At 71.7% G+C, this 113837-nt stretch carries 111 protein-coding genes and 2 tRNA genes (1 of these 113 running past the window's edge); 44 read left to right on the top strand and 69 right to left on the bottom strand.

The features are described from left to right. The 3 genes in view from mobF to ET989_RS10855 are tightly spaced (at most 25 nt apart) and all read left to right on the top strand, a layout consistent with a single transcriptional unit that may run on beyond the window. Positions 1-2945 carry the 3' portion of a MobF family relaxase gene (gene mobF / locus ET989_RS10865; RefSeq protein ID WP_131168837.1) on the top strand. The gene continues 2917 nt to the left of window position 1, outside the view, so the window shows 2945 of its 5862 coding nt (coding positions 2918-5862); its start codon lies beyond the left edge, outside the window; its stop codon occupies positions 2943-2945. Next, the gene (locus tag ET989_RS14970; RefSeq protein ID WP_241656313.1) at positions 2909-3262 is read left to right on the top strand and encodes an A24 family peptidase; all 354 of its coding nucleotides are present in this window, start codon (positions 2909-2911) and stop codon (positions 3260-3262) included. Before mobF ends, ET989_RS14970 begins: the two co-directional genes overlap by 37 nt. A 25-nt stretch (positions 3263-3287) precedes the next feature. Continuing rightward, positions 3288-3884 carry a hypothetical protein gene (locus tag ET989_RS10855; RefSeq protein ID WP_131168833.1) on the top strand — a complete coding sequence of 199 codons (597 nt, stop codon included), beginning with the start codon at positions 3288-3290 and terminating at the stop codon, positions 3882-3884. Positions 3885-3893: 9 nt separating this feature from the next. Here ET989_RS10855 and ET989_RS10850 read toward each other — a convergent pair whose 3' ends face one another. Next, positions 3894-4355: a hypothetical protein gene (locus ET989_RS10850; RefSeq protein WP_131168831.1), complete on the bottom strand. Its 462-nt coding sequence runs from the start codon at positions 4353-4355 to the stop codon at positions 3894-3896. Between the two features lie 266 nt (positions 4356-4621). After that, positions 4622-5182: a hypothetical protein gene (locus tag ET989_RS10845; RefSeq protein WP_131168829.1), complete on the bottom strand. Its 561-nt coding sequence runs from the start codon at positions 5180-5182 to the stop codon at positions 4622-4624. A gap of 312 nt (positions 5183-5494) precedes the next feature. Here ET989_RS10845 and ET989_RS16000 point away from each other — a divergent pair, with 312 nt between their 5' ends. The 13 genes from ET989_RS16000 (at position 5495) to ET989_RS10785 (ending at position 14667) form a co-directional block, all read left to right on the top strand. Next, the gene (locus ET989_RS16000) at positions 5495-5686 is read left to right on the top strand and encodes a helix-turn-helix domain-containing protein (RefSeq protein ID WP_131168827.1); all 192 of its coding nucleotides are present in this window, start codon (positions 5495-5497) and stop codon (positions 5684-5686) included. Between the two features lie 234 nt (positions 5687-5920). Further along, positions 5921-6988: a tyrosine-type recombinase/integrase gene (locus tag ET989_RS10835; RefSeq protein ID WP_165490133.1), complete on the top strand. Its 1068-nt coding sequence runs from the start codon at positions 5921-5923 to the stop codon at positions 6986-6988. Positions 6989-7409: 421 nt separating this feature from the next. Beyond that, positions 7410-8828, top strand: coding sequence for a tyrosine-type recombinase/integrase (locus ET989_RS10830; RefSeq protein WP_165490132.1), 1419 nt, complete (start codon positions 7410-7412; stop codon positions 8826-8828). Positions 8829-9200: 372 nt separating this feature from the next. Continuing rightward, positions 9201-9419 (top strand): excisionase family DNA-binding protein, encoded by a 219-nt coding sequence (locus ET989_RS10825; protein WP_131168820.1) that lies wholly within the window; start codon positions 9201-9203, stop codon positions 9417-9419. Positions 9420-9480: 61 nt separating this feature from the next. After that, on the top strand, positions 9481-9870 hold the full coding sequence (locus ET989_RS10820; protein ID WP_131168818.1) for a hypothetical protein: 390 nt from the start codon (positions 9481-9483) through the stop codon (positions 9868-9870). Between the two features lie 524 nt (positions 9871-10394). Further along, positions 10395-10868, top strand: a complete 474-nt coding sequence (locus ET989_RS10815; protein WP_131168816.1) for a hypothetical protein — start codon at positions 10395-10397, stop codon at positions 10866-10868. Then, complete coding sequence (locus ET989_RS10810; protein WP_131168814.1) at positions 10868-11365, top strand: hypothetical protein; 498 nt, start codon at positions 10868-10870, stop codon at positions 11363-11365. The genes ET989_RS10815 and ET989_RS10810 overlap by 1 nt, the downstream gene beginning before the upstream one ends. A 50-nt stretch (positions 11366-11415) precedes the next feature. Next, complete coding sequence (locus ET989_RS10805) at positions 11416-11688, top strand: AP2 domain-containing protein (protein ID WP_206662314.1); 273 nt, start codon at positions 11416-11418, stop codon at positions 11686-11688. A gap of 224 nt (positions 11689-11912) precedes the next feature. Then, positions 11913-12098 carry a helix-turn-helix domain-containing protein gene (locus ET989_RS10800; RefSeq protein WP_131168810.1) on the top strand — a complete coding sequence of 62 codons (186 nt, stop codon included), beginning with the start codon at positions 11913-11915 and terminating at the stop codon, positions 12096-12098. Next, complete coding sequence (locus tag ET989_RS14965) at positions 12085-12258, top strand: hypothetical protein (protein WP_165490131.1); 174 nt, start codon at positions 12085-12087, stop codon at positions 12256-12258. Before ET989_RS10800 ends, ET989_RS14965 begins: the two co-directional genes overlap by 14 nt. Before the next feature lie 5 nt (positions 12259-12263). Then, entirely contained in the window at positions 12264-13205 is a 942-nt protein-coding gene (locus tag ET989_RS10795) for a hypothetical protein (RefSeq protein ID WP_131168808.1), read from the top strand. 312 nt (positions 13206-13517) lie between these two features. After that, positions 13518-13853 carry an HNH endonuclease gene (locus ET989_RS15995; protein ID WP_421958225.1) on the top strand — a complete coding sequence of 112 codons (336 nt, stop codon included), beginning with the start codon at positions 13518-13520 and terminating at the stop codon, positions 13851-13853. 391 nt (positions 13854-14244) lie between these two features. Beyond that, a complete protein-coding gene (locus tag ET989_RS10785; protein WP_165490129.1) occupies positions 14245-14667 on the top strand; it encodes a peptidoglycan-binding domain-containing protein in 423 nt (140 codons plus the stop codon). A gap of 171 nt (positions 14668-14838) precedes the next feature. On the opposite strand, the gene ET989_RS10780 is transcribed toward ET989_RS10785, so the two are convergent. The 5 genes from ET989_RS10780 to dnaG all read right to left on the bottom strand — a co-directional run bounded on the left by ET989_RS10780 (position 14839) and on the right by dnaG (position 19106). Further along, positions 14839-15549, bottom strand: coding sequence for a helix-turn-helix domain-containing protein (locus tag ET989_RS10780; protein ID WP_131168802.1), 711 nt, complete (start codon positions 15547-15549; stop codon positions 14839-14841). A 115-nt stretch (positions 15550-15664) separates the two neighbouring features. Next, positions 15665-15740: transfer RNA gene (locus ET989_RS10775), tRNA-Asn, on the bottom strand. A gap of 39 nt (positions 15741-15779) precedes the next feature. Then, positions 15780-16286: a hypothetical protein gene (locus ET989_RS10770; RefSeq protein WP_131168799.1), complete on the bottom strand. Its 507-nt coding sequence runs from the start codon at positions 16284-16286 to the stop codon at positions 15780-15782. Positions 16287-16306: 20 nt separating this feature from the next. Further along, positions 16307-17146, bottom strand: coding sequence for a sigma-70 family RNA polymerase sigma factor (locus tag ET989_RS10765; RefSeq protein WP_131168797.1), 840 nt, complete (start codon positions 17144-17146; stop codon positions 16307-16309). Positions 17147-17243: 97 nt separating this feature from the next. Further along, complete coding sequence (gene dnaG, locus ET989_RS10760) at positions 17244-19106, bottom strand: DNA primase (protein WP_131168795.1); 1863 nt, start codon at positions 19104-19106, stop codon at positions 17244-17246. Between the two features lie 94 nt (positions 19107-19200). Here dnaG and ET989_RS10755 point away from each other — a divergent pair, with 94 nt between their 5' ends. The 3 genes from ET989_RS10755 to ET989_RS10745 all read left to right on the top strand — a co-directional run bounded on the left by ET989_RS10755 (position 19201) and on the right by ET989_RS10745 (position 21570). Next, complete coding sequence (locus ET989_RS10755) at positions 19201-19923, top strand: ABC transporter permease (RefSeq protein WP_131168865.1); 723 nt, start codon at positions 19201-19203, stop codon at positions 19921-19923. A gap of 143 nt (positions 19924-20066) precedes the next feature. Continuing rightward, positions 20067-20774 (top strand): hypothetical protein, encoded by a 708-nt coding sequence (locus ET989_RS10750; RefSeq protein ID WP_131168792.1) that lies wholly within the window; start codon positions 20067-20069, stop codon positions 20772-20774. Continuing rightward, positions 20767-21570, top strand: coding sequence for a hypothetical protein (locus tag ET989_RS10745; RefSeq protein ID WP_131168790.1), 804 nt, complete (start codon positions 20767-20769; stop codon positions 21568-21570). The genes ET989_RS10750 and ET989_RS10745 overlap by 8 nt, the downstream gene beginning before the upstream one ends. 10 nt (positions 21571-21580) lie before the next feature. Here ET989_RS10745 and ET989_RS10740 read toward each other — a convergent pair whose 3' ends face one another. Further along, the gene (locus tag ET989_RS10740) at positions 21581-22657 is read right to left on the bottom strand and encodes an HD domain-containing protein (protein WP_131168863.1); all 1077 of its coding nucleotides are present in this window, start codon (positions 22655-22657) and stop codon (positions 21581-21583) included. Between the two features lie 103 nt (positions 22658-22760). Between ET989_RS10740 and ET989_RS15815 the strand changes: the two genes are divergently transcribed. Then, positions 22761-23486 carry a hypothetical protein gene (locus ET989_RS15815; protein WP_131168788.1) on the top strand — a complete coding sequence of 242 codons (726 nt, stop codon included), beginning with the start codon at positions 22761-22763 and terminating at the stop codon, positions 23484-23486. Between the two features lies 1 nt (position 23487). Here ET989_RS15815 and dusB read toward each other — a convergent pair whose 3' ends face one another. Further along, on the bottom strand, positions 23488-24639 hold the full coding sequence (dusB, locus tag ET989_RS10730) for a tRNA dihydrouridine synthase DusB (RefSeq protein ID WP_421958223.1): 1152 nt from the start codon (positions 24637-24639) through the stop codon (positions 23488-23490). A gap of 20 nt (positions 24640-24659) precedes the next feature. Then, entirely contained in the window at positions 24660-25256 is a 597-nt protein-coding gene (locus ET989_RS10725) for a TetR/AcrR family transcriptional regulator (protein ID WP_131168783.1), read from the bottom strand. 68 nt (positions 25257-25324) lie between these two features. Between ET989_RS10725 and ET989_RS10720 the strand changes: the two genes are divergently transcribed. The 4 genes from ET989_RS10720 (at position 25325) to ET989_RS10705 (ending at position 28334) form a co-directional block, all read left to right on the top strand. After that, positions 25325-26518 carry an alpha-amylase family protein gene (locus tag ET989_RS10720; RefSeq protein ID WP_131168781.1) on the top strand — a complete coding sequence of 398 codons (1194 nt, stop codon included), beginning with the start codon at positions 25325-25327 and terminating at the stop codon, positions 26516-26518. 10 nt (positions 26519-26528) lie between these two features. Then, on the top strand, positions 26529-27119 hold the full coding sequence (locus tag ET989_RS10715) for a DUF3267 domain-containing protein (protein ID WP_131168779.1): 591 nt from the start codon (positions 26529-26531) through the stop codon (positions 27117-27119). 235 nt (positions 27120-27354) lie between these two features. Then, complete coding sequence (locus ET989_RS10710) at positions 27355-27918, top strand: GNAT family N-acetyltransferase (RefSeq protein WP_165490128.1); 564 nt, start codon at positions 27355-27357, stop codon at positions 27916-27918. Between the two features lie 80 nt (positions 27919-27998). Further along, positions 27999-28334 (top strand): YnfA family protein, encoded by a 336-nt coding sequence (locus ET989_RS10705; RefSeq protein ID WP_131168776.1) that lies wholly within the window; start codon positions 27999-28001, stop codon positions 28332-28334. 97 nt (positions 28335-28431) lie between these two features. Here the strand turns inward: ET989_RS10705 and ET989_RS10700 are convergent, their stop codons facing one another. From ET989_RS10700 to ET989_RS10680, 5 genes are all read right to left on the bottom strand, one after another. Then, entirely contained in the window at positions 28432-28686 is a 255-nt protein-coding gene (locus tag ET989_RS10700; RefSeq protein WP_131168774.1) for a hypothetical protein, read from the bottom strand. 24 nt (positions 28687-28710) lie between these two features. Then, positions 28711-30090 (bottom strand): glycine--tRNA ligase, encoded by a 1380-nt coding sequence (locus ET989_RS10695; protein ID WP_131168772.1) that lies wholly within the window; start codon positions 30088-30090, stop codon positions 28711-28713. Positions 30091-30152: 62 nt separating this feature from the next. Further along, positions 30153-31145, bottom strand: a complete 993-nt coding sequence (locus tag ET989_RS10690; protein ID WP_131168769.1) for a cation efflux transmembrane domain-containing protein — start codon at positions 31143-31145, stop codon at positions 30153-30155. Beyond that, entirely contained in the window at positions 31142-31591 is a 450-nt protein-coding gene (locus tag ET989_RS10685; protein ID WP_131168767.1) for a transglycosylase SLT domain-containing protein, read from the bottom strand. The genes ET989_RS10690 and ET989_RS10685 overlap by 4 nt, the downstream gene beginning before the upstream one ends. A gap of 34 nt (positions 31592-31625) precedes the next feature. After that, positions 31626-31934 carry an antibiotic biosynthesis monooxygenase family protein gene (locus ET989_RS10680; RefSeq protein WP_131168764.1) on the bottom strand — a complete coding sequence of 103 codons (309 nt, stop codon included), beginning with the start codon at positions 31932-31934 and terminating at the stop codon, positions 31626-31628. 56 nt (positions 31935-31990) lie between these two features. Here ET989_RS10680 and ET989_RS10675 point away from each other — a divergent pair, with 56 nt between their 5' ends. From ET989_RS10675 to recO, 3 genes are read left to right on the top strand one after another with little or no spacing between them, the layout of a single operon-like run. Next, a complete protein-coding gene (locus ET989_RS10675) occupies positions 31991-32416 on the top strand; it encodes a Fur family transcriptional regulator (protein ID WP_131168762.1) in 426 nt (141 codons plus the stop codon). Beyond that, entirely contained in the window at positions 32416-33519 is a 1104-nt protein-coding gene (locus ET989_RS10670; RefSeq protein ID WP_131168760.1) for a substrate-binding domain-containing protein, read from the top strand. The genes ET989_RS10675 and ET989_RS10670 overlap by 1 nt, the downstream gene beginning before the upstream one ends. A gap of 8 nt (positions 33520-33527) precedes the next feature. Beyond that, positions 33528-34268 (top strand): DNA repair protein RecO, encoded by a 741-nt coding sequence (gene recO, locus ET989_RS10665; protein ID WP_131168758.1) that lies wholly within the window; start codon positions 33528-33530, stop codon positions 34266-34268. Between the two features lie 36 nt (positions 34269-34304). Here recO and larB read toward each other — a convergent pair whose 3' ends face one another. From larB to larC, 3 genes are all read right to left on the bottom strand, one after another. Next, positions 34305-34970: a nickel pincer cofactor biosynthesis protein LarB gene (gene larB, locus ET989_RS10660; protein WP_131168756.1), complete on the bottom strand. Its 666-nt coding sequence runs from the start codon at positions 34968-34970 to the stop codon at positions 34305-34307. Then, entirely contained in the window at positions 34963-35811 is an 849-nt protein-coding gene (gene larE, locus ET989_RS10655) for an ATP-dependent sacrificial sulfur transferase LarE (RefSeq protein WP_206662313.1), read from the bottom strand. Before larE ends, larB begins: the two co-directional genes overlap by 8 nt. 212 nt (positions 35812-36023) lie before the next feature. Beyond that, positions 36024-37331, bottom strand: a complete 1308-nt coding sequence (gene larC, locus ET989_RS10650; protein WP_131168754.1) for a nickel pincer cofactor biosynthesis protein LarC — start codon at positions 37329-37331, stop codon at positions 36024-36026. 41 nt (positions 37332-37372) lie between these two features. On the opposite strand from larC, the gene ET989_RS10645 reads away from it, so the two are divergent. Further along, complete coding sequence (locus tag ET989_RS10645) at positions 37373-38161, top strand: isoprenyl transferase (protein WP_206662311.1); 789 nt, start codon at positions 37373-37375, stop codon at positions 38159-38161. Positions 38162-38683: 522 nt separating this feature from the next. Here the strand turns inward: ET989_RS10645 and ET989_RS10640 are convergent. The 4 genes from ET989_RS10640 to argG all read right to left on the bottom strand — a co-directional run bounded on the left by ET989_RS10640 (position 38684) and on the right by argG (position 43337). Continuing rightward, positions 38684-39589 carry a universal stress protein gene (locus tag ET989_RS10640; RefSeq protein WP_131168752.1) on the bottom strand — a complete coding sequence of 302 codons (906 nt, stop codon included), beginning with the start codon at positions 39587-39589 and terminating at the stop codon, positions 38684-38686. A gap of 189 nt (positions 39590-39778) precedes the next feature. Continuing rightward, the gene (locus ET989_RS10635; protein WP_131168750.1) at positions 39779-41095 is read right to left on the bottom strand and encodes an MATE family efflux transporter; all 1317 of its coding nucleotides are present in this window, start codon (positions 41093-41095) and stop codon (positions 39779-39781) included. Then, positions 41082-41897, bottom strand: coding sequence for a phosphotransferase (locus ET989_RS10630; RefSeq protein ID WP_131168748.1), 816 nt, complete (start codon positions 41895-41897; stop codon positions 41082-41084). Before ET989_RS10630 ends, ET989_RS10635 begins: the two co-directional genes overlap by 14 nt. A gap of 9 nt (positions 41898-41906) precedes the next feature. Then, positions 41907-43337 (bottom strand): argininosuccinate synthase, encoded by a 1431-nt coding sequence (gene argG / locus ET989_RS10625; RefSeq protein ID WP_479681050.1) that lies wholly within the window; start codon positions 43335-43337, stop codon positions 41907-41909. A gap of 72 nt (positions 43338-43409) precedes the next feature. Between argG and ET989_RS10620 the strand changes: the two genes are divergently transcribed. Further along, complete coding sequence (locus ET989_RS10620; protein ID WP_131168744.1) at positions 43410-46001, top strand: PEP/pyruvate-binding domain-containing protein; 2592 nt, start codon at positions 43410-43412, stop codon at positions 45999-46001. On the opposite strand, the gene ET989_RS10615 is transcribed toward ET989_RS10620, so the two are convergent. From ET989_RS10615 to ET989_RS10570, 10 genes are all read right to left on the bottom strand, one after another. Next, on the bottom strand, positions 45973-47244 hold the full coding sequence (locus tag ET989_RS10615; protein ID WP_241656312.1) for an SDR family oxidoreductase: 1272 nt from the start codon (positions 47242-47244) through the stop codon (positions 45973-45975). The two genes, ET989_RS10620 and ET989_RS10615, sit on opposite strands and share 29 nt — an antisense overlap. A 218-nt stretch (positions 47245-47462) precedes the next feature. Next, positions 47463-48806 (bottom strand): NADP-specific glutamate dehydrogenase, encoded by a 1344-nt coding sequence (gdhA, locus tag ET989_RS10610; RefSeq protein ID WP_131168742.1) that lies wholly within the window; start codon positions 48804-48806, stop codon positions 47463-47465. A gap of 121 nt (positions 48807-48927) precedes the next feature. Then, entirely contained in the window at positions 48928-50682 is a 1755-nt protein-coding gene (leuA, locus tag ET989_RS10605; protein WP_131168740.1) for a 2-isopropylmalate synthase, read from the bottom strand. 215 nt (positions 50683-50897) lie between these two features. Then, entirely contained in the window at positions 50898-51953 is a 1056-nt protein-coding gene (locus ET989_RS10600; RefSeq protein ID WP_241656311.1) for a hemolysin family protein, read from the bottom strand. After that, complete coding sequence (locus ET989_RS10595) at positions 51950-53305, bottom strand: hemolysin family protein (protein ID WP_131168738.1); 1356 nt, start codon at positions 53303-53305, stop codon at positions 51950-51952. Before ET989_RS10595 ends, ET989_RS10600 begins: the two co-directional genes overlap by 4 nt. A 97-nt stretch (positions 53306-53402) precedes the next feature. Then, positions 53403-54419, bottom strand: coding sequence for a GTPase Era (era, locus tag ET989_RS10590; RefSeq protein WP_131168736.1), 1017 nt, complete (start codon positions 54417-54419; stop codon positions 53403-53405). Further along, a complete protein-coding gene (locus ET989_RS10585; RefSeq protein ID WP_131168734.1) occupies positions 54416-55804 on the bottom strand; it encodes a hemolysin family protein in 1389 nt (462 codons plus the stop codon). Before ET989_RS10585 ends, era begins: the two co-directional genes overlap by 4 nt. A 206-nt stretch (positions 55805-56010) precedes the next feature. Then, positions 56011-56463 carry an rRNA maturation RNase YbeY gene (gene ybeY, locus ET989_RS10580; RefSeq protein ID WP_131168732.1) on the bottom strand — a complete coding sequence of 151 codons (453 nt, stop codon included), beginning with the start codon at positions 56461-56463 and terminating at the stop codon, positions 56011-56013. Further along, a complete protein-coding gene (locus ET989_RS10575) occupies positions 56460-57419 on the bottom strand; it encodes a PhoH family protein (protein WP_131168854.1) in 960 nt (319 codons plus the stop codon). Before ET989_RS10575 ends, ybeY begins: the two co-directional genes overlap by 4 nt. Before the next feature lie 140 nt (positions 57420-57559). After that, positions 57560-58000 carry a DUF5709 domain-containing protein gene (locus ET989_RS10570; protein WP_131168730.1) on the bottom strand — a complete coding sequence of 147 codons (441 nt, stop codon included), beginning with the start codon at positions 57998-58000 and terminating at the stop codon, positions 57560-57562. Between the two features lie 92 nt (positions 58001-58092). On the opposite strand from ET989_RS10570, the gene ET989_RS10565 reads away from it, so the two are divergent. After that, entirely contained in the window at positions 58093-58812 is a 720-nt protein-coding gene (locus ET989_RS10565; protein WP_131168727.1) for a queuosine precursor transporter, read from the top strand. Here ET989_RS10565 and ET989_RS10560 read toward each other — a convergent pair. From ET989_RS10560 to hrcA, 12 genes are all read right to left on the bottom strand, one after another. Further along, complete coding sequence (locus tag ET989_RS10560) at positions 58772-61138, bottom strand: transglutaminase domain-containing protein (RefSeq protein WP_131168725.1); 2367 nt, start codon at positions 61136-61138, stop codon at positions 58772-58774. The two genes, ET989_RS10565 and ET989_RS10560, sit on opposite strands and share 41 nt — an antisense overlap. Continuing rightward, on the bottom strand, positions 61135-62397 hold the full coding sequence (locus tag ET989_RS10555; RefSeq protein ID WP_131168723.1) for a DUF58 domain-containing protein: 1263 nt from the start codon (positions 62395-62397) through the stop codon (positions 61135-61137). The genes ET989_RS10560 and ET989_RS10555 overlap by 4 nt, the downstream gene beginning before the upstream one ends. Then, complete coding sequence (locus ET989_RS10550; RefSeq protein ID WP_131168721.1) at positions 62394-63362, bottom strand: AAA family ATPase; 969 nt, start codon at positions 63360-63362, stop codon at positions 62394-62396. The genes ET989_RS10555 and ET989_RS10550 overlap by 4 nt, the downstream gene beginning before the upstream one ends. Before the next feature lie 25 nt (positions 63363-63387). Beyond that, complete coding sequence (locus ET989_RS10545) at positions 63388-69570, bottom strand: Ig-like domain-containing protein (protein ID WP_131168719.1); 6183 nt, start codon at positions 69568-69570, stop codon at positions 63388-63390. 21 nt (positions 69571-69591) lie between these two features. Beyond that, entirely contained in the window at positions 69592-70287 is a 696-nt protein-coding gene (locus tag ET989_RS10540; RefSeq protein WP_131168717.1) for a hypothetical protein, read from the bottom strand. Continuing rightward, entirely contained in the window at positions 70284-71831 is a 1548-nt protein-coding gene (locus ET989_RS15170) for a serine/threonine-protein kinase (protein WP_180320781.1), read from the bottom strand. The genes ET989_RS10540 and ET989_RS15170 overlap by 4 nt, the downstream gene beginning before the upstream one ends. Further along, a complete protein-coding gene (locus tag ET989_RS10530) occupies positions 71828-73258 on the bottom strand; it encodes an FHA domain-containing protein (protein WP_131168715.1) in 1431 nt (476 codons plus the stop codon). Before ET989_RS10530 ends, ET989_RS15170 begins: the two co-directional genes overlap by 4 nt. After that, positions 73255-74028, bottom strand: a complete 774-nt coding sequence (locus tag ET989_RS10525; protein ID WP_131168713.1) for a PP2C family protein-serine/threonine phosphatase — start codon at positions 74026-74028, stop codon at positions 73255-73257. The genes ET989_RS10530 and ET989_RS10525 overlap by 4 nt, the downstream gene beginning before the upstream one ends. A gap of 113 nt (positions 74029-74141) precedes the next feature. Further along, positions 74142-75383, bottom strand: a complete 1242-nt coding sequence (gene tgt, locus ET989_RS10520) for a tRNA guanosine(34) transglycosylase Tgt (protein ID WP_131168711.1) — start codon at positions 75381-75383, stop codon at positions 74142-74144. Next, positions 75380-76126: a 16S rRNA (uracil(1498)-N(3))-methyltransferase gene (locus ET989_RS10515; protein WP_131168709.1), complete on the bottom strand. Its 747-nt coding sequence runs from the start codon at positions 76124-76126 to the stop codon at positions 75380-75382. The genes tgt and ET989_RS10515 overlap by 4 nt, the downstream gene beginning before the upstream one ends. Positions 76127-76161: 35 nt before the next feature. After that, positions 76162-77343: a molecular chaperone DnaJ gene (gene dnaJ, locus ET989_RS10510; RefSeq protein WP_131168707.1), complete on the bottom strand. Its 1182-nt coding sequence runs from the start codon at positions 77341-77343 to the stop codon at positions 76162-76164. A 43-nt stretch (positions 77344-77386) separates the two neighbouring features. Next, positions 77387-78409 carry a heat-inducible transcriptional repressor HrcA gene (hrcA, locus tag ET989_RS10505; RefSeq protein ID WP_131168705.1) on the bottom strand — a complete coding sequence of 341 codons (1023 nt, stop codon included), beginning with the start codon at positions 78407-78409 and terminating at the stop codon, positions 77387-77389. A gap of 77 nt (positions 78410-78486) precedes the next feature. Here hrcA and ET989_RS10500 point away from each other — a divergent pair, with 77 nt between their 5' ends. Continuing rightward, positions 78487-79287, top strand: a complete 801-nt coding sequence (locus ET989_RS10500; protein ID WP_131168703.1) for an MBL fold metallo-hydrolase — start codon at positions 78487-78489, stop codon at positions 79285-79287. A 12-nt stretch (positions 79288-79299) separates the two neighbouring features. On the opposite strand, the gene ET989_RS10495 is transcribed toward ET989_RS10500, so the two are convergent. Together ET989_RS10495 and ET989_RS10490 are read right to left on the bottom strand one after the other, a co-directional pair. Further along, a complete protein-coding gene (locus ET989_RS10495) occupies positions 79300-80061 on the bottom strand; it encodes an inositol monophosphatase family protein (RefSeq protein ID WP_131168701.1) in 762 nt (253 codons plus the stop codon). Further along, positions 80061-80969, bottom strand: a complete 909-nt coding sequence (locus ET989_RS10490) for a DUF3097 domain-containing protein (RefSeq protein WP_131168699.1) — start codon at positions 80967-80969, stop codon at positions 80061-80063. Before ET989_RS10490 ends, ET989_RS10495 begins: the two co-directional genes overlap by 1 nt. A 6-nt stretch (positions 80970-80975) precedes the next feature. On the opposite strand from ET989_RS10490, the gene ET989_RS10485 reads away from it, so the two are divergent. Further along, entirely contained in the window at positions 80976-81200 is a 225-nt protein-coding gene (locus tag ET989_RS10485; protein ID WP_131168696.1) for an RNA-binding S4 domain-containing protein, read from the top strand. Positions 81201-81207: 7 nt separating this feature from the next. On the opposite strand, the gene hemW is transcribed toward ET989_RS10485, so the two are convergent. The 3 genes from hemW to ET989_RS10470 form a co-directional block, all read right to left on the bottom strand. Next, the gene (gene hemW / locus ET989_RS10480) at positions 81208-82473 is read right to left on the bottom strand and encodes a radical SAM family heme chaperone HemW (RefSeq protein WP_131168694.1); all 1266 of its coding nucleotides are present in this window, start codon (positions 82471-82473) and stop codon (positions 81208-81210) included. A 127-nt stretch (positions 82474-82600) separates the two neighbouring features. Further along, a complete protein-coding gene (locus ET989_RS10475; protein ID WP_131168692.1) occupies positions 82601-83959 on the bottom strand; it encodes a 13E12 repeat family protein in 1359 nt (452 codons plus the stop codon). Between the two features lie 141 nt (positions 83960-84100). Then, positions 84101-84910: an S-methyl-5'-thioadenosine phosphorylase gene (locus ET989_RS10470; protein WP_131168690.1), complete on the bottom strand. Its 810-nt coding sequence runs from the start codon at positions 84908-84910 to the stop codon at positions 84101-84103. A gap of 31 nt (positions 84911-84941) precedes the next feature. On the opposite strand from ET989_RS10470, the gene ET989_RS10465 reads away from it, so the two are divergent. Then, a complete protein-coding gene (locus ET989_RS10465) occupies positions 84942-85409 on the top strand; it encodes a hypothetical protein (protein ID WP_131168688.1) in 468 nt (155 codons plus the stop codon). Here the strand turns inward: ET989_RS10465 and ET989_RS10460 are convergent. Beyond that, the gene (locus ET989_RS10460; RefSeq protein ID WP_131168686.1) at positions 85406-85714 is read right to left on the bottom strand and encodes a YciI family protein; all 309 of its coding nucleotides are present in this window, start codon (positions 85712-85714) and stop codon (positions 85406-85408) included. The genes ET989_RS10465 and ET989_RS10460 overlap by 4 nt on opposite strands. Before the next feature lie 60 nt (positions 85715-85774). On the opposite strand from ET989_RS10460, the gene ET989_RS10455 reads away from it, so the two are divergent. Next, complete coding sequence (locus ET989_RS10455) at positions 85775-86404, top strand: rhomboid family intramembrane serine protease (RefSeq protein WP_131168684.1); 630 nt, start codon at positions 85775-85777, stop codon at positions 86402-86404. A 21-nt stretch (positions 86405-86425) separates the two neighbouring features. Here ET989_RS10455 and lepA read toward each other — a convergent pair whose 3' ends face one another. From lepA to ET989_RS10435, 4 genes are all read right to left on the bottom strand, one after another. Then, positions 86426-88258, bottom strand: a complete 1833-nt coding sequence (gene lepA, locus ET989_RS10450; protein ID WP_131168682.1) for a translation elongation factor 4 — start codon at positions 88256-88258, stop codon at positions 86426-86428. Between the two features lie 102 nt (positions 88259-88360). Next, on the bottom strand, positions 88361-88621 hold the full coding sequence (gene rpsT / locus ET989_RS10445) for a 30S ribosomal protein S20 (protein WP_131168680.1): 261 nt from the start codon (positions 88619-88621) through the stop codon (positions 88361-88363). Between the two features lie 98 nt (positions 88622-88719). Continuing rightward, the gene (gene holA, locus ET989_RS10440) at positions 88720-89730 is read right to left on the bottom strand and encodes a DNA polymerase III subunit delta (protein WP_241656309.1); all 1011 of its coding nucleotides are present in this window, start codon (positions 89728-89730) and stop codon (positions 88720-88722) included. Between the two features lie 31 nt (positions 89731-89761). Further along, positions 89762-90181, bottom strand: coding sequence for an MmcQ/YjbR family DNA-binding protein (locus tag ET989_RS10435; protein ID WP_131168676.1), 420 nt, complete (start codon positions 90179-90181; stop codon positions 89762-89764). 38 nt (positions 90182-90219) lie between these two features. Between ET989_RS10435 and ET989_RS10430 the strand changes: the two genes are divergently transcribed. Next, a complete protein-coding gene (locus ET989_RS10430) occupies positions 90220-90699 on the top strand; it encodes a SixA phosphatase family protein (RefSeq protein WP_131168674.1) in 480 nt (159 codons plus the stop codon). Between the two features lie 3 nt (positions 90700-90702). On the opposite strand, the gene ET989_RS10425 is transcribed toward ET989_RS10430, so the two are convergent. The 5 genes from ET989_RS10425 to ET989_RS10405 all read right to left on the bottom strand — a co-directional run bounded on the left by ET989_RS10425 (position 90703) and on the right by ET989_RS10405 (position 98496). Beyond that, positions 90703-93030 (bottom strand): ComEC/Rec2 family competence protein, encoded by a 2328-nt coding sequence (locus tag ET989_RS10425; RefSeq protein ID WP_131168672.1) that lies wholly within the window; start codon positions 93028-93030, stop codon positions 90703-90705. Further along, positions 93017-93841, bottom strand: a complete 825-nt coding sequence (locus tag ET989_RS10420; protein ID WP_131168670.1) for a ComEA family DNA-binding protein — start codon at positions 93839-93841, stop codon at positions 93017-93019. The genes ET989_RS10425 and ET989_RS10420 overlap by 14 nt, the downstream gene beginning before the upstream one ends. A 118-nt stretch (positions 93842-93959) precedes the next feature. Next, positions 93960-96428: a leucine--tRNA ligase gene (gene leuS / locus ET989_RS10415; RefSeq protein WP_131168668.1), complete on the bottom strand. Its 2469-nt coding sequence runs from the start codon at positions 96426-96428 to the stop codon at positions 93960-93962. Positions 96429-96596: 168 nt separating this feature from the next. Then, positions 96597-97529: a PfkB family carbohydrate kinase gene (locus ET989_RS10410; RefSeq protein WP_165490127.1), complete on the bottom strand. Its 933-nt coding sequence runs from the start codon at positions 97527-97529 to the stop codon at positions 96597-96599. Positions 97530-97548: 19 nt separating this feature from the next. Continuing rightward, positions 97549-98496: a DUF4192 domain-containing protein gene (locus ET989_RS10405; RefSeq protein ID WP_131168664.1), complete on the bottom strand. Its 948-nt coding sequence runs from the start codon at positions 98494-98496 to the stop codon at positions 97549-97551. A gap of 111 nt (positions 98497-98607) precedes the next feature. On the opposite strand from ET989_RS10405, the gene ET989_RS10400 reads away from it, so the two are divergent. The 9 genes from ET989_RS10400 to ET989_RS10360 all read left to right on the top strand — a co-directional run bounded on the left by ET989_RS10400 (position 98608) and on the right by ET989_RS10360 (position 105505). Then, complete coding sequence (locus ET989_RS10400; RefSeq protein ID WP_131168662.1) at positions 98608-99162, top strand: hypothetical protein; 555 nt, start codon at positions 98608-98610, stop codon at positions 99160-99162. A 179-nt stretch (positions 99163-99341) separates the two neighbouring features. Beyond that, positions 99342-100502: an ABC transporter substrate-binding protein gene (locus ET989_RS10395; protein WP_131168660.1), complete on the top strand. Its 1161-nt coding sequence runs from the start codon at positions 99342-99344 to the stop codon at positions 100500-100502. Positions 100503-100586: 84 nt separating this feature from the next. Continuing rightward, the gene (locus ET989_RS10390; protein WP_131168658.1) at positions 100587-101471 is read left to right on the top strand and encodes a branched-chain amino acid ABC transporter permease; all 885 of its coding nucleotides are present in this window, start codon (positions 100587-100589) and stop codon (positions 101469-101471) included. Next, the gene (locus ET989_RS10385; RefSeq protein WP_131168656.1) at positions 101471-102445 is read left to right on the top strand and encodes a branched-chain amino acid ABC transporter permease; all 975 of its coding nucleotides are present in this window, start codon (positions 101471-101473) and stop codon (positions 102443-102445) included. Before ET989_RS10390 ends, ET989_RS10385 begins: the two co-directional genes overlap by 1 nt. Then, positions 102442-103227 carry an ABC transporter ATP-binding protein gene (locus tag ET989_RS10380; RefSeq protein ID WP_131168654.1) on the top strand — a complete coding sequence of 262 codons (786 nt, stop codon included), beginning with the start codon at positions 102442-102444 and terminating at the stop codon, positions 103225-103227. Before ET989_RS10385 ends, ET989_RS10380 begins: the two co-directional genes overlap by 4 nt. Further along, complete coding sequence (locus tag ET989_RS10375; RefSeq protein WP_131168652.1) at positions 103220-103924, top strand: ABC transporter ATP-binding protein; 705 nt, start codon at positions 103220-103222, stop codon at positions 103922-103924. Before ET989_RS10380 ends, ET989_RS10375 begins: the two co-directional genes overlap by 8 nt. Before the next feature lie 2 nt (positions 103925-103926). Continuing rightward, a complete protein-coding gene (locus ET989_RS10370) occupies positions 103927-104568 on the top strand; it encodes a CBS and ACT domain-containing protein (protein WP_131168650.1) in 642 nt (213 codons plus the stop codon). A gap of 79 nt (positions 104569-104647) precedes the next feature. After that, positions 104648-104720, top strand: a tRNA-Ala gene (locus ET989_RS10365). 71 nt (positions 104721-104791) lie between these two features. Beyond that, positions 104792-105505, top strand: a complete 714-nt coding sequence (locus ET989_RS10360) for a purine-nucleoside phosphorylase (RefSeq protein ID WP_131168648.1) — start codon at positions 104792-104794, stop codon at positions 105503-105505. A gap of 15 nt (positions 105506-105520) precedes the next feature. Here ET989_RS10360 and ET989_RS10355 read toward each other — a convergent pair whose 3' ends face one another. From ET989_RS10355 to ET989_RS10315, 10 genes are all read right to left on the bottom strand, one after another. After that, positions 105521-106171: a histidine phosphatase family protein gene (locus tag ET989_RS10355; RefSeq protein ID WP_131168646.1), complete on the bottom strand. Its 651-nt coding sequence runs from the start codon at positions 106169-106171 to the stop codon at positions 105521-105523. 1 nt (position 106172) lies between these two features. Further along, positions 106173-106556: a ribosome silencing factor gene (gene rsfS / locus ET989_RS10350; RefSeq protein WP_131168644.1), complete on the bottom strand. Its 384-nt coding sequence runs from the start codon at positions 106554-106556 to the stop codon at positions 106173-106175. Further along, positions 106543-107208, bottom strand: a complete 666-nt coding sequence (gene nadD, locus ET989_RS10345; protein ID WP_131168642.1) for a nicotinate-nucleotide adenylyltransferase — start codon at positions 107206-107208, stop codon at positions 106543-106545. Before nadD ends, rsfS begins: the two co-directional genes overlap by 14 nt. Beyond that, positions 107205-107354, bottom strand: coding sequence for a hypothetical protein (locus tag ET989_RS14960; protein ID WP_165490126.1), 150 nt, complete (start codon positions 107352-107354; stop codon positions 107205-107207). Before ET989_RS14960 ends, nadD begins: the two co-directional genes overlap by 4 nt. Positions 107355-107540: 186 nt before the next feature. Next, the gene (locus tag ET989_RS10340) at positions 107541-108782 is read right to left on the bottom strand and encodes a glutamate-5-semialdehyde dehydrogenase (protein ID WP_131168640.1); all 1242 of its coding nucleotides are present in this window, start codon (positions 108780-108782) and stop codon (positions 107541-107543) included. A gap of 72 nt (positions 108783-108854) precedes the next feature. Next, the gene (proB, locus tag ET989_RS10335; RefSeq protein WP_206662310.1) at positions 108855-109985 is read right to left on the bottom strand and encodes a glutamate 5-kinase; all 1131 of its coding nucleotides are present in this window, start codon (positions 109983-109985) and stop codon (positions 108855-108857) included. A 2-nt stretch (positions 109986-109987) separates the two neighbouring features. Beyond that, positions 109988-111490, bottom strand: coding sequence for a GTPase ObgE (gene obgE, locus ET989_RS10330; RefSeq protein ID WP_131168638.1), 1503 nt, complete (start codon positions 111488-111490; stop codon positions 109988-109990). A gap of 50 nt (positions 111491-111540) precedes the next feature. After that, complete coding sequence (locus tag ET989_RS10325; protein WP_131168636.1) at positions 111541-112698, bottom strand: glycerate kinase; 1158 nt, start codon at positions 112696-112698, stop codon at positions 111541-111543. Between the two features lie 11 nt (positions 112699-112709). After that, positions 112710-113078 carry an RNA-binding S4 domain-containing protein gene (locus ET989_RS10320; RefSeq protein WP_131168634.1) on the bottom strand — a complete coding sequence of 123 codons (369 nt, stop codon included), beginning with the start codon at positions 113076-113078 and terminating at the stop codon, positions 112710-112712. A 9-nt stretch (positions 113079-113087) separates the two neighbouring features. Beyond that, positions 113088-113483 (bottom strand): hypothetical protein, encoded by a 396-nt coding sequence (locus ET989_RS10315; RefSeq protein ID WP_131168632.1) that lies wholly within the window; start codon positions 113481-113483, stop codon positions 113088-113090. Between the last annotated feature and the right edge of the window lie 354 nt (positions 113484-113837).

Genomic DNA, 113837 nt, shown 5'->3' with positions numbered 1-113837 from the left:
TGCTGGAGAAGATCCTCGGCCGCGACGACACCCCCGTCTCAGCGACCACGCAGACCCGGATCGCCGCCGACCCGGCCACCCAGCTGGCCGATGCCACCCGCCGCTACGCCGACGCGATCGGCGTAGCGGCCGCGCAGATCACCGACCCCGACCTCCTCCGCCACCTCACCCGCCGCATCAACGCGATGGTGCCCGGCATCACCGACTGCGACGCGTGGCCCACCCTGGTCAACCGGCTCCTCCTCATCGCCGCCGACGGCCGCGACCCCTTCGCAGAAACCCAGCACGCCCTCACCAGCAGCCCGCTCGGCGACGCCCGCGACGAAGCGTCCGTCCTCGTCGCCCGCCTCGAGACGCGCACCCGCGACCGGGGACCGTTGCCGTGGCTGCCCGGCATCCCGACCCGACTGGCCGACCACCCCACCTGGGGTCCCTACCTGAGTGCTCGCAGCACCCTCGTCGGCGCGCTCGCCGACCACGTCCGCGCTGCCACACTCAACGGTGCGAGCCAGCCCGCGTGGATGCGGTCCTCCAGCTGGACGCCGCCTCTCTCGCTGGTGGCTGATGTCGAGGTGTACAGAGCCGCGACCGGTGTCAACGCCGCCGACCTGCGGCCCACTGGGGACCCGCAGTTCCAGAGCACCATCCGCCGCTACCAGACCGGCTTGGACCGCCGCCTGCGTGAGGACCACTCCCCCGCGCTGGCCGAATGGGGACCGCTGCTGGCCGACCTGTCCGCGACCATCACCGCCGACCCGTACCTGCCCCAACTGGCCCGCCAGCTCGGCTACCTGTCCAGCCACGGCACCCAGGTGCGGCCCCTGCTGGAAGCCGCCAGCGTGCAGCCGCTGCCCGATGACCACCCCGCTGCCGCGTTGTGGTGGCGGATCGCCGGCCAACTCGACCACGACCAACGCACCGGCGAACGGCGCACCCCCGACCAGTGGCTGCCCGAACTCACCCAGCAGCTGGGGGTGCACGCCGCGGCGATGCAGGCCAGCCCGTGGTGGGTCACGCTCGTGGACGCCGTGGACCGCGGCCTGCAACGCGGCTGGCCCCTGGACGCCCTCATCAGCCCCCACCAGGTGGGCGACATCCAGACCCTCATCGAGGACGTCACCCGGCTCGCCGACAGCCACGACACCCCCGCTGATGCCCTCGAGACCGAGGCGCCGCCCGCCGACCTGTGGGACGACTGGACGCCCGCCAACCCGATCCTCGTCGCCAACCCCCACGAACAGCCGACTGCCCCGGGAGAACTGGCCGCCAGCGAGCCGGACGACGAGTCCGAGCCCCCGCTGGAATGGGACGGCGACGACCTCACCGTCGAAGCGCTCATCCGCACCGGCCTACGCCTCGACGCCGACCCCGCGGACACGATCCGGCTGCTCGACCAGGCCGACCAGTGGCACGACAGCCCCACCAGCCAGGAACGGCTCGAACTGGTCAACGAGCTCACCGCCCGCTTCTACCAGCACACGTTCACGCGCAGTTGGGCGCGCGCGTACCTCACCGACCGGTTCGGCGTCGACGTCCACGACCACCCCGACCTGCGGCCCGGACTCGCGCCGGCCGGCTGGACCAACCTGGTCGACCACCTGCGTGGCCACGGCATCACCAACCAGGAGATGCTCACCGCCGGCGTCGCCAGCACCGCCCGCAACGGGAACCTGATCGACCGGTTCCGTGACCGGGTCATGCTGCCCATCCTCGACCCCGACCACCGCGTGCTCGGGTTCGTCGGACGCCGCAACCCCACCAGCACCGACGAGCGTGCCCCCAAGTACCTCAACACCCCCGACACGCCCCTGTTCCACAAGGGCAACCAGCTCTACGGCGCCACCCACCTCCTCACCGCCGATCCCACCCGCATCCCCGTCCTGGCCGAAGGACCCATGGACGCCCACGCCATCACCCTCGCCAGCCACGGCCGCTACATCGGCCTGGCCCCCCTCGGCACCAGCCTGACCAACCTGCAAGCCACCCAACTCGCCAACCTCGACCGCACCCCGATCATCGCCACCGACGCCGACCTCGCCGGACGCCTCGCCGCCGAACGCGACTACTGGATGCTCACCCCCCACGGCCTCGACCCCCGCTACGCCATCCTGAACCCCGGCACAGATCCCGCCGAACTGCTGGCCACCGGCCAAGCCGCCGCCCTCAACCACGCGCTCACCCAGGCCGGACCGTTGGCCCACGCGCTCATCAACGAGCGGATCAGCAACCTGCCCACCCCCGACGCCGCCCTCGGAGCCCTCGCAGTGCTCGCCGCCCAACCCCCCCCAACAATGGGAGGACGGCATCCAAGCCCTCGGCGACCGGCTCGACCTGCCCGCCGGTTTCCTGCGCGGCACCCTCAAAGACCACATCCGCGCCTGGAACACCAACGCCCGCCGCGCCGCCGACAGCCAGCTCGCCCGCCTCCACGACGTCAAGCAGCGGCTCACCCCCACAGAAGAGACCCACGAAACCCCCACCGACCGGCCCCAAGCCCCCACACCGACCATCGAACGCATCCCGACCCGCCACGGACACGACCCGCGCGGACGCGGTCGCTGACCTACCCTCAGACCAACCCCGCACAGGAGCACACCCCATGGACGCCCCCACCCTCACCGCCACGGCGGCCGCCACCATCAGTGGCGTCCTGCTGGGTGAGTACCAGCGCCGACGGCTCACCACGCTCACCTACCGCTACCCCGAGGAGACCACCCAGGCCTGGCCCGAGCCCAGCCCCCGCCGATGGGTACCCCTCGCCCTGGCTGGTGTCCTCGGGGCGCTCACCTTGGGCTACACCGCCACCGGTGAAGCCGTCCACCTGCTCCACCTGTACCCGCTCGCGATCGCCGCACCGTGGCTGGTTGCCGTCGACGCCGACGTGCACCGCCTGCCCTACCGCACCACCATGCTCACCCTCCTCGCCAGCGTCCTCGGCGTCGTAGCCACCGCAGCACTGACCCGAACATGGCTGCTCGCAGCCGCCGCAGCACTCGGCTGGGCGCTCAGCTACGGCCTGTTCTGGGTCCTGCACAAGGCCGGTCGGGGTGCGCTCGGCTACGGCGACGTCCGCCTCGCCGGCCTCATCGGACTCACCACCACACCCCTCAGCGCCTCAGCCACCTGGCTGGCGTTCCTCCTCGGCACCCTCGCCGCAGCACTGTGGGCGTTCACCCGACCCCGCCAGCCCGGCAGCCGCCACGCCTACGGCCCCTGGCTCCTCCTCGGCTGGCTCGCCGCCACCCTCATCCCCCTCCCCTAAGACAGAACAGAAAGGGGTCACGCGCATGACCACCGACTCGCTCGACAGCCACGACATCTACACCACCGTCCGCACAAGCTGGGCCACCAGGCTCACCCAACCCACCGAGTACGGCATCGCCGACGCGCTCGGCCAGGACGCCACCCGCCAGGTCCTCACCCGGCCCGCCTTCGCCGCGGTCTACCTCCAAGCCGCCACCGTCGGCGTGTGCGACGCCATCCTGTCCCGTGGCCACGACCACGCCCGCGCCGTCATCCAGCACCCGCGCTTCCCCCAGCCCACCGTGGACGACTTCGACCTCACCACCGAGATCCCCACCGTCCACCAATGGATCCTCGGCAGCCTCACCGGGAACAACCAACAGACCGAAGCCGCGATCAGCCACACCCTCACCACCGCCCCCAACCCCACCGATGCTGCCGTCCGGCACGCGATCGCGCTCCTCCACGTCGGCAGCCTCGCCGCCACGCCCGCCACCCGACGCGCGGATCAGCCGCACACCCCCGGCACCGCCGACGGAGCCGCCCAAGCCATGGCCACGCTCAACGCCAACATCGCCGAGCTGCGCCGCCTCGGCGGACTCCCCCCAGCACCCGAAGAATCCGGCCCGCACGGCCACTGAACCCCGCCGCTAGCGGTAGCCGCACGTCGGGGAATCGATCGCCCCGTAGCGGTCCTCGTAGGCAGTGCCCGGCCCGCGGCAGGTCACCACCCCGCCATCGCCCATCTCCCAACGCGTGGAGATGACCTCAGCGGTCAAGGTCACCGATACCCCGCCGGACGACAGGCTCCGCGTCTGCGGGCCTAACGTGGTTGGGCCAGGATTCGCGGCCCACATCCACGTCGGCATGCCCACCAGTCCCATGCGGTCCGGACCGGGCTCGGGAACGATCCCGATCGACACAGGCTCAAAGCGCATCGACGTGCGCAGCTGCTCGGCCAATGCCCGCGGATCAACCGCGTCAGACGCCGGCCCCCACACCCACCGAACGACACCGGGATCCGAGGGGTGAATGCAGTCATAGATGAACCCGTCCGTGTGGGTCTCCCACACCGGATGCCCCGGAGTCGGCTGCAACTTCGTCGGGGTCATGTAGCAGTTGTGGGCCGCACTCCAACTCCCAAAGCGTTCGTGGAAGCACGGGATCTCTCGTCCGCCGTCGAAACACTGTCGCGGTTGGCTCGCTAGAGGAGTACCGGGAGGTGGATTCGTCGGGGCCGGTGGGTCAACTGTCAGAACGCAGAGGCCCCGCACGACAATTCCGTTTGAGCAATACACCTCCGTCTCTGCTTGAGCGACGGAGGGCAGCAGGTAGACGAGGAAGAACCCCGCGAGGATTCCGAGCCAAGAAGCCCTCTTTAGCACGTTGTCCTCACCACCTCGGCTGTCGTAACGCGCAGCGTCGGGCTGCCGAGGGTCACCACATCGAAGCTGTACAGGACCCGCGGCTGCGCATCCGGTGCTACGAGAGACTTGCCTTCCTCGTCTGTGACATCGATGCCGCCTGTGTCGACGCAAGCCTCAACCTTGAACGGCGCCGACTCCCCTGTGACTTGGGTGACCTCTACGTCGGTGAGGCCCGTCTGACGCCAGCCTTGCACCCGCATCATCTGCAAGTCCTTGAGGTACTGCTGCACCAGTTCCCCGCCCGAGACTTCGTAGAGGGAGTTGAGATCGACCTCTGCGTTGGTGGCGATCTGATCTGTCACCTCGTAGAACTTCACAACGGCGCCGGCGGCTGCTTGCTGCTCCGCGGACAGGGAGAGGATGGGTGAGGGCGTCGGAGTTGGGGTGGGGTCCACGGTCTGCATGGGTGTGGGGCTCGGAGTGGGCAGGGTGGGGTTGATGCATCCGCCCAGCCCGAGAGCCAGCGCGGCTGCTGCGGCGCTGGTGAGTGTCTTGGTGGTGCGGTTGTTCATCGGGCCTCCTTGACCTCCACAAGCATGGGACCCCCCTTGGAAGGCCACGCGAATCCGTGTGAATTTTCCGGGGATGCCAAGGCAGCCGACTTCGACGTCGAGTCGGGCGTGCCATGAACGGTCCCGGGGGTGGGATCTGTTCACAGCGTAACTGCTTGTGAAGGGAAGTCGGCGCGTCTCAAGAAGCGAGTGGCGCGCCGCGCTGCGTCCCAGGCGGAGCCAAGCAGAAGTTCAACGTCCCCCCACAACTGCAGGTTTGCTTGTCCCTCAACGCCCAGATTGGTGCTTGTGGGGGTACGAGAGGAGACACCCATGTACCCCAAGACTTACGAAACCCTCGCCCAAGCCGCCGAGCGGACCGGGATCACCACCAAGACTCTTCGACGCTGGGTGGCGAGTGGTCGCCTCCCCGCCTTCCGCTACGGTCCCCGCCTGATCCGTGTCGAGCCCGGCGAGGTGGATCGGCTCATGTGTGTCGTGCGTCCAGCTCAGTCCCGGGCATGACCCGACTCCGAGTGAGGGGGGTCGCCGCGCATGGTCCGCGCATCTCTGGAACCGGGTGAGAACTCCCCCATCGAGGCGTTGCCGTACCGGAAGGGTGAGAAGGGGCGGAGGGTTCGAGCAGAGAACCGCCGGCAGGCGACCACATGGCGTGCCCGTTGCCAGTACCGGGCCCAAGACGGATCGAGGATCGACGTCACCCGTTGGGCTCGGACCCAGCGGCAGGCGATCGCTGCGGTGGAGGAAGCACTGGCCGAACTCAACAGTGCGGTCCCGGTGGCGGAGACCGACTCGATGCTCAGCCTGGCCTCCCCGTTCACCGACGCTGCCGAGGCATGGCTGGAGTGGATCAAACGTCCCGAATCACGCCTGGCTCGTGGCGGCCTGTCACAACAGACCCTGCGCATCTACCGGGGAACCTATGAACGCCACATCAACGGCCCCGGCTCTCCCTTGCGCGGGCGCACGATCGCGCAGGTCAACGACCCCCAGCGGATGATCCTGTTCCTCCAGCGCGTGGCGGATGCCAAGGGCACCACCACGGCGAAGATGTGCCGCAGCGTCCTGTCGGGAATCCTCGGCATGTGCCTGCGTCGTGGTGTGGTGAAGGTCAACGTCGCCAAGGCCATCGGAACGGTCGCCTCGCTGAATCCGACCACCACCGGCCGGGACCGCAAGCGTGCATTCACGCGCGAGGAGCGGCACCTGGTGCTGGCGAAGGCTGATGACCTGGCCGAGCAGGCCACGAACCCGCGCACCATCCGCAAGTGGCGGTTGACCGCCGACGTGACCGCGTTCATGGCAGGCACCGGGTGCCGGATCGGTGAAGCACGCCTGATCGCATGGGACGACCTCGACCTGGCCAACAAGAAGGTCCGGGTCCGCGGCACCAAGACCACCGGGTCGGACCGGATGAACAACCTGCCCGACTGGCTGGTCGACCGCCTCCAACGACGCTGGGAGGAGATGTCCACGTGGGACCACCCCGAACCGTACGTGTTCTCGATGGGCCGCCCCCAGGAGGTGACGCTACCCGACGGGCAGCTGGTCTACCCCGGCTCCAACACTGCTGTCGACTCCACCAACCTCGCGCACTGGATGCGCGCGGTCCTGGACGAGGCCGGCTTCACCTGGGCGATCCCGCACACCTTCCGCCGCACGGCGGCCACCCTGCTGCACGAGGCCGGCATCCCTCTGGCGGCGATCGCCGACCAACTCGGTCATGCCGACCCCACCATGACGATGAGCGTCTACCTGGGCCGCGACCTGGAGGGCGACAAGTCGGCGCTTGCAGCTGTGCTGTGACCTGCCTCCGACCGACCGCAGAACCCCACCCGGGACCGGTGTCCACAGGTGTCCAAAAAGGGGTCAACGATGTCGCCGAAAATGCAAAGTTGGTATCAAAGTTGGTAATCCGGGGTGAAACGGAAGTTGTGGAGCCAACCCAATGGTGGTTTCACCAGGTGTTTTGGCTCCCCCGACTGGACTCGAACCAGTCGCACCGCTTCGGCCGGAAATCCGAACCCATTCACGGTCTGACTTGGGCCAATACGGCTTTGGCTAGGCGTGACACCCTGTGTTGTTGTGTTTTGACAGCATAGCGCAGAACGGGCGGAAGGGGCTACACTGGACCGAAATCCTCCCCCAATCCTCCCCCACATGCGGGGCCTGAGCCGAGAGGAATCCCCCGAGAATGGCACCTAGAAAGCGTTCGACGTTGGGCGAAGTGTTCCAAGCCCGGGACCGCTACCGCGCGCGGTACGCCCGCAACGGACAGACCCACACACCCGGCCGAACCTTCACCACGTTCAAGCTCGCCGACGACTGGCTGATCGACGAACAACGACTGATCGACCGGGGCGAGTGGACGCCGCCCGCCGATCGACGCGCAGCCCTGCAAGCTCTCGAAGCGGCCCAGACGGCCGCGAGCGAACGTGTCGACGCGTACGCCCGCCGCTGGCTTGCCAGCCGCACCACGCGCACGGGGACGCCTCTCGCGCCGCGCACCGTCGCCGAGTACGGCCGCTACCTCGACAACATTCTGGCGCCGCTGGCCGCCCTCCCCCTCGACGGGATCACCCGCGAGAAGGTCGAAGAATGGTGGCAGGAACACGACCGTGTACCGACCCATCGTCACCACGCGTACAGCTTCCTGAAGTCGGTGCTTTCGGACGCCGTCAAACGTGGGCGCATCCTGTCGAACCCGTGCCAAGTTGAGAACGCGGCCAGCATCAGCCCCAACACGCCGAAAGCGGTTCGGGCGGGGCTCGTGACCGAGCTCGACGCGTCCGACGTCGTCGCCATGTCCGACGCCATGCCCGCCCGGCACCGGTTCCTCGTGCTGCTGCTCGCCTGGACTGGCATCCGGCCTGGGGAGGCGTTCGCGCTGCGCCGCCAAGACGTCGACCAGCGCACCACGGTCGACGGCGTGCCCCGAGTACGACTGAACGTGTTCCGGGCCGTCACCAAGGGCCCCGAGGGTGGCCCGGCCCTGATCGCTGGGGCGCCGAAGACACCCGGCAGTGTCCGGGCCGTCCTGCTGCCCCCGCACCTTGCCCCCGACCTTGCCGCCCATCTGGACGCCCACGCCGCCCCCGGCGTCGACGGTCTGCTGTTCCCGAGCTCTAACCCGGCGCGTGACTTCTGCACCGTCGGGCAGGTCGCAGGGACCGCGCCGAAGCGCCGCAAGTATCCGACCGGCACCCGGTTCGAGAAGCCGACCGGGTGGAACGCCGCCCGGCTGGCCGTCGCCCGCCCACAGTTGCGCCTGTACGACCTGCGGCACTGGGCACGCCGCCAGTGGACGCGCGCCGGACTCGACACGGCGTCGGCAGAAATGTTGTTGGGCCATGAACTGCCGCGCGTGCTCGGCACGTACGCGCACCTCGACCTCGATCACGTTTGGCCGTTCATGGTCCGATGCTCAGAACTCACCGGGTGGACGCCACCAGTCGCGCCGAAGCACACGCCGGCGATCATCTCGCCGCGCCTGCTCAACGCGATGACCGCCGAACAGTTGGCCGGCACGCTCGCGACCATGAGCGACGAGCAACTGGCGGAGGCCGTGCCGCACCTCGACGCCGCCACCCTGGCGCGCGTCCTGTCGGCCACCGTGACCCGACCGGGCGAGACCCGCAACGGGTGAGCGTTGCCCGATGGGGCTGGACCGGGCGCCCCCGGTCGGGTACATTCGGCCACCGAGGGCGTCTAGCGCGCCCTCTCCCCGGCTGAAGGTCAGGGATCGGCCGCAGTAGCCAGCACGGCTCACGCGTGCCCCGAACCCCGGGACGTGAACCGGGCCACCAACGGCACGCGAGAACGGGCCTTGTGCTGCCCGCCCCGGGCCGTGGACCGGGTAACCAACACCACGCGACAGCGGGCCGAAGCATGCCCCTGCACCCCTGAGACCGCCTCTGGCGAACAACTGAACACACAACCGCATAGACCACACATCCGAGCCCGGACGGCCAACAGGCCGCCCGGGCTTTCGCATGCCCTCACGCGGAAGGAAACACCCATGCCGAAGACCACGATGAACCCCGAACTCGCCGCCCTGATCGACGAGTACGGGCGACTCATCACCTACCCCCAGGCCGCCGAACTGACCGGCGCATCCGTGCGCACCCTGAAGCGCGAGACCCAGAACGGCCGGCTCCCCTGCTACCGCGTCGGGTCGGCGCGCGTGTTGCGCCTGAAGACGGCCGACGTGTACGCCCTGATCGAACGGGTTGCCTGATGCCGGGCCCGCGCCCCGCGGGGGCGTCGGGCGAGGCGACCACGGCGACCGGGGGCGTCCGGTGAGCGCCGAGCACGCCCGGCACTGGGCGCGTCACTTCCTCGACGTGTGGGCCGAGCGCGCAGGAGACCCCCGCCTCCCGCCCTGGCTCCGAGTTGCTGCGCTCGCCTACGGGTCGCACCTGAACAACGGACACGCCCCGTTCCGCTCCGGACAGGTGTCCCTGGTGTTGGGCGGGATCGACCCGACCACGGGCGAACTGACGACCTACCGGAACGTCGCGCGAGCAATCGACGCCGCGGTCGCGAACGGCTGGCTAGCTCCTGGCTCCTTCCATCGGTGCCTGATCGTCCCGCCTAACGCGATCCGCAAGGGCGACATGTTCGCGGCGCCGCGCCTGTGCCCGCTCGACCATGAGCACCGGGAACGTGCCGAGAAGCAGGGCCGATGACCTCGCCGCGACACGCCCGAGCGCGGGGGCGAAACGCCACACCCAGCGTGGCATTTCGCCCCACGAACCGACACCCAGCGTGGCATTTCGACCCGAATGCCACGCTGGGTGTGGCGTTTCACGCTTAGCCCCCTCTTTCTGTTCTGGTACTCGACCCGGCCACCGAACCGGCCGCACCCGACAAGCGCCCGACCCGCGGCCTACCGGCACCCGCACCGGAACAGAAGGCGTTCCGGTGAAGACGGGGAACGGAACGAAAAGTGTTCCGCACCGGAACAGAAAACGTTCCGAGACGTGCCCCCGGCTACGGGTGATGTGGAAGCCCTCTATGAATCTAACTCTCTAGGCGACCACGAACAGGCCGCACCCGCCAGCACCCGGCCCGGCACCGACCGCACCCGGCGACGCAGCACGACCCCCACGGGACCCGCTCCGCGTTCTTCTTCGCGTAGCTCCGTCATGCATGCATCGTCCGCCGACCCGACCCCCAGCAACTCGACGATGCATGCAATGGAGGCTTCGCAATGACAACGAACAACCGGCCGATCGGCCCGACCGTCACCCCCACCCCGTGGCTCGACCGCCTGTCGATGCTCGGCGCCGAACTTCGCCCCGACTGGGACAGGCCTGGCATCCGCGCAGCGCTCGCGCGCGTGTCGGATCGTCCGCTGTGCGACGTCGCGCAAGCACTCCTCGGCGCGTGCGCACGTGTCGACCAGCGCACCCCCGCAGTGATCGCCCTGGACGGCCCGCACTGGCGCAACCTCAACACACCGGCCGCCGTCGACGACGTCGACGCCCAACCGGTGCCGCCCGCGCTCCGGTGCGAAGTGTGCGACCAGCCGGCCGACCGGTGCGCCGAGCTCAACGCGCGAGTCGCGCCCGAGCACCGGCACGCGTTCACCGCCCGCCGGCGGCGCCACGACCGCACGGGGACGCGCCTCGCGCCACCGCGCCCCAAGAACCCCCGCAACCACGAACACCGGAAGGAATCATGATGACCGAGCACCACGCCCGCACCCGCACCCGTACCGGGGGAGCGACCCGCGATACCACGTCAGCGGCCGCAGGCGCCCGCCAGACAACCGAGCAGCCCCAGACCCGACCCACGGGCCGCAACCCGCGGGCGGCTGACCAGGGCCCGCAGAGGGCCGGCCGTCCCGTCACGGTCGGACGCTACCGCGGGCGCACGGCACCGAACTCCACGCAGGACGCCGCAGGCGTCCGCAGGATCGGCGCGGACGCCCCGGCCCGTACCGACGTCCGGGGCGGGGGTCGCGCCCCACAGGCCGCCCAGGGCACCGAACGGACCGCTCCGCGACCCACGGTCCGCAACACCGGGCCCGCCCACCAACCCCAGCCGCTCACCTTGGACGCCCGGATCAGGCTGGCACTCGGGCACGCCGACTCCGCACCCGCACGCACCGGGGACAAGTGGCCCACACATCGAGCGCACCGCGCCCGCCGCCGCGGCCGGAACGGGAAGACCCGATGAGCCGCCGGCCCGGCCCCGGCGCCACATCGGCCGAAGTGCAACGCGCCCGCATGCGCAGCGACAACACCGTCGGATGGAAGGGCGTGCAGAAGCACGGCACCCGGTGGCGCGCCCGGATCGCCCGCGTCCATCTCGGCATGTTCGACACGCCCGAAGACGCGGCACGCGCCTACGACGCCGCCGCCCTCGACATGTACGGGCCCCAAGCCTGGACCAACGCCAAGGACGCCCCGGAGTTCGACCCGTTCGCGGGTTGCGACAACCTCACGGGCGCCGATTGGCGCGGCATCCTCGACGCGCTCGACAACGAGGGCCCCCGGTGACCCCGGCCGCCCGCGTCCGTGACGCCCTCATTGTGTCTGGGCGGGACCTCGAAGTCCTCGCGTACGCCGTGCACACCGCACGGCGTACGCGCCGGCTAGAGGGCCACCCCGCACACCCGGACCTAGAACGGTTGGCCCACACGTTCGAGCCGGCCGCGTCCGCGTCCGTGTCCCCACGACCGCACGCGGACACCACCGCGGAACCGGCCCGACACGATGAACACATGACCACCAGCGAGGCCGCCGAGCTTCTCGGCGTCACCCCCCGCACCGTCCGCCGCATGGCCGCCAAGCTCAGCGGCCGGAACGTGGGCGGCCGGTGGCTCGTCTCCGCTCGCGCCGTCCGTGAACACCTCGCCGGCCGCACCGGCCACCAACTGACCGAAGGAACCCCCCATGTCCGACAGTGACAGCACCCCCGACACCAACAGCACCCCCGACACCAACAGCACCCCCGACCCGGACGCCGCGCAGATCGTCGCCGACGTGCTCGGACGCCCCGCCCCGAAGCGGGACAATCCCGCCGAGCCGACCGCGCGCGACCTGGTGCGCGACGCGTTCGGGTGGTGACGGCAATGTCTGCCACGACCCGCACCCCCTCCCGGTTCGCCACGATGAGCGCCGACGCGATCCGGCGCGAACTCTCGCCCGTGTCGCACAGTGCAGCCGGCGCTGACAGGTTCGACCTGCACAGCCAAACCGGCCAGTTCCTCGACGTCCTGCTCGACGTGTTCGGCCTCGACCCCGAACCGTACGCCGACGTTGTCGACGCCCTCGACCGGGCGGCGCGCATCGAAGCATGGGCCGCCAAATGGCAGGCGTCCGCAACTCTGGACGAACGCGCCGCCGCTCGCATGATCGGCGACGCCACCGACTACGACGACGCCGCCGGCACCGTGTCCGCGAGCGTTCGCGCGACGAACGACACCGAACGCGCCGCCGGCGGTCGAATCTGGGGCCGTGCTCACCTCGCGGCCGCAGCCGGCGCCCTGGCCGCCCTCCGCGCACATGCCGCCCACACGTTCGCCGAGCTCCAACGCGTCTACGCCGACAGCGTGGCCGCTTACCTGGACGCCGCCGACAAGCTGACCGAGGCGGGGGTGCGAACCCTCGAGGACGCCACCCGCGCGAACCTGTCGGACGTGTGGTTCGCGCTCGAAGCCGAAGCCGCCCGCCGCGACATCGTCGCCGAGTTCGTGCGGCACGCCACCCCGTGGGGCGTCCTGCCCGGCGACGACGTCACCAACGCCCAGCGAGGGCCCGGCTACGGTGCACGCCGCTGGTACACCAACCCGCAGAAGGCCGAGACGCTGAACCAGTACGCGCACGTCTACCGGAGCATGCCGCCCTGGCAGTTCCGTGCCCACGTCATGCGACAGGCCGGCGCCGCCCTCCGCAGCGTCGAAGATGCCCGCCGCACCCCCGAACCGGAGCCGGCCAAGCTCCCGCGGGGCAGCAGCATCGCCAAGCGTGCCGCAGTCGGCACTCTCACCGCCGCCGACGTCGACAACCTGTGAGACACGCGGACGCCCCCAAGGGGTGGGTGGGGGGCGTCCGCAGTCCGGGCCGAGAGTCCCACCACGCGCGCGCCGTGTGCGGTGCCGTTCGCGTGGTGACCGTCGACCCGACCCGGACCGGGCCCGGCCGCCACGAGTAGCGGGCGCTACTTCGTAGGTGGCCGGGCCCACACCCCCTCGACTTGCGGGCCGCCGATTCGGCCCGCAACCCGCCCGGCGCGCGACGGGCGGAAGGGTCGGCCGGGCGCGCGTGGTGCCTCCTTTCCGCCACGGCGCCCGGCCCGATCACCCAAAGAACAGACAGGACACGCCATGCCACGCGCCCCCAAACTGTGCGCCCGATGCTCAACCCCAACCCGCGGCACGTACTGCGACGCCCACAAGCCCGCCCCCGGCTGGGTGTCCCACCCCAGCCCCAGCCGCGTGCAACTCACCCGAGCCGAACGCCACGCGTTCCGGGCAGCGATCATCCGTCCCGGCGTGCGCTGCGTCGACTGCGGCCAACCCGCGACAGTCGCCGATCACGTCATCCCGATTGCCGAAGGTGGCAGCAACGATCCCATCACCAACGGCCAACCAATGTGCGAGCCGTGCCACAACATCAAGACCCAAGCCGAAGCCCAACGAGCCCAAGCACGACGCCGCTAGAGGGGGGTGGGGGACCCCCTGGGGGGAGGGTCCAACAGCGTCGGGGAGTAGCTGCGGAATCTGCCGGCGCCAGAACCCAGACCCCCCGCGACGCCTGCGACACTTCTCCCCCGTTTGGAGTACTCGGGCCGGGTGAATGTTCCTGGGCGGCCCGTTGCCGCCCAGCGTTGGGACGTCTCCGTCTTCACGATCAGTCGACGCGCCAGCTTGGCGTCCTTGTCCGCCGAAGGGCATGAGTACCCGCGCTATTCGCCCCCGTCGTCGGCGTATGTCACCAGGCCGAGCCTAACCCCCTTCGAACTCCCGTCGCCCGGCCGGGCAACGGGTCAACAGGGCTGCGCGAACGTGCCGCCCAAACAACTGAAAGATGGTGGAAGCAATGAACTTTGACATGAACTGGAACGAGGTCTACCCGCGCGCGATCTACTGCGGTGACGGGCCGACGGGCACGAGTTGTGGCGAGACGTCCGGGGTCTGGGGCAGGAACGACCCCACCCGGGCACGCGCAGTGGATCGTGAGGGCCGCAAGGCGGACAAGCTCATCGACGGCCGCCTCTGGTCGACCGGCTCGTGGCGTTCGAGGAACTTCGCGAACGGCCGCGGCAGCGCCCCCGCGAAGATTCAGGAGCTCCTGAACCGCGCCATGAGGGACGCCCGCGCGCGCGGCGCGTCCGGTGTGCCGGCGTCGCTGTCCGTCGACGGCATCCTCGGCAACGCGTCGCACGCCGTGATCGTGTGGTACCAGCGCCGGGTAGGGCTGAGAGCCGACGGTCTCGTCGGCATCGCGACTTGGCAGAAGCTCCGATACGCCTGACCAGGCGAAACGCCCCCGCTCCCGTTGCTTCGGGGGCGGGGGCGTTCTTCGCGTTTCAACCGATGAAGCCCGGATACATGCGTTCCCACGCCAGCACGGCGAGGGTGAGCAGGACGACCGACACGACTGCGAGCAGCCCGAACAGGGCCAACCCGACCGCCACGACGCGCCTCATGAGGCCACCTTACGTGCGTCGGCGAGCGTGTTGTCTACGGACGTGATCCACGTCGACGCCCGGACGCCGCACACGTCCGCCAGCGCCCCCAACTCGGGCATGGTGAAGGTCTCCCCCGCCAGACGCCGCGCGAGCGTCTCAGGAGCGATCCGGGCGCGTTCTGCGGCCTGCTCGACCGACAGCCCGACCCGAGCAACATCGGTGCTCACGAGCTCGGCCAACAGGCGGTTACGGGTGAGGCGCAGCAGTTCAGCCCAGTCCGGCTCGACCTCGACCGCCTCGACTCCGCCGGATTCGGGCGCCAGCTCGCGGGCCAGCTCCCAGGCGCCCACGACCTCACAAAACTCGGCCTCGATCGGCTGCCCGTCACGGGCCCGAGCGGCCGACGGGCCGACGTACCAGACCCGGACGGCACCCGCCTCGCCGACGGGTTCGGCGCCGGTGAACCGGGACACGGTGCGCCAGCGAGCCACATAGGCGCGGGCCGCGTCGAGGAAGGCGTCACCCTCGACGACCGGCCGGGCGTCCGCCTCGACGCCGGGCAGGTCGGTCATGGTCGCCCCGAGCTGCTCAACGTTGCGCCGGGCGTGCGTCTCGCACTGCAACCGGGTGAACGGCGTCGGGTCAATCGGAGACGAGCGCGGGAACTCGACGGCGTGCGTGGCCGGTCGGTCGCAGCGGGTGTTCGTGCAGGTGTTGGTGGTCATGGCGTGCGGTCCCTTCCGGGCGTCTCACCTTGACCAAGGGGGCTGAAATCCTCCCCCAATCCTCCCCCGCTACCAACCCCTCAGGGTCGTTTCCCCTTGTGGTAGCGGTTTTGGCTGGCTCCCCCGACTGGACTCGAACCAGTAACCCTCTGATTAACAGTCAGATGCTCTGCCAATTGAGCTACAGGGGATCGCTCTGCGCGCGAGAAGGAACACTACCAAAGAGTTGGTCAGAACGCATACTCGGCGCGGAGGCGCCCCAGCTCCGCCTCGGTGAAGGCGATCGTCTCCTCGTCCATGCGCACGCCCATGGCCGGGTGGGCCGTCCACAACACAGGCGAGTGCTCGTCCATGAGGTTGCGCCGGGCGCTGATGGTGACGGTCTTGCCCGGCTTGGGGTACACCGACGTCTGGAACAGGAACGTGGCCTCGACGCGCTCCTTGAACACCTCCGGGAACGACCGCGGCTCGACCAGCGGCACGGAGACCTTCTCGCCCGTCGACATGACGGTCCAGCGCATGGTCTTGTTCTCGTCGTCCCAGCCCCCGCGCAGGATGTCGTGCCACCCGAGCTCGGTCACCTCCTCGGAAGCGATGCGCACGAGCCGGTCGCGCAACCCGATGAGGTAGCCGTCCTCGGTACGCGCCCACGCGAGGACTTGACGTCGGCGTCCGACCGTGGCGTCGAGGTGGCCGGCGGCGTCGGCGGGCAGGGCGTTGCGGGAGAAGAGCTTCACGTCCCCCATTGTGCCAACCTTCACGCGGCGGCCCGCATTGCCTCCCCCGCCCTCATCAGCGCGAGCGCCCGACGCTCGGCCCGGCGGATGGTCGACTCGCTGCGTCCGGTGATCCCGGCGACCTCGGCGTGCGTGCGGGCCGGACCGTCCAGGCCGTACAGCTGCGCCACCACGTTCAGGTCGAAGTCATCCAGCCGCCGCAACAGGCCGCGCACCAGGGCCGGGTCGTGCTCGTCGTCGGCGTCGGGCGCGGCGCACAGGTCCAGCCAGCGCGGATCGTCCCGGTCCAGCGGCACGACGGGCGTGAACGCCAGCAGGGTGCGGACGACGGAGCAGGTCTCCCCCGTCGCGACGGCGATCTCGTCCAGCTGGGGTTCCCGGGCGAGCGCCGACGTGAGCTCCCCGACGGCCGCGCGGGCCCGGCGCCACTGGCGCGCCCGTCGGGCGGGCAGGCCGAGGGCCCCCTGGTTGGTGACGGCGGCGTCCCCCACCCGCATGCGGATCTGCGGCAGCGCGCACGTGGCGAACTTGCCGCGGCGCGGGTCAAAGCGCGGGAGCGCCTCGAGCAGCCCCACCATCCCCTCCTGGAAAAGCTCGCGGCGCGGCTGCCCCGTCCGCTCGGCCACCGCCCGGACGACGTAGCGCACCAGCCCGATGTTGGCCGCCACGAAGCGTCGGCGGGCGGCCTCGCCGTCCTCGACGAGCCGCAGGAGCTCGCCGTGCGTGGCGGCGCAGGAGGACCGGTGTCGTCCGGCCAGCACGGCGTCCGCGATGGTGCCGGCGTCCATGCGGCGCAGGAGGGCGACCTCCTCGTCGCGGGTGAGCAGGGGGACGGTCTCGCTGGGGGTGAAGGTGTCCATGGCCTCGACCCTGCTGGACCGCCCCGCCCCGCGGAAGCCGAAAACCAGGACCCACAGGCAGCATCCGGACAACACCTGTTGGCCGGAACCCCTTGCGTCAGCTCCCGACGGCGTGCTGTTCGAGGGCCCGACGCCGGGTCTCGAGCTCGAGCAGCTGCGCGAACATGCGGTTGTAGTTCGCCTGGTCCTCGACCGGGTTGGTGCGCTGGAGGCGCGACTTGAGGTCGTTGATGTCCCGCACCACATGGGCCAGCCGCAGCCGCGCGGCGTACTCGCGGGCGTAGGCGCCGGTGGGCTCGGCGAGCAGCGGCTCCACCGACAGGGCCACGACGAGCTGTTGCCCGACCGGGTCGTCCATGCCGTCGACGACCGCCTGGGCGAACCCGCCGACGTTCCGGTCGGTGGCGGTCAGCACCTCGAACACGCGCCGGTAGCTGGGGTGTTGGAAGTCGTCGGCGGTGATGCCGCCCCAGTCCTCCGGGAAGAGGCTGGGGTGCTGCACCATCACCTTGAGCACGCCCCGCTCGGTCGCGATGCGCCGGTCGGACGGGTCGGGCAGCTCCATCATCGCCACCTGGCCGGACGCCGCGGGCTCGGCCGGGGCCTCCTGCCGCAGCCCACGCTCCGGCTCGGGTGCGACCTTGCGGTTGTTCGCCCGCTGCACTTCGGCCCGCACGGTGTCGGTGTCCATGCCGACCATGCCCGCGAGCTCGCGTAGGTACTCCGAGACCAAGGACCGGTCCCGCACCGACGCCACCAGCGGCGCGGCGGCGCGCACCGCGGCCAGGCGCCCGTCGGCCCGGTCGAGGTCGTACTTCTCGAGCGTGTTCTTCATCACGTAGCGGTACAGAGGAACGCGCCGGGCAACGAGCTCGCGCACGGCGGCGTCCCCGCCCTGGATGCGCAGGTCGCACGGGTCCAGGCCGGTCGGCTCGATGGCGACGTAGGTCTGCGAGGTGAAAGTGGCGTCCGAGGAGAACACCTTGAGGGCGGCGGCCTGGCCCGCGGCGTCCCCGTCGAAGGTGAAGACGACCTCGCCGGCCAGCGCGTCCGACGTCATGAGGCGCGAAAGCATCCGCGAGTGGTCCGCGCCGAAGGCCGTGCCACACGAGGCAACGGCGGTGTCGACACCGGCGATGTGGCAGGCCATGACGTCGGTGTAGCCCTCGACCACGACAGCCTGGTTCTTCTTGCCGATGTGGGTGCGCGCCAGGTCCAGCCCGTAGAGGACGTGCGACTTCTTGTAGACCAGCGTCTCGGGGGTGTTGAGGTACTTCGCCGGCATCCGGTCGTCGTCGAACAGCCGCCGGGCGCCGAAGCCCAACGTGGAGCGGCCGGCGTCCCGGATGGGCCACACGAGTCGCCCCTGGAAGAAGTCCCAACCCGACTCGCGCACGAGCCCGGCCTTGACCAGGTCGTCACGGGTGAACTTCTTGGCGGTCAGGTGGTTGAGCAGGTCGCGCCCGCCGCGCGGGGCGAAGCCGATGCCGAAGTGCTCGGCGTGCTCGCGGGTGAAGCCGCGACCGTCGAGGAACACCCGCCCGGTGACGGCGTGCGGGCTGGCGAGCTGGGCGGCGAAGAACTCGGCGGCCAGCTGGTTGGCCTCCAGCACGCGCATGCGCAGGCCGGGCTCGTGGCGGGGCCCGCCGTCGCCGTCGGTGTAGCGCAGCTGGATGCCGACCCGGTCGGCCAGGAACTCGACGGCCTCGGTGAAGCCCATGTTGTTGATCTGCTGGACGAACTTGATGACGTCGCCGCCCTCGCCGCACCCGAAGCAGTAGTAGAAGCCCTTGCTGGGCGTCACCCGGAAGCTGGGCGTCTTCTCGTCGTGGAAGGGGCACAGGCCCACCAGCGCTCCCCCGCCGGCCGGCTTCAGCTGCACGAAGGAGCTGACGACGTCGTCGATCCGGGACCGCTCGCGGACCGTCTCGAGGTCCTCGGGGTGGATCAGGCCGGCCATGCGCCGCAGTGTAGCCGCGGACGCCCGCGCCCTGCGCCCGGGGGTAGGGTCGTCGATCGTGACCGTGAACGAGGGATGGGGGCTAGCGCTCGGCCTGGTGCTGCTCGTGGCGCTCGGCGTCGCGGCGTCGCTGGCCGGACGCATGGGCCTGGCCCGCCAGCAGGTCGTGGCCGCCGTGCGCGCCGTGCTGCAGCTGGCCGTGGTGTCGCTGGTGCTGGCCGCCGCCGTCCAGACGCTGTGGGGTGCGTTCGCGTTCTGGGCCCTCATGTTCGGCGTCGCGCTGTGGACGACGACCGGCCGCGTTTCCGTCCGCGACTGCTGGCCCTGGACGGCCGTGGCCCTCCTGGCCGGCCTGGTCCCGGTCCTCCTCATCGTGTTCGGCACCGGGGCGTCCCCCTTCAACGGCATCACGCTGATCGCGCTGGGCGGCATCGTGACCGGCAACATGATGACCGCCCACACGCTGGCCGGACGCCGCGTGTTCGGCGAGTTGCGCGAGAGCCAGGGCGAGTACGAGGCCGCCCTCGCGCTGGGACTGCTGCGCCGCGATGCGATCGGGCTGGTGATCGATCGGGTGGTGCCCGAGGCGCTCATCCCCAACCTCGACCAGACCCGGACGGTCGGGCTGGTCACCCTGCCGGGCGCGTTCATCGGCGTCCTGCTGGGCGGCGGCTCCCCGCTGCAGGCGGGTGCGGCCCAGGTGCTGGTGCTCGTGGCGATCATGGCCGGGCAGGCGTGCACCGTCGCGGCGATGGCCGAGTTCGTCCGCCGCGGCCTGATCGTGCCCGCCGACCTGCGCCCGAAGCTGCACGTCTGACGGCGTCCCGACCAGGGGCGGACGCCGCTGTCGGGAGGCAGGGCGGCAGCGTCCGTCCCGCACCTGAGCCGGCGAGCCCGACCCTTCCGCCCCTACCCGAGGAACCCTCCGCCTGGGCGCCGGACCACCGATAGGGTCGCGCCATGAAGCCCCGGCGCCTCGGGCGGCTGGCGGCGGTCGCCCTGATGGTGCCGCTCGCCGGGTGTTCCCTGCGCGGCGACCTGCGCTTCGACGAGGACGCCGCCGTCACGGTCGACGTGGCCCTCACCTACGCTGCGGCGTCCCTCGCCGGCGGGCTCGACCTGTGCGACGGCGCCATGGCCGCCGAGCGCTGGGGCCTGACGACCACCGCGCTACCGGCACCGCCGGGCCAGCGGGCCTGCCGCATCACGGGCGTCACGCGGGAGTCCGGGCAGGACCCCAGCCTGGGCACGGTCGCGAGGGCGTCCGACCACCTGTTCGTGGCGGTGGACCCGCCGTGGTTCCTCGAGCGTCCCGCCCCCACCGACGACCTGGACCTCACCCTCCACTTCCCCGGCGACGTGGTCGCCGCCGCCGGGGGCGACGTCACGGGGCGCTCGGTGCGCCTGACCGACCCGAACCGGATCCTGGCCGAGGGCGTCGCCGCGACCGCGTGGACGCGCCCGGCCCCCCCGCCGTGGGTCGTGCCGATGGTGGCGGGCCTGGGCTGGGGCACGCTGCTCGGTCTGGTGCTGCTGTGGCTGCGCGGCTGGTTGGGCGACGACGACGCGCCGAGCGTACGCTCCCAGCCCACTCCACATGAGGCGTCCGCACCGCCGGTCGAGCCCACCCCGCCCGCCGACCCCGCCGAGTGGGCCCCCGATGGCTGAGCCGCGCCGCACGACGAGCCGACGAGCCGCCCTGGCCGCGGGGGCGATCCTCGCCGCCTTGGCGCTCACGGGCTGCGATGCCACCGGCGACGTGGTCGTCGGCGCGGAGACCGTGAGCCTCGACGTGCGCGTCAGCCACGGGATCGCCGAGTTCGCCGACGGCGGCTCGCCCTGCGACGGATGGGCCCACACCTCGCTGTTGGTCGTCTCCGACGTCGTGTCGGCCGGCGGACGGGTCGACTGCCGCCTCACGGCGGAGCTCCCCCGGGATGAGCTCGGCAATGTTCCCGACGTCACCGTCCGCACGGCGGGCGGGCACGTCTTCCTGACCCTGCCGAGCTACGCCTTCCAGGCCATCGAGCCGGACTCGACCCTGGACCTGACCACGACGTTCGCCGACGCGGAGGTCGTCGCGGCGTCGGGCGGCGAGGTGGTGGGCGACCGGGTGCGCTGGCGCTCCCTGCTCGACCTGCAGGACGGCGGGATGGGGGTGACGCTGCGCGTGGCCCCGGGCGTTCCGGGGTGGCTCGTGCCGGGCGCGCTCGGGCTCGGCCTGGGGTTCGCGCTGGTCGCGGCGGTACGGGGCCTGGCCCTCGCCCTGGTCGGACGGCGGGACGAGCCGCCGGACCCGGTGCACGGCTACCCCCGTCGCAGGCAGGGGCTGCCGTTCCGGCGTCCCGCCCCGACTACCGGTGCCCACGGGGCGGACGGGTCGAGCCTCGCACCCGCTCCTCGCGCGAGGCCCACCGCCCCGCGCGACCCGGACGACTCCGGCCAGTGGGCCCCCGGCCCCTGACCCGTGGGGCTCAGTCGCCGCGGCCGATGCCCTGGGGCAGGCGGTCGTGGTCCCAGCCGAGCCGTTCCTCGGCCATGTCGAACGCGTAGCGGTCCGTCATGCCGCCGACGTAGGTGACGGCGGTTGTGACGCGGTCCGCCTCGGCGGGCCCGTGGTAATCGGTGGGCATGGCGCCGGGGTGCTCGCAGTAGTACTCGACGAGCCCGCGCAGCACCTCGATGACGGCGTTGCTCTGGGCGACCGACTCCGGCCGGGTGTAGATGCGCTCGTAGTTGAACGCGCGCAGGGACGCCAAGGCCGCCGCCACCTCGGCGTCCATCCCCACGACGCCGGTCTCGGCGACGGTGGTGATGATGGAGCGGATGAAGACGGCCAACTGTTCTCGCCGCGTCCCGCCCGCGATGGCGACCACCTCCCGCGGCAGGTCGTCCAGCGACACGATGCCGGCGTGGATGGCGTCCTCGAGATCGTGGGCGCAGTAGGCGATGCGGTCGGCCCAGCTGACCAGCTCGCCCTCGATCGTCATCGGTGCCGGGCGCGACCACGAGTGGTTCCGGATGCCGTCGAGGGTCTCGACGCACAGGTTCAGCGGCGTCAGGACCACGTCGGCGCCCCAGGGCCCGTGGTCGTAGCCGCCGGAGAGGAAGGCGTCGAAGGCGTCCTCGGACGCGTGCCCCCCGGGTCCGTGCCCGCAGTCGTGGCCCAGTGCCATGGCGTCCGCGAGGGCGACGTTCACCCCGATACCGCGGGCCAGCGACGTGGCGACCTGCGCGACCTCGATGGCGTGGGTGAGGCGTGTGCGCTGGTGGTCGGTCGGGTAGACGACGACCTGCGTCTTGCCGGCCAGCCGCCGGAAGGCGGTCGAGTGGACGATACGGTCACGGTCGCGCTCGAAGCAAGTGCGCTCGACGTCGGGCTCCTCCGCCACAGCCCGGGTGCCGGCGCCCGAGCTGAAGGTGGCGCCGGGGCGCAGAACGAGCCTCTCCCGCTCCTCGCGGGCCTCCCGGCCGATGGGCGCGGGCAGGTGGAGGTGCGCGTGCGAGTCCCGGTGGGCGCGGACGACGTCACCCTCGGCGTGGCCGGCCATGGTCTGGGCCCAGGCGACCGTGCGGGGGTTCAGCGCGTCCGTCATGCGCCAATCTTGGCGTGCTTCATAGACTGGGGCCACCCGACTGAGCACAAGGATGGCCATGAGCGACCAGACCCCCACCCCCGATCCCTATCGCCGCGACGAGGCGCAGGCCCCCGACCAGGGCTACCAGCCGCCGCGCCACGACGAGCCGTCGTCGCAGCAGGGCGCCGGCCAGCAGGGGTACCATGCGCCGCAGTACGGGCAGCAGCCGTACGGGGCCCCGCAGTACGGGCAGCCGCCCGCCCATGACGCGTCGTACCCACAGCAGCAGGCGTACGGCCAGCAGCCCTCCGGGCAGCAGGCGTACGGCCAGCAGCAGTACTCGGCCTACCCGCAGGGCCAGCAGGCCGCGCCCTACGGCCAGTACCCGCAGGGCTACCAGCAGCAGTGGCCGGCCGAGCCGCAGCCCCAGAGCAAGACCCTCGGCCTCATCGGCCTGGGGATCGTCGCGGTGTGCACGATCATCCTCGCGGTCGTCGGCTACAACGTGGGCGCTCACGTGGGCCAGTTCATGCTCGACTACGGCATCGACGCCATGCAGAACCCCGACCCGAACGACCCGATGGTGATCGCGCTCGGTCAGCAGGTGGCCGGCTCCACCACTGCTGGCATCTTCGCCACCCTCGCGGGCATCGCCGGCTGGATCGTCAGCATCATCGCGGTGTCCCGTCGCCGGGGCCGCAACTTCGGCATCGGGGGCATCATCCTCGGCATCCTGGCACCGATCGTCGGCTTCATCGCCTTCGCGGTCGGGCTGATGCCGGCCGCCCAGATGCTGGCCTGAGTCAGCCGCCCGACACGTCGGACTCGGCGGCGGAGAGGTCCTCCTCGCCGATCGTCCGGCTGTCCAGCCACCCGTACGGCAGCGTGACGTGCGCCCGGGGCGTCCCTTGGCGACCCCGCGGCGTGCCCAGCTCCTGGACGGGGTAAGTCGCGTCCGGGTCGAGCTGGGCGATGAGGGCGTCGAGCTCGGCGAGGCTGGAGACCATCGCGAACTCGCGGCGCAGGTCCCCGCCGAGCGGGAAGCCCTTGAAGTACCACGCCATGTGCTTGCGCAGGTCAGTCAGGCCCCACCGTTCGCCGTGAATCTCGGCGAGCAGGACGGCGTGGCGCCGCAGCATCGCGGTCACCTCCCCGAGGGTCGGGTACGGCTGCACAGGGCGCCCGGCGAAGGCGTCGGCCAGGTCGCGGAAGAGCCACGGCCGCCCGAGGCAGCCGCGGCCGATGACGACGCCCGCGGCCCCGGTCTGCTCGACCATGCGCAGCGCGTCGACGCCCTCCCAGATGTCGCCGTTGCCGAGCACGGGGATGTCGACGGCCTCGACCAGCGTCGCAATGGCGTCCCAGCGGGCCTGGCCGGAGTAGGCCTGGGCGACCGTGCGCGCGTGCAGCGCGATGGCCGCCGCCCCGGCGTCCTGCGCGATGCGTCCGGCGTCGAGGTAGGTCTGGTGGTCGTCGTCGATGCCCATACGGGTCTTCACCGTCACCGGGACGCCGTGGACGTCGGCTGCCGCCACCGTCTTCGTCAGGATCTCGGTCAGCCGGTCGGTCTTCCACGGCAGCGCTCCGCCGCCGCCGCGGCGGGTGACCTTGGGCACCGGGCAGCCCATGTTGATGTCGATGTGGTGGACGCCCAGCTCGTCACACAGGATGTGGGCCGCCTTCGCCATGACGTCGGCGTCCACCCCGTAGAGCTGCACCGACCGGACGGTCTCGCCGGGCGCGAAACGCAGCATGTCCAGCGTCTTGGGGTTCTTCTCGACGATGCCGCGGCTGGTGATCATCTCGCACACGTACAGTCCGGCGCCCTGCTCGAGACACAGCTGCCGGTAGGCGGGGTTCGTGATGCCGGCCATGGGCGCCAGCACGACGGGGGTCGCGACCTCGACCGTTCCCCCGGAGGGGGCGGTCAGGCGGAGCGGTTCGTGGGAGGGCACGAGGTGCGAGTCTACGCGCCTCAGCGGCGCCAGTCCCCCAGGCCCCCCTGCAGGGCGCCGAGGGCGGCCTCGACCAGCGGGTGGCGGTCATCCTCCGGGCAGCCGTCGGACGCCCACGCCGCACCCACGGCGTCCAGGAAGCCGAGGAAGCCGAGCAGGGCGAACCGGTCACGGACGGCGTCCGCCGGCTGCAGGATCTCGGCAAGGAAGGCCAGGTCTTTCTCACGCGCACGGTCCCTGATGGCGGCGGTCGCTACAGGCTCCTCTCGGGCCAAGCTGCCGCGGGCGTGTGCGGCGACATGATCGAGGTGCGCCAACACCCACGTCCGCACGCGGTCACGCGCCGACGTGTTGGGTGGCAGCGCCGCGTCGGCGGCCTGTTGGCGTTCGGCGAGGTCGTTCATGTCAGCTTCCAAAAGGGCGGCGTAGAGCCCCTCCTTCGAGCCGAAGTAGTGGAAGACGATGGCCGGCGACCCCCCGGCCCGGCGGGCCACCTCGGGGACGCCCACTTCCGCGTAGGACGCAGTGGCGAAGGCCGCACGCGCTGCCGCGAGGATGACGGCGCGGCGCTCCTCCGGGCCGAGGCGCCGCCGCACGGTGGGTCCTGTTGCCGTCATGCTTGCCATGCTAGCGGCTATTGAGCTACTGTCAACAGTGTATTGATCCACACTCAACAGGAGTTGCAATGAGCTTGGCGGACCACACCATCTGGTACCACGTCTACCCCCTCGGCGCGCTCGGCGCGCCCGTCCACGAGGGTGGCGGCGAGGTGGTGCACCGCCTCGGGGCGCTCGAACCGTGGCTCGACCACGCCGTGTCCCTGGGGTGCTCGGGCCTGCTGCTCGGCCCCATCTTCGCGTCCGTCTCGCACGGGTACGACACGCTGGACCACTTCCGGATCGACCCCCGCCTGGGCGACGACGCCGATTTCGACGCCCTCGTCGCCGCCTGCCGCGAGCGCGGCCTGTCCCTGATGCTGGACGGCGTGTTCAACCACGTGAGCACCCAGCACGGCCTGGTCGCCGAGGAGTCCCCCATGCTGCGCCGCTCGAACGGCCACCTCTACACGTGGGAGGGGCACGACAATCTCGTCGAGCTCGACCACACCCGAGGCGACGTCGCCGACTGGGTCACCGACATCATGCTGCACTGGCTCCGCCGCGGCATCGCCGGCTGGCGCCTCGACGTCGCCTACGCGGTCGCCCCCGCATTCTGGCGCGAGGTGACCGGACGCGTGCGCCACGAGTTCCCGGACGCCCTGTTCCTCGGCGAGGTCATCCACGGTGACTACGGCGCGATCGCGGACGCAGGCGCGCTCGACTCGGTCACCGCCTACGAGCTCTGGAAGGCCACCTGGAGCTCCATCAAGGACACCAACTGCTGGGAGCTGGCGCACGCGCTGGAGCGGCACCAGGCGTTCTCGGCACACCACGTGCTCAACACCTTCGTCGGCAACCACGACGTCGACCGGATCGCCTCACTCGTCGGCAGCGACGGGGCCGCGCTCGCGGCCTCCGTGCTGTTCACCGTGCCGGGCATGCCGAGCGTCTACTACGGGGACGAGCAGGGCTTCACGGGCGAACGGGGCACGGGGGCGTACGCCGACGACCCGATCCGGCCGCCGCTGCCCGCCTCCCCCGCCGACCTGCTACCGGCCGGCGCGTGGCTCCAGCGGGTCTACCAGGACCTGATCGGCTTCCGCCGTCGCCACGCGTGGCTCTCGCGGGGGCGCCTCAGTGTGGTCGCCAAGGAGAACGCCTGGATCGAGTACGCGGTCACCCACAGCGACGACAGGGTGGACGTCCGTCTCGAGCTGGCGCCTGTCCCGCGTGTGCAGGTGCGCGCTTCCGACGGCGAGGCTTGGGAGTGGTCGGCCTAGGATCAGCCGCATGACCGACCCCACAGCCGACGGCTGGGCCACTACCGCGTGGACGATGGACCAGCTCGACACCGAGGCGCTGGCCCGCCGCAGCCTGGTGTGGTTCGCGCTCGGCGGCGTGATCTTCGTCGCGCTGGCGCTCCGGCCGGCTGTGGCGCACGACCCGTTCTCCAGCTGGTGGAACCTGCTGCCCTTCCTGGGCCTGCTCGTGGGTGGCACGCTCGCGGCATTGGTGCTGCACGAGGCCGTCCACGGGTTGGTGATGGCCCGCTACGGCGCCCGGCCGCAGTTCGGGGTCGGGATGATGCAGGGCACGGTCCCCTACGCGTACGCCACATCGCCCGGTTTCAGGTACACGCGGCGGCAGTTCTGGTGGGTGGCGATGATGCCCACGTTCGTCGTCAACGCGCTGCTGGCCGTCCTGGTGTTCACCCTCCCGTGGGGCCCCTACCTCGTGCTGCCGGCCGCGTTCCACCTGTCGGGGTGCATCGGGGACTGGATGATCCTGCGGATGGTGGCCGAGCACCCCGAGGGCACCCTGGTCGAGGACACCCGCGACGGCGTGATCCTCCACGTCCCGCCTTCGGAGCCGGCCGCTTGAGGGCAGCATGGCGGCATGCTCGGTCGTGTTCCGCCCAGGTCCTGGACATCTCCCTCGGGTCGGGTTGAGGACTATCCGCTCCGTCCGGCGTCCCGTCCGCTCACCCGAGCGTTCGTAACGCGGATGCTCCCTCGTAACGCGGAGATGATCCGCGTTGGGAGGGAGAACGCGCGTTGCGAGCTCGCTGTCATGCTGCGGCGTTGTCCGCGCCCCACCGGTCGGCCATGCTGGGCGCGTGGCCAACCCCTATCCCCGCAGCACCGAACGTCTCGTCCTGCGCCCACTCCGCAGGGACGACGTCGACGTGATCCTCGCCTACCGCAACGACCCGGTCGTGGCGGAGTACCAGGACTGGGACCTCCCGGTGACGCGGGAGCGGGTGGAACGCCACGTCGAGGCCCAGTCGAACTGGATCGACATCGTCCCCGGAGAGCCGCGACAAATCGGCATCGAACGTGAGGGCGAGCTCATCGGGGACCTCTACGTCGACCTCGACGAGCACGGTGGCGTCGCAGAGATCGGCTTCACGCTGCAGGCGGACCACCAAGGGAAGGGGTACGCGTTCGAGGCGGCGTCCGCTGTCGTGTCCGACCTGGTCGAGCGCCTCGGGTGCCATCGCATCTACGGCCAGTTGTCACCGAAGAACGTCAGGTCCGCGAGACTGCTCGAGAAGCTGGGGATGCACGTCGAGTCGCTCGCGCCCAGGTCGTACTGGTGCCGGGGCGCGTGGGACGACAACCTCGTCTACGCCATGGACGACACCGGGTGGCGGGCGCATCACACCCAGGCGCCGGTCTGATTCGGCCCGGGAGGTGGCTGCGCAGCGGGAAGCGACACCGACGTCGTGTGCGATCCGCTCCTGCGTCTAGCCTCACACGCATGGAAATCGCACGTAGCGACGCCCTGTTCGCCATCGCGGCCGTGCTCGAGATCGGCGGCGCCTGGCTGGTCTGGCAAGGCGTCCGTGAACATAGGGGGTGGGTCTGGGCGGGCGCCGGCATGCTCGCCCTCGGTCTCTACGGGTTCGTGGCCACCCTGCAGCCCGACGCCAACTTCGGTCGCATCCTCGCCGCCTACGGAGGGGTGTTCGTCGCCGGTTCCCTGATCTGGGGCATGGTGTTCGACGAATTCCGGCCGGACCGCTACGACGTGATTGGCGCCTTGGTCTGCCTCGCCGGCATCACCGTGATCATGTACGCACCCCGCGTCGCCTGACCGATCGCGCAAGTAGGTCGCCAGCCAGCAGTGCCGGTGCTCGAAGAGGGCAGCGACCAGGGCGTCAACGTCTGCTCGTGCTCCCACAGGCGCATGCTCAGCATCGAGGATCGTTCGAGGAGGCGCCGGCCCGGTTCGACCGCGCCCCCACCCATCGCGGGGACCGGGCGCGACCGGCACGCGAGCCGGTCAGCCCCGGGCGTCCGGTGTAGCCGGTGGACGCCTCGGGCACGAGCGAGACGCGCACGGGGGCGTCCGGACTGCAGGGCGCGACCACCGGGGCGGTCGCGGCCGCCAGCGAGGACAAGCCCTCGGCGTCTAGCTCGCCCAGGTCGGCGCCCCAGTGGAACACCGCGGGCGGCTCCCGGACGGCGGCTCAGCAACCGAGCAGGCGCGCCCCCAGCCAGGAGGCGACCTGGTCGAGCGGCACGCGCTCCTGCGCCATGGTGTCGCGCTCGCGGATGGTGACCGCGTTGTCCTCGAGGGTGTCGAAGTCGACGGTGACGCAGAACGGGGTGCCGATCTCGTCCTGGCGGCGGTAGCGGCGTCCGATCGCCTGGGCGTCGTCGAACTCGACGTTCCACAGCTTGCGCAGTTCGGCGGCGAGGTCGCGGGCCTTCGGCGAAAGCTGCTCGTTGCGGGACAGCGGCAGGACAGCGACCTTGACCGGGGCGAGGCGCTTGTCGAGCTTGAGCACGGTGCGGGTGTCGGTGCCGCCCTTGGCGTTGGGCACTTCCTCCTCGGTGTAGGCCTCGACGAGGAACGCCATCAGCGACCGGGTCAGGCCCGCGGAGGGCTCGATGACGTACGGCGTGTAGCGGCGGTTCTGGGCCTGGTCGAAGTACGACATGTCCTGGCCCGAGTGCTCGGTGTGGGTGCCGAGGTCGAAGTCGGTGCGGTTGGCGATGCCCTCCAGCTCGCCCCAGCCGTCGCCGCCGGTGAACCCGAAGTCGTACTCCAGGTCGACGGTGCGCTTGGAGTAGTGCGACAGCTTCTCCTTGGGGTGCTCGTACTTGCGCAGATGGTCGGGGTTGACCCCCAGGTCGACGTACCAGTCGTGGCGGGCGTCGATCCAGTGCTGGTGCCACTCCTCGTCGGTGCCCGGCTCCACGAAGAACTCCAGCTCCATCTGCTCGAACTCACGGGTGCGGAAGATGAAGTTGCCGGGCGTGATCTCGTTGCGGAAGCTCTTGCCCACCTGGCCAATGCCGAAGGGCACCTTCATACGGCTGGTGGTCTGCACGTTGGCGAAGTTCACGAAGATGCCCTGGGCGGTCTCGGGGCGCAGGTAGTGCAGGCCCGACTCGTCCTCGATGACGCCGAGGTAGGTCTTGAGCATCATGTTGAAGTCGCGCGGCTCGGTGAACTGGCCGAGATTGCCGCACTCGGGGCAGTTGATCTCCTCCAGCCCGGAGGGAGCGCGGCCCTTCTTGAACTCGAACGCCTCCTCCAACTGGTCGGCGCGGAAGCGCTTGTGGCAGGAGAGGCACTCGGTCAGCGGGTCGGAGAACACCCCGACGTGCCCCGAGGCGACCCAGACCTGCTTGGGCAGGATGATCGAAGAGTCGAGGCCGACCACGTCCGGACGCCCCTGCACCACGGCCTTCCACCACTGGCGCTTGATGTTCTCCTTGAGCTCCACGCCGTAGGGTCCGTAGTCCCACGCCGCTCGCGTACCGCCGTAGATCTCCCCGCAGGGGTACACGAAGCCGCGGCGCTTCGTGAGGCTGATGACGTTGTCGAGCTTGCTGGCCATGGGACCGGTTGCCTCCTTGTCGGCTGGGGGTGCCCGGCCGGCATCCCCACTGCCGGGCCACCCTATCCGGACGCCGGGGTGGAACGCACCGCGTCCGGGAGCCGCGAGACCGGCGCGACAACCACGTCGTGCAGCTTCCAGTCAAGCTCCGAGATGCGGGCTGCCAGCGCTTCCAGGTCGGCCACCGCGACCGTGGCGGTCGGCACCACGAACACCTCGACGTGGAAGAGGTGGCCCTGGTCGCGGACGCGCACGGCGGCGTCCGCCACCCAGGCCGGGCCGCGGGCAGCGGTGAGGATGGCGCCCACCAGAGGGTGGGTGCGCTCGTCGTCGTGGGTGCGCGCCTCGCCGTCCATGAGGTCGCGCAGGGCGTTCTTGATGCCGGTGACGCCGTCCTTCACGATGCTGGCGGCGATGATGAGGGCCGCGACCGAGTCCGCCCACCACCAGCCGACACCAATGCCGAGGATGCCGAGTATGGCCGCCGCGGCGGTGCGCCAGTCCGCCGCGTTCATGTCGGCGTCGGCCCAGAGCACCTTGTCGTGGAGGGTCTCGGCGAGCGGCTTCTTCAGGTGGCCGAGGATCACCGGCCCGGCCCCGGTGTAGACCATCGCGGCGATCATCACCCAGCCAGCCCACACGGTCTGCCCTAGAAGCTGGTAGGTGCCGATCGGTGGGTGCTCGGCCTTCAACAGGCCCGACCCGGAGTCGAACACCATGAAGGCGCCCATCCCGAACAGGGCGACCGCCGAGGCGAGGTGGGCCGACCCGATCGCGCGGTGGTGGCCGTAGGGGCGCTCGGGGCTGTGCGGCCGCCGGATGCTCCGAAGCGACGCCAAAAAGACCAGCGGCGGGACGAGGGACAGCAGGTCCTCAACCCAGGCGACCTTCATGGCCTGGCTGGAGCCCATCACGACGAACACCACAACGACGCACGAGAGCAGGTAGGCGATGCCGATCCACTGCAGCCGCGTGGCCCGCCGCAGGGCGTCGTGCTGCTCCCGCGGCAGCTCGGTGTCGCCGAAGCGGGCCGCACCCTCGCCGGGGGCGCTCACGGCGCCCGCCCATCGAGCCAGGACTCCAGCGCGAACAGCAGCGCGTTCTCCCCCATCGGCACCGCGAGCACGTGCTTGCGCTCGCCGTCGGGCGACGCGCTGGTGATGTACGGCCGGGTGAGGGCGACGCGGTCGCTCCAGGGCGACGCGTCGGTGAGGCCGCCCGCGATGAGGTCCAGCTCGCCGCGTTCCATGGCGGCGACCAGCTCCTCCTCCCCACCGACGCTCCACGCGACGTGCGCCCCGAGGGAGGCGGCGAAGTCCTGCACCACGGCCGCCTCGGGCCCGCTGACGTCGGCCCCGGCGACTTCGATCCGATCGGCCCCGGGCGACGCGCCCGCGCGCAGGACACCCTGGGTGCGCACTCGATCCAGCGTCCCGTCCGGGTCGGCGGGGATCGCCGCGCACCCGCCCAACACAACGGCGCCCGCCACAGCCAGGGCCATGAATCTCCTCGTCAGAGGCCTCACGTCCGCAACGCTACTCCCCGCGCGGGATGTTGTCGCCCACGGCGTCCGGCCGGTCGTAGGCGGACGGCTCGTCGATCGCCTCGCTCATCAGGGTGACCAGAACCATCTTGGCCTCGTAGCCGTTGTAGGCCCGGCGGTAGGAGCCGACGTTCTCCCAGACGGTCTGGATCGCCCACAGGTCGGGCTCGTCCAGGTTGCGGACGAGGTCGGCCGAGACGTTGCCGGGGCGGAACCGGAAGAATGCCACCGCGGCCTCGGCGCGCTCGACGAAGGACGCCTCGGCGTCCGGTGCGACGCGGAACCGACTGAAAGCCAGCATGCGGGCCAGCCTAGCGGCCCGCCGGTAGGCTGGGGCGGACGAGGAGGGCCGAGCACATGACCACCACACCCCAGCGGCGGACGCGCCAGCGCGCCACGATCGCCGAGGTGCTCGCCGAGCTCGAGGAGTTTCGCACGGCCCAGGACATCCACGACCTGTTGCGCCGCCGCGGGGATTCCGTGGGCCTGGCGACCGTCTACCGCAACCTGCAGGCGATGGCCGAGGCGGGCGAGGTGGACGTCGTGCGCACCCCCGACGGACAGGCGTCCTACCGCGCGTGCGGCGAGGCCACCCACGCCCACCACCACCACCTGATCTGCCGTGTGTGCGGACGCACCCTCGAGGTCGAGTTCGAGGGGGTCGAGGAGCTGATCGCGGCGCTGGCGGCTCAGCACGGGTTCACCGACGTCGACCACTCGTTCGAGCTGCACGGGCTGTGCGCGCCGTGCGCCGCCGCCACCGACTCCCCGAAGGAAACCTGATGCACAAGCTGGCCGCCAGCCTGCTCGCCGCGGCCGTGGCCCTGGGCGCCACCGCCTGCTCCGCCCCCGCGAACGACCCCGGCAGCGACCTGCCGCTGGTCGGCGTCTCCTTCCCCAACAAGAACGACGCCCGCTCGGCCGGCGACGGGCTGCTGCTGCAGGAGAAGCTGACCGAGGCCGGCTTCCGCGTGGAGCTGCGCTGGGCCGGCGACGACGTGCCCGTCCAGTACCGCGACCTGGAGTGGATGGTCGACAACGGCGCGAAGGCGATCGTGGTCATGCCGGTGGACGCCCGGGCCTACCCCGACGTCCTCGACCGCGCAGAGGAGGCCGGTATCCCGGTCGTCGGCTACCAGCGCATGCCGCTGCTCTCGGACGGCCTCACCCAGTTCGCGGCCGTGGACGCCCACGCCGAGGGGGCCCTGCAGGCGAGGACGCTCGTGGAAGGCCTGCGCGAGCGAGGCGTGCCGCAGCCGTGGGACGTGGAACTGTTCGCCGGCGACCGCGTGGAGATGGCGTCCAAGGACATGCTGCGCGGGGCGCTGGACGAGCTGTACCCGCTGCTGATGGACGGCACGGTACGCATCCCTTCGATGGAGACCGACTTCGACTCCCTCGAGGTGGCCCGGTTCGACCCCGACTTCGCCGTCAAGCGGCTCGAGCGGCTGGCCGCCACCGAGACGGCCGACACGGAGCTGGAGGGCGTCATCGCGCCGACCGACGCCATCGCGCGGGCCCTGGCCGCCCACCTGGAGGCCTCCGGCTCGCGTCCGCCGCTGGTCGTGGGCTCGGGCGCCGAGCTCGAGTCGGTGCACATGATCACCGAGGGGGTCCAGTACGCCACCACGTTCGCCGACACGCACGTGCTCGCCGAGCGGACGGCCGAGATGGTCGCCGAGCTGGCGTCCGGCCGCGACCCGGGCCTCACCCAGACGGCGCTGCGCGATGACGACGGACAGCCCGACCGCGAGGACACCCCCGAGGAGGAGCTGGACCAGCACGTCCCCGCCCTGCTGGCGACGCCGGTCGCCCTCGACAAGGACACCGTGCGCCAGGCCGTCCTCGACGCCGGCCTCTACGAGCCCGCCCAGCTGGGCGGCTGAGGCCCGCCGTGCCGACCTACCGGGACGAGGCGGTCGTCCTCCGCACCCACAAGCTGGGTGAGGCGGACCGGATCATCACGCTCCTGTCCCGGCGGCACGGGAAGGTGCGGGCCGTCGCCCGCGGCGTCCGGCGCACGTCGAGCAGGTTCGGGGCCCGCCTGGAGCCGTTCAGCCACGTCGACCTGCAGTTCGCGACGGGCCGGACGCTCGACGTCATCACCGAGGCCGTCACCCTGCACCCCTGGTCGGAGCCGCTGTGCACCGACTACCCGCGCTACACCGTGGGCCAGGTGATGCTGGAGACGGCCGACCGCCTGGTCAGCATCGAGAACGAGCCCTCGCTGCAGCAGTACCAGCTGCTCGCCGGGGCCCTGCATGCGCTGGTCGTCGGCACCTCCGACGGGCCCCGTCCGGCCACCCTCATCATGGACTCCTACCTGCTGCGCGCCGTCGCGACCGCCGGCTTCGCCCCCAGCCTCGATTCGTGCGCCTCGTGCGGCGTCGGGGGCCCCCACCAGGCGTTCTCGCCCTCGGCCGGCGGCCTGGTGTGCGTGCGCTGCCGCCCGCCGGGGACGCCGCAGGTGCGGCCCGAGACCCTCCAGCTGCTGTCGGCGCTGATCAGCGGCGACTGGCCGGGCACGAGGGACGCCGACGAGGCGAACCGGAACCAGGCGTCGGGCCTGATCGCCGCGTTCGTGGCGTGGCACCTGGAGCGGGGCCTGCGCACGATCGAGCACGTGGCGCGCTGACCAGCCCTCGCTGTCCCCCGGCTCGGGTTCGCTCGGTCAGGTTCGCGGTGCAGCGATCTGGGCTGCGAGGTGGCCGCCACCGTAGCCGTTGTCGATGTTGACCACACCCACCCCGGGCGCGCACGCGTTGAGCATCGTCAGCAGCGGCGCGATGCCGCCGAAGGCCGCGCCGTAGCCGACCGAGGTGGGCACGGCCACCACGGGGCAGGCCACGAGGCCGGCGATCAAGCCGGGCAGCGCGCCGTCCATGCCAGCCACAACCACCACAGCGCCGGCCCGCCGGAAGACGTCGACCTTGGACAGCGTGCGGTGGACGCCGGCGATCCCGACGTCGACGACCAACTCGGCGCGGCGGCCGAGGTGGCGGGCCGTCAGCAGGGCCTCGCGGGCCACCGGCAGGTCGGAGGTTCCGGCGCACGCGACGACGACGAGCTCGCCCGTCGGCTCGGGCATGCGCGGCGGCCAGACGAGCAGGCGCGCCACCGGGTCGTGGTGGGCGTCCGGCAGCACCTCGTGGATGGCGGCCGCACGGTCGGCGTCCGCCCTGGTGAAGATGGTGACCACGTCGGGACGCCCGCCGATGCGGCGGGCGATCTCGCGGAGCTGGTCGACCGACTTCCCCTCGCAGTAGACGGCCTCGGGGAACCCGCCGCGGCGCGCTCCGCGATCGAGGTCCAGGTCGGCGATGTCGTCGTCAGCCATGGCGCAGCACCTGCAGCGTGAACGCGCCGGACTGGATGCCGGCCAGGTCGAGCGTGACGTAGGGGAAACCGGCGGCGCGCACCTCGGCCAGCACAGCCGCGCGCACGCCGTCATCGGCGAAGCGGGCCAGCTCGGCCACGGGCACCTCGATGCGGGCGATGTCTCCGTGGTGGCGGACGCGGGAGTCGGTGAAGCCGTGGCGGCGCAGGGCCGACTCGGCCTCGTCGACCTGCCGGAGCTTGATGGGCGTGACCTCCTGGCCGTGCGGGATGCGGGAGGCCAGGCACGGCGCGGCGGGCTTGTCGGCCACGGCCAGGCCGAGGGCGCGGGCCAAGGCGCGGACGCGGGGCTTGGTCAGGCCGGCGTCCGCCAGTGGGCGCAGGACGGCGTGGTCGGTGGCGGCCCGGGCGCCGGGCCGGTCGATCCGGACGGCGTCATCGGCGTTCTCGCCGTAGGCGACGGCGTCGAGGCGGTGGTCCACCACGATGTCGTCGGCGATGCGGGTGAACAGCTCGTCCTTGCAGTGGAAGCACCGGTCGGCGTCGTTGGCCCGATAGGCCGGGTTGTCGCCCTCGTGGGTCTCGAACTCGACCAGCCGGGCGTCCATCTGCTCGGCGGTCGTGCGGGCCAGGGCGTGCTCGTCGGAGGCGAGGGAGTCGGAGACGGCCAGCAGCCCGACGGCGTTCTCACGGCCGAGGGCCCGGGTGGCGACGGCGAGCAGGACGGCGGAGTCGACACCCCCGGAATAGGCGACCCCGAGGCGTCCGACACCGGCGATGAGCGCGGCCACCGCGGCCGCATCGGCGCGCTCGGCATCCGGCAGGTCCGCGAAAGCTGTCACCCGCCGGAGTCTAGCCCCCGCCGACAGCCCCGGGTCTGAGCGCCGACAGCCCCGGGTTTGAGCGCCGACAGCCCCGAGTTTGAGCGCCGACAGCCCCGAGTTTGAGCGCCGACAGCCCCGAGTTTGAGCGCCGACAGCCCCGAGTTTGAGCGCCGACAGCCCCAGGTCTGTGCGCCGACAGCCTCTGGCCGGGGCTCTCGGCGGAGAGTGCGTCAGGCCGGCGGGAGGGGGGCGCCCGGCGCCAGTCCGGACGCCAACGCCGCGGCCTGGGCGCGGTGGGCCACGTCGGCTTCCGACAGCCCCGAGGCCCGGGCCGCCTCGGCCACCGCGCTGAACTCGGGTGTCGCATGCAGGATCGTCCCGGCGCGTGAGCCCACCTTGACCGGCACGGCGTGTCCCAGCACGTCGACGTCGACCCAGGTGCGGTCGAGGATGGTCCGCTCCACGGCGGATTCACGCACCCCGAGCGTCGTCGTCCGTGTCAGCAACACCTCCACGACGGCGTCGCGGGCCCCGGCACCCGTCAGCGCGTGAACCGTGAACGCGGGGCGCCCCTTCTTCATCTGGATCGGCACCAGCCACGCGTCGGCGGCACCGGCCACCAGCAGCGCGTCGAGGACGCCGGGCCACATCCGCGGGTCCAGGTCGTCGACGTTGGCCCGGACCTCGACCATTCCCCGTTCGGCGACTCCGGACGCCTCACCCAGCACCACGCGCACCACGTTGGGCCACCCCGCGAAGTCCTTGCCGCCGGCGCCGACCCCGACGGACGCCACCGTCATGCCCGGCAGGGGCTCGCAAGCCGACGCCACTGCTCGCACCACGGCGAGCCCGGTGGGCGTCGCGAGCTCCCCCGCCGCCTGCGGCGTCGTCGTCTCCGCGGGCGCGTCGTGCTGGTGATGGTGGTGGGCTCCGGCAGGCCCACCCGTCCGAGCGTGGGCCTCGCCGGCCCCAACCACCCGCCCGGACTCAGGCGTCGGGTACACCTGCCACCCGATGCTCAACTCGGCGACGGCGGGCACGGGCACAGGGATGTCGCCGTGCGCCGCACGCACGCGTCCGGACCCCAACCGCACCGGGGACGCGGACACCGTCGTGACGCCCAGCGCCACCAGCGCCGCGCACGTCCCGACGACGTCGGCGATCGAGTCGAGGGCGCCGACCTCGTGGAAGTGCACCGTGTCCGGGTCCACCCCGTGGACGCGACCCTCGGCGTCCGCCAACCGGCCGAAGGCCGCCAACGCCCACTCCCGTGCCCGCTCATCCAGCCCGGCCCCAGCCAGGGCGGCCCGAATCGACGACCACTGGCGGTGGGGCGGGTCATCGACCAGCACACGGACGCGCGCCTTGGTCGCCCGCTGGCCGCCCCGGGTCACCGCAGAGGACTCGAGCCGCACCGACCCCGGCGCCACCGCGTCGATGGCCGCCTGCACGGCGGTGACGTCGGCGCCGGCGTCCAGCAGGGCGCCCAGGAGCATGTCACCGGCGACCCCGGCGGAGATGTCGAACCACGCGTGCATGCCTGCCATTCTGGCCGACGCGGGAGCACTAGGGTCGCGGTGTGAGCCCGATCCCGCCGACACCACACCCGAGCGGCGCGCGGCCGCCGGCGATCCCGAAGAAGTTCGTCCCCGAGCACGTCGCCATCGTCATGGACGGCAACGGCCGCTGGGCCAAGGAGCGCAACCTCCCTCGCACGGACGGGCACGCGCGCGGCGAGGCGTCCCTGCTCGACGTCATCCACGGTGCGGTGGAGATCGGCGTGAAGTACCTGTCGGCCTACGCGTTCTCCACCGAGAACTGGAAGCGCTCCCCCGACGAGGTGCGCTGGCTGATGGGGTTCAACCGCGACGTCATCCACCGCCGCCGCGACGAGCTGAACGATCTCGGCGTCCGCATCGTGTGGGCCGGGCGCGAGCCACGCCTGTGGAAGAGCGTCATCAACGAGCTCAGGGTCGCCGAGCGGATGAGCCGCCACAACACCACGCTCACGCTGCAGTTCTGCGTGAACTACGGCGGACGCTCCGAAATCGTGGACGCCGTGCGCGCCCTGGCCGCGGACGCCGCTGCCGGACGGATCGACCCCGACCGGATCACCGAGAAGTCGATCGGCGCGCGGCTTTACGCCCCCGAGGTGCCGGACGTCGACCTGTTCATCCGATCCTCGGGCGAGCAGCGCACGTCCAACTTCCTGCTGTGGCAGATGGCGTACGCCGAGATGGTGTTCCTCGACCGGCTGTGGCCCGACTTCGACCGGCGCGACCTGTGGCACGCCATCCAGCTGTACGCCCAGCGCGACCGTCGCTACGGCGGCGCGGTGCCGAACGAGGTCTCGCCCCCCACGTCCTGAGGGTCGTCCCGGGCCGCGGTTGTGGACATCACGTGGATGAACGTCAGGTTTCCGTGGACGAACTGTGGGTGAACCTGTGGGTGACGAATTCCATCCCAGTAGTTCGTGACCAGGGGTTGCGCCCTTCGTAGGCCCGGGATACAAATGTCCTACGCCGCCCTTCGGGGCAGCTGATGATCCACTGGAAGGGGATCCCTACGACGGGGCGACCTGTCGGACCAGCCAGGTGACGGGCCGGTCGGATCCCGGTACTCGGGGATCATCGATCGGCAGGTCACCAGGCGCCGGTCACCCCAGAAGGGCCGCTGAACCTCATACGTCCAGCGGCCCTTCGCCTGTCCCCGCGCGGTTCTGCTCTGCCAGGCCGCCGTCGCCGTCCAGCACCAGGGCAGGCGTGGCGCCCAGCCGGTTTTTCCCGTCGGTGGGCGGTGTGTCAGCGCCGGCTCAGCGGCTGCTGCGATCCGACATCGGTCTACCGCGCGTGCACCCGCGCCGACACGTCGACGCGGGTGCCGCAACGCCTCAGGCGCCTTCGGCGCGGGTGACGATGACCGGGGCCTCGGCGTCCCGTAGGACCTCCTTGGAGGTCGAGCCGAGAAGCAGGCCCGTGAAGCCACCAAGGCCGCGCGATCCGACGACCAGCACGCTGGCGCCGACGGACGCCTCGACCAGGGCCGCCGAGGGGCGTCCCTCGATCACCTTGACGTCGATGTCGAGCCCGGGGTGGCTGTCGCGCACCGGCTCCACGAACACCTCGACACCATCCTTGAGCGTCTCGATCGGCGGCAGGCTCTGCATGGCCGTGACACCCATCGGCCCCATCATCCACGGGGCGACGTCCCACGCGTGGATCACGCGCAGTTGGACGCCGTTGGCCGCGGCCTCGTCGGCCGCGAACTTGAGTGCGGCGTCCGCCTCAGGCGAGTCGTCGACGCCCACCACGACTGGGCCGGCCGGGGTTGCGATGCCGTGGTCGGTGACGACCGCGACGGGACCGTGCGCGTGCGCCACGACGGCGTCCGCGGTGCCGCCGAGGGCGCGTACCTTGAGCGGCGCGTGCTCGCCGCGCGCGCCGACAACCACCAGGTCGGCGGTCTTGGAGGCCTGCGCGAGCACGTACGAGGCGATGCCCGTGGCGACGGCGGTCTCGACGGTCAGGCCGGGGTGCCTCTCGGCGACCTTGTCCTTGAGGGCGTTGATCTTGTCCTTGGCCATCTCGGTGAGGCGGTTGGGCCAGTCACCGGTGGAGAGTGCCTCGAACATCCGGCTGCGGCGCGGGATGGGCACCTCCGGCACCGCCATCACGATCAGGAGCGGCACCCCACGCTTTGCGGCGCGCTCCGCCGCCCAGTCGACCGCGACTCCGGCGCGACCGGACAGGTCAGTTCCGACGACGATCTTTCCTCTGGCGTCCAACGTGGTGGCCATGACCCCCTCCTCGATGAGTGACAGCCACTGCACCGTGGCGGGATGTCCCCCAGTCTACCCGCGCACGGTCCCCTTGGTGCGCGCGAAGCGAGTCTCGAAAAGACGGGCTGTCGGCGCACAAACCCGGGGCTGTCGGCGCAAGAACCCGGGGCTGTCGGCGCAAGAGCCCGGGGCTCTCGGCGGAGGGGGTCAGGCGCCCAGGCGGAGCCAGGCGGACGAGCGGGTGCGCAGGCCCAGCACGGCGCCGCGGGCGAGCAGCCACACCCCGTAGGCGGCCCACAGCCAGGCCAGACCGGCGCCGGTCGCCCAGACCGCCAGCGCGAAGGGGGCGTACACCGCCGTGGTCACCAGTCCGGCCAGGGCGAGGAAGCGGGCGTCGCCAGCCCCGATCAACACCCCGTCCAGCTGGAACGCGACCGCTCCGACCGGGGCGAGCGCGGCCAGCACCAGGAGTGCTCCCGCCGCCACCGCGTGCACCGCGGGGTCGGGGCTGAAGGCCCCCGCGATCGGGCCGCGCAGCGCCACGATGACGAGCCCCACCACGACACCCAGCCCGACGCCCCAGGCGATCACCCGGCCGAGCACGCCGCGGGCGCCCGCCTCGTCCCCGGCGCCCAGCCGCAGGCCAACCATGGCCTGGGCGGCGATCGCGAAGGCGTCCAGCGCGAACGCCACCGTCGACCACACGGTGGCCACGACCTGGTGGGCGGCCAGCGACGCAGTGCCGAGGCTCGCGGCGGTGAAGGTGGTCAGCAGCAGGGCGGCCTGCAGGGTGCCGTTGCGGACGACCAGCCATCCGCCCAGCCGGGCCGCGGCCAGCACGCCCCCGGGCGCGAACCCGAGCCGGACGCCCTCGCGCTGCGCGGCGCGCAGCACCACCCAGCCCATGATCGAGGCCCCCACCCATTGGGACACCACGGTGCCCAGGGCCGCGCCCGGCATCCCGAGCCCCAGCCCGAGGACCAGCGCCACGTTGAGGGCGATGTTGAGCAGGTTGATGGTGACGACGACGCGGAGGGGCGTCCGGGTGTCCTGCAGGCCGCGCAGCACGCCGGTGGCGGCCAGCATCACGAGCTGGGCAGGCAGGCCGAACGCCACCACCCGCAGGTAGGACGCCCCCAGCGCGGTCGGCTCGGGGGCAGCACCGTAGAGGCCGAGCACCCACGGCGCACCGGGCACCAGCAGCACCGCCACGGCGAGCCCGATCAGGGCGCCGAGCACCATCCCGTCGACGCCACCGGACAGCGCACCAGGGCGGTCCCCGGTCCCCAGGCGCCGCGAGACCGTCGCCGTCGTCCCATAGGCCAGGAACACCGACAGCCCCACCACGAGCGTCAGCACGCTGGAGGCCAGCGTCAGCCCGCCCAGGTGGGGCGTGCCGAGCCGGCCGATGATCCAGGTGTCCGCCAGCACCAGCAGCGGCTCCGCGATGAGCGTCGCGAACGCCGGGACCGCGAGCGTGAGGATCTCCCGGTCCAGCGCCCGCCCGCGCTCAGGGGCGGCCACGGAGCCAGTCCAGCGAGTCCTGGGCCCACGCCGGGGTCGCGTCGGCCCGGCTGGCCAGCACGAGCGCGGCCAGGTGGCCGAGCGGCTCGTCCAGCTGCTCCGCCGCGCCGCCCAGCTCCACCCCCCGACCCGCCGCCAGCGCCGCGTACTCGGTGCGGAACGCGTCGGCCGCTTCGTCCGAGAGCGCGAGGGTGACGTTGCGGACGTCGCTTGCCCGCAGCCCCGCGCCCATCAGGTTGAGGTCGTACATCAGGGCCGAGGACCCGTCCCAGGCCACGGCGAGGTTGGTGTACCAGAAGTCGTTGTGGGTCAGTGTCCGCGGCAGGTCGGCCAGCACGCGGCGCCACTCGGGCAGCCGGTCCTGCGCCCACGCCACCTGCAGGGACAGCTCCGGCCAGCGGGCCGCCACGAGGGCGAGCCCGTCGGCGTCCACGAGGTCGAGTTCGGAGTACATTCCGGCCAGCGCGGCGTCCGGGACCGACTCCCCCGCCGCGTGCAGCTGGTCGTACCAGCGCGCCAGCAGGCGGGCGACGCCAGGGTCGTACAGGTCCTCGGGCGTCCCGGGGCGGTAGCCGGCGTCGACGAGGTCGGCCAGCACGAGCCAGTCGTCCCCGGCGCCCAGCACGGGCACGGTGGGCAGGCCGAGCAGCTCCAGCAGCCGGTAGTGCGCGATCTCGCGCGCCATCCGGGGCTCGGCATAGCGCTTCACCACGACCGGGTCGCCCGCGAGCACGGCGCGGACGACCAGCACGCCGTCGTCGTCGGAGACGACGTCACCCCACTCGAGGTCGGAGAGCTCCATGGCGCGGGGTCAGCCCCAGCCACCCTCCATCTCGTGGACGCTCACCGACTCCTCCTGGGCGGGGTCGGTCTCGGCCATCTCGGCGGTGAGGTAGCGGTCGGCGAGGCCGGCCTCGAGCTGGCCGACGAGGTCGGCGACCTGCCCGCCCACGATGCCCAGCGAGCTGTACTGCTCCAGGCGCGTGCGGGTGTCGGCGATGTCGAGGTTGCGCATGGTGAGCTGGCCGATCCGGTCGACCGGCCCGAAGGCGGCGTCCTCGACGCGCTCCATGGAGAGCTTCTCCGGGTGGTAGGACAGGGCCGGGCCCTGAGTGTCCACGATCGTGTGGTCCCACCCACGGCGCAGGCGGACGGTGACGGTGCCGGAGATGGCCGAGCCGACCCAGCGCTGCAGCGACTCGCGCAGCATGAGCGACTGCGGATCGAGCCAGCGGCCCTCGTACAGCAGCCGGCCGAGTCGGCGTCCGTCGTTGTGGTAGGCGGCCACCGTGTCCTCGTTGTGGATGGCGTTGACCAGCCGCTCGTAGGTGATGTGCAGCAGGGCCATGCCGGGGGCTTCGTAGATGCCGCGGCTCTTGGCCTCGATGATGCGGTTCTCGATCTGGTCGCTCATGCCCAGGCCGTGGCGTCCGCCGATCTCGTTCGCCTTGTGCACCAGCGCGACGGGGTCGAGGCGCTCGCCGTTGATCTCCACCGGCCAGCCCTGCTCGTAGGTGACCGACACCTCCTCGGCGGCGATCTCGACGTCCTCGCGCCAGTGGGCCACACCCATGATCGGGTCGACGATGTCCATTCCGGTGCCGAGGTACTCGAGCTTCTTGGCCTCGTGGGTGGCGCCCCAGATGTTGGCATCGGTGGAGTACGCCTTCTCCTGGCTGTCGCGGTACGGCAGGTCGCGGTGGGTCAGCCACGCCGACATCTCGTCGCGGCCGCCGAGCTCGGTGACGAAGTCCTCGTCCAGCCACGGCTTGTAGATGCGCAGCTCGGGGTTGGCCAGCAGGCCGTAGCGGTAGAACCGCTCGATGTCGTTGCCCTTGTAGGTCGATCCGTCGCCCCACACGTTGACGCCATCGGCGTACATGGCGTTGACCAGCATCGTGCCGGTGACCGCGCGGCCCAGCGGAGTGGTGTTGAAGTACGGGACGCCCGCGTTGCGGATGTGGAAGGCGCCGCACTGCAGGGCGGCCAGGCCCTCCTTGACCAGCTCTTCCCTGCAGTCGACCAGGCGTGCAGCCTCGGCGCCGTACGCGCCCGCCCGACCCGGGACGGAGGCGATGTCCGGCTCGTCGTACTGCCCGATGTCGGCGGTGTAGGTGTACGGGATCGCGCCCTTCTCGCGCATCCACGCGACCGCGACCGACGTGTCGAGACCACCGGAGAAGGCGATACCGACCTTCTCCCCCACCGGGAGCTTCATCAGGACTTTGGACATGGGGGCGATCCTATCCCCGCGTGCCCGTCCCCCGTCCCGCCCCCGCTACGGTGGAACCCGTCCCAAGGAGAGGCCCCCACCATGGATCCCGCACGCGTCAGCACCGGCATCGGCGGGTTGGATGCCGCCATCGACGGGCTCCGGATCGGCGACAACGTCGTGTGGCACTGCGAGGACCTGGACGACTTCGCGCGCATGCTGGAGCCCTACGTGGCCGGAGCCCGCCGCGAGCGGCGGCGCCTCGTCTACGTCCGCTTCGCCGACCACCTCCCGCTGGTGGGAGGCGACGACGTGCAGGTGCACCGCCTCGACCCGGCGGAAGGTTTCGAGCCGTTCGCGATCGCCGTCCACGACCTGGTCGAGGAGACCGGGCGCGAGGCGTTCTACGTGTTCGACTCCCTGGCCGCACTGCTGGACGCCTGGCACTCCGACCTGCTGCTGACGAGCTTCTTCAAGGTGACCTGTCCCTTCCTCTACGAGCTCGACACCGTGGCCTACTTCCCGCTGCTGCGCGACGAGGTCAGCGCGGCGACGGTGGCCGGCATCCGGGAGACCACGCAGGTGCTGTTCGACCTGCAGGTGGTCGGCGACGAGACGTACGTGCACCCCCTGAAGGTGGACGGCCGCAGCTCGGCGACCATGTTCTTCCCACACCTCATCGCCGGCGAGCGGGCCATCCCGGTCACCTCGTCCGCGGCTTCGGCCCGGCTGGCCGCCACGCGCGGGCGGATGCGCCGGCGTCCGGACCACTGGACGCGGTTGGTGGACGATGCCTTCGATGCCCTGGACGGCAGCGTCGCCGAGCAGCGGGACGCCCACGCCCTGCTCGCCGACGCGCTGCTCGGGCGCGACGACGGCCGGATGGCTGGGCTGGCCCGGCGCCACCTGAGCCTGGACGACCTGCTCGTCGTCGCGACGCGCCTCGTGGGCACCGGCCACATCGGCGGCAAGGCGGTCGGCATGCTGACGGCCCGCGCGATCCTTGCCGACGACATCGACGGGCGGTTCGTCGACCACCTCGAGCCGCACGACTCGTTCCACCTCGGCGCGGACGTCTTCTACCACTACCTGGTCAGCAACGGCTGGTGGGGGCACCGGCTGGCCCAGAGCCACCCCGGCACCTTCCTGTCCGCCGGCGCGACGCTGCACGAGCTGATGCCGACGGGCCGCTTCCCGGCCTCGGTGCGCGAGCAGCTCCTCGACATGCTCGGGCACTTCGGGCAGGCGCCGATCATCGTCCGTTCCAGCTCCCTGCTGGAGGACAACTTCGGCAACGCCTTCGCCGGCAAGTACGACAGCTTCTTCCTCACCAATCAGGGGTCGCCGGAGGAGCGGCTGGAGGCGCTGCTGGACGCCGTGCGCGCGGTGTACGCGTCGGCCATGAGCGAGGAGGCGCTGCGCTACCGGCTCTCCCGCAACCTCGCCGAGGTGGACGAGCAGATGGCCATCCTCATCCAGCGCGTCTCGGGCGACCACCACGGCCAGCTCTTCTTCCCGCACGCCGCGGGGGTGGCCAACTCCTCGAACCTCTACACGTGGGACGCGACGGTGGACGCCGAGGCCGGCATGCTGCGGCTGGTGTTCGGCCTGGGCACACGGGCCGTGGATCGCACCACCAGCGACCACGCCCGCATCGTCGCGTTGGCCGACCCGCTGAACGGCCGGCTGTCCGACCCGGAGGACCTCTCGGCCTTCAGCCAGCGCCGGGTGGACGTGCTCGACCTCGCGGCCGGCCGTCAGGCCGCGGTCCCGTTGTCCGAACTCGTCGCCACCGACGTCGGCGCCGACTGGTCGCTGTTCACCAGCCCCGATACGGCGGTGCTGCGCCGACTGGGCGAGCGCGAACGCGAGCGTGGGCGTCCGACCGCCGTCCGCGCCACCCCGGTGGTGGCCGACTTCCGGGGCCTGCTCGGCGAGACCGCCTTCCCGACCCTGATGCGGGACGCCCTCGCCACGCTCGCCGCCGCCTACGACTACCCCGTCGACGTCGAGTTCACCGTCAACATGACCAGCGCCGGGGAGCCCCGCATCGGCATCGTCCAGTGCCGCCCGCTGCAGACCCGCGGGCCCGGCCAGTCGGTGGCGATCCCCGAGGTGGCGGACGACAACGGAGTCCTGTTCGCCGCACCCGGGGAGTTCATGGGCGGCAACGTCAACCTGCCGATCGACTGGGTCGTGATGGTGCGGGCCACGCCCTACCTCGGGCTGGGGTCCCCGCAGCGGCACGGCGTCGCCCGGCTCGTCGGGGAGGTGAACCGGCGGCTCAAGGACGACAGCTTCCTGCTGCTGGGCCCGGGCCGTTGGGGCACGACGACCGAGTCGCTCGGCGTGCCTGTCCGCTTCGCCGAGATCAACCACGCGGCCGCGCTCGTCGAGGCGACGGACGCCGCGGGCAACTTCCGCCCCGAGCTGTCCTACGGGTCGCACTTCTTCCAGGACCTCGTGGAGACCGGGATCTTCTACGCCGCCGTCTTCGACGACCGCCCGGGCGTGACGTTCCACCCGGCGCTGGTGGCCGCCCGGGAGAACGCGCTGCTGGAGCTGGTGCCGGACGCCGACCCCCACCTGGCCGCCGTGGTGCACGTGGCGCGGTTCGACGACCTGGCGCTCTACTCCGACGTGGTCAGCCAGCGGGTGCTGTGCGTCACCAGGGGTGCGGTTCGTAGTCCTTGAGGAAGACGCCGTACAGGTCCTCGCCGGCCTCGCCGCGGACGATCGGGTCGTAGACGCGGGCCGCACCGTCGACCAGGTCGAGCGGGGCGTGCCAGCCCTCGGCGGCGATGTCCAGCTTGGTCTGGTGGGGCCGCTCGTCGGTGATCCAGCCGGTGTCCACGGCCGTCATCAGGATCTGGTCGGTCGTGAACAGCTCGGACGCCGATGTGCGGGTCAGCATGTTGAGCGCCGCCTTGGCCATGTTCGTGTGCGGGTGCCCCGGGCCCTTGTAGCGCCGGGAGAACTGGCCCTCCATCGCCGATACGTTGACAACGTAGGCGCGCCGGGCACCCCGTTCCACCGCCGCCCGCAAGGAGGGCCGCAGCCGGCTGACGAGCAGGAACGGCGCGATCTGGTTGCACAGCTGCACCTCGAGCATCTCCAGAGCGTCGACCTCGTCGACCCGGGCCGTCCAGCTGTTCGTGCTGGCCAGGTCGGGCAGCAACCCGCCGGCATCGATGGCGGTGCCGGCCCGGTAGGCCTCCAGCGACGCCGAGCCGGCCTGCAGGGCCAGCGCCGCGACGTCGACCCGGATGGCATCGAGCGCGTGCGAGTGCTCGCCCGTCCGGAGTGTCCCGGCCAGCGCCGCGGGGTGCGCCTCGCTGATCCTATCGAAGGTCAGCATCCGGGGCGTCGGCCCCGCCTCCAGCGGCGTCCGCTCCCCCTCGACGAGGTGGCTGTACGCCCCCGGCGAGCGCCGCACCGTCTGGCAGGCGTTGTTGATCAGGATGTCGAGCGGGCCCCGCGCGGCGACCTCCCCGGCCAGCGCGACGACCTGCGTGGGTTCGCGCAGGTCGATGCCGACGACGGTGAGCCGGTCGAGCCACTCGGGTGAGTCCGCCAGCGCGGCGAAGCGGCGGGCGGCATCCTTGGGGAACCGGGTGGTGATTGTCAGGTCGGCGCCGTCGCGCAGCAACCGCAGGGCGATGTGCATGCCGATCTTGGCGCGGCCGCCCGTCAGGAGCGCACGGCGTCCGGTCAGGTCGGTCCCCTGGTCGCGTCGGGCGTGCGATGAGGCCGCGCAGGCCGGGCACAGCCAGTGGTAGAACGCATCGACGGTCGTGTACTTGCTGTGGCAGATGTAGCAGCCGCGCGGGATCCTCAGCTCGCCCGCGATGGCACCCGGTGCCGGCGAGGTGAGCGGGATGCCCTTGGTCTCGTCGTCGATGCGGAGCGGATTGCCGGTGGCCGTGGCGTCCAGCACCGCCCGGTCGTGGGCGAGCAGGGGCTCCCTGGCCGCCCGCTTGGCCTGGGCCCGGCGCTGCTTGCGCAGCAGCTTGTGCAGACGCCCGGAGGCGCGCTGGACGGTGACGACGTGCGGATGGTCCTCGGGGAGGGAGGCCAGCTCGTCGAGGACGCGCAGCGCCGTGGCGAGGTCGGCGGGATCGATCCCGCCGACCTGCTCGTCGCTGTCCGGCCCGCTCAGATGACGCCCAGGGCCATCATCGCGTCGGCGACGCGGATGAAGCCGGCGATGTTGGCGCCCGTCACGTAATCGCCCGGGCGGCCATACTCCTCGGCCGTCTCGGCGCAGCGCTCGTGGATGCCGACCATGATGTCCTGAAGGCGCTCCTCGGTGTGCTCGAAGCTCCAGGAGTCGCGGGAGGCGTTCTGCTGCATCTCCAGGGCGGAGGTCGCCACACCGCCGGCGTTGGCCGCCTTGCCCGGGGCGAAGCGGACGCCGCCATCGCGGAAGGCGCGGATCGCGTCCGGCGTCGAGGGCATGTTGGCGCCCTCGGCGACCAGCGTGCAGCCGTTCTTGATGAGGGCGCGGGCGCCGCCGATGCTCAGCTCGTTCTGGGTGGCGCAGGGCAGGGCGATGTCGCAGGGGACGTCCCAGATCTGGCCGCCCTCGACGAACCGCGCCGACGAGTTGGCGTCGGCGTACTCGCTGATGCGGCCGCGGCGGACCTCCTTCAGCTCCTGCATCTGGGCCAGGTCGATGCCGCCCTCGTCGACGATGTAGCCGCCGGAGTCGGACATCGCCACGACGGTCGCGCCGAGCTGGTTCAGCTTCTCCAGGGCGTAGATGGCCACGTTGCCCGAGCCGGACACGACGACCTTCTTGCCCTCGAAGCTCTCGTTCGACAGCTTGAGCATCTCGTCGGCGAAGAACACCGTGCCGTAGCCGGTGGCCTCGGTGCGGGCGCGGGAGCCGCCCCACGTGAGGCCCTTGCCGGTGAGCACGCCGGACTCGTAGCGGCCGGTCATGCGCTTGTACTGGCCGAACATGTAGCCGATCTCGCGGCCGCCGACGCCGATGTCACCGGCGGGCACGTCGATGTCGTGGCCGATGTGGCCCGAGAGCTCGGTCATGAACGCCTGGCAGAACCGCATGATCTCGTGGTCGGACTTGCCCTTGGGGTCGAAGTCCGAGCCGCCCTTGCCGCCGCCGATGGGCATACCGGTCAGGGCGTTCTTGAAGATCTGCTCGAAGCCGAGGAACTTGATGATGCCGAGGTACACGCTCGGGTGGAAGCGCAGGCCGCCTTTGTAGGGTCCGAGCGCCGAGTTGAACTGGACGCGGAAGCCGCGGTTGGTGTGCACGCGGCCCTTGTCGTCCTGCCAGTTGACCTTGAAGATGATCTGGCGGTTGGGCTCGCAGATCCGCGGGATGATGCCGTACTCGACGTACTCGGGCCGCTTCTTGACGACCGGGTCCAGGGACTCCAGCACCTCCCGAACCGCCTGGTGGAACTCCGCCTCGCCGGGGTTGCGGCGGACGACGATGTCGAACTCCTCCTGCAGGGTGGGGCTGAGTTCCATGGGGTCTCCTTCGGTTCACGCAACGGCCGGACGGCGGCCCGGCCGGTGTGCAGTCTAGGAGTCGCTGCACAGGGCCGGGCCGCCGTCCCACGATGGGATCCGCTCCCCCCGAGGCCTGAGGTCAGTTGCGGTCGGCCCGGTTGATCGCGCTGATCACGGCCTTCATGGACGCCGTGACGATCGAGCTGTGCCGGCCCACTCCCCACAGCACGCGGGCGTCGTCGCCGTCCCCGACCTCAACCTCGACGTAGGCCGCCGCGAGGGCGTCCCCGCCGGAGCTGAGCGCGTGCTCGGAGTAGTCCAGGACGCGCACGGGGAACCCGGCCGCGCCCAGGGCGTCCACGAACGCGGACAGCGGGCCGTTGCCCTCGCCGCCCGCCGGGCGCTCGACGCCGTTGACGCGCACGACCGCGTCCACGGAGTAGTGGCCGTTGTCGGCCTCCGACTTGTACTGGAGCAGCTCCAGCGGCGTGTGGTCGCCGAAGTACTCCTTCTCGAAGATCTGCCACATCTGCTCGGGGCTGACCTCGCCGCCGGCGGCGTCGGTGTGCTGCTGGACGACCCGGCTGAACTCGATCTGCAGGCGACGCGGCAGGTCCATCTTGTGGTCGTTCTTCATGATGTAGGCCATGCCGCCCTTGCCGGACTGGCTGTTCACGCGGATGACGGCCTCGTAGGTGCGGCCCACGTCGAACGGGTCGATGGGCAGGTAGGGGGCCTCCCACGCGATCTCGTGAGGGGAGACGCCCTCGGAGGCCGCCTTCTTCTCCAGGGCCTCCAGACCCTTCTTGATCGCGTCCTGGTGCGAGCCGGAGAAGGCCGTGTAGACCAGGTCGCCGGCGTAGGGGTGGCGCGGGTGGACAGGCAGGCCGGTGCAGTACTCGACCGTGCGGCGGATCTCGTCCATGTCGGAGAAGTCGATCTTGGGGTCGATGCCCTGGCTGTACAGGTTCATGCCCAGGGTGACCAGGTCCACGTTGCCGGTGCGCTCGCCGTGGCCGAACAGGCAGCCCTCGACGCGGTCGGCGCCGGCCATCATCCCCAGCTCGGACGCCGCCACCGCGGTGCCGCGGTCGTTGTGCGGGTGCAGGGAGACGGCCACGAACTCGCGGTTGCGGATGTTGCGGATGAAGTACTCGATCTGGTCGGCATAGGTGTTGGGAGTGCTCATCTCGACCGTGGCGGGCAGGTTGAAGATGATCTCGCGGTCGGGGCCGGGCTGCCACACGTCGGCGACGGCGTTGCAGACCTCGACGGCGAAGTCGGTCGGGGTCTGGGTGAAGATCTCCGGGCTGTACTGGTAACCGAACTCGGTCTCGCCCAGGAACTGCTCGGCGTACTTCATGACCATCTCGGTGCCGCGGGTGGCCATCGCGATGCACTGGGCCTCGTCGATGCCGAAAACAACGCGGCGGAACATCTCCGCGGTCGCGTTGTACATGTGGATGTTGGCGCGCTTGACGCCGACCAGCGACTCGGCGGTGCGCGAGATCAGGTCCTCGCGCGCCTGGGTCAGCACCGAGATCTGGACGTCGTCGGGGATGCGGTCCTCGACGACCAGGCGGCGGACGAAGTCGAAGTCGGTCTGGGACGCCGACGGGAAGCCGACCTCGATCTCCTTGTAGCCCATGGAGACCAGCAGGTCGAACATCTTCAGCTTGCGGGCCACGGTCATCGGGTCGATCAGGGCCTGGTTGCCGTCACGCAGGTCGGTCGACAGCCAGCGCGGCGCCTGGGTGATCTTCTTGGACGGCCACGTGCGGTCGGGGACGTCCACGGGCTCAAAGGCCTTGTAGCGGTGGAACGGCATCGGGCTGGGCTGCTGGACCGGTACACCGGACTGGACACGGGTACCGAAAGTGGTGCTGGTGGTCATGGTGGTTCCTCACACGAAAAAGGCGGATGGGGGTGCCAGGCGCATGGAGACTCTCCGCAACGAGGAAGCCCGACCGGCTCACCCTCTCCGACGACGGTGAGGAGCCCTAGGCCTCGCTGCGGCGACCAAGAAGCAGGTTCGCCCAAGCCATGGGCGTCACCTTACACCCACCTCCGCGGGCGCCCACGGCGTCCGACACGCGGACGGACGCCACCTCAGTGCGCGGTCGTCGCGACCGTCTCCTCCTCCAGGATGGCGGTCGGCATCAGGGCCGGCAGCACGTCCTGCAGCGTGATGACGCCCAGCTCGTCCTCCCCGCGCGTCACGATGGCCAACTGCGTGCGTGCCTGCCGGATGCGCTTGAGCGCCTCGGCCAGGTGCGTGTCGTGAGGCAGCAGGACCGGCTCGCGGGCGATCTCGCGGGCCGGACGGGTCAGGTCCGGTTCGGCGAGGGTGTCGCGGACGTGCACGACACCCACCGTGCGGCCCCCCTCGCGCAGCAGCACGCGCAGGTGGCGGTGCTGCCGGGTGGCGGCCTGGACGTCAGCCAGCGTGGCGTCGGCCGGTACCCACGCCAGCTCCTGCCCCGGCGGGAGCACGTCGGCGACCGTCTGGTCGCGCAGCGTCAGCACGCTGGTCAGGGACTGGTGGTAGCGCGCGTCCAGGGCCCCCACGTTCGCGGAGTGCTCGACCAGCTGGCGCAGGCCGGCGGCGTCCTGACCGGCCGACAGCTCGTCGACCGGGGTGGCCCCCGCCTTGCGCACCAGCCAGTTGGCGGCGGAGTTCATGGCGACGAGCACCGGGCGCATCACGAACATGAAGGCGCGCATCGGCAGGGCCAGCAGCACCGAGGACTGCTCGGGGTGCGCGATCGCCCACGACTTGGGGGCCATCTCGCCGACCACCAGGTGCAGGAAGGTGACGAAGACCAGCGCGAGCACGAAGGAGGCCACGTCGGCCACGGCCAGCGGGATGCCCCACGCCGCCAGCAGCGGCGTCAGCGCATGGTGCACGGCGGGCTTGGTGATGGCGCCCAGCGCCAGCGTGCAGACGGTGATGCCGAGCTGGGAGCCGGCCAGCACGAGCGTCAGCTCGGCGGAGTTGCGCAGCGCGGCTCGGCCGGCGGCCGACCCCGCGCGCTCCTCGAGGCGGTGCTGCTTCGCGGCCATCAGGGCGAACTCGGCGGCCACGAAGAAGGCGCTCAGCACGATGAGCAGGGCGGTCCAGCCGGCGACGGCCCATCCGCCCATGCCGGTCTCGAGGGGCGTCATGCAGGGTCTCCGTCCGGGAGGCTCACGCGCACACGCGAGGGCACGTGGCGTTCGATGGCGAGCACCTCGATGAGCACCCGCCGGGCGCGGGCATCGCCGTCAAGGGCGAGCTGGGCGGCGGTCGGTTCGAGGTCGAGGGTGACCTGTTCCCCCACCTCAGGCAGGGCGCCGAGGACCTCGATGATCAGGCCGGCGATGGTCTCGTGGTCGCCGGGCGGCATGTCGAGCCCGAGCGCGCGCTCGACCTCGTCGACGTGCACGTCGCCGGCCATGACCCACACGCCGTCGGTCTCGCTCGGCAGGTAGTCGGGGTCGTCGGGGTCGTGCTCGTCGGTCAGCTCACCGACGATCTCCTCGACCAGGTCCTCCAGCGTGACGACGCCGGTGAAGCTGCCGAACTCGTCGACGACGCAGGCCATCTCCTGGCCGGTGTCGCGCAGCTCCTGCTGGGCGTCCGGCAGCGACATGAACTCGGGCAGGATCAGCGCCTCGCGGGCGATGGTGGTGACGGGCTCGTCCGGTCGGTCGGTGGCGTCCAGCACGTCGACGAGCGCGACCACGCCGACGATGCCCTCCTCGGGGTCGAGCACCGGGTAGCGGGTGTGGCCGGTGGCCATCAGCGCGCGGACCTCGGCGATCGTCGCGGTGTCGCGCACGGTGTCGACCGCGACCCGGGGCACCATGGCGTGCTGCACGTCGCGGCGCGGGAAGTCGATGATCCGGTCGATGATGAGGCCCAGTTCCTCCGACAGCGTGCCGTCGCGGCGCGAGGCGTCCACGACGCGCTCGAGGTCGGTGGCCGAGGCCGTGTCCTCGACGTCGTGGACGGGCTCGATGCGCAGGGCGCGCAGCAGCAGCTCGGCGGACTTGTCGAAGATCCAGATCAGCGGGCCGAAGATCGTCAGGTACAGGCGCGTGGACGGAGTGAGCGCGTCGGCCACCTCCGCCGACCTCGCGATCGCGTAGTTCTTGGGGAAGAGTTCGCCGAACAGCATCTGTACCAGCGTGGAGAACACGATGGCGACGATGCCGCCGACGGTGACGGCGATGGCGGTGCTGGCACCACCGCTGACCAGGGAGCCGAGCGCCTGGCCGATCAGCGGCTCGGCCACGTAGCCGACGAGCAGGCCGGTGACGGTGATGCCGAGCTGGGCGCCGGACAGCATGAACGACGTGCGGCGCGTTATCTCGAGGGTCTTGACGGCTCTCTCGTCACCGGCAGCCGCGCGGCTGGCGAGCCGGGAGCGGTCGACCGCCACGTAGGCGAACTCCTGCGCGACGAAGTAGCCGGTGAAGGCCGTGATGAACAGCACCACCACGACGCCGATGCCCAAGGAGACGATCGGCGTCATCGCCCAGCCCCCCAGTGTTCGCGGTCACGTCGCTGACTGGGAGGCTCCGATGGGTCGTGCGGCATGGGCCTCAGTATGTCAGGACTCACAAGGGTCCTCAGAAGCCGAGGCGGTTGAGGTACTTGGGGTCGCGCTGCCAGTCCGGCATCACCTTGACGTGCAGCGACAGGTGCACGGGCATGCCGAGCAGCTCCTTGGCCTGGAGGCGCGCCTCCTGGCCGACCTGCTTGAGGCGCTCGCCGCGGTGGCCGATGAGGATGCCCTTCTGGGACTCCCGCTCGACGACGATGCTGGCGAAGATGTCCATCATCGGCTTGTCGGCTGGGCGGTCGGCGCGCGGGTTCATCTCGTCGATGACGACGGCGATCGAGTGCGGCAGCTCGTCGCTGACGCCCTCCAGCGCGGCCTCGCGGATGAACTCGGCGATGCGCGTCTCGTCGGGCTCGTCGGTGACCTCGCCGTCCGGGAACAGCGGCGGGCCGGGCGGCAGGTGGGCCATGATCTCGTCGACGACGATCTGCACCTGGTCGCCGGTCAGCGCGCTGACGGGGATCACGGCCTCCCAACGGATGCCGAGCTCCTCCTCCAGCGAGGCGATCTTCATCAGGTGCTGGCCGATGCGTTCGCGGCTGACCAGGTCGGTCTTGGTGGCCAGGGCCACCAGCTTCGGACGCCGCGGCAGGGAGGCGATCTCCTTGAGCAGGTACTCGTCGCCGGGGCCGATGCGCTGGCTGCAGGGCAGGCAGACGCCGATGACGTCCACCGTGCCCCACGTCTCGTGGACGAGGTCGTTGAGGCGCTCGCCGAGCAGGGTGCGCGGCCGGTGAAGGCCGGGGGTGTCGACCAGGACGAGTTGGGCGTCCTCGGTGCTGACGATGCCGCGGATGATGCGGCGGGTGGTCTGCGGCTTGGAGGAGGTGATCGCGATCTTCTCCCCGACGATCGCGTTCGTCAGGGTCGACTTGCCGGCGTTGGGGCGTCCGACGAAGCACGCGAAACCGGAGCGGTGGCCCTCCTTGAAGGGAATCGGCCCGGGGGCCGGCGCGCCGGCCTGCCTGAGCAGCGCCAGCTCGGCGGCGTCCAGGCCGCTCGCGTCGTAGTCGGGGTCGCTCATGCGTCCTCCTTGGTCGGGCTGGCCGGGGAGCGCACGTCGAGGCGACGGCGTCCGGACTCGTGGGCGGAGGCGGCCGCCAACTCGACGGTGGCGTCCACGGCCACCTCGGAGTCGGCGGACTCGTCGATCAGGCCGGCGACCACGGTCTGGATGGCGTGGCGGCGACCGGACGCCCGCTCCGCCACCAGCTCGATACCCTCCCACTCGACGACCGAGCCGGGGATCGGGATCTTGTTCAGCTGCTTGGCCATCAGGCCGAGCACGGTGTCGACGTCCTCGTCGTCCACGCGCAGACCGAACAGCTCACCCAGCTCGTCGACGGGCAGGCGGCTGGATACCCGGAAGCGACCGTCGGCGAGGCGGACGTACGGCGGGATCTCCTCGTCGTACTCGTCGACGATCTCGCCGACGATCTCCTCCAGGATGTCCTCGATGGTGGCCAGGCCGGCGGTGCCGCCGAACTCGTCCACGACGATCACGACGTGGCTGCGCGTGAGCTGCATCTCCCTGAGGAGGCCGTCCACGGGCTTGGAGTCGGGGCAGAACGTCGGCGGGCGCATCAGCGACGCCACGGTCTCACTCGACTGCGAGGTCGGGTTGTCGTAGGAGCGGCGGATGAGGTCCTTGAGGTAGAGGATGCCCAGAACGTCGTCGACATCGTTGCCGATGACGGGGATGCGCGAGTAGCCGCTGCGCAGCGCGAGGCTGAGGCCCTGGCGCAGCGTCTTGTCGGCCTCGATCCACACCATCTCGGTGCGGGGCACCATGAGCTCCTTGACGATGGTGTCGCCGAGTTCGAAGACCTGGTGGATCATGCGGCGTTCACCCGCCTCGATGAGGTCGGACGCCTCGGCCATGTCGACCATCTCGCGCAGTTCGGCCTCGGAGGTGAACGGGCCGTCGGTGAACCCCCTGCCGGGCGTGACCAGGTTGCCGAGGATGATCAGCACCTGCGGGATGGGCCCGACCACCGTCGTCAGGGTGGAGATCAGGCCGACGGTGCGCAGGGCGATCGCGTCGGCGTGCTGGCGCCCCAGCGTGCGCGCGGCCACGCCGAGCAGAACGAAGGAGACGATCGTCATGGGCAGGATCGTCCACAGCAGGCGCTCCCACAGGGCGTCGAACCGGCCGAAGACGACGACGCCCACGAGCACGATCGCGGTCACCTCGAGGACCATCCGCAGGAACAGGGCGGTGTTCAGGAAGGGAGCCGGGTCCTGCATGACCTCCAGGAGGCGCTCACCGTTGCGGGCGCCCCTCTTGACGTGCCCCTCCGCGCGGGACTTGCTGAACGACTGGAGGGCGGTCTCCATCGTCGTGACGAACCCCGCCACCAGAACGCACGCGAGGGCGACCCCGAGCAGGATCCACTCAGTCTCTGTCAACGCTTGAAATCACGACTCCTCGTAGGCGACGGCCGCCAGTCTAGCGGGGACACGCCCGTCGGCAGTGGGCGGGGCCCGGCCCCGCTCACGTGCCTCGGGCTGCAGAAGTACAGACCTGTCCTCACGCTGCTGCTCGACAACGTGCTCAACACCCCGGCCACAGCTGGCGCGTGGGGTCGCCGTGCCTGGCACGGCGACCCCATGAGTTACGCGCGCGAGGCGTCCCAGGCGGCGATGATCCGGTCGTTGAGCCCGAACATCACCTTGTGCTCGTCGGGCTCGGCGTGGTCGAAGCCGAGCAGGTGCAGCAGCCCGTGCACCAGCAGGTAGTCGGCCTCCGACTCCGGCGTCCGCCCGTTCTCGGCCGCCTGGGCGGCCGTCACGGTCGGGCACAGGACGATGTCGCCCAGCAGCCCCAGCGGGGGCTCCTCGTCGTCGGAGGGCGGTCGCAGCTCGTCCATCGGGAAGCTGAGCACGTCGGTGGGGCCGGGCAGGTCCATGAAGCGCAGGTGGTAGTCGGCCATGGTCTTCTCGTCGACCAGCAGGATCGACAGCTCGGCCTGCGGGTGGATCCGCAGCTCCTCCATCGCGAAGAGGGCGAGCTGGACGAGGCGCTTCTCGTCGACCTCGACGCCGGACTCGTTGTTGAGGTCGATCATGCGTGGTCCTTCCTGTCCTGGCGCTCTCGCCGGTGCGGCGTGGGCTGGGAGGCGTCGTAGCGGTCGTAGGCGGCGACGATCTTGCCGACCAGCCGGTGGCGGACGACGTCCTGGTTGGTGAGCTGGCAGAAGGCGATGTCGTCCACGCCGTCGAGGATCGACTGCACCTCGCGCAGGCCCGACTTCGTGCCGCCGGGAAGGTCGACCTGCGTGACGTCACCCGTCACGACCATCTTGGAGTTGAAACCCAGGCGGGTCAGGAACATCTTCATCTGCTCCATCGACGTGTTCTGGGCCTCGTCAAGGATGATGAACGCGTCGTTGAGGCTGCGGCCCCGCATGTAGGCCAGTGGCGCCACCTCGATGGTGCCGGCGGTGAGGAGCTTGGGCACCGACTCGGCGTCGACCATGTCGTGCAGGGCGTCGTACAACGGCCGCAGGTAGGGGTCGATCTTGTCGTTCAGCGTGCCGGGCAGGAAGCCGAGCCGCTCGCCGGCCTCGATGGCCGGCCGGGTCAGGATGATCCGGTTGATCTCCTTGGCCTGCAGCGCCTGGACGGCCTTCGCCATGGCGAGGTAGGTCTTGCCGGTGCCGGCCGGGCCGATGCCGAACACGACGGTGTGGGCGTCGATGGCGTCCACGTACCGCTTCTGGTTCAGGGTCTTGGGCCGGATCGTCCTCCCCCGCGACGACAAGATGCTCTGGGTCAGCACCTCGGCCGGGTGCAGTTCGCCGACCTGGCCGGTCATGCCGACGATGCGCTCGACGGCGTCCTCGGTGAGGCCCTGGCCGGTGCGGACGATGGTCACCATCTCGGTGAGCACCTCGGCGCCCTGGGTAACGCCTTCGGGGGTGCCGTCCAGCGTGATCTCGTTGCCGCGGACGTGCACATCGGCGTCCAACGTGCGCTCGAGGATGCGGAGGAAACCGTCACGCGGCCCGACGATGTTCACCATGGGGATGGACGCGGGGATCGTCACGCGTCGGGTCGCGGTGGGACGGGACTCGGTCGACAGGGTCGTGCCTCCAGTGTTCGGGCGGTCCGGGAGGGCCGCCGGGCGTGCTGGCCAGTGTACGCGGCGGGCTGATCAGTCCGTCACTCGACGTCGTCGTCCTCGGGCTCGATGATGTGCATCGCGGCCTCCTCCGCCGATGCCGCTCCCCCGGCGATGCCGACGGAGAACGCGACCGCCTCGTCCGTGGTGTCCGTGCCACCGAGGCCGCCGTTGGCGTCGACGAGGCGTCCGGCCCGAACTGAACCCACCTCGCGGGACTCCCCATCGGGATTCCACGGCGAGTCGTCGGGGGCCGTGGCCTCCGGCTCCTCCTGCTTGACCCTCATGTCGAGGGTCTCGCCCTGCCGCATCTCCTCAGGCGTGTTGCCGTAGCCCTGGGCCGGCGACCAGTGGTCGGGTGCGATGTAGCCCTCGTCGAGCACGTCCTCGACCCCGCGGTCGATGAGCGTGTCCGACTCCTGCAGCTGCTCGACGTTGTCCTCGCCGTCGAAGGACTGGTCCTCGTATCCGTTCTCGCTCATGCCCCGATCCTGCCACCTCCCGATCACCCGCGCGAGGAAAGGCGTGACACCACACGTCGCCGCCATTCGCGGACCGGCTAGCATCCCTGACCGTGACCACACCCCCAGACGACGCAGCCGCCGCCACGGGCGGTCGGGGCAACTACGACGTGGTCGTGGCGGTCTTCGTCGGGCTCCTGCTCATCTCCAACGTCGGGGCCACCAAGCTCATCGAGTTCGGCCCCGACTGGGAGGTCGGCGGCTTCCCCGTCCTGCCGGTCATCACCGACGGTGGCGCGTTCCTGTTCCCGCTCACCTACGTGCTCGGCGACGTGCTGGCCGAGGTCTACGGGCTGCGGAAGGCGCATCGTGCCATCGCGGTCGGGTTCGTGCTGTCGGCCCTGATGAGCGTCACGTTCCTGGCGGTCGGGGCCGCGCCCGCGGCGTCCGACTGGCCGAACCAGGAGGCCTGGGTGACAGTCCTGGGTTTCGTGCCCCGCATCGTGCTGGCCAGCCTGCTCGGCTACCTCGCCGGGCAGCTGCTGAACGCGTGGGTGCTGGTGCGGCTCAAGCGCCACTTCGGCGAGCGCTCGCTGTGGGTGCGGCTGGTCACCTCCACCGTGGTCGGCGAGTTCGTGGACACCTGGATCTTCTGCACGGTCGCGTTCGGCCCGCTGGGCGCGTTCCTGGGCGGCGGCTCGATCCCGCTGCCGCAGTTGGCGAACTACATCGTCGTGGGGTTTGTCTACAAGGTGCTCGTCGAGGTGCTGCTGCTGCCCGTCACCTACCGTGTCATCGCGGCCGTGAAGCGCCGCGAGCCCGACTACGGCTGACCGGACGCCCACCGGCCGAACGGTCCTTGGCCAGCGGCACCAGCGAGCGCGGGTTGAGCGCCACCGCCCACCGCCTCCACCACGGCAGGCCGGCCACGACAGCCTTGCGCGCGGCCATGACGCTCGCCCAGTACCCACCGGACGCCGTGGCGTCCACGTCCCCCGCACCGAAGACGGCCCGGTTGGCGTCGCGCGCCAGATCGAGCGCCTCCGTCCCGCCAATGGCAGCGGCCTGTTCCAGGCGCGTCGCTTGAGCGGGCACCGGACGACCCAGGTCGCGGGCGCGGTCGAGGAACTCGGCCCAGCCATTCGCGACGCGGGTGGACTCAGCGCCACGCGTGCGGCGGCGGAAGCGGCGGACGGCCTTGGCGCCCAGCAGGAACGCGACGACCGCGCCGACGAGCCCCAGCGGGGGGCCGACGACGCGCAGGACGCCGAGCACCGCCTTCCACCAGTCGAACGGCCTGGCCGGCTTCTCCATCTGGTCACCGACCCCGTGGGTGTTGAACAGGGAGTCGAACGAGCCGGGTGGGCGCACCGGGTTCGGCGGCGGCACGTTGGGCGCGTTGCGCTGCTCGAGGCTACGGGGCGGGACGTTGTTGGGTTCCTTGTTGCGGTCGGGCATGAAGGTCTCGGTCGGGATGGTGACCCACCCCTGGCCCTCCAGGCTGACCTCGACCCACGCCTGCACGTGCTGACCCCTGACAACGCCGTCGCCGGGCACCATGGCCCCCATCACGACGCGGGCCGGGTAGCCCAGCCGGTTCAGCGCCAGCGCGTACGTGGCGGCGTAGTGCTCGTCGCTGCCGACGATCTCGGTGCCGAACGTGAGGAGGCGCTTGAGCCCGTGGCCGGGCAGGTACTGCTGCTGGCCGGGCTTGGTGCCGTTGCTCCAGGACCCGTTCTCCCGCATCACGCGAGCGATCTCCTCGGCGCGGCCCCAAGGGTCGCCGGCCGCTGCCGCCATCGTGTCGAAGGTGGGCGCCAGCTGGGCGGTCACACCGTCGGCCACCAGCACGGGCCCGGCGGGTCGGGGCAGCTCGCCGGAGGCAGAGGGCAAGGTCACCGACGTGACCTCGATGCTGTCGCCGGCCCGGAGGAAGTCGGGGACGAGTCCCTGCCCGGTGCCGATGTTGTACCGGACGACGTCCGCGTGCGCCCGCGCGTTCTCACCGGTGAAGCGGATCTGCGTGGCCGGGCCGGGTGCGGGCAGCCACACGGCCAGCTCGCGGGTGGCCGCATACGCGGGCTCAACGGTGATGCGGACGGTGGTGGTCTGCCCCTCGGGCGTGCCCGGGATCGTGGCGCCGACGCGCTGGAACCCGGTGCGGGGGTCGCCGACCACGCCGCCGGAGGCGCTCCACGCGGTGCCGTTCCACTCGTCCAGGACGGCCAGCCGGAGGAAGCTGCCGGAGCTCGCGCCGGCGACCCGCAGCAGCGGCTGCTCGTACAGCGCCTGGGAGTCCGAGGAGTACTTGCGGAAGCCGGCCAGGGGCGAGGGGTAGCGGTCGACGTCGAACGGCGGCTGCACCCACGTGCGGAGCACGGTGCGCGGCGTCCGCTCCGGGCCGGGCATGGCCGCAGACACGCCGACCCCACCCGCCACGGCGACGGCCAGCAGCAGGGAGCCGACCGTCCAGCGCGTGGCCCGGCCCAGGCCGGTGCCGGCCAGCGAGCGCCGGCGCGTGTGCCGGACGAACAGCCAAGCGAAGGCGGCCACGGTCCCGACGGCGCCGACGGCGACGGGGACGCCGGCCTCGTGAGCGCCGAGCAGGATGAGCACGCCCAGCAGCCCCAGGCCTAGAGCGGGCGGCCCCCAGGAGCTGCGGCTGCGTCGCGCGAGCAGGTGGGCGCCGCAGCCGAAGGCGAGCCCGACCAGCCACGGCAGCACCAGGAACGCCGACTCGCCCGGCACGGGCGGCAGGGTCGTCAACAGGTCCTTCCAGCCCTGCACCGCCCCCAGGGCGAGGCCGCCGAGGGTGGCGGGCGTCGGGACGAAACCGGCGACCGTGTCCTCGCGCAGAGCGACCGCCCCGCCCAGGAGCGCGTACACGGCCAGTGTGAGGCCGACGGCGGCGAGCCAGTGCCAGCGCACGACCGTGGTCAGGTGGGCGACGAGCACGCCGAGCAGAACCCCCAACCCGCCCACGGCGAGGAAGGTGCTGGTGCTGAAAGTCGTGCCCCAGACGGCGAGCGCCACCAGGCCGAGCAGCAGCACGAAGGCGGCGTCGGTGAGGTCGGCGGACGAGGGGCGCAGCAGCTGCAACGTCCCGGTGAACGAGGAGGCCGTGTTCGCCTCGGTCCTGCGCGGCTGGACGACCCTCATGCGGTCACACCCCCCGCCAGGACCAGCGGCAGTTCGGCGAGCTCACCGAGGGTGACGACGACGATGCCGGCGCCCTCCTTGTACGACAGCGCGCTGCCGGGGACCACCTGGACGGCGACGAGACGCACCTGGGGCGCCAAGTAGGCGCGGGCGCGCTGCAGCACCTCGAAGGTGGTCAGGGGGCCGGTCACGAGCACCACGGCGCTGACGTCGGGGGCCAGCGTGCCCAGCCGCGAGGTGGCGGCGGGCAACGGCCAGGGGCCAAAGGCGGCGCGGCTGTAAGTGTCCAGCGCGGTGTGCGCGGCCGGCTGCACGGCGGCCTGCTCGCCGCACACGACGGTGGTCTCCATCTCGTCGGCGAGGGCGCGCAGCGTCACCGACGCCCCGCAGGACAGCGCCAGCTCGAACTCGTCGGGGTGCGTGTAGGACGCCTCGTCAACGTCCACGATGACCGCGACGTGCGAGCGGCGCGTGTCGAGGAACTGGCGGACGAGGAAGGTGCCCTGCCCCGACGAGCCCGACACCTTCGCCGAACTGCGCCAGTGGATGTAGCGACGGTCGTCGCCCGGCTCGTACTCGCGCAGGGTGTGGAAGGCGAGATCGCTCATGGACACGTCGTTGCTGGTGACGCCCTCCAGGTCTCGCAGCAGGCCGGCCCCGAGGGTTTCCAGCGCGATCGTGCGCGGGTGCACGAAGAGCTCCAGCCCCTCGCTCCACTCGAGCTCGCGTCGCACCAGCCCGAACGGGTCGCCGCGCTGCGTGCGCACCGGGCCGACCGGGATCACCCCGCGCGCCTGCGTGGGGATCACCAGCACCTCCTCGAAACCGCCCTGCGGGGCCAGCGCGGGCAGCGTGAAGCGCGCGGCGACGTCCCCCACCGGCACCTCGAGGCCGAGCGGCAGCAGCGGCGTCCGGGCGACGTTGGTGACCGCCACGTGCCCGGCCGCCGACTCGCCGGCCACCAGCCGCGCCGGCTCCAGCTCGAGGTCGACCTCCAGCTGGGTGCGCCCGATGAGGAACAGCAGGGACAGCAGCAGCAACAACAGCAGGGCCGCACCGACGATCCGGAACTCCTGCCACCCCAGCACCCAGCCCGCGACCAGCGCGACCACGCCGAACACGGCGACCGTCCAGCCCAGCGTCGACACGCATTCGGTCCCCGCACGGACGGCGTCCGAGGCAGGGCGTACGAGGTCGCCGAGCCACGCCCACCAGCGGCGGACGGTGACGAAGCGTGGGGCGGCGGCGGTGGAACTCAACGGACGCGATCCGCCGGGGCCGCGATGGAGGCGAGCAGGTCGTCGATGACGCGCTCCGCGGACACGCCGGAGAACTGCGCCTCGGCGTTCAGGATCAGCCGGTGGCCCATGACGGGGATGGCCAGTTCCTTGATGTCGTCGGGGATGACGTACTCGCGGCCCTGCGACAGCGCCCATGTCTTGGCGGCGCGGATGAACGCCAGGCAGCCACGCATCGACAGGCCGAGCTTCACGTGCGTGTGGCGGCGCGACTCCTCGGCCAGCGTGCCCACATACTGCAGGACGGCCTCATCGACGTGCACCTGGTTGGCAAACGACGCCATCTGCGAGACGGCCTGCGCGGCGATCACCGGCCGCACGTCGGCGGCCCGGTCGCGGTTCGCCGCCTGGGCCATCAGCTCCACCGCCACGGCCAGGTCGGGGTAGCCCACCGACGTCTTCATCAGGAAGCGGTCCAGCTGCGCCTCCGGCAGGCGGTACGTGCCGGCCTGCTCGATGGGGTTCTGGGTGGCGATGACCATGAACGGGCGGCCCACCGGGTGCGGTTCGCCGTCGACGGTGACCCGCGACTCCTCCATGACCTCCAGCAGCGCCGACTGGGTCTTCGGCGAGGCGCGGTTGATCTCGTCGGCCAGCACGACGGTGGCGAAGATCGGGCCCTTGTGGAACTCGAACGTCTGCTTGTGCTGGTCGTAGACCGTGACGCCGATCAGGTCGCTGGGCAGCAGGTCGGGCGTGAACTGGATGCGGTGGTGCGTGCCCTGCACGGTCGCCGCCAGCGCCTTGGCCAGCACGGTCTTGCCTGTGCCGGGGTTGTCCTCCAGCAGGAGGTGGCCCTCGGACAGCATGCAGGTCAGCGCGAGTCGGATCACCTTCTCCTTGCCACGGATGGCCAGGCCCACGTTCGCGACCAGCTGGTCGAACGTGGAGGAGAACCAGGTGGCCTGGTCGGGGGAAATGCTCATCGTGTTCCTCTCGTTGTCGTGCGGGTCACCACTTGGCCGATCCCTTCGCTTCGCCGCAATCGACGGTGACGGTGGTGTCGTGTCCCAGGAACTTCCTGGTCTGGTCACGCACATTGCCGGTGTAGCGCTCGGGTGAGGCCCACGTGTAGCCGGGGTAGGAGACGGTGCAGGAGTAGCTCTGGCCCCCGAACCCCGACGTCGTGATGCCGATGTAGTAGCAGGCCCCGCCCCCGTAGTAAGCGCAGTCCTCGCCGGTCGCCCGTGCGCCCTTCCACACCGACACGGTCTTCGGCGGCGGGGGTGGCGGCGGGGGCGGGGGCGGCGGCGGGTCGGTCGTCACCGTCCGGGACGCCGACGTGGCCGTGCGTCCGCCTGCCGGGTCGGACAGGCGCGCGGTGATGGTGACGGTCCTGCTGTGGCCCACCGTACGGGTGGTCGGGCCCAGGGCGAGGTTGCCCGCGCCCTGGGTGCTCGGGGTACCGACCGAGTCGTTGACCGACAGGGTCGCCGTCCGGCCGTTGCCGTTGCCGGACGCCGACCAGGTGAACCTGTCGCCGGACGCGCTGGCCGTCAACGTCGGGTCGCCCAGCGGCCCGTACGGGGTCGCGGTCACCGTCGAGGAGGTGCTGCAGGCCCCGCCCTCGTTGCAGACGCGCAGCTGCATGCCGTAGGCCTGTCCGTTGGACAACCCGCCGATCAGCACGCCGGAGAAGCTGGTCGGCTGCGTACCGCTGCCCGCGGCCATCGTCCGCGTCCCTCCCGCGCCGATCAGCGTGACCGTGGACGAGCCGCCGCGCGACGGCGGGACGGTGTAGGTCAGGGACAGCTGGCCGTTGGAGCCGGTCGGCCTGGCCGTCCAGCTGCCCCAGGCGGCGGGCTTGCCTGTGGCCCGGAACGTCCTGTTGACCGCCGTCGAGGTGTGCGACGGCCCGCCGGTGGCGTTGGTCGCGGTCACCGCGTAGGTGTAGGTCGACCCGTCGTAGGTCACACTGTCGGCCACCGAGGTGCCGGTCAACCCGCTCCAGGTGCGCGACCCGGCCGAGCCGCCCGAACGGGTCAGCGTGTACGTGACCGGGCGCGGGCCCTGCGGGTCGGCGGCCACCCACGACACCGTCACCTGCGCCGACGAGCCGAGGTCGCTGGCGGCCACGTTGAGCGAGGACATCCGGGGGCGCCCGGATGACTGGCCGGTCGTGCTCGTCGGCTGCTGGCTGACGCCGGCCGCGTTGCGGGCCACGATCGTGAACGTGTAGGTGGCGTTGTTGTTGAGCCCGCGCACGGTCGCGGATGTCGCCGTGCCCGGGGCCTCGATGGTCTGGCCGCCGTAGGTGATCAGGTAACGCTGGACGGCCGAGCCCTCGTTGATCGCCGGGGCCCAGTTCAGCACGAGCGACCCGTCACTCGGGGTGCCCGCGCTGAACGACGGCACGCGCCCGGGGATCTCGTCGGGGGTCACGCTGGGCCCGGCGTCGCTCCACTCGGACCAACCGGCCTTGTTCTCCGCGCGCACCCGGAAGTTGACCGGCGTGCCGTTCTCCAAGCCGGTGATGTCGCAGCGAGTGGCGCGGCCGCAGTCGACCGTCCGGCCACCGCCCTCCACCTCGAAGCGGGTGATGGGCGCGCCGTTGTCCGCCCCCGGCGTCCAGGACACCGAGGCGGACTTGCTGCGTAGCTGCATGAGCGGCTGCGGGGGCGTAGGCCTGTCGGGCACGCCGTAGACGGTGACGCTGAGGTTGGCGGTGACGTGCCGGTCGGTCCGTCGCACGTCCTCGACGTCGGTGGCCACCACGCGGAACGTCAGGACGCCGGAGGTGTCTCCGCCGGGCGTGATCGTGAAGCGGGCCCCGTCGGCGCGGGCGGTCGCCGGCATGCCGCCGACCTGCTCGATGCTGACCACGCGCGGGCGCGGGTTGCGCAGCGGGGAGCTGAGCTGGATCTGTTGGGAGACCTCGGTGCCCTGCTTCACGTCGGTGATGTCGCGCACCACCAGGCTCGGCCGCGGCGCGGCGACGACCTGGACGTTGATCTCCTGCGGGATGGCCTGGGTGCCCTCCACGCCGATGCGCAGCACGCCGGTCGTGCCGGGCACCGCGTTGGAGCCGGCGACGATGCTGACGACGCCCTCGCCGCCGCTGGCCTGCACGTCGGGAAGCCCGCCGGACAGCTGGGCGCTGTACGGCAGGGTGGCCGCCGCCCCGGGCGTCGGCGTCCAGACGCTGCAGATGGCGTCCACACGAAGGTTGATGGGGGCGCCGCCCTGCACGAGGCGTTGCGTGCTCGGCGGGCAGCGCAGCACCGGCGTGTCCGCGCCGACCTGCACCGGGATGGAGATCAGCGTCGGGCGGATGCCGGGCTCGTCGGGCTCGCCGTCGATGACCTCGAAGGTGACCGAGGCCGGGCCCGAGTAGTTGTCGGTGGAGGTCAACGTGAGCCGGTCGACGCTCTCGGCGGCGACCGTGAGTTGGGCCGGCGACGCGCCGAGCGATTCGGCGACCGTGATCCGCACCGGCGCCTTGCGGGGCGATTCGACGTAGTCGGCCAGGTTGAAGCTGTGGGTGCTGTTCGGCGCCATCTCGATGAGGCCGCCGGGCTTGAGGAACGGCAGCCCAGCGCCGGCGGCCGGCACGAACATGACCGCGGAGGAGGTGGCGCCTGTCGCGTCGGTCACCTCGAAGGAGATGACCTGCGCGCGCTCGGCCAGCGGCACCGCGATGCGGGCGCCCGTGACCGTGGCCTCCGGGTGGCTGACCCGGCTGATGCGCAGCTCGGAATTGGGGCCGTCCGGATCCCACGCCCGCTCCAGGACGTCGGCCGACGCCGTGGTTCCGGAGGCCTCGGCGACCGTGTCGTAGAGGCGCGGCGGGTTGAGGTAGCCCGGCTGCGAGCGGATCGTCACCTGGGCGGCGGGCCCGACGCCGCCGGAGGACTCCAGCGCGTAGGCGAACTGGACCGGCGCGCCGTCGCGCGCGGGCGTCCGGGCGGTGATGGGGCCGCGGGCGCCGCCCAGTTCGATACCTGCGGGCACGCCGTTGCCCATCTGCTCGAAGGGGACGATCGTGGCGCGGTCGGTGTCGTCGACCAGGTCGTTGGTGATGGGGAACAGCTGCACGTCGGTGTTCGGCTCGGCCGTGACCACGTCCGCGACCGCCACGGGCGGCTGCACGTCGCCCGGAGCGGCGATCGCCACGCGGACCACGCCGGACTCGGTGGCGCCGAAGGCGTCCGTCACCACATAGCGGAAGCTGTCGGTGCCGCCGTTGTCGTGGTGCGGGTAGGCCTGGTAGGTGATCGCGTTCGGCGTGAAGCCCAGCACGCGGCCCTTCGTCGGCGGTGAGGCGAGTCCCAGGACGGTGACGGTGTCGCCGTCAGGGTCCTGGCCCCACGGCTGGATCGGGATCTCGATGGTCTGGCCCGAGCTGGCGCGCGCCTCGAGGTTCTGCGGCGCCGGAGCCCGGTTGGGCGATTCCTCGGTGGGCAGAGGGTTCACCGTGATCGTGACCACGCCGGTCTGCGGCGTGCCGCCGGCCACCGACGCCTGATACTCGACGCGGAGCTCCTGGGGCCCGGCCACCGTCTGGGGCGCGACATAGCGCACCTGGTCGTCCACGACGTAGGCCTGGCCCATGTCTGGCGGATCCTGCCCCACGGGTAGGTTCGGATCGATCACCCGCAGCTGGCCCGCGGGCAGGCCCGGGGTGTTGCGGTCGATGACCAGTTCCTGCCCCGAGGTGGAGGTGTCGTTGGCGAGCACGTCGACCAGCACGGTGTCGCCGGCCCGGACGGTGCCGAAATCGTCGTGGATGATCGCCTCGTCGACCCGTGGGTCGGGCAGCTGCGTCACCGTGATCGTGCCCTCGACGGGCGCGGACAGGCCGTTGGTGATCGTGTACCGGATCACCTTGGGGTTGGGGTCCAGACGGTCGGTGCGCGGGATGATCCGCACCCAGCGGCCCCTGAGCACCGCCACCTGCAGCTGGCCGCCGTCGTCGCCGGCGTCCGCCTCGACGGCGGACTGCACCACGAGCATGTGGCCCGACGGGTCGGCGTCGTTGGCGAGCACGTCGACCATGGCCGGCGCCGTGCCGCGCACCGTCACGTGGTCGGGAGACGCTGTGGGTGTCGTCGGTCCCGCCTCGGCCACGTCGACGCGGATGCTGCCCTGGGCGAACTTGGCGGCGCCGAACTTGGCGGTGTACTCGAGGAAGTAGGTGCGCGCCTCGCGGGCTGTGACCAGCACCTCGCCGGACTTGAGGTCGGTCTCGACCTCCAGCCCGTCCACCGCCTGGATGCGGGAGGCGAGCTCGAGGGTGGCGCGCGGGTTCAGCGGGTCGGCGCCGGGAATGTCGTTGCCCAGCGGCCGGACGAGGATGGGGCGCCCCACCTCGCCGCGCACGGCGTCCGGCTCGGTGATGGGCGCGTCGCCGTTGGTGGCGTCGAAGGCGAGCACCTTGACGTTCATCGTCGCCTGCTGCGCCGGGGAGCGGCCGTCGGACACCTCGTGAGCAAGCGGCACGATCGTCGGCTCTGAGACGCGGGGCGCGGTGAAGGTCAGGCGCCCGTCGGTCGTGGTGCCGACCTTGTGGCCCGTGGCCGTCACGGTGTCGATCGCGACCGGGTCGCCGTCGTCGTCGCGCCAGTCGCCCAGCGCGGGCAGGACGAGGGTGCCCCACGAGGCGACCGAGAACGTGCGCGGCTCGGCGCCGTCGCGCAGGCGGGGCGCGCTGTTCTCGGAGTTCGACCGGACGTCGACGTCGACGCGGGCGGTGGCGGTGCCGGAGCCGTTGCTGATCGTGTAGTGGAACGACGTGTCCTGGGCGCCCTCGGGCAGGGTGACGAGCACGGTCTGGCCATCGGGCGCGATGGACGCCGACGCTCCCCCGCCGGGCTGGGTCACGTCGACCACGGCGAGGATGCGGCCGACCTGGTCGGCGTCATTGTCGAGCACGTGCGCGACGGTGGTGCGCCCGGGGCGGGCGCCGACGACGTCGGGCGCGGCGTGGGGCGGGAGGTCGTCGCGGGCGCGGCTCTCCTTGTTGGGGTCGCCCTGGTCGGAGCTCTCCTGCGGCTGCGTCTCGTCCCAGTTCTGGACGTAGCGCTGCTCCTCGAAGGAGTAGATCTTGCCGTCGCTGGTGTCGTTCAGGACGATCTGGCCGTGGTTGGTCCGAAAGGCGGGCGTCTTCAGCGCCATACCTTCGGCACCCGGCTCCGCGCTGGCCGGGACGCCGTCGCACGAGCGGACGACGGTGCCGGGCTCCCCCGGCCACGCGGCAAAGGTGCAGCCGGCCAGCACCGCGGGGCGCGCCGGCGCCGCCCCGTTGCCGACGGCGAGCTGGGTGGCCTCGCGCCCGATGCCGAGCAGCACCTGGCTGGTGGCCACGGCGACCGTCGGCGTAGCGGCCGAGGCGCCCTGGAGGCGCGCCTGCGGGTCGCTGCCGAGGTCGTGCTCCTGGCCGTTGGGCAGCGTAAGGAGGCCGGCCTGCGCGTCCAGGACCGCGTGGTCGGCGCCCACGGCGGCCACCTGGACCGACGCGCGCTCGGGGCCGTCGCGGTACTCGGGCTCGGCGAAGCCGTCCTCGTCCGGGCGGATGATGGCCGTCTTGCCGCTGGTGGAGACGACGTGGATCACGCCGTCGAGGCCGATGGAAAGGTCGCCCGCCTGGCCGGCGACGACGCCGTCGGGCGCGCGGCCCACGTCCGCGACGGGCTTCTGGCTCGCCTCGAGTCGCGGGACGTCGATGGAGGGGGCGTCCGGGTCGTACCGGACGGCCCACACCTTGCCGCTGGCGGGGTCGAGCACCGCCGCGCTGCCGGCCCGCAGGTCGAGGGGGAACGCCGGGTCGATGGTTCCGCCACGGTCGGTGCGGTGGGCGACCCCGGCCACGTCGAGCGACGTGACGCGGCCGGAGCGCATGTCGCGGGCGATCACCGCGGAGGCGTCCTGGGTGATGTCCAGGGCGAAGCTGGTGGCACCCTGCGCGCCGCCGGCGGGGCCGAGCAGGCCGTCGAGCGACTCGGCCGACTTGTTCAGCCGCCCGAACAACGCTTCGGCGTCGTTGGTGACCCAGATGCCGGAGTCGTTGAGGTGAAGCTTGCGCACCGGAAACCCGGGCGCGATCGCGGCGAACACCATGAGCACCGCGAGGGCGAGCGTCACGAGGGCGCCCGGGAGGAGGGCGGGGGTGCGTCGCATCAGGGTGGGTGCCTTCATGGTGGGGTGAGAAACTCCTTGTCAGACTACCGGGGGCAGGAGCTCGAGGTCATCCGCCGTCACGATCCGGGCCGCCATGGCGTACTCCACGAGCCGTGCCTTGCGCGACGAGGCCAGCTTGCTGGGCCCCCCGTGGAGCCCCCGCACGCCCGTGTCGGCGAGCTTGCTGCACACGGCGTCCAGCTTGCGGTTGAACTTGGTGACGGGCCACCCCAGGCGGGCGGCGGCAGCCGCCGACTGGGGCACCGCAGCGGCCCCGCGGTCGCCGCGGCGCAGCACGTGCTCACAGAGGGCGACCACCAGCAGCCTCTGGTCGGGGGTGAGGGTGACCCGGCCCATGGTCGCGGACCCGTCGGGGTTGAGCTCCGCCGTCATCGGGGTCAGCAGGCTGTCGGTGAGGTGCAGTTCGAAATCGTACGTCGTCGCCCCAGCGGTGAACCACACCACGGAGTGCTCGAACACCAGCGGCAGGGACGCCTCGGGGGCCAGCCACGCCTGCACGCGGCCCTCGTCGTGGCTGACCGTCGCGGTGAGCTGGGTGCCCACGTTGCTCAGCCACCACAGCCCGCTGGCGAACGTGATGGACAGGAACTGTCGGTGAAGGAAGCCGTTGTCGTCGTCGATGACGAGGGCGGCGTCCCGGCCGATGGTGAACGGGACGTCGCGGCTGGGGTGGTAGCGCTCGCCGAGGAAGTCGACGGTGAGGGGGTGGGTCATGCGCAGGCCTCCTGTGAGTACTCGGCTTGGTAGCCGCTCCCGTCGGCGCGCATGACCCGCACGGCCGCGCAGGCCCGGTCGGCGGCGTCGACAGTCAGCTCGGGGCGGCCCACCGGCTGGGGCTGGCCGCCGTCCACGACCACCAGGAACTGGTCGTCGGGCAGCGCGTGGTCGTACGTCCAGGCGAAGTCGACCTGCCCGCCCGACCGCGTGGCCGTGACGGTCGCCGGGCCCGGGTCGGGCACCACGCGGGTGAGCTCGGGCGGCGGTACCGAGGCGGTAAGCCCCGGCTCGGGCACGGTCGGGGTGCCCCGCGCGACCACTTGGAACGCCCCCACGGCGACGGCGACGACCGCCAGGGCGGCCGCGCCCATGACGATCCCCCGGCCCGGTCGCGCGGGCGCGGCCTCGTCGGGCGAGTCAGCCAGCGCCGCGCGGGATCGCAGGTGCGTGGCGTCGTCCGGCGCTCCGCCCACCGCGCGCGGCGAGGTCAGGTCGGAGCGCAACTGCGTGGCCTCGCGGATGCGCCCCTCGACGGGCCCGGTGGCCCGGGGCCGCTCGCCCGCCCCCGGGGGGCGAACAACGGTCGAGCCGCCGGGCGCGGGTGCCGCGACGACCTGCTGCGGCTTGAGCCGGGTCTCCTCCGGGGACGGCAGTGCGTCGGCGACCCGCATGGTCCTGTCCTCGGCGGCGAGGATGATCTCGGTGCGCGTCAGGCGCAGTTCCTGCTCGATGGCCTGCAACGACCGCGCCAGCAAGAGGGCCGACGCCGGCCGGACGCCCGGGTCCTTGGCCAGGGCGGCCCGCAGCAACCGGTCGAGCGAGGCGGGCACGTCGGAGCGCCCCGTGGAGGGGGGCGGCACGTCGCGGATGCGACGCATCAGCGCGTAGGTGGAATTGTCGCCGCCGACCTCCTCGAACGGCGACCGTCCCACCAGCAGGTGCCACAGCGTCGCGGCCAGCGAGTACACGTCGGAGCGGACGGTGGCGGGGCCGGAGGCGTAGAGCGTCTCGACCGGCGACCATGGCACGGAGACGCCCGCGTCGTCGTCGGCGGCCTCGCTCATGTGGGAGGCGATGCCGAAGTCGGTGAGCCCGGGCGTGCCGTACTGGCTGGTCAGGATGTTCGCCGGCTTGATGTCGCGGTGCAGCAGCCCGGCCCGGTGGGCCGTCTCGACGGCCGAGCTGATCTGGATGCCGATGCGCAGCACCTCGGCCACACTGAACCGCTCGCGCTTGGCCCGCTCGGCCAACGACGCCTGCGGGTAGTACATCATCACGAGGTAGGGGCGGCCGTCGGCCGTCGCGCCCGCGGCGTACACCGGGACGATGTGCGGGTGCTCCAGCAGCGCCATCGCGTTCGCCTCCGCGGCGAACCGCTGGGCGTCGGCGCTACTGAGCGCCGCGGCCTTCATCACCTTGACGGCCACCCGACGCGCGGGCATCCGCTGTTCGTACAGGTAGACGTCGGCGTACCCGCCCGACCCGAGGCGTCGAACGTGCTCCAGGCCCGGGATGAGGGGTGCGCCCGAGACGGCGTTCACGCGCCTGCCATGTAGGTGACTTCGAAGACCCCGGCCAGCACGATGCGGGTGCCCGGCTCGATGGAGAGCTGCTCGTGGGCGCGCAGCAGGACGGGCTCGCTGCCGGGAAGGGCCACCTCGGTGCCGTTGGTCGAGCCGAGGTCACGCACCAGCACGTGCCAGGCGTCCAGGCGCACCTCGAGGTGCTGGCCCGACACGTCCCGCTCGGGATCATCGATGCGGACGAGGTGGGGCTGCTCCCCCGTCCAGCCCTGCGGCAGGCGCGGGTTGCGGCCCAGGACGGCACCGCGCTCGAGCGCGACCACGTCACCGTTGGCCAGCTTGAGGACGCCGAGGCTCGGCCGCGGCACCTCCACGGGCTGCTGGGCCGAGAGCGGCTGGCCGCAGACGCGGCAGGCGGTGGCGTGCACCGGGTTGGGGTGGTCCTGCGGGCAGAGGACGGCGACGACCAGTGGCTCGCGGCCCGCCTGGGCCGCCTGTGCGGCCCGCAGGGCGGGGCCGTCGACGGTGTGGCCGGCGTCCGCGACCTCCGCCGGCGGCGAGGGGGCGGGCGGGGCGGCGAAGGCGTCCTCCAGCGACCACGGCATGGCGGCGATGAAGCCGTCGGACGCCGCGGGCACGGCAAGGGGCTCGGGATCGGCCTTGCCGGCGGGGTCGTCGTCGGTCGGCTCTCCCTCGGCGCCCGGGGGCGGGCCCGTGAGCGGGGAGGCGAGGGTGGCGTGGGCCGGCTCCGGGGTGGGTTCGGAGGGTGCGGCCGGCTCCGGCGGGATCGCGTCCAGGTGGGTGTCGTAGTCGGGCGCCACGGCCAGGACAAGGTCGGGGTCTTCGAGGGCGACCGGTTCCGCGGAGGGCTCCGTCGCCGGCTCCGCCACCGGCTCGGCCGGCTCGGCCAGCTCGCCCGCGAGGTCGTCCGGATCGTCCGCGACGTCGCCCTCCGGCGCTTCGCCCGGCTGCTCGTCCGGATCGGGTGCCGCCACCGGGGCGGACGCCTCCGGCACAGCCACGCCGGGGGTGCCGAACCCGAGGGCGGAGGCGAGCACGACGCCGCCGGCCAGGGGCAGGGAGCGGGCGCTGGCGTCCTCGGTCACGAGCTGGGCCTGCGTCACCCCCTCCCAGACGCTCTCGGCCCACAGGCCCTCGGCGCTCTCCGCGCAGTGGTCGTCGGCCACCGCGCGGCAGGCGCCGCGGACGAGCACACGCAGGCCGCGTCCGGTGCGGGCGGCCAGGCCGAAGGTGTCGACGGAGCGCAGGCCGCGGCTGACCAGGATGTCGAGCACCGCGTCCAGCGTCGGCGCCTCGCCGGCGACGACGGTGGCGATGCGGGCGACGAGTTCGTCGTCGGTGGGCAGGTCGACGAGGGCGACCAGGTCGGCGGTGGCGAAGCCGACCAGCGTGCCGGGGCTGTACGAGAACGGCCACGTGGTCATGCGGGCACCTCCGTGGGGCGCGGGTTGGTGTTGCCCGGGTCGGACGCGGCTCCTTCGACGTTGAGGACGATGGCGGTGACGTTGTCGCGCCCGCCCCCCTCGAGTGCGGCGGCGACGAGGCGCGCGGCGGCCTGGTCCGGATCGGGGTGGGCGGCGAGGAGGGCGTGAATGGCGTCGTCGGTGAGCTCGCCGTTGAGGCCGTCGGAGCAGATCAGGAACCGCTCGCCGTGGGTCTGCGGCAGCAGCCACAGGTCGACCTGGGGGGTGTCTGGCTGGCCGAGGCTGCGGGTGACGATGTTGCGGGCGCGGTGGGTGCGGGCCTGCTCGGCGGTGATGACGCCCTCCAGGAGCAGTTCCTCGGCCTCGCTGTGGTCGACGGTGGCGCGCGCGAGAGCGCCGTCCGCCTCGCGGTAGACGCGGCTGTCGCCCACGTTGAACACGGCCCAGTGCGCCGCGCCCGCGACGGCGACGAGCGCGAGCCCGGTGACGGTGCTACCCAGGCCGCGGACGGCGGGGTTGTCGTGGCCGTGGGCGAGGATGCGGTCGTTGACCGCGTGCAGCGCGTCGACGAGGTCGGCGGGGCGCAGGTCGTCCTTCTCGTCGAGGGGGCGCAGGCCCTCGATGACGAGCGCGCTGGCGATGTCGCCGGCCGCGTGGCCGCCCATGCCGTCGGCGACCGCCCAGAGGCGTTGGCCGACGAGCACACTGTCCTCGTTGTGGTGGCGCACGCGCCCCACGTCACTGCGATGCCCGCTGGTGACGGTCAGCATGCGCACTCCGACCCCTCCTCCGGCGCCGAACGGGGGTGCCGGCGCTCAGCCGAGCATAGCTGCGGGCACCGACACTCCACGAGCCGATCGGGTGGAACGGGGAGTGCTCCCCCTCAGCGGCGGGCGTAGAAGCGGCCGAGGAACGCGGCGCGGAAGGCGTCGAAACGACCCTGCTCGATCGAGGCGCGGATGTGGTCGACCAGCCGCACCGTGAACCGCTCGTTGTGGATCGTGGCCAGCGTTGCCGACAGCATCTCCTTGGCCTTGAACAGGTGGTGCAGGTAGGCACGGCTGTAGTGGGCGCACGTGTAACAGTCGCAGTCGTCCTCGATGGGGCCGAGGTGGCGGCGGTTCGCGGCGGTCAGCAGGTTGTAGCGGCCGTCGGCGGTGTAGACCGCCGAGTTACGGGCCACGCGGGAGGGGTTCACGCAGTCGAAGGTGTCCGCGCCGTTCTCGATGGCGGCGAACAAGTCGTCGGGCTCGGAGATGCCGAGCAGGTGCCGCGGCTTGTCGAACGGCAGCTCGTCGGCCACCCAGCCGACGATCGTGCCCAGGTTCTCCTTCTCCAGGGCTCCCCCGATGCCGAACCCGTCGAACCGCTGACCGTCGACCTCCAACGCGGCGAGCCCGCTGGCGGCCTTGCGGCGCAGGTCCTCGTACTGGGCGCCCTGCACGACGCCGAACAGCGCCTGGTACGGCTTGCCGACCCGCTCGTCGGTCAGGGCTCGGTGGGCGGCCAGGCAGCGCGCGGCCCAGCGGTGGGTCCGCTCGACGGACTCCTCCTGGTAGCCGCGGGTGTTCTTGAGGGTGGTCAGTTCGTCGAAGGCGAACATGATGTCGGCGCCGATCTCGTGCTGGACGCGCATGCTCACCTCGGGCGTGAACCGGTGCAGGTCGCCGTTGAGGTGGCTCTTGAACGTCACGCCGTCCTCGTCGACGTGGGCCAGGCGCTCCTTGCCCTCGGCGATGACGTCGTCGTCGGCCACGCCCGCGGCGTCCATCGCCAGCACCTTGCGGAAACCCACGCCCAAGCTCATCACCTGGAAGCCACCCGAGTCGGTGAAGGTGGGCCCGGGCCAGTTCATGAAGCGGCCCAGCCCGCCGGCGGCGTCGATGAGGTCCGAGCCGGGCTGCAGGTAGAGGTGGTAGGCGTTGGCGAGCACAGCCTGGGCGCCCAGGCCTGCCACGGCCTCGGGGGTCACGGCCTTCACCGTGGCCTTGGTACCCACCGCGATGAAGGCGGGCGTGGCGATCTCGCCGTGGGGCGTGGTGATCACCCCGGTGCGGCCCCGCCCGTTGGGCAGGACCGTGCCGGGGGTGAGGCCGAAGGGCGCGTCGGCGTCCGGGCCGCTCACTTGGCCTTGCTGACGCGGTGCTGGAAGGCCTGGAGCTGCGCAAGCGCCACCACCCCGGCGGTCGAGGTGCGCAGGACGCCGTCGCTGATGAGCAGCGGGTGGGCGCCGGCGGCCACGAAGTCGGCCACCTCCTGGTCGGTGAGCCCGCCCTCGGGGCCGATGATGATGAGGACGTCGCCCTGGGTGGGCAGGTCGAAGCGGCGCAGCGTCATCTCTGCGGTCTCGTGCAGCACGAACGCGATCGCCATGCTCGGGATGAGCTCCAGCAGCTCCGAGGTCGGCATGGCCGCGGTCACGATCGGGACGCGCAGGCGGCGGCTCTGCTTGGTGGCCTCGCGCGCGGTCGTCCGCCACCTCCCGAGCTGGCGCTCCTGGCGGTCGTGGGTCCACTTCACCACGGACCGGCTGGACTGCCACGGGATGATCCGGTCGACGCCGATCTCGGTGAGCATCTCGACCGCCAGCTCCGAGCGATCGCCCTTGGCGAGCGCCTGGACGGCGTGGTAGCGGATCGGCGGGATGCCCGCGGTCAGCAACTCTGCCACCTCCAGGGTCACCGACGCCTTGTCGGTGGACACCACCGGCCCCCGGATGCCGGTGCCGGCGCCGTCGGCGACGGTGATGGTCTCCCCCACCCGGATCCGGCGGACGGTGGCCGCGTGGCGGCCCTCGTCACCGTCGAGCGTGAAGGTGTCCCCCACCTGCGGGGCGTGCAGGTCGGACAGGAAGAGGGCTTCGGTCATGACTCCTCGCCTTGGTTCGTCGCGTCGGGTGCGGCTCAGTCGCTGAAGGCGTCCTTCAGCTTGCTGAAGAAACCCTTGTGCGCTGCGCCGCGCGACACCGTCGCCGCGGGCCGGGTCTCGCCGCGGGCCTCGGCCAACTGGCGGAGGAGGTCGCGCTGCGAGTCGTCCAGCGACTGCGGTGTCTGCACCAACAGCGTAACGCCGAGGTCGCCGCGACCCGTGCCACGCAGGCGCGGCACGCCGCGCGCCGGCACGACGAGCCGGGTGCCGGACTGGGTGCCGGGCGGCACGTCCAGCTTCACCCGGAACTCCTCGGGCACCGTGCCCTCGACGTCGGCCTCGAGCGTGTCGATCCACACCTCGGTGCCCAGCGCCGCCGCAGTCATGGGCAGCTTGGCGACCATCTCGAGGTTGTCGCCGTCGCGCTTGAAGACGTCGTGCGGGCTCACCGAGAGCTCGACATACAAATCACCGGAGGGGCCGCCGCCGGGGCCGACCTCGCCCTGGGAGTCGAGGTGGACGCGGTTGCCCGTGCTCACGCCGGCGGGGATCTTCACGTTGATGGTGCGGGTGGAGCGGACGCGGCCCTCGCCGGTGCACTCGCCGCACGGGTGCTCGATCACGGTGCCGTAGCCCCGGCAGGTCGGGCAGGGCTGGACGGTGCGGATGTCACCCAGGAACGAACGCTGCACCGTCTGGACGTCGCCGGCGCCGTGGCAGGTGGTGCAGGTGACCGGCTCGGTGCCGTCCGCCGCGCCCCTGCCCGAGCACGTCGGGCAGATCACGGCGGTGTCGACGCGGATCGGCTTGGTGGCGCCGAACGCCGCCTCCGAGAGCGTGAGGTTGAGCCGGACGAGGGCGTCCTGCCCCTTGCGGACGCGGCTGCGCGGCCCGCGCGAGCCCTGGCCGCCGAACATCGCGTCGAAGAGGCCTCCGACGTCGAAGCCCTGCGCGCCGCCGGGGAACCCGCCGAAGCCGCCGGGGCCGAAGCCGCCCGCGCCGCCGCGCATGGGGTCGCCGCCGAGGTCGTACATCTGGCGCTTCTTGTCGTCGCTCAGGACGGCGTAGGCCTCGCCGATCTCCTTGAACTTCTCCGCCGAGGCCGGGTCGCCGGCCACGTCCGGGTGGTACTTCATTGCCAGCTTTCGGTACGCCTTCTTGATCTGGTCGCCGGTGGCGTCGCGGGGCACGCCCAGGACCTCGTAGTAGTCGCTCAACTCATTCCTTCTGTGCGGTCAACCTTCGGCGAGGCTGTGCGGATCAACCTTCGGCAAGAAATCGGCCGACGTAGCGTGCGACGGCGCGCACGGACGCGATGGCCGACGGGTAGTCCATGCGGGTGGGGCCCACGATGCCCAGGGTGGCCCAGGCACGCTCGTCCGCACCGTAGCCGGACGCCACCACCGACGTCTCCTGGAGGGGCTCGTACGGGTTCTCCTGCCCGATGCGGACGGTCACGTCGCTGGTGGAGGTCGCCTCCCCGAGCAGGTGCAGCAGCACCACCTGCTCCTCGAGGGCCTCCAGCACGGGCCTCACGGTGGTCTCGAACTGGTCGCCGAACCGGGTCAGATTCGGTACGCCGGCCACGGCCACGCGGGCCCCCGGGTCGTCGGAGACGATGTCGAGAAGGGCGGCGACCACGGTCGAGGAGAGGGCGGACACCGAGGGTGGCACCTGGTCGGCGAACGCGGCCAGCCGGTCGATGGCCTCGCGCGGGGAGGCGCCCACGAGCAACTCCGCGAGCTTGCCGCGGACGAGGTTGAGGTCGTCGTCGTCGTCGGCGTCGGGCGGGAGCGAGACGATGCGCTGCTCGACCGTGCCGGTCGTCGACACGCACATCACCAGGCCCCGGTCGGGGCCCAGCCGCAGGACCTCGACGTGGCGGATCACCAGCGACGACAGCACCGGGTACTGGACGATCGCGACCTGCCGGGTGATCTGGGCGAGCAGTTGCACCGTGCGGCGCACGACGTCGTCGACGTCGAGGGCGCCGGCCATGAACGCGCTGATGGCGCGCCTCTCGGCCGCCGAGAGCGGCTTGACCGTCGAGAGGCGGTCGACGAACAGGCGGTAGCCCTTGTCGGTGGGGATGCGGCCGGCGGACGTGTGTGGCTGGGTGATGTAGCCCTCCTCCTCCAGCACCGCCATGTCGTTGCGGACGGTGGCCGAGGAGACGTTGAGGTTGTGCCGCTCAACCAGCGCGCGGGAGCCGACGGGCTCCTGGCTGGAGACGTAGTCGGAGACGATGGCGCGCAGGATGGCCAGCTTCCGGTCGTCCAGCACGCTCCACCTCCTTGGCACTCGACCTGACAGAGTGCCAGTCTACGCCATGGGGCGGACGCCCTCGCTAGGGTGGCCGGGTGGAGTACAGCTTGGGACCGTTCGTGCCCGTCGCCGACCGCGTGCTCGTCGCGGTGGCCGAGCCCGAGGGGGTGAACGTCGGCGTCGTGGTGGGGTCGAGCGGGGCCCTGCTGGTCGACACCGGCAGCTCGCCCGACCAGGGCCGGGCCATCCGGGCCGCCGCCGAGGGTGTCACCGGTGGCGTCCCGCTGACCCACGTCGTCGTCACCCACGCGCACGACGACCACGTCGGCGGGCTGGCTGCCTTCGGCGACCTCGTCACCCTCGGCCACGAGCACCTGGGGCGCGCGTGCGCCGAGGGGACGCCAGCGGTGTCGCGGGCCTTCGCGATGGCGTCCGCGGTGAACCTGGGCGACTGCCACGTCGAGCTGGCGCACTTCGGGCGCGGGCACACCGACCACGACGTCGTCGCGGTGGTGCCCGGGCGGAAGGTGGCCTTCCTGGGCGACCTGATGGAGACCTCCGCCGAGCCGTCCGCCGGCCCGGACTCGTGGCCCGGCGAGTGGGGCGCCTCGCTGGACTGGGTGGCCGGCATGCTGCCACGCGACTGCGTGATCGTGCCCGGCCACGGGCCGGCGCTCGACATGGACGGCGCCGGCACCCAGCGCGGCGAGATGCAGTGGCTGCACGAGCGGGCCCAGTCGTTGTACGACGCGGGCAAGGGAGCCGCGGGCGCATGGGCCTCCGACTGGCCGTGGCCGCAGGAGCCCGCCGAGCGGTTCGTGGCGCAGGCCATCCTCCGCATGAGGGAAGCCGGTCGGCCACGCCGGCGTCCGACGCTACCGCTGCTGGGCAGCTGAGCCCGGCGCGCGTCAGGGGTCGAGCTCGCCCGCGATCGCGTCGACGACCGCGTCGCTGCGCCCGACCGAGAGCATCCGCCCGTACCCGCCCGGGCCGTAGGGGCGGCCGTCGACGCGCACGGTGCCGCCGACCTCGGCGACCAGCAGGGTGCCGGCGAGGTGGTCCCAGGGGTGGACCGACCGGTACGCCAGACCGTCCAGTTCGCCGCGCGCCAGAGCCGGGTAGTCGATCGCGCAGGAGCCCCGCGTCGGGCGCAGCCGCAGGCCCCGGGCGCGCTGCCGGGCCAGCCGGGGCCAGACGGCGACCTCCCAGGGAGCCTCGGTGGCGGCGAGCCATGGCAGGGGCGTCCCGTTGCGGGTGGCGCCGGCGCCACGCTCGGCCACGTGGAGGGCGTCGTGGAGGGGCTGCCAGATCCAGCCGCGGACGGTCACCCCGCCCCGCACCTCGGCCACCATGACGCCGAAGTCCACCTTGCCCGCCGCGAAGTTGCGGGTGCCGTCGACGGGGTCGATGACCCACGCGTGTTCGGCCGTGGCGAGCCCGTCGACCAGGCGGGGGTCGGCGAAGGCGGCCTCCTCCCCCACCACGCGGGCGCCGGGGGTCGCTGCCGCCAGGGCGGCGGTGAGCTCGGCCTCGGCCTCGCGGTCGGCCACCGTGACGACGTCCCCCGGGCGCTTGAAAATGACCTCGTGGTCGGCCAGCGTCCGGAAGCGGGGCAGGATGACACGCGCGCAGACGTCCTTGACGAGGTCGGCGACGGCCTCGGTGTCCATCAGGACTCCCGGTCGATGTGGTCGTCGGTGACGAAGTCGATGAGCTTCTCGACCTCGGTGAGCAGGGTGGGGTCGAGGTCCTTCCAGCCGCTCACCTGCCCGAGGATCCGCTTCCAGCCCTGCGCGACGTCGGTCTGGTCGGCGTGCGGCCAGCCGAGGGCGGCGAGCGTGCCCTTCTTCCAGTCGGTGCCGCGCGGAATGTCGGGCCAACGCGTCAGCCCGACGCGGGCCGGCTTGATGGCGGCCCAGATGTCGATGTACTCGTGGCCGGTCACGAACACGTGCTCGCCCGAGACCTGCTCGACGATGCGCCACTCCTTCGTGCCGGGCACGAGGTGGTCGACCAGCACGCCCAGGCGGCGCCCCTTCGTCGGCGCGAACTCCGCAACGATGGCGGGCAGGTCGTCGATGCCGCCCAGGAACTCGACCACGACGCCCACGTGCCGCAGGTCGGCGCCCCAGACCTTCTCGACCAGCTCGGCGTCGTGACGGCCCTCGACGTAGATGCGGCTGGGCAGCGCGACCTTGGCCTTCTCGGCCGGGCCAACGCGCGAGCCGGACGCCGTGTGCGTCCGGTTGTACTGCTGGGATCTGTCGCGGGCGGTCGGGGCCGGGCGGGCGGGGGCTGCGAGGTCGACGGGCCTGCCGTCGAGCCAGAAGTTCGGGCCGAACGGGAAGCTGCGGCGCTTGCCCTTGCGGTCCTCGAGGACGACGACGCCGTTCTCCCACCCGACCACCGCACCGACGAACCCCGAGGTGGGCTCCTCGAGCACCATGTCGCGCTCGACGGGGGTCTTGACCGCGCTGAGACGGTTGGCCTTCTGCCAGCCCGGGGTCAGGACATCGCGCGCGTATCGATCCACGGCGAACACCCTACGCGGGGCCGGGGACAGAACCTGTGCCACCATCGTGGCATGGCGCAGATCGAGACCATCGAGGTGGGCGGGAACATTCGGCTCGGACAGTTCCTCAAGCTGGCGAACGTCGCCGACACCGGCGGCATGTCCCGGGAGCTCATCGCGGCGGGGCTCGTCAGCGTGAACGGAGAGGTGGACCTGCGGCGCGGCCGCCAGCTCGCCGAGGGCGACGTGGTCACCATCGACACCGGCGAGCAGGTCGTGGAGCTGCGCGTCGGCTGACCCGAACTCAGTCGAGGAGCTCGCGCACGGCCGCGTCCGCGAGCAGACGACCGGGGTCGCTGACGGACACGCGATCCCCGTCCTCCTGGAGGAAGCCGCGCGCGACCAGCTCCGGCAGCCGCGCCCGCTCACTCTCGGTCAGCACCTCGATCGGGACGCCCTCGCGCAGGCGCAGCTCCAGCAGGACGCGCTCGATGCGCCGGTCCTCGGCGGTGAGGCGCTCGCGGCCCGCCGCCGGCGAGAGACCGTCGGCGAGGCGTCCGGCGTAGGTGCGGGGGTGCTTGACGTTCCAGAACCGGACGCCGCCCACATGGCTGTGCGCCCCGGGGCCGAAGCCCCACCAGTCGTCGCCACGCCAGTAGGCGAGGTTGTGGCGGCAGGCGTGGCCGGGGCGCGCCCAGTTCGACACCTCGTACCACTCGAGCCCGGCCTGCCGCAGCAGGGAGTCGGCCACCTCGTACTTGTCGGCGAGGTCGTCCTCGTCGGGCAGGGGCACCTCGCCCCGGCGGACCCGTGCGGCGAAGCGCGTGCCGTCCTCGACGATGAGCGAGTAGGCGCTCACGTGGTCGGGGTCGGCGGTCAGGGCGTCCTCGACGGTGGCGCGCCAGTCGTCGAGCGATTCGGTCGGGGTGCCGTAGATCAGGTCGAGGCTGACCGAGGAGAAGCCGGCCTCGCGGGCCCAGCGCACGGCGTCGAGGGCGCGGCCCGGGGTGTGGGTGCGCTCCAGCATCCGCAGCACGTGCGGCGCCGAGGACTGCATGCCGAAGGAGATGCGCGTGAACCCGGCCTCGACGAGGGCAGCCAACGAGGCGGGGGTCACCGAATCGGGGTTGGCCTCGGTCGTCACCTCGGCGTCCGGGTCGAGGCGGAAGTCCTCGCGGAGCCGGGCCAGGATCCCGCCCTGTTCCGCAGGTTCGAGCAGGGTTGGCGTGCCCCCGCCGAAGAAGACCGTGGCGAAAGGGGGTGGGTCGCCCAGCACGCCGCGGGCCAGCGCGACCTCCCGGGCCACCGCCTCGAGGTAGGCCTCCCGGGACGCCCCCGGCGCGGACCCGAGCTCGGCCGCGGTGTAGGTGTTGAAGTCGCAGTAGCCGCAGCGGGTCGCGCAGAAGGGCACGTGCACGTACGCCGACAGCCCGCGCGTCCCGACCTCGGCGAGGGCGGACGCCGGCAGGGCCCCATCGTCGGGGGCCGGTTCGCCGTCGGGCAGCGCGGAAGGAGTCACGCACGCACTGTAGGCGAGCGCCACGCACCGAGCACGCCCCGTCCGACCCATGCCTGGGCGCGCGCCTGTGGCCCTCGCGGCGGCGTGCCGGAGGGCTGCACGGTGGTGTGTGCCGGAGGGCTGCACGGTGGTGTGTGCCGGAGGGCTGCACGGTGGCTGAGCTTGTCGAAGCCCCAGTTCAGGCGGTGAATGCGTAGGCCAGGGCGAGGGGCGGCTGGGCCGGTCCGGGATCGGGGCCATCCACCTCCTCGGGCGGGTCGTCGAGCCAGTCGGGTGGTTCCCGGTGCCACCACGCGTGCTCGCGGGGTTCGGGACGCTGGATCACGATCGTCCCGGCAGGTGTGGTGACCACCTGCCAGCCGTGGGGGGTGGTCCAGACCAGCAGGCCCGGCTCGGGCTGGGCACACCCCCAGCCACCGTGGGTCTTCACGCGGTGCGCGAACGGCGAGAGGGGTGCCATCAGGTCGGGGTGCGTCTGGCCGTGTCCGGCGGGAGCATCGTGGTCGAACGCGGCCGTGTGGTCGGCCTGGCAGGAAGCCGAGGCCCGGCTGCCGTGGGGGAAGGCGTCGGCGGGCCAGCGACCCTCCAGGACGCGCCGCATGGACGCGGGGAGCTCGTAGGCGTCGGTCGGGGCCATGCTGCGCGCGTCCAGGAGGGGGCGCACGGTCACCTGGCAGCCCGCGAGGACGTGGCCGAGCCGGTCGGTGAGCACGGCGCCCCACCCCTGCACCTGCGCTGCGTCGGCGAGGTCCGCTCCGTCGGCGGTCGGGGTGGCGTCAAGGTGGACGATGACCTCGGCGGCGCGCGGGAGCTCGGCCTGCCCCAGCGCCTGCCGGGCCAAGACGCCCACCGCGGCCGCCCGGCGCACGTCGAGGTCGTGGTCGGTGGGCAGGGTCTTGGCGATGCTGGTCAGCGCGTGGTCTAACGCGATGCCGTCGGCGGCGTCCAGTCGGCCCCACAGGTCGCAGTGGCCAGCCTTGACCGCACCCACCTCCACCCGACGGGCCAGCGCCGCCTTGGCCTCGCGCTCGGCGGCGGCAGCCGGGTCGGCAAGCAGGATCCAGCCCTCGATGCGACCCCGCACCCGGGACCACGGCTGCAGGGCCAGCGCCACCACGCAGTGCCGATCCACGACGCCGCACGCGGTCTGGTCGATACCGGCGTCGACGCACGCCTGCGCGACGCGGGCGGCCTCAAAGAACCGCACGCGGCCGGCCAGCACGGCCCCCCACAGGCCGGGATGACGATGGCGCACGTTCAACACGTCCGCGATCCGGCACATCGCCGAAGCGGGCGAGACCCCCAGCGCGAGACCGAGCTCGGCGGCCACGAACTCGCCGATGTCCGGCGTCCCGTCAGCGCCGCCGGGCACCCATCGCTCAGCACCGGCCACGATCACGTTCTCGTCGACCCGGTGCAGGTCGCACGCGGACGCGATGCCCAGCACCTGGGTGACCTCGCCCGCCACCACCATCGCGGTGCCCTCGGCGACCGCGGCCAGGGCGTCCGCCACACCCGCCAACTGAACTGAACTCATACGAACAGATTAATCGAACGCACCGACAATTCTGGTTGGGAGGTGTTGTCCAGGTGGGGGTAGGTATTGTCCGTTTCGGGAACTGAGGGCGTCCGGCCCTTCGAGGCTCGCTTCGCTCGCACCTCAGGGACCTGGGGCACCTCAGTTGGCTGGGGTGGGCAACGGGAACGGCAGCGGCAGGCCGTCCAGCACGCGGTGGCAGGAGCACTCGCCGGTCGGCAGGTGCTCGATCGTGCGCCACAGCAGCGCCTTGAGGCGCTCGACGTTGCCGGCGAAGACCTCCAACACGTCGGCGTGCGTGACGCCCTCCTCGCCCTCGAGGCCGGCGTCCATGTCGGTCACGCACGCCACCGACGTGAAGCACATCGCCAGCTCGCGGGCGCAGGACGCCTCGGGCATCCCCGTCATGCCCACGACCGACCAGCCGGCCGCAGAGTGCCACCGCGACTCCGCGCGCGAGGAGAACCGCGGGCCGTTGATCACCACGAGCGTCCCGCCGTCCACCAACGGGGTGTCGTCGGAGGCCTGCCCCAGCACAGCGGCACGTCCGCGCGCACAGTAGGGGTCGGCGAACGGGACGTGGACCACCGGGCCCTCGGCCTCCCAGACCGTGTGGCCCGGGCGGTAGGTGCGGTCGACGACCTGGTCGGGCACGACGAACGTGCCGGGCGTGAGTTCTGGCTGCAGCGACCCGACGGCGCAGGGACCCAGCACCTGCGAGACGCCCAAGGCCTTGAGCGCCCACAGGTTCGCCCGGTAGTTGACCTTGTGGGGGGCGTACTGGTGCTGCTCGCCGTGGCGGGGCAGGAACGCCACCCGGCGTCCGGCCACCTCACCGACCGTGAGCGGCCCCGACGGCGCACCGAACGGGGTGTCGACCTCGACGCGGGTCGCGTCCTCGAAGAAGGAGTAGAAGCCCGAGCCGCCGATGATGCCGATGTCAGCCTGCATGCGCGCCAGCCTAATGGGCACACTGTGCTGCATGGATGACCTCGCGACGCCCCTGTCCGGCACCTGCGCCTTCCGCCTGATGCCCTCCGACACGTTGGCGGACGCCCCCTCCACGGCCGCCGTCGCGCCGCTGGGCGGCGGCGCCTCGCTCGCCTACACCTGGACCCATCCGCTCGACGGCGAGCAGCGGGGCGGCCTGGTCGTCGGGGCGCCCGACGAGCAGGGACGCGTCGAGGCCGCCTGGTTCGACACCTGGCACCAGCAGCCCGGGCTGATGATCCTGCTGGGCCGCGAGGAGGAGGACCGCGTCGAACTCGCCGCCACCTACGCCGAGGAGTGGGGCTGGACGATCGCGCTGGACCTGACCGACGACCACGCCGCCATGACGATGTGCAACGTCGTGCCCGCCTCGGCCCTAGAGCAACTGCCGCCGGACGCCCCACCCGTGGAGGCCGGCCTCTACGACGTGATGGTCGCCCGCTGGGAGCGGAAGGCCTAGTCGGAGACCTTGTCGAGCCACGCGCCGAGCACGGGCGTCCAGCCGCGCACCTCGACGTGCGCGACGATGCCTTGGCGCTGGAAGGGATCGTCTGCGAGCTTCGCGAGCACGGCCTCGGGGCTGTCGGAGCGGAAAACGAGCAAGCCGGCGTCCGGCTGGCCCACCCCGGGCGCCAGCGGCCCGGAGAGCACCAGCAGCCCCTCGTCGGCCAGCCCGCGCAGGAAGTCGCGGTGGGCCGGTCGGTGCTCGGCGATCGCGTCGGGGTCGGCGATGTAGGTGTAGTTCACGACCAGCACGTTGTCCATGGCGGCCATCCTAGGGTCGTCCACCCGGAATGCCTTGGGTCGGCTGGGCACACTGGGGTCATGTCCCAGCAGTACGGATGGACCCCGCCCCCGCCCAGCCACGGACGCGTGGCCGTCCCTGCGCCGCAGCCCAACGCCCCCGCGCGCCCCACGATCGGGGCGTCTGTCGTGTTCGTGGGCGGCTGGCTCGTGCTGCTGTGGATCCTCGAGGTGCTCGACCTCGTCCTCCTCGGCGCCCTCGACGGCTTCGGTGTCAGCCCGCGCGACGTGGCCGAGCTGCCGCAGGTGCTCACCGCCCCGTTCCTGCACTTCGGCTTCGAGCACCTGATGGCCAACTCGCTCCCGTTCCTCGTCCTGGGTGTGCTGACGCGCCTGGCCGGACTCGGTGCGTTCTGGGTCGCGACGCTGGGGTCCATCGTCGCCTCCGGCCTGTTCTCCTGGCTGCTCTCGGCGCCCAACACCGTCACGGCCGGGGCGTCCGGCCTGATCTTCGGCTGGCTGACGTTCCTGCTCGTCCGCGGCCTGATGAACGGCAACTGGAAGCAGATCCTGATCAGCGCCGCGGTGTTCGGCTTCTTCGGCGGCATGCTGTGGGGCGTGTTCCCGACCCTGCCCGGGGTGAGCTGGCAGGGACACCTCGGCGGCGCCGTCGGTGGCGTGCTCGCCGCGTGGTGGCTGCGGCGGCGCTGACCCACGTGGCGTCGCGCGATCCTACTTGGGGTCGCGGGACTCGCCGGTCGACAGCGCGGCCACGAACGCCTCCTGGGGCACCTCCACGCGTCCGACCATCTTCATGCGCTTCTTGCCCTCCTTCTGCTTCTCGAGCAGCTTGCGCTTGCGGCTGATGTCGCCGCCGTAGCACTTGGCCAGCACGTCCTTGCGAATGGCGCGGACGGTCTCGCGGGCGATCACGCGCGCGCCGACGGCGGCCTGGATCGGCACCTCGAACTGCTGGCGCGGGATGAGCTCCTTGAGCTTCTTCGCCATCGCCACGCCGTAGGAGTAGGCGGCGTCGGTGTGCACGATGGAGCTGAAGGCGTCCACCGGCTCGCCGTGCAGCAGGATGTCGACCTTGACCAGCTTCGCCGCCTGCTCGCCGGCCTCGTCGTAGTCGAGGCTCGCGTACCCCTTGGTGCGCGACTTCAGGGCGTCGAAGAAGTCGAAGACGATCTCGGCCAGCGGCAGCGTGTAGCGGATCTCGACGCGGTCGGAGGAGATGTAGTCCATGCCCGTCTGCGTCCCCCGGCGCTGCTGGCACAGCTCAAGGATCGTGCCGATGTAATCAGTCGGGGTGAGGATCGTGGCCTTGACCACCGGCTCCCACACCTCGGCGATCTTGCCCTCGGGGTACTCGCTCGGGTTGGTGACGGTGTGTTCCGACCCGTCCTCCATCACGACGCGGTAGACGACGTTGGGCGCGGTCGAGATCAGGTCGAGGTTGAACTCGCGCTCGAGCCGCTCGCGGACGATCTCCATGTGCAGCAGCCCGAGGAATCCGATGCGGAAGCCGAACCCGAGCGCGCCGGACGTCTCGGGCTCATACGTCAGCGCCGCGTCGTTGAGCTGGAGCTTCTCCAGCGCCTCGCGCAGCTCGGGGAAGTCAGCCCCGTCGATCGGGTAGAGGCCCGCGTACACCATCGGGTTGGGATGCTTGTAGCCACCCAGCGCCTTGGTGGCCGCCTTGTGCTGCACGGTGATCGTGTCACCGACGCGCGACTGGCGGACGTCCTTCACGCCGGTGATGAGGTAGCCCACCTCGCCGACGCCGAGCGCCTTGGACGGGGTCGGCTCGGGGCTGATCACGCCCACCTCGAGCACCTCATGGGTGGCCTTGGTGGACATCATCAGGATGCGCTCGCGGTGGCTCAGCTCGCCGTCGATCACGCGGACGTAGGTGACGACGCCGCGGTAGGTGTCGTAGACGGAGTCGAAGATCATGGCGCGCGCCGGGGCGTCCGCGTCACCGGTCGGGGCGGGCACCTGGGCAACCACGGCGTCGAGCAGCTCGGGGACGCCGACGCCGGTCTTGCCGGAGACCTTGAAGACGTCCTCGGGGTCGCAGCCCACGAGGTTGGCGATCTCCTCGGCGTACTTCTCGGGCTGGGCGCCCGGCAGGTCGATCTTGTTGAGAACCGGGATGATGTGGAGGTCTGCGCCCATGGCGAGGTAGAGGTTGGCCAGCGTCTGGGCCTCGATGCCCTGGGCGGCGTCCACCAGCAGGATCGCGCCCTCGCAGGCGGCCAGCGACCGGGAGACCTCATAGGTGAAGTCGACGTGCCCGGGGGTGTCGATCATGTTGAGCACGTAGTCGGTGCCGTCCACCTGCCACGGCATGCGGACGGCCTGGCTCTTGATGGTGATGCCGCGCTCGCGCTCGATGTCCATGCGGTCGAGGTACTGGGCGCGCATGGAGCGGTCATCGACGACGCCGGTCAGCTGCAGCATGCGGTCGGCCAGGGTCGACTTCCCGTGGTCGATGTGGGCGATGATGCAGAAGTTCCGGATGATCTCCGGCTTCGTGCTGCCCGGCTGCGGCGTGGTCACGGCTCACCTCTCGTCATGACACCGCCATGGGAGACGGTGTGCGGGTACGGCACGACGTCGCCCCGGCACACTCTCGGTGCGGGGCGACGTCGCAGAAGTTCGTCAGAGAGCAGCAGCAGCCGACGCGACGGCCGACTTGCGGTTCGCAGCCTGGTTCTTGTGGATGACGCCCTTGCTGGCAGCCTTGTCGAGCGCGCGGCACGCGACCTTGGCAGCCTGCTGGGCCTTCTCCACGTCACCCTCGGCGGCGGCCTCGCGGAACCTGCGAATGTGCGTCTTGAGAGCGGACTTCACGGCCTTGTTGCGCAAGCGCGCCTTCTCGTTCGTGAGGATTCGCTTCTTCTGGGACTTGATGTTCGCCACGGGCTAAGCCTTCAGTTCAGGTTGATGAATGAGGTGTGCGCCCACGCTGGGCGCGATTGAACAGCTTACCAGCCCTCCCCGGGCGGCCAAAATCGGCCTCATCGCCCCATGCCGGAGTCCGGTCGCCGCCCGCGCAGGCCCGTCACGCCGATGACCAGGCTTTCCAGCGCGAAGGCCGCGTCGGCCGACTGGCCCTTGACCGCGGCGTCCGCCTGGGCGACGAGCTGCAGGGCGGACGCCAGCCCGCGCGGCGTCCAGTCGCGGGAGCGCGCCACGATCTCCTTGACCTTGAACGGGGGGACGCCCAACTCGCGGGCCAGGTCGCCGTCGCGCAGGCGGGCCGAGGCGAGGTCGGTGTACTTGCCCTGGCTGCGTAGCGCGTTGGCCAGCGCGGAGGTGACGAGCACGGTCGCCACCCCGGTCTCCAGCGCCCAGCGCAGGGCGCCGAGGGCCTCGTCGCGGCGGCCGGCCATGACGTGGTCGGCGACGGTGAAGCTGGTCACGTCGGCACGGCCGGCGAAGTAGCGGCGCACGGCCGCCTCGGTGATCACCCGGTCGTCGGCGTCGGCGAGCAGCTGGCGGATCGCCCCGGCCACGGCCCGGACGTCGGCGCCCAGCGCCTCGACGAGCCGATCGGCGACAGCCTTGTCGAGGCGACCGCCCAGCAGGCGGGCCTCGTTCACGGCGAAGCCGGGGAGCTCCCACGCCTTGATGCTCGGGCAGTCGACCGTGACGACCTTGGCCTTCTTGAGCTTGTCGAGCAGCCCCTTGCCCTTGTTGCCGCCGGGGTGCACGAGGATGAGCGCCAGGTCGTCCGACGGCGACTGCGCGAAGGCCAGCACGGCGTCAAACAGCCCCGGGTCGAGGTCGGAGATCGCGGTGATGACCACCACGGACTCCTCGGCGAACAGCGAGCCGCCGGTCACCTCCGCGAGCCCGCCCGCGTCGAGGTCGCCGCCCTCCGCCTTGGTGACGGACGCCGCGGGCCGCTCGGCGAGCGCCTGGCTGGTGAGGCGCTCCACGGATCGCTCGGCCAGGAGCGCCTCGGGCCCGCTGACGAGCACCACGCGCCCGAAGAGGGGTTCGCCCGCGGGGGAAGTTCCAGTCACGGGGCCCATCCTGCCAGCCCGCGCCGACAGTTCACCCCGCCTGCCCCTGGGACGCCAGCCACTGCTGGCCCCGCCGCTTCGAGGCCTGCGCCAGCCAGGCGTCCTCGACGAGTTCGATGATGTGGCCCCGGCTCGTCTCCCCCAGCCTGCTGGCGCGAACCAGCACCGACGCGTGCCCGTCGAAGTGGGGCGTGCTGAAGAAGGGGCCGTCCGACTGCACCAACGCCTCCTTCTCGGCAGCGCCGGCGACCCACAGGACGATCACGTCGTCCCACCGCTCGCCGGTGGTGGGATCGACGGCGTCGGGACGCGGCGTCCGGAAGAACACGAACGACTTGCTGCCGACCCGGTAGACGGGGTGGGCCGTCCCCGGACGCTCGACGGTCACGTGGGGCATCGCGAGGGCTGCGGCGTGCACGTCCTCGACGCAGGCGGGGGTCTCGTTGCTCATGCGGGGACGATACGACGCCACGCCCCTAAGGTGTGCCCATGAAGAGGCTCTACCTCATCCGGCACGCCGAGGCCGAGTTCATGGGCCGTGGGCGCGGCGACCACGGCCGCGTCCTCACCGACGAGGGCCACGCGCAGGCACGCCACCTCGGCGAACTGCTCGCGGACGCCCACATCACCGTGGTGCTGCACTCAACGGCCGACCGGGCGACGCAGACCGCCCAGGGCATGGGGCTGTCCGCCGACCTGCGTCCGGTCGAGGAGCTCTACAACGCCGGCACGATGGGGCTGCTCAGCGTCGTCGCCGACCTCGAGGACGCCGTCGAGGTGGCCGCACTCGTGGCGCACGCCCCGGGCGTCCCCGCCCTGGTCGACGAGCTCGCCGGGCCGGACCCCGACCCGCACGCCGCGGCGTCCGTGCTGCACCACTATCCCACCGCCACGGTGGCCGGCATCGAGTTCAGCGGCTCCTGGGCCGACCTCGACGGCTCGCGCCTGTTCTGGGCGGCGCGCGGCTGAGCCTCACCGCTGGGTGGTGACGGCCAGCCCGCCGTCCGGAGCGCGCGCCACGGTGATCGACCCGCGCTCATCGGTGCGGAAGGTGGCCGCCCCCGTCGCGTTGACGGACGCCAGCGTCCGAGCCGCCGGGTGCCCGTAGTCGTTGCCCTCCCCCACGCTGACCAGCGCCACGTCCGGGCGGGAGGCGGCCACGAACGCCGGGCTGTGCCGCCCCGACCCGTGGTGCGGCACCAGCAGGACATCTACGTCGAGCGCCCCGCGCAGCCCCAGGTGGCGGGTCTGCGCGCCCTCCTCCGCGTCGCCCGCCAGCAACACCGAGACGCCCGCCACGTCGGCGCGCAGCAACAGCGACGCGTCGTTCTCCGCCGAGGACTCCCCCTCCCCGCCCAGGTCGCGGCCCAGCGCCGGGGCGGCCAGCACTTCCAGTCGCACGTCACCGATCTGCCAGGCCGAGCCGGGCCCGGCCTCCACGTGCTGGGCCGGGGCGAGGACCGCGACGGCGCGGGCGTGGGCGGCCTCCGGGGTCCGGACGCCCGAGGTCACCAGCAGGTCCACCCCGAGGCCCGCGAGGGCGTCCGCACCGCCGACGTGGTCGGCGTGCAGGTGTGTCAGCACCACCACCGGCACCCGGGAGACCCCGAGCTGGGCCAGGCACCGGGAGAGCGGCGCCGGATCGGGGCCGGTGTCCACCACGACCGCCTGGCCGGGGCCCGCCGCCAGCACGGTGGCGTCCCCCTGCCCCACGTCACAGGAGGCAACCGCCCAACCCCGCGGCGGCCAGCCCGGCGGCGTGGGCGTCCGCCCCAGCCCAAGCAGGACCAGCCCCGCCAGCCCGAGGAAGAGCCAGCGCCGGGGCAGCACCACCGGCGCCAGCAGCACCAGCACCCCGCACCCGAGCACCACGACGCCGACCGCCACCGCCGAGGCCGGCCACGGCACGGCCGCACCGGGGAGGGCCTCCCCGAGCCGTGCCGTCCAGGCGATGCCCTGGGCGAACCAGCCAGCCGCCCAGGCAGGAGCCACCGCGAGGGACCCGACCACCGGGGCGACCAACGTGGTGATCAGGCCGAGCACGGTCGCGGGGCCCACCATCGGGCCCGCCACCAGGTTGGCCAGCACGGACACGACGCTGACCTGCCCCGACAGGACCACCACGACCGGCTCGGTGGCGACCTGGGCGGCCAGCGGGACGGCCAGCGTCTCGGCGCACCAGCGCGGCAGCCAGCGGGCCAGCAGGTCCGCCCACGCGCCCGCCCACCGCAGCAGGCCGAACGTGGCCAGGACCGACAGCGCGAACCCCAGCGACCGGGACATCGCCGGCTCCGCCAGCACGACCGCCAGCACCGCCACGCCCAGGAAGCGCAGCCCGTGTCGCCCCCGGCCAGCCCGGCCGAGCGCCGCCAGGCCGACCAGCCCCATGGCCGCGGCCCGCAGCACGCTGGGTTCGCCCAGGCAGAGAAGCACGAACCCGGCCACGCCGCCCACCTGCAGGCCGAGCAGCCAGCGCCCGCGTACGCCGCAGCCCACGGCGAACGCTCGGAGGAAGCCCAGGAGCAACGTGAGGTTCGAGCCGCTGACGGCGGTCAGGTGGGTGAGACCGGTGACCACGAACCGCTCGCGCAGGTCGTCCGGCATCGCGGACGTGTCCCCCACGACGAGCGCCGGCACGAGGGCGCGGGCGTCCGGCCACAGCGGCGTGCAGGCCTCCACCAGCCCACGCCGCAGCGACCCGACCATGTGGTTCAACACGTCCGGCTCCGCGACCACCACAGGAGACTCCCGGGCGCGCAGCTCCGCGAACAGGCCCGAGCCCGCGTCGGCTGCGCCGAACCGCACGGTCGCCCGCACCGTAGCTCCCATCGGGACCGCCGCCCAGGCCAGCCCCACCTCGCCCGTCGCGACCACCTGCACCGGAGCACCGCTCCGCCACGCCCCGCCGCGGGCATCGACCGAGACCAGCTCGGCCGTCCCGCGCCACATCCCCGGGCGCGGACCCGCCGGGGCCCACCACCGACCGGCGCCCGAGACCCGCACCTCCACCACACCCGTGGCGCGCTGCGCTGTGAGCTCCGTCACCGGGTCGGATGCCACCGCGGCGGCCCGGGCGCCTCCCACCACCACGCAGACGGCCGCCACCGTCGCCATTGATGCGAGGAACCAGTTCGTCCGCCGCCACGCCGCGATCGCCACCAGTCCCGTCACCGCGGCCACCACGCCCAACACGCGCGGGTCGTCGGCCGTCGCGAACCCCATCGCCGCCCATGCGGTGGCCCCGAGCGCCAGCATGCGGCCGGCGCCCCGGTCATCCGGCTCCGGTTCAGACCCGGACATGCGGCTCGATCCGCTCGAACGTCTTCTGGCCGATGCCGTCCACTTCCAGCAACTCCTCCACCCGGGTGAAACGCCCGTCCCCGCGCCGGGCGAGGATCGCCTGCGCGGTCACCGGGCCGACACCGGGGAGGGCGTCCAGCTGGTCGAGAGTCGCGGTATTGAGGTCGAGGCGGTCAGAGCCCGGCCCGCCGCCGCCCGCCGACGCGGCACCCGAGGGCTGCGACCCGCGCACCTCGCCGCCCGGTTCGGCCCGCCCCCCGACCCAGACCTGGGCGCCGTCCGCCACCACGGCGGCGAGGTTGAGGTCGCCGGGACGCGCGTCGGGCAGCAGCCCGCCCGCCGCCGCAATCGCGTCCTCGACCCGCGAGCCGGGCGGCAGCCGGACGACGCCGGGTCGCGCCACTTCCCCGAGCACGTGGACTCGGAGCGGCTCGGGGGTGGACGTCGGCGTCGGCGTGGGCGCCACTGAGGCCGGCACGGGCGTAGCCGCAGCCACGGCCACCGGCACGGTCCGCGCCTGCGTAATGCCCCAGACCGCGCCGAGCAGCGCGACCAGCCCGATCACGCCGATGACCGCCGCGTGCGCCCGGCCGAACTCCACCCCACGGCGCAGCACTGAGCCCCGGTCGATCGCACGGGCGGGCGCCGCCTCAGGGACCGTCGGAGGCAAGCCCTCGGCGGATCCGTCCCCGGGAACCTCGGCGGGTGGCACCCCGTCGGGCGACGGTGCCGGGCCCAGCTCGGCGGCCAGGGCCGCCAGCCGGGCGCGCACGACGTCGCCTTGGCCGGGACGGGGACTCAGCGGGCGCATACCCCGACGATGGGCGGCGGGGCTCCGTCCCGGTCACCCGATTCGGCGGCTGTGGACAACTCGCCCCACCCTGCCCCGCCATCCACAGGCCAACGACGTGGTGGGATGACGCCCCGGGTCAGGCCGGGACGATGCTCACCATCTTGGGCAGGCGCACGATGACCTTGGCAACCTCCCGGCCCGCCAGGGCGCGCTGGACGCCTTCGTTGGCCAGCGCCGCAGCGGTCGCGTCCTCCTCCGACACGTCGGCGGGCAGCTCGAGCTTGCCGCGCACCTTGCCGGCGACCTGCACGACGACCGTGACCGACTCCTGCACCAGCAGGGCGGGGTCGGCGTCCGGCCACGTGGAGCGGGCGACCGAGGGGGCATGCCCCAACATCTCCCACATCTCCTCGCCCAGGTAGGGCGCGACCAGGCTCAGCGCCTGCGCGATGAACTCGGCGGCCTCGCGGACGGCCGGGTCCGACGCACCCGGGCCGGCGTCGATGGCCTTGCGGGTGTGGTTGACCAGCTCCATGATGCGGGCGACCAGAACGTTGTAGCGCTGGTCCTCGACGGCCTCGCTGATGGCAGCCATGGAGGCGTGCGTCCCCTTGCGGACGCCCGCGTCACCGGTCGCCGGGTCGACCCCGACCTCCGAGGACACGTCGGCGGCCACCCGGTACGCCCGGGCCAGGAACTTGCTCGTGGAGGACGGGGACATGGCCGTCCAGTCGATGTCGTCCTCCGGCGGCCCGGCGAACACGATCGCCGTGCGGATGGCGTCCACGCCGTGCAGGTCGATCTGCTCGCCCAGGTCGACGCCGTTGCCCAGCGACTTGGACATCGCCTTGCCGCCGTTGGTGACCTGGCCCTGGTTCATCAGGCGCGTGAAGGGCTCGGTGAAGTCGATCAGCCCGGCGTCGTGGATGACCTTGGTGAAGAACCGGCTGTACAGCAGGTGCAGGATGGCGTGTTCGACGCCACCGACGTACTGGTCGACCGGCGCCCAGCGCTTCACGGCGTCCACGTCGAACGCCGCTCTCTCGTCGTTCGGCGAGCAGTAGCGGAAGTAGTACCAGGACGAGTCGACGAACGTGTCCATCGTGTCGGTGTCGCGCTCGGCCGGGCCACCACAGCTCGGGCAGGCCACCTCGCGCCACGCGCGCGCCGCCTCGGACGCCAGCGGCGAGGTCCCCTTCGGGGCCAGGTCGGCGCCCTTCAGGTTGGGCAGCGTCACCGGCAGCTGGTCCTCGGGCACCGGCACCTCGCCGCACGCGGCACAGTGGATGACCGGGATCGGGCAGCCCCAGAAGCGCTGGCGGCTCAGCAGCCAGTCGCGCAGGCGGAACGTGATGGCCGGCTTGCCCGTGCCGGCCTCGGCCAGCCGCTCGGTGATGCGGGCCACGCCCGAGACCTTGTCCGTCAGCCCGTCCAGGTCGCCTGAGTTCACGTAGGTGCCGTCGCCGGACGTGGCGACGTAGGTCTCCTCCGGGTTCGGCTCGCCGGTGTCGATCACCCGGCGAACCGGCAGGCCGAGGGCCTTGGCGAAGTCCAGGTCGCGCTGATCGTGCGCGGGCACCGCCATGACGGCACCGGTGCCGTAGTCGGCCAGCACGTAGTCCGCCGCGTAGACCGGCAGCTTCTCGCCGTTGACGGGGTTGGTGGCGTACCGGCCCAGGAACACGCCCGTCTTGGGGCGGTCGGTCGACTGGCGCTCGATCTCGGATGCCGCGCGCGTCTTCTCCAGGTACGCCTCGAACTCGGCCCGCTGGGAGTCGGCGACGATCTCGGACGCCAGGGCGGCGTCCGGCGCGACGACGAAGAAGGTGGCGCCGTACAGCGTGTCGGGGCGCGTGGTGAAGACGGTCACCGGCTCGTCGCGGCCCTCGACGACGAAGTCGACGAAGGCGCCCTCGGAGCGACCGATCCAGTTGCGCTGCATGGCCAGCACGCGGTCGGGCCAGTTGCCCTCCAGCGCCTTCATGTCGTCCAGCAGGCGCTGGGCGTAGTCGGTGATCTTGAAGTACCACTGCGTCAGGTTGCGCTTGGTGACGGCGGTGCCGCAGCGCTCGCAGGCGCCCTGGACGACCTGCTCGTTGGCCAGCACGGTCTGGTCGTTGGGGCACCAGTTCACCGGCGAGCTCTTGCGGTAGGCCAGCCCGCGCGAGTGGGACAGCTGGAACAGCCACTGCGTCCAGCGGTAGTACTCCGGGTCGGAGGTGTGCAGGCGGCGCGTCCAGTCGAAGCTCAGGCCGTACCGCTTGAACGAGGCCGCCTGGGTCTCGATGTTGGCGTACGTCCACTCGGCGGGGTGCGCGTTGCGGGCGATGGCAGCGTTCTCGGCAGGCAGCCCGAAGGAATCCCAGCCGATCGGGTGCATGACGTCGTAGCCGCGCATCAGCCAGTAGCGGCCCGCGATGTCGCCCATGACGAACGCCTCCGCGTGCCCCATGTGGAGGTCGCCCGAGGGGTAGGGGAACATGTCGAGCACGTAGCGGCGCTCCGCGGAGCCGTCGTCCCGGGCGACGAACGTGCCGTCGGCCTCCCAGAACTTCTGCCAGCGCTCCTGCGCGGCGGCTGCGTCATACGTGCGGGCGGACTCCATGGTGGTGGTTCTCCTCGTGGACGGATCTCGACTCTTGGCATGAAAAAGCCCCTGCGTGCCGGTTGGGCATGTCAGGGGCGCCGCGTCACCGGGTGGGGTGCGCGGCTAGCCAAGAAGTCGCTGGCTCGTGGTGCGCTCCATGCGCGCCAGCATAGACCACCCGACCCTTCAGCCCAGCGCCGCGTCCAGCTCGGCGCGGGTCGGCGGGTCGGCCCCCTCGCGCTCGCACACCAGCGCCGCGGCCGCGGCCCCGCGGCGCAGGGCGTCCGCCAGCGGCAGGCCCGCCACGACGAGGGCGTCCAGCATCCCGGCCATGAACGTGTCGCCAGCCCCGATCGTGTCGACCAGGGCCACCGACGGGCTCGGCACGGACGCCACGCCCTCGGGACCCGCCGCCACCGCGCCGTCGGGCCCCCGGGTGACCACGGCCCACGTCGCGCCGTAGCGCTCCCTCAGCGCCACCACCAGTGCCTCGGGGTCGGTGGGCAGGCCGGACGCCCCCGCCAACAGCTCGAAGTCTTCGTCCGAGCCCTTGACCAGGCCACCCCGCTGCCCGACCGCGACGAGCCACGGCTCGACCAGCGCCCAGTACGCCGCCAGGTCGGGCAGGACGGTGGGCCGGACGTTCACGTCCAGCGACAGGGGCCCCGACCCGGCGCGCACCCAATCCAGCAGGGCGGTGCGGCCGGGGCCGACCACCGTCACCAGCGAGGCGACGTGCAGCCAGTCGTCGGCCCCCAGCTCCGGGAGTTCGTCCGCGCGCCAGCCGAAGTTGGCCGTGCCCGCGAAGTGGAAGGTGTAGGACGCCTTGCCCGCCTCGTCGAGGCTGACCACGGCCAGCGAGGTCGGCTGCGGGGCGTCCACGGCCAGGGCGGTGCCCACGCCGTTGGCGGCCAGGTGGCGGCGCAACTGCCCGGCGAACGCGTCGTCGCCGAGGCGCCCGAGGAACTCCACGGGGTTGCCCAGGCGGGCCAGCCCGATGGCCGTGTTCATCGGCCCGCCGGCCGACAACGCCCGCCAGCCGGACGCCCGCGTGTCACCGGCCGGAGCTGTCGGCACGAGGTCGATGAGGGACTCGCCGCACACCACGATTCGTCGCATGACCCGCATGCTAGGCCCCTCAGGACGCTTCCGGGACGCGCAGCGCCAACTGCCGGGCGCGAACCTCCTCCCACATGTGGGGGTGGACAGCGTCGGCGATGACCGCCTCCAGCATCTCGATCCACTCCCCCGGCCCGGGCCGGCCCTCCAGCGCCTCGAGGCAGATCGACGCGATCGCCCCCTCGCCCGCCACCCAGCCCGCCAACGCGAGGGCCACCAGCGCACCGCCCGCGCAGTTCGGGACGCCGGACTGCACCACCTGGGCCCACAACCCGATCCGTGCGTCGGCGTTGTCGCTTGTGGTCAACAGCAGCGCCTCGTCCAGGAAGGCGGCCTCGTGCGTGGCCAGGCACAGGACCGTCGCCTCGTCGATGTCCAGGTCACCGGGCGCGTCGTCGTGACCCGCCACCAGGGCGCGCGCCTCGGCGACGAGGCAGCCCAGGGTGGCGAAGCTCTCGGCGACCCGCTCCAGCGACGCCGTCACCTCGGCCGGTGTCCGGGCCGGCTCCACCAGCCGGGCCAGCTCGGCGCGGGAGTGGCGCACCGGGCGTCCGTCGTAGGCGGCGCGGGCGAGATGGACGCTGCCGAGCCGGTCGTACGGCGTCCCGCTGTCGTGAGGGTCCTCGTACCACCGCTCGCCGTCGGCGTGCAGCAGGGTGCGCCCGCAGTGCCCGGGCATCGCGTCGGCGACATCATCGAGGGCCCACCACGCGCGGTCGGGGTCGTCGCTGTAGGCGATGACGATGTGATCGCCGTGTGGCACCTTTCGCCACACGGCGCGGAGGGCCGCCGCCGTTCCGTGGCCGCCGGGCAGGTCGAGGTCGACGCGGGCGGTCAGCACGACCGAGCCCGCCTCGATGGAGATGACCACCACCGACTCGGTGGGGTGGAAGCCCAAGAAGGTGGGCACGACCTCCACGAGGTCGGTCAGGGAGCGCAGCGTCTGGGGGTGGGATGTGTCCGTCATGCACCGACAAGAGGCGGTCCGGGCGCGATCCCGTCACCGTGTTCCGGTTGTCCACAGGCCCCCCCCTGCGCGCCGTTGGCTGTCCACACCCCTCCCGGTACGCTCGCTCCCATGACCCAGCCGTGGCAGCAGGACCCGTACCAGCGGCGTCCTGTCGACATCGACGCCTACGCGCCCCCGAAGCGTTCCGGCGGCGGCTGGTGGTTCGCCCTCATCGGTCTCGTCGCGGTCGGCGCCGTCCTCGCGGCCCTGTTCCTGCGCCCGCCGGCCCAGCGCACTGACCCTCCCTCTCCGACGGCGACCACCCCGGCGGCCGAGGCCGCCGCCGGGCCCGGCATGCCCTTCACGATGCCCGGCAGCACGCAGAGCCACGGCCGGTGGGAGATGATCGAGCACACGTGGACCAGCGACGGCGTCATCGTGCGCGTCCGGGTGACCGCCGACTCCGGCCGCGTCAGCTACGGGTTCGTGGCGTTCTCCAACACGGGCACCGACGTGTACGAGCCGGGCTCCGGCGCGCCCGAGCCGGAGATCGGCTCCGGCACGCTGACGGCCGGCCAGTCCATCGAGGGCCACCTGTTCCTGCAGCTGCCGCAGGGCGACGCGACCCTGATCCTCACCACCGCTCAGGGCCGGCAGATGTCGGCTCTCCCGATCCCGGGTTGATGCGTCGACCTCGGCCTGAGCACCGACGTCCGTCGCACATAACGAACCGATCACGATTCCGGCCCCGGCCGGGCCCGACCCCTCACGCTGCGTGAGACCGGGCCCCGGCCGGGGCCGACCGTTTGTAGCATGCGCTGACATCCGCTCGCTTCCCAGGGCGGTCGACCAGGAGAAGACACATGAAGCGCATCCTCACCGGCCTCGCGGCCGCGACGGTTGGCCTCGCCATGCTCGCCGGCTGCTCGGGCGGCGCGGGCACGGCCCAGGCACCGCAGGGCGACACCATCAAGATCGGCTTGAACTACGAGCTGTCCGGCGACGTCGCCACCTACGGTGAGGCGAGCGTTCAGGGCATCGAGCTGGCGGCCGAGGAGGTCAACGCCGCCGGCGGCATCGACGGCAAGAAGATCGAGCTCGTCAAGTACGACACCAAGTCGGACGCCGCCGAGGCCACCACGCTGGCCACCAAGCTCATGACGCAGGACAAGGTCATCACGGTCATCGGCCCGGCCACCTCCGGCGGCATGAAGGCCACGATCCCCGTGGCCGAGCGCCAGAAGGTCCCGGTGGTCTCCGGCTCCGCGACCGCCGACGACGTGACGGTGGACGGCAACGGCGTCAAGCAGTTCGCGTTCCGCACCTGCTTCAACGACTCCTTCCAGGGCACCGCCGCCGCCAACTACGCGGTGAAGAAGTTCAGCGCCAAGAAGGCCGTCATCCTTCGCGACAGCTCCAGCGACTACTCCAAGGGCCTGGCGGACGCCTTCCGCGAGACCTTCACCGCCGGTGGCGGCGAGATCGTGTCGGAGGATGCCTACGCCAAGGGCGCGGACAACTTCAACGCGGTCATGACCAAGTTCAAGGGCCAGCAGTTCGACGTCATCTACCTGCCCGGCTACTACACCGAGGCCGGGAAGGCCATCAAGCAGGCCCGCGACCTCGGCGTCACCCAGCCGATCCTCGGTGGCGACGGCTTCGACTCCCCCGTGCTCGCCGAGCAGGCCGGCGCGCAGCTGAAGGACGTGTACTTCACCAACCACTACAGCTCGGCCGACCAGGACCCGAAGGTCCAGGACTTCATCAAGGCCTTCGAGGCGAAGTACTCCGCCGAGCCGAACGCGTTCAACGCCCTGGGCTACGACACCTTGAAGTTCGTCGCCGACGGCGTCTCCCGCGCCACCGAGAAGACCGGTGAGGGCGTCCAAAGGGCCCTGGCCGAGACCAAGGGCTTCGCCGGCGTCACCGGCACCTTCGACGTGGACGAGAACCACAACCCGGTCAAGGCGGTCGTGTTCATCGGCTACGACAAGGACGGGAAGCTCTTCTCCGAGAAGGGCTGACCGCTCACACAGGACACCTCGACGAGGAGTGGGGCGGCGCGTCCGCCCCACTCCTCGCCCGATCCGGGGGGAGACTCGACACCCGTGGAGCAACTGGCACAACAGCTCGTCAACGGCCTCGCGCTGGGGAGCATCTACGCCCTCATCGCGCTGGGCTACACGATGGTCTACGGCATCATCCAGCTCATCAACTTCGCCCACGGCGACGTGTACATGGTCGGCGCCTACGTCGGCTACTTCTGCATGGTCCACCTGAACCTGGGCTTCGTGGAGTCGCTGGTCATCGCCATGGCCGTGTGCACCGTGCTGGGCGTGGTCATCGAGCGGGTGGCGTACAAACCCCTGCGCAAGTCGACCCGCATCGCGGTGCTGATCACCGCGATCGGTGTCTCGCTGCTGCTCGAGTACACGATGATGTTCTTCGTCGGCGCCGACACCCGCACCTACGGCGTCCTGCCCCCGTTCATGGAGCAGAGCTTCAACGTCGGCGGCGTCCTCATCACCATGAAGCAGATCATCATCATCGGCGTCTCGGTGCTCCTCATGGTCGTCCTGCAGTACATCGTGCGGCGCACCAAGGTCGGTAAGGCCATGCGCGCCGTCTCTCAGGACGCCGACGCGGCTCGCCTGATGGGCATCAGCGTCGACAACACGATCTCCTTCACGTTCGCGCTGGGCTCCGCACTGGCCGGCGCGGCCGGCGTGCTGGTCGGCGTCTACTACAACGCGATCAATCCCCTCATGGGCGTGCTGCCCGGCCTCAAGGCGTTCATCGCCGCCGTGTTCGGCGGCATCGGCCTGATCCCCGGCGCGCTGCTCGGCGGCTACTTCATCGGCGCCGCCGAGACGCTCGTCTCCGGCTACTGGTCGAGCCTCTACACCGACGCGGTGGTGTTCGGCATCCTGATCCTGGTGCTGATCTTCAAGCCGACCGGCCTGCTGGGCTCCAACGTCCGGGAGAAGGTGTGATGAAGAACCCCCTCGTCCGCCAGGCGCTCACCCTGTGGGTGCCGCTGGTCCTCACCTACGTCATCGTGCTGCTGCTCGTGCAGGCCGGCGTGGTCGACGCCTACATGCAGGTCACGATCGCCACCATCTGCATCAACATCGTGCTGGCCGTCTCCCTCAACCTCATCACGGGGTTCACCGGCCAGTTCTCCCTCGGCCACGCCGGCTTCATGGCCATCGGCGCGTACGCGACAGCGCTGGTCACGATGCGCTTCGACTCCATCGTGGGCTTCATCGGCGGCCTGCTGCTGGGCGGCATCATCGCCGCGCTGGTCGGCTTCCTGATCGGCCTCCCGACGCTGCGCCTGCGCGGCGACTACATCGCCATCGCCACCCTCGGCATGGCCGAGATCATCCGCATCCTGCTGCAGAACTTCGAGTTCACCAACGGCGCCGCGGGGCTGTCCCCGGTGCCGCAATACATGGACTGGACGTGGTTCTTCGTCCTGACCGTCGGCTCGGTCATGCTGATCCGCAACTTCGTCCGCTCCCGCCAGGGCCGCGACGCCATCGCCGTCCGCGAGGACGAGATCGCCGCCGAGTCCATCGGCGTCAACACCACCCGCTCGAAGGTGCTCGCCTTCACGATCGGCGCCTTCTTCGGCGGCGTCGCGGGCGGCATGTACGCCTCGTACTTCTACGTGATCAAGCCCGAGCAGTTCGGCTTCCTGAAGTCGATCGACATCCTCGTCATCGTGGTGCTGGGCGGTCTGGGCTCCCTGTCGGGCTCGGTCATCGCCGCATTCCTGCTGGCGATCATCTCCACGCTGCTGCAGCCGTTCCCCGGAGTCCGGATGATCCTGTACGCCCTGTTGCTGATCGTGATCATGATCTTCCGTCCCCAGGGCCTGCTCGGCAACCGCGAACTGTCGCTGCGGTTACTGCCCGGGCTCAGGAAGCGACGACGGGACGACGCCGGAACGGAGGCGGCATGAGCATCCTCGACGTGAAGCAGCTCACCCGCAGCTTCGGTGGCCTCACCGCGGTCTCCCACGTCGACCTCACCCTCGACCAGGGCGAGCTCGTCGGCCTGATCGGCCCCAACGGCGCCGGCAAGACCACCGTGTTCAACCTGCTGACTGGCGTCTACCCGCCGAGCTCGGGCACGATCGTGTTCAGCGCGCACGGCCAGACCACCTCGATCGGCGGCAAGGCCCCCTACGCCATCTGCCGCGCCGGGATCGGTCGCACGTTCCAGAACATCCGGCTCTTCAAGGAGCTCACGGTGCTGGAGAACGTGATGATCGCCTTCCAGCAGAACCAGCGCTACCCCCTGCCGACCTCGCTGCTGCGCCTGCCGGGCTTCGGCAGGGCGGAGGACGAGATCCGCGACGGTGCGCGCGAGTTGCTCGAGGTCATGCACCTGGGCCACAAGGCCGAGGAGTACGCGGTCAACCTCTCCTACGGCGAGCAGCGCCACCTGGAGATCGCCCGCGCGTTGGCCACCCGGCCCACGCTGCTCCTGCTGGACGAGCCGGCCGCCGGCATGAACCCGACCGAGACGGCGAACCTGACCCGGCTCATCACCCAGATCCGCCAGGACTTCGGGCTCACCATCCTGCTCATCGAGCACGACATGAGCCTGGTCATGCAGATCTGCGAGCGCATCTACGTCCTCGACCACGGCATCGTGATCGCGTCCGGCACGCCGGACGAGGTGCGCTCCGACCCCAAGGTGATCGAGGCCTACCTGGGCGAGGAGGTCGACCATGCTTGAGATCAAGGACCTGGAGGTGGGTTTCGGCGGCATCACGGCGCTGAAGGGCATCTCCCTGTCGGTGGCCGAAGGCGAGATCGTCACGCTCATCGGCGCCAACGGCGCAGGCAAGACCACCACCCTGCGCACCGTGTCGGGGCTCGTGAGGCCCCGGGCGGGCAAGATCCTGGTCGACGGCCAGGACGTGACCCGCCTGTCCGCCCAGGCCCGCGTGAAGCGTGGCTTGGTGCAGGTGCCCGAGGGGCGCCGCGTCTTCCCGCAGATGTCGGTGCTGGAGAACCTCGAACTGGGCGCCTACCTGCGCAAGGACGCCAAGTCCGTGGCCTCCGACCTGGACGACGTGTTCGCCCGGTTCCCCCGCCTGGCGGACCGTCGCAAGCAGCACGCCGGCACCCTCTCGGGCGGCGAGCAGCAGATGCTGGCCATCGGCCGCGCGCTGATGAGCCGGCCGCAGATCCTCCTGCTGGACGAGCCGTCGATGGGCCTGGCCCCCCTGCTGGTGCAGGAGATCTTCTCGATCGTCAGCGAGATCAACGCCGGTGGCACGACGGTGCTGCTGGTGGAGCAGAATGCCAACATGGCCCTCCAGATCGCCCACCGCGGCTACGTCCTGGAGACCGGCAAGATCGTGCTGGCCGGCACCGCTGCCGAGCTCACCAGCACCGACGAAGTCAAGCGCGCCTACCTCGGAGGATGAGCATGTTCGTGAAGAACAAGATGACCGCCAACCCGTGGACGGTCCGGGCCGACGCCACGATCCCCGAGGCGATCGCCACGATGAAGGACCGCCACGTCCGGCACCTGCCGGTGATGGACGCCGGCCGCGTCGTCGGGGTCATCTCCGCGGGCGACATCGACGCCAACCTGCCGTCGAAGGCGACCTCCCTGTCGGTCAACGAGGTCACCTACCTGATCAACAAGCTGAGCGTGGCCAAGGTGATGTCCCGTGACCCGATCACCATCGGCTCCGACGCCCTGCTGGAGCAGGCGGCCGTGGTGATGCGCGAGGCGAAGATCGAGATGCTTCCCGTGGTCGACGACGGACGCCTCGTCGGCGTCATCACCGAGTCCGACGTGCTGGACGCCTTCATCGAGATCATGGGCTTCCGCGACCACGGCGCCCGGCTGGTGATCGGCGCCCCGGACGTCCCCGGCGCGCTGGCCCGCCTGGGTGCGGTCACTGGCAAGCACGGGGCCAACATCCAGCACCTGGCGGTCTACCGCGGCTCGGGCGAGACCTCGGACGTGGTCCTCGGCATCAACACCCCCGACACGGCCGAACTTGAGGCCGACCTCGCCGAGGCGGGCTTCGTCGTCCGCGGCCGACTGGAGAACGCCTGAGCGACGTCCGCGGTGCGGCCCGATTTGGCGCAATCCCGATTCGGGGGTAAAGTTCCTCTTCGTTCCGCACCGGGACATTGGGGCTATGGCGCAGTTGGTAGCGCGCTTCCATGGCATGGAAGAGGCCAGGGGTTCGAATCCCCTTAGCTCCACCGAGAATCCCGTCCAGCCCCCGGCTGGGCGGGATTTCACGTTGTCAGCACGTACCGTCAAGGAGAGCCCCATGGCCACACCGCACATCGCCGCCGAGCCCGGCCAGATCGCCCCGCTCGTCCTCATGCCGGGCGACCCCAAGCGCGCTGCGCGCATCGCCGCCGAGCATCTCGAGGGCGCCGAGCTGGTCTCCGACGTCCGCGGCATCGGCTGCTGGACGGGCACCTGGCAGGGCACCCCGATGAGCGTGATGGCCTCGGGCATGGGCGTCCCTTCGGTGTCGATCTACGCCACCGAGCTGTTCCGGTTCTACGGCGTGCAGCGCATCGTCCGCGTCGGCACCTGCGGCGGCATGTCCGACAAGGTCGCCGTCGGCGACACGATCGTCGCCACGGCCGCCCACACCAACGCATCCCTGTCGACGCTGTTCGTGCCCGGCATCTCCCTGTCGTGGACGGCGTCCTACCCGCTGCTGCGCGGGGCCATGGACGCCGCGGCCACCCTCACCGACGCGACCGTGCACACCGGCCCGGTCTACTGCTCCGACCACTTCTACTTCGCCAACCCTGACATCATCGGCGGGCTGGCCAAGTACGGCACCCTGGGCGTCGAGATGGAGTCGGCCGGCCTGTACGCGTGCGCGGCAGCCGAGGGCGGCGAGGCCCTGACGGTGCTGACTGTCAGCGACCATCTGTTCGACGGGTCGCAGGACATGACCAGCGAGCAGCGCGAGACCCTGTATGCGAACTCCGTCCGCATCGCCGCGGCCGCGCTGCTGGCCTGACGCGGCGGTGGCGCGTCAGCGCGAAGAGGGCGACGCCAGCGGGCCGCTGTGGCCCACCACGACGTTGTTGTAGCTCTGGAGGCGCCAGCGTTCGTTGTGGTCGAGGATCGTCCAGGAGCAGTTCCACAGGCCGCTGATCGCGAACGAGGCGTCCAGGCCCAGGCCGAGGAACAGGCACATCCCCACGCGCAGCGCGAGGCCGTGCCCGACGACGAAAGTCGTCTCGCGCGGGTGCGCCTCCGCAAGCTCGTGCAGCACCGCGGCGACGCGCTCCCCCGCCTCGGCGGCAGTCTCGCCGGTCTCGGAGCGGCGGAAGTCGCGGCCAGAGTGCAGCGCCTCCTCGAACCAGGGGTTCTCGGCGGCGACCTCGACCGACGTGCGGCCCTGCCACGACCCGACGTCGATCTCCCGCAGGCGTTCGTCCACCGACACCCCCACGCCGGATGCCGTGGCGATGGCGTCCGCGGTCGCACGCGCCCGCAGCAGGTCGGACGTGACGATGCGGGCGGCCTTCAGACGGACGAGGCGCTCGGCGAGAGCGTCCGCCTGCGAGCGCCCGATGCGGTTGAGGGGCACGTCCTGTTGCCCCTGGAAGCGCCCGGCGGCATTGGAGTCGGTCTGGCCGTGGCGGACGAGCACCAGCTTGGTGCGCGGCGTCGCGTCCACGTCAGGAGGCGTCGACCGCTGCGGCCTCGTCGACGCGCAGCTCGATTGCCGGGCAGTCGCGCCACAGGCGCTCCAGCGAGTACAGCTGGCGCTCCTCGGCGTGCTGGATGTGGGCGACGAGGTCGCCGAAGTCGAGCAGCACCCAGCGGTTCTCGCCCTCGCCCTCGCGGCGCAGCACCTTCGAGCCGTCCTTGTGCAGCGCCTCCTCGATGCCGTCGGCGACGGCACCGACCTGCCGCTCGTTGGCGGCGGTCACGATGAGGAAGACGTCGGTGAGGGCCAGTCGCTCCGACACGTCGAAGGCCACCAGGTCGGTGGCCTGCTTGTTCGCGGCCGCCTGGGCGGCCAGCTGGGTGAGGTGGAGCGCGTGGTCAGTCGCCGCCATGAATCTCCTTGTCACCGGGGCCTTCGCGGTAGAGGCCCCGCTTGCTGATGTACTGGACGATACCGTCCGGCACCAAGTACCAGGTGGGCAGGCCGGACGCCGTGCGCTCGCGGCACGCGGTCGAGCTGATCGACAGCGCGGGGATCTCGATGAGCGTGACCTTGTCGGCCGGCAGATGCGCGATGTCCTTCTCGTCGAGCTCGACACCCGGGCGCGAGACGCCGACGAAGTGGGCGAGCTCGAACAACTCCTCAGCGCCGCGCCACGTGAGGATCTGGCTCAGGGCGTCCGCACCGGTGATGAAGTACAGCTGGGTCTCGGGGCCGCGCACGCGCCGCAGGTCGCGGAGGGTGTCGACGGTGTAGGTGTCGCCGGGACGGTCGACGTCCACGCGGCTGACGGAGAACTGAGGGTTGGAGGCCGTGGCGATGACCGTCATCAGGTAACGGTCCTCGGCCGGGGAAACCTTCTTGTGCGCCTTCTGCCACGGCTGCCCGGTGGGGACGAAGACGACCTCGTCGAGGTCGAAGCGTGCGGCGACCTCACTGGCGGCCACGAGGTGGCCGTGGTGGATGGGGTCGAAGGTGCCACCCATGACGCCCAGGCGCCACGCGGGCCGGCCGACTCCGTCGGCCAGGCCGGTCGAGGTCATTCGCGCTCGGCGACGGCGTGGGGACGGGCTGAGCCGAAGCCCAGGACGATGCCGAGCAGACTGGCCAGGCCAAGGAAGACGACGATGCCGGTGATGATGGCGCCGGTTGGGTCACCGTGACCGGCGGCTTCGAGCAGGAGGGTCATGGAGGGGAGCATAGCGAAAGACGCTCCGGCCCCCCGCACGGCGCACACCTTCGGGAGAGCAGAGAAGCGGGAGCAGGCCGGGAGCTGGTGGCCTACGACCGCGAGTGGTCCTCGCTGATGGTGCCCAAGCCGTCGCCCGGATCGACCGGGCCCGGGCCCGACCGGACAGGGGCCGGACGCCGCACCTCACGCGCGCGTCTGGCCCCGTCCCGTCACCACGTACTTGGTGGAGGTCATCTCCGGCAGGGCCATGGGGCCGCGGGCGTGGAGCTTCTGGGTGGAGATGCCGATCTCGGCGCCGAAGCCGAACTCGCCCCCGTCCACGAACCGGCTGGACGCGTTGACCAGCACGGCCGCGGCGTCCACCTCGGCAACGAACCGGTCGGCCGCGACGAGGTCGGAGGTGACGATCGTCTCGGAGTGGCCGGTGGTGTGCTCGCGGATGTGCTCGATCGCGGCGTCCAGGTCGTCGACGACGGCCGCGGCGAGGTCGAGGCTGAGGTACTCCTCGTCGAACTCGTCCTCGCGGGCGGGCAGGACCGCGTCGGAATAGCTGCGCACGGCGTCCGTGCCGTGGACGGTCACGCCGGCGTCCGCCAGCGCGGCGAGCGCCCTGGGCAGGAACGTCGGGGCGGCGTCCGCGTGCACGAGCAGGGTCTCCAGCGCGTTGCAGACGCTGGGCCGCTGGACCTTGGCGTTGAGCAGGATGTCGAGGGCCATGTCCTGGTCGGCGGACGCGTCGACGAACAGGTGGCAGTTGCCGGTGCCGGTCTCGATGACGGGCACCTTGGAGCCCTCGACGACCGCGTTGATCAGGCCGGCGCCGCCGCGCGGGATGAGCACGTCGACCAGGCCGCGGGCCGCCATCATCTCGGCTGTGACCGAGCGGTCGCCCTCGACGAGCTGAACGGCGTCCTCGGGCAGGCCGGCGTCCGCGACGCCCTCGCGGAGGGCGACCATGATCGCCCGGTTGGACGCCAGCGTGGAACTGGAGCCGCGGAGCAGGGCGGCGTTGCCGGACTTCAGCGCGATGCCCGCGGCGTCGGCGGTGACGTTGGGGCGCGCCTCGTAGATGATGCCGACCACGCCGAACGGCACCCGCACCTGGCGGACGCTCACCCCGTTGGGGTTCGTCCAACCGCGCACGACGTCGCCGACGGGGTCGGGCAGCCCGGCGAGCTGGCGCAGGCCGTCGGCCATGGCGCCCAAGCGCTCGGGCGTGAGGCGCAGGCGGTCGATCAGGGCGCGGGTCGTTCCGGACGCCTCGGCCGCGGCCACGTCGGCGGCGTTCGCGGCGAGGATCGCCTCCTGGGCGTCGAGGAGGCGCACCGCCATGGCGTGCAGCGCGGCGTCCTTGGTGGCCCGGGACGCCGTGGCGAGCGTGCGCGCCGCCCCCTTGGCTGCGCGGGCCCTTCTGTCGAAAGTCATGGGCGCCATCGTATCGCCGGGCCTCGGACGCCGAACGTGACGGCCGCCGGAGCGGACGCTCCCGACGAGTCCTCAGCCCCGGAACCTCTTGCGCAGGATAAGAGCGTCGCGGTGCACGAGCTCGCGCTCGAACTCGGGGCCGCGCTCGGCCGCCAGCTGCCGCGTCGAGCGTCCCATCATGGTGGGCAGGTCAGTGGCGGCGTAGTTGACCAGACCGTGGCCGATCAGCTCGCCGTCGGGTCCGTCGAGGCGGACGGGGTCGCTGGCGTGGAAGTCCCCGGCGAACCCGGTCACGCCGGCGGGCAGCAGGGACGCCCCGCGCTCGACGACGGCGCGCACGGCCCCGGCGTCCAGAGTCAGGACGCCCTCGACCTTGGACGCGTACGCCAGCCAGAGCATCTTGCGGGAGCGGCGGCGCCCGGACGAGTGGAACAGGGTGCCGACCGGCTCGCCGGCCAGGGCGGCGGCCACGTCGGTCGCGGACGCCAGCACCGTCGTCACCCCGGCGTGGGTGGCGATGCGGGCGGCCTCCAGCTTGGTGGCCATGCCGCCGGTGCCCACGCTCGAGCCCCCCTTGCTCGTGTCGACGACGAGGTCGTCCACCTCGGTCACGTCGGTGATGCGCCTGGCGCCCGGACGCGAGGGGTGGTCGCTGTACAGGGCGTCCACGTCGGAGAGCAGGAAGAGCGCGTCGGCCTGCACTACGTGGGCGACCAACGCGGCGAGGCGGTCGTTGTCGCCGAAGCGCAGCTCGTTGGTGGCGACGGTGTCGTTCTCGTTCACGATCGGCACGGCGCCCAGTTCGAGCAGCCGGGTGAAGGTGCGCAGGGCGTTGGAGTAGGACGCCTGGCGTGAGATGTCCTCGACGGTGAGCAGCACCTGCCCGACGGTCAGCCGGTGAGCGGCGAACAGGGACGTGTAGCGGGCCAGCAGCAGGCCCTGCCCCACCGACGCGGCCGCCTGCCGGGTGGCGAGGTCGCGCGGCTTGGCGCGCATGCCGAGGGGGTCCAGCCCGGCGGCCACGGCTCCCGAGGAGACCACGATGACCTCCCGGTCGGACGCGCGGGCCGCGGCGATGGCGTCCACCAGCGCGTTCATGTGCGCCATGTCGATGCGCCCGTGCGCGTCGGTCAGCGACGAGCTGCCGACCTTCACCACGATCCGCCGCGCCTCCGCGACGGACCGCCGGATGGCGGCACCCACCGTCAGTCCTCCTCGTTGAAGTCCACGCGCCAGCTCTGCTTCGGGTCGCGCGGCAGGCCCTCGGCGGCGGCCTTGGCCGCGTGGTACTCGGCGTCCAGTTCACGGCGTCGGGTGACCGATGCGCGCTCGCTGTGGAGGCGATCGTCGTCGCCCCGGCGCGTGAGCAGCTCGGCGCCGGACTGCATCTGCGGCGCGAAGTCGAACACGACGGGGTCGTCGCCGGCGCCGATGGCGACCGCGTCGCCCTCGCGCGCGCCGATGCGCAGCAGCTCGTCCTCGATGCCGAGGCGGGTGAAGCGGTCGGCCAGGTAGCCGACGGCCTCGGGGTTGGTGAAGTCGGTCTGCTTGACCCAGCGCTCGGGCTTGGCGCCCTCGACGCGCCACACGAAGCCGCCCTGTCCATCCCCCATGCGGCGGATGGTGAACTCACGGCCGGTGCCGGCCACGGGCGCCGGCCGGATGACGATGCGCTGCGCCTCGGCCTTCGGCTGGGCGGCGCGGCGCTCGCGGACGAGTTCGGCCATCGCGAACGTGAGGGCCTGCAGGCCCTCGGACGACTTGGTGGAGGTGCGGAAGACCTTCAGCCCGCGGGCCTCGATCTCGGGGGCGACGATGTCGGCCAGGTCGGCGGCGTCGGGGATGTCGACCTTGTTGAGGGCGACCAGGCGCGGGCGGTCCTCCAGGCCGCCGTGCGCGGCGAGCTCGCCCTCGATGATGTCGAGGTCGGTGACCGGGTCGCGGCCGGGCTCGTAGGTGGCGCAGTCGATGACGTGGACGATGGCCTGGCAGCGCTCGATGTGGCGCAGGAAGTCGAAGCCCAGCCCGCGGCCCTCGGACGCTCCCTCGATGAGGCCGGGCACGTCGGCCACGGTGTAGGTGGTCTCCCCCGCCACGACGACGCCCAGGTTCGGCACCAGCGTGGTGAACGGGTAGTCGGCGATCTTCGGCCGCGCGCGCGAGATCGCGGCGATCAGCGACGACTTGCCGGCGCTGGGGAAGCCCACCAGCCCGACGTCGGCCAGCACCTTGAGCTCGAGCAGGATCGTGCGCTGCTCGCCCTCCTCGCCCAGCAGGGCGAAGCCGGGCGCCTTGCGCGCCGAAGTTGCCAGCGCGGCATTGCCGAGGCCGCCCTTGCCGCCCGCGGCGACCACGATCTCGTCGCCCTCGCCGACCAAGTCCGCCAGCACCTCGCCGGTGTCGGCGTCCGAGACCACAGTGCCCTCAGGCACGGCCAGGATGATGTCGCCGCCGTTCGCGCCCTGCTTGTGGTCCCCCTCGCCGGGCTGGCCGTTGGTGGCGCGGCGCTGCGACTGGCGGTGGTAGTCGACGAGCGTGGTCAGTCCCGGGTCGACCCGCAGGACGACCGACCCGCCGTTGCCACCGTTGCCCCCGTCGGGGCCGCCCAGCGGCTTGAACTTCTCGCGGTGCACCGACGTGCAGCCGTGGCCGCCGTTGCCACCGGACACGCGCAGGGTCGCGCGGTCGACGAAGGACGGGATGGCCATGATGTTCTCCGGTCAGGCAGGCGACGGACGGACCTGTGGATTCTACCGGGTCACGCCTGCGGCCACTCCGCGGGTTCTCCTGACGCCGTGCGGCGCGGGCGGTTTGCGAGGTGGTCGGCCACGGCGCGCTCCAGGTTCGCCGCGGCGTTCGCGAGGGCCTGGGGCAGCGACTGGCCGTCGGGCGTGATGCCGACGATCGCGGCGACGCGCCCGTCGGCGCGCAGCGCGTCGGCGTCCGGGGCCACCCGCCCGCCGAACAGCACCACCGGGACGCCCTGCGCCCCGGCCACGTCCGCGACCCCGGCAGGCGTCTTGCCCGACAGCGTCTGGGCATCGATGGACCCCTCGCCGGACAGCACGAGGTCGGCGCCTGCGACGGTGTCGTGGAACCCCACCGTGTCGCAGACGAGTTCGATGCCCGGCACCAGCTCGGCGCCGGCGAAGGCCAGCAGCGCGAAGCCCAGCCCGCCCGCGGCACCGGCGCCCGGGGCGTCCGCCACCGCCGCGTGCCCGGACAGCTCGGCGAGCCGGGCCAAGGTCGCGTCGAGTCTGGTCACCAGCTCCGGGGTCGTGGCGCCCTTCTGCGGGCCGAACACTGCCGAGGCCCCGCGCTCACCGAGCAGCGGGTTGTCCACGTCGCACGCGACCCTGACGCGGGCGTCCACGAGGCGCGGGTCGAGGCCCGTTGCATCCACGGAGGCCAGGTCGGCCAACCCGGCTGGGGTGGTCGCCAGCACCCTGCCGCCGGCGTCGAGGAACCGGACGCCGAGCTCGGCCAGCATGCCGGCGCCGCCGTCGTTGGTGGCCGAGCCGCCCAGGCCGATGACCAGGGTGGTCGCGCCGGCGTCCAGCGCGGCACGGACGAGCTGCCCGACCCCGCGGGTGTCGGAGGCCAGGATGTCGCGGTCGTCGTCGGCGATGGCCTCCAGCCCGGAGGCGCTGGCCATCTCGAAGGCGGCGACGTCGCCGGCCAGGGCGAGGCGGCCGGTCGCGGGGCGGCCCCGGGCGTCCTGCACGGGGACGTCGACCACGCGCGCGCCGAGGGCGTCCGCGATCGCGTCGGTGAAGCCCTCGCCCCCGTCCGACAGCGGCACCTCGACGGCCTCGGCGTCCGGCCACACGGCGCGGACCCCGCGCGCCATCGCGGCGGCCGCTTCCGCGGCCGTCAGCGAGTGCTTGAACGAGTCCGGGGCACAGACGATGCGCATGGGGCGCTCCCTCACGGTCGGCCGCGGAACGCATCCATCACGCGGCGCTCCTTCTTGGTCGGACGCCCCGTGCCCCGGTCGCGGACGGCGACCTTGCCGGCCATCTCGGGGATGGGCGGGGGCTTGGCGGGCGTGTGGTCGAGGTAGGCCTGGGTCGCCAGCGAGGCCCCCACCCGCTTGGTGAGGAAGGGGTCGACGACCTCGACGATGCGCTCCTCGTCGCCCCGGCGCACGCGGATGGTGTCGCCGGTCGCGACGGGCTGGGCGGCCTTGGCGGGCTTGTCGTTCACACGCACGTGACCTCCGCGGACGCCCGCCGTCGCGTCCGAACGCGTCCGGTAGAGGCGCACGGACCACAACCACGCGTCCAGCCGAGCCATGCGGGCAGCCTAGTAGGACAGCCCGTGGCCCAGCCGCCAGACGTTGCCGTCCGTGTCGGTGTGGGCGTCCGTCAGGCCCTGAGGCATGTCCTGCTCCTTGGCATGGCCTCGACCCAACAGCTGGGCCACCTGTCGAGCCGTCAGGTCGGGACGCAACACCAGCGCATCCTCTTCCGGGGTGAAGGGTCCCGATCGGGTCGCAGCCACACGATCCGCTGCCGCGGCAGCTCGAGCAGCAGCGTTGATCTTGTCCCGCTGCGTGTGGCTGTAGATCACCGCGCGACGCTTGTTCCGGTCCCGGTTCTCCTCCGCATACACACGGTCCTGAGCGACCGCAGCAGGGTTCCGGCGTCGCCACCGCTTCATCACCACCGCATGCACCGACCGGCCCACCAGCTCGGCCACCTCGACATCACTCGCAGGGCCGTCCAAGAGGGCAAGCTCGTCCGGAGTCCACCTCTGGCGACTCACAGCAACACCCGCCGGACGAACAGACGCACTGCACAGCGGACCACGGTCGGCTCCTCGGAATTGGGGGCGTCAGCCAGAAGAGACACCAACAGGGTAGGCCCATCAACGAGAACGCCGCGAGAGACTGGGTGCAAGCCAACACTGACCGTCAGTCGCTCATCGCGGCATGACCGGCCGAGGCATGATGGCCGTGTGACTGGGCCGAGGCAGACGCGACAGGGTGCTGAGCACCAGCGACGCTCCGTGGAGCGTGGAGCAGTGGCCGTGGGGCTGGCAGGGCTGGCCGCC

This window comes from Propioniciclava sinopodophylli (genome assembly GCF_004324755.1).
Taxonomy (GTDB): Bacteria; Actinomycetota; Actinomycetes; order Propionibacteriales; family Propionibacteriaceae; genus Propioniciclava; species Propioniciclava sinopodophylli.
Note: the sequence above shows the minus strand (reverse complement) of the source record. Positions and strands in the feature narration are given on the sequence as shown.

Coding starts and splice junctions, on each gene's coding strand:
- ET989_RS14970 (WP_241656313.1), top strand. CDS start 2,909: ATGCTCACCCTCCTCGCCAGCGTCCTCGGCGTCGTAGCCACCGCAGCA.
- ET989_RS10855 (WP_131168833.1), top strand. CDS start 3,288: ATGACCACCGACTCGCTCGACAGCCACGACATCTACACCACCGTCCGC.
- ET989_RS10850 (WP_131168831.1), bottom strand. CDS start 4,355: ATGACCCCGACGAAGTTGCAGCCGACTCCGGGGCATCCGGTGTGGGAG.
- ET989_RS10845 (WP_131168829.1), bottom strand. CDS start 5,182: ATGAACAACCGCACCACCAAGACACTCACCAGCGCCGCAGCAGCCGCG.
- ET989_RS16000 (WP_131168827.1), top strand. CDS start 5,495: ATGTACCCCAAGACTTACGAAACCCTCGCCCAAGCCGCCGAGCGGACC.
- ET989_RS10825 (WP_131168820.1), top strand. CDS start 9,201: ATGCCGAAGACCACGATGAACCCCGAACTCGCCGCCCTGATCGACGAG.
- ET989_RS10815 (WP_131168816.1), top strand. CDS start 10,395: ATGACAACGAACAACCGGCCGATCGGCCCGACCGTCACCCCCACCCCG.
- ET989_RS10810 (WP_131168814.1), top strand. CDS start 10,868: ATGACCGAGCACCACGCCCGCACCCGCACCCGTACCGGGGGAGCGACC.
- ET989_RS10805 (WP_206662314.1), top strand. CDS start 11,416: ATGCGCAGCGACAACACCGTCGGATGGAAGGGCGTGCAGAAGCACGGC.
- ET989_RS10800 (WP_131168810.1), top strand. CDS start 11,913: ATGACCACCAGCGAGGCCGCCGAGCTTCTCGGCGTCACCCCCCGCACC.
- ET989_RS14965 (WP_165490131.1), top strand. CDS start 12,085: ATGTCCGACAGTGACAGCACCCCCGACACCAACAGCACCCCCGACACC.
- ET989_RS10795 (WP_131168808.1), top strand. CDS start 12,264: ATGTCTGCCACGACCCGCACCCCCTCCCGGTTCGCCACGATGAGCGCC.
- ET989_RS15995 (WP_421958225.1), top strand. CDS start 13,518: ATGCCACGCGCCCCCAAACTGTGCGCCCGATGCTCAACCCCAACCCGC.
- ET989_RS10785 (WP_165490129.1), top strand. CDS start 14,245: ATGAACTGGAACGAGGTCTACCCGCGCGCGATCTACTGCGGTGACGGG.
- ET989_RS10780 (WP_131168802.1), bottom strand. CDS start 15,549: ATGACCACCAACACCTGCACGAACACCCGCTGCGACCGACCGGCCACG.
- ET989_RS10765 (WP_131168797.1), bottom strand. CDS start 17,146: ATGGACACCTTCACCCCCAGCGAGACCGTCCCCCTGCTCACCCGCGAC.
- dnaG (WP_131168795.1), bottom strand. CDS start 19,106: ATGGCCGGCCTGATCCACCCCGAGGACCTCGAGACGGTCCGCGAGCGG.
- ET989_RS10750 (WP_131168792.1), top strand. CDS start 20,067: ATGAAGCCCCGGCGCCTCGGGCGGCTGGCGGCGGTCGCCCTGATGGTG.
- ET989_RS10745 (WP_131168790.1), top strand. CDS start 20,767: ATGGCTGAGCCGCGCCGCACGACGAGCCGACGAGCCGCCCTGGCCGCG.
- ET989_RS10740 (WP_131168863.1), bottom strand. CDS start 22,657: ATGGCCGGCCACGCCGAGGGTGACGTCGTCCGCGCCCACCGGGACTCG.
- ET989_RS15815 (WP_131168788.1), top strand. CDS start 22,761: ATGAGCGACCAGACCCCCACCCCCGATCCCTATCGCCGCGACGAGGCG.
- ET989_RS10725 (WP_131168783.1), bottom strand. CDS start 25,256: ATGACGGCAACAGGACCCACCGTGCGGCGGCGCCTCGGCCCGGAGGAG.
- ET989_RS10720 (WP_131168781.1), top strand. CDS start 25,325: ATGAGCTTGGCGGACCACACCATCTGGTACCACGTCTACCCCCTCGGC.
- ET989_RS10715 (WP_131168779.1), top strand. CDS start 26,529: ATGACCGACCCCACAGCCGACGGCTGGGCCACTACCGCGTGGACGATG.
- ET989_RS10705 (WP_131168776.1), top strand. CDS start 27,999: ATGGAAATCGCACGTAGCGACGCCCTGTTCGCCATCGCGGCCGTGCTC.
- ET989_RS10695 (WP_131168772.1), bottom strand. CDS start 30,090: ATGGCCAGCAAGCTCGACAACGTCATCAGCCTCACGAAGCGCCGCGGC.
- ET989_RS10685 (WP_131168767.1), bottom strand. CDS start 31,591: ATGGCCCTGGCTGTGGCGGGCGCCGTTGTGTTGGGCGGGTGCGCGGCG.
- ET989_RS10680 (WP_131168764.1), bottom strand. CDS start 31,934: ATGCTGGCTTTCAGTCGGTTCCGCGTCGCACCGGACGCCGAGGCGTCC.
- ET989_RS10675 (WP_131168762.1), top strand. CDS start 31,991: ATGACCACCACACCCCAGCGGCGGACGCGCCAGCGCGCCACGATCGCC.
- ET989_RS10670 (WP_131168760.1), top strand. CDS start 32,416: ATGCACAAGCTGGCCGCCAGCCTGCTCGCCGCGGCCGTGGCCCTGGGC.
- larB (WP_131168756.1), bottom strand. CDS start 34,970: ATGGCTGACGACGACATCGCCGACCTGGACCTCGATCGCGGAGCGCGC.
- larC (WP_131168754.1), bottom strand. CDS start 37,331: ATGCACGCGTGGTTCGACATCTCCGCCGGGGTCGCCGGTGACATGCTC.
- ET989_RS10640 (WP_131168752.1), bottom strand. CDS start 39,589: ATGGCCACCACGTTGGACGCCAGAGGAAAGATCGTCGTCGGAACTGAC.
- ET989_RS10630 (WP_131168748.1), bottom strand. CDS start 41,897: ATGGAGCTCTCCGACCTCGAGTGGGGTGACGTCGTCTCCGACGACGAC.
- ET989_RS10620 (WP_131168744.1), top strand. CDS start 43,410: ATGGATCCCGCACGCGTCAGCACCGGCATCGGCGGGTTGGATGCCGCC.
- gdhA (WP_131168742.1), bottom strand. CDS start 48,806: ATGGAACTCAGCCCCACCCTGCAGGAGGAGTTCGACATCGTCGTCCGC.
- leuA (WP_131168740.1), bottom strand. CDS start 50,682: ATGACCACCAGCACCACTTTCGGTACCCGTGTCCAGTCCGGTGTACCG.
- ET989_RS10600 (WP_241656311.1), bottom strand. CDS start 51,953: ATGACGCCCCTCGAGACCGGCATGGGCGGATGGGCCGTCGCCGGCTGG.
- ET989_RS10595 (WP_131168738.1), bottom strand. CDS start 53,305: ATGACGCCGATCGTCTCCTTGGGCATCGGCGTCGTGGTGGTGCTGTTC.
- era (WP_131168736.1), bottom strand. CDS start 54,419: ATGAGCGACCCCGACTACGACGCGAGCGGCCTGGACGCCGCCGAGCTG.
- ybeY (WP_131168732.1), bottom strand. CDS start 56,463: ATGATCGACCTCAACAACGAGTCCGGCGTCGAGGTCGACGAGAAGCGC.
- ET989_RS10575 (WP_131168854.1), bottom strand. CDS start 57,419: ATGGTGAACATCGTCGGGCCGCGTGACGGTTTCCTCCGCATCCTCGAG.
- ET989_RS10570 (WP_131168730.1), bottom strand. CDS start 58,000: ATGAGCGAGAACGGATACGAGGACCAGTCCTTCGACGGCGAGGACAAC.
- ET989_RS10560 (WP_131168725.1), bottom strand. CDS start 61,138: ATGAGGGTCGTCCAGCCGCGCAGGACCGAGGCGAACACGGCCTCCTCG.
- ET989_RS10550 (WP_131168721.1), bottom strand. CDS start 63,362: ATGAGCATTTCCCCCGACCAGGCCACCTGGTTCTCCTCCACGTTCGAC.
- ET989_RS10545 (WP_131168719.1), bottom strand. CDS start 69,570: ATGAAGGCACCCACCCTGATGCGACGCACCCCCGCCCTCCTCCCGGGC.
- ET989_RS10540 (WP_131168717.1), bottom strand. CDS start 70,287: ATGACCCACCCCCTCACCGTCGACTTCCTCGGCGAGCGCTACCACCCC.
- ET989_RS10530 (WP_131168715.1), bottom strand. CDS start 73,258: ATGACCACGTGGCCGTTCTCGTACAGCCCCGGCACGCTGGTCGGCTTC.
- ET989_RS10525 (WP_131168713.1), bottom strand. CDS start 74,028: ATGCTGACCGTCACCAGCGGGCATCGCAGTGACGTGGGGCGCGTGCGC.
- ET989_RS10515 (WP_131168709.1), bottom strand. CDS start 76,126: ATGACCGAAGCCCTCTTCCTGTCCGACCTGCACGCCCCGCAGGTGGGG.
- ET989_RS10495 (WP_131168701.1), bottom strand. CDS start 80,061: ATGGACACCGAGGCCGTCGCCGACCTCGTCAAGGACGTCTGCGCGCGT.
- ET989_RS10490 (WP_131168699.1), bottom strand. CDS start 80,969: ATGGTGGCACAGGTTCTGTCCCCGGCCCCGCGTAGGGTGTTCGCCGTG.
- ET989_RS10485 (WP_131168696.1), top strand. CDS start 80,976: ATGGCGCAGATCGAGACCATCGAGGTGGGCGGGAACATTCGGCTCGGA.
- hemW (WP_131168694.1), bottom strand. CDS start 82,473: ATGGGTCGGACGGGGCGTGCTCGGTGCGTGGCGCTCGCCTACAGTGCG.
- ET989_RS10475 (WP_131168692.1), bottom strand. CDS start 83,959: ATGAGTTCAGTTCAGTTGGCGGGTGTGGCGGACGCCCTGGCCGCGGTC.
- ET989_RS10470 (WP_131168690.1), bottom strand. CDS start 84,910: ATGCAGGCTGACATCGGCATCATCGGCGGCTCGGGCTTCTACTCCTTC.
- ET989_RS10465 (WP_131168688.1), top strand. CDS start 84,942: ATGGATGACCTCGCGACGCCCCTGTCCGGCACCTGCGCCTTCCGCCTG.
- ET989_RS10460 (WP_131168686.1), bottom strand. CDS start 85,714: ATGGACAACGTGCTGGTCGTGAACTACACCTACATCGCCGACCCCGAC.
- ET989_RS10455 (WP_131168684.1), top strand. CDS start 85,775: ATGTCCCAGCAGTACGGATGGACCCCGCCCCCGCCCAGCCACGGACGC.
- ET989_RS10435 (WP_131168676.1), bottom strand. CDS start 90,181: ATGAGCAACGAGACCCCCGCCTGCGTCGAGGACGTGCACGCCGCAGCC.
- ET989_RS10430 (WP_131168674.1), top strand. CDS start 90,220: ATGAAGAGGCTCTACCTCATCCGGCACGCCGAGGCCGAGTTCATGGGC.
- ET989_RS10425 (WP_131168672.1), bottom strand. CDS start 93,030: ATGTCCGGGTCTGAACCGGAGCCGGATGACCGGGGCGCCGGCCGCATG.
- ET989_RS10420 (WP_131168670.1), bottom strand. CDS start 93,841: ATGCGCCCGCTGAGTCCCCGTCCCGGCCAAGGCGACGTCGTGCGCGCC.
- leuS (WP_131168668.1), bottom strand. CDS start 96,428: ATGGAGTCCGCCCGCACGTATGACGCAGCCGCCGCGCAGGAGCGCTGG.
- ET989_RS10410 (WP_165490127.1), bottom strand. CDS start 97,529: ATGCGACGAATCGTGGTGTGCGGCGAGTCCCTCATCGACCTCGTGCCG.
- ET989_RS10405 (WP_131168664.1), bottom strand. CDS start 98,496: ATGACGGACACATCCCACCCCCAGACGCTGCGCTCCCTGACCGACCTC.
- ET989_RS10400 (WP_131168662.1), top strand. CDS start 98,608: ATGACCCAGCCGTGGCAGCAGGACCCGTACCAGCGGCGTCCTGTCGAC.
- ET989_RS10395 (WP_131168660.1), top strand. CDS start 99,342: ATGAAGCGCATCCTCACCGGCCTCGCGGCCGCGACGGTTGGCCTCGCC.
- ET989_RS10385 (WP_131168656.1), top strand. CDS start 101,471: ATGAAGAACCCCCTCGTCCGCCAGGCGCTCACCCTGTGGGTGCCGCTG.
- ET989_RS10380 (WP_131168654.1), top strand. CDS start 102,442: ATGAGCATCCTCGACGTGAAGCAGCTCACCCGCAGCTTCGGTGGCCTC.
- ET989_RS10375 (WP_131168652.1), top strand. CDS start 103,220: ATGCTTGAGATCAAGGACCTGGAGGTGGGTTTCGGCGGCATCACGGCG.
- ET989_RS10370 (WP_131168650.1), top strand. CDS start 103,927: ATGTTCGTGAAGAACAAGATGACCGCCAACCCGTGGACGGTCCGGGCC.
- ET989_RS10360 (WP_131168648.1), top strand. CDS start 104,792: ATGGCCACACCGCACATCGCCGCCGAGCCCGGCCAGATCGCCCCGCTC.
- rsfS (WP_131168644.1), bottom strand. CDS start 106,556: ATGGCGGCGACTGACCACGCGCTCCACCTCACCCAGCTGGCCGCCCAG.
- nadD (WP_131168642.1), bottom strand. CDS start 107,208: ATGACCTCGACCGGCCTGGCCGACGGAGTCGGCCGGCCCGCGTGGCGC.
- ET989_RS14960 (WP_165490126.1), bottom strand. CDS start 107,354: ATGACCCTCCTGCTCGAAGCCGCCGGTCACGGTGACCCAACCGGCGCC.
- ET989_RS10340 (WP_131168640.1), bottom strand. CDS start 108,782: ATGACTTTCGACAGAAGGGCCCGCGCAGCCAAGGGGGCGGCGCGCACG.
- obgE (WP_131168638.1), bottom strand. CDS start 111,490: ATGGCCATCCCGTCCTTCGTCGACCGCGCGACCCTGCGCGTGTCCGGT.
- ET989_RS10325 (WP_131168636.1), bottom strand. CDS start 112,698: ATGCGCATCGTCTGTGCCCCGGACTCGTTCAAGCACTCGCTGACGGCC.
- ET989_RS10320 (WP_131168634.1), bottom strand. CDS start 113,078: ATGGCTCGGCTGGACGCGTGGTTGTGGTCCGTGCGCCTCTACCGGACG.